At 68.2% G+C, this 112,418-nt stretch carries 98 protein-coding genes (1 of these 98 cut by a window edge); 45 read left to right on the top strand and 53 right to left on the bottom strand.

Annotated features, from left to right (window positions below; genetic code table 11):
- A protein-coding gene (locus AzCIB_RS01605; RefSeq protein WP_050414285.1) for a molybdopterin-dependent oxidoreductase crosses the window boundary here: on the bottom strand, window positions 1–1,974 show its 5' portion. Its footprint begins 687 nt before the window's first position; the window shows 1,974 of its 2,661 coding nt (coding positions 1–1,974); the start codon lies at window positions 1,972–1,974; its stop codon lies off the left edge, out of view.
- Window positions 1,975–2,314: 340 nt separating this feature from the next.
- On the opposite strand from AzCIB_RS01605, the gene AzCIB_RS01610 reads away from it, so the two are divergent.
- The 4 genes from AzCIB_RS01610 to AzCIB_RS01625 all read left to right on the top strand — a co-directional run bounded on the left by AzCIB_RS01610 (window position 2,315) and on the right by AzCIB_RS01625 (window position 7,914).
- Window positions 2,315–3,061, top strand: a complete 747-nt coding sequence (locus tag AzCIB_RS01610) for a TorF family putative porin (RefSeq protein ID WP_050414286.1) — start codon at window positions 2,315–2,317, stop codon at window positions 3,059–3,061.
- A 107-nt stretch (window positions 3,062–3,168) separates the two neighbouring features.
- Complete coding sequence (locus AzCIB_RS01615) at window positions 3,169–3,573, top strand: tellurite resistance TerB family protein (RefSeq protein WP_050414287.1); 405 nt, start codon at window positions 3,169–3,171, stop codon at window positions 3,571–3,573.
- Window positions 3,574–3,714: 141 nt separating this feature from the next.
- Window positions 3,715–6,141 carry a putative bifunctional diguanylate cyclase/phosphodiesterase gene (locus AzCIB_RS01620; protein WP_050414288.1) on the top strand — a complete coding sequence of 809 codons (2,427 nt, stop codon included), beginning with the start codon at window positions 3,715–3,717 and terminating at the stop codon, window positions 6,139–6,141.
- 123 nt (window positions 6,142–6,264) lie between these two features.
- Window positions 6,265–7,914, top strand: a complete 1,650-nt coding sequence (locus AzCIB_RS01625; protein WP_050414289.1) for a sulfatase-like hydrolase/transferase — start codon at window positions 6,265–6,267, stop codon at window positions 7,912–7,914.
- Window positions 7,915–7,927: 13 nt separating this feature from the next.
- On the opposite strand, the gene dmeF is transcribed toward AzCIB_RS01625, so the two are convergent.
- From dmeF to paaN, 3 genes are all read right to left on the bottom strand, one after another.
- Window positions 7,928–8,920, bottom strand: coding sequence for a CDF family Co(II)/Ni(II) efflux transporter DmeF (dmeF, locus tag AzCIB_RS01630; RefSeq protein ID WP_050414290.1), 993 nt, complete (start codon window positions 8,918–8,920; stop codon window positions 7,928–7,930).
- Between the two features lie 27 nt (window positions 8,921–8,947).
- Window positions 8,948–9,265, bottom strand: a complete 318-nt coding sequence (locus AzCIB_RS01635) for a cupin domain-containing protein (RefSeq protein WP_050414291.1) — start codon at window positions 9,263–9,265, stop codon at window positions 8,948–8,950.
- Between the two features lie 84 nt (window positions 9,266–9,349).
- Window positions 9,350–11,038 carry a phenylacetic acid degradation protein PaaN gene (gene paaN, locus AzCIB_RS01640; protein WP_050414292.1) on the bottom strand — a complete coding sequence of 563 codons (1,689 nt, stop codon included), beginning with the start codon at window positions 11,036–11,038 and terminating at the stop codon, window positions 9,350–9,352.
- Between the two features lie 328 nt (window positions 11,039–11,366).
- Here paaN and paaG point away from each other — a divergent pair, with 328 nt between their 5' ends.
- From paaG to AzCIB_RS01710, 14 genes are all read left to right on the top strand, one after another.
- Window positions 11,367–12,200, top strand: a complete 834-nt coding sequence (paaG, locus tag AzCIB_RS01645; RefSeq protein WP_083446845.1) for a 2-(1,2-epoxy-1,2-dihydrophenyl)acetyl-CoA isomerase PaaG — start codon at window positions 11,367–11,369, stop codon at window positions 12,198–12,200.
- The gene (gene paaH / locus AzCIB_RS01650; RefSeq protein ID WP_050414294.1) at window positions 12,201–13,733 is read left to right on the top strand and encodes a 3-hydroxyacyl-CoA dehydrogenase PaaH; all 1,533 of its coding nucleotides are present in this window, start codon (window positions 12,201–12,203) and stop codon (window positions 13,731–13,733) included. It begins immediately after the preceding gene.
- On the top strand, window positions 13,726–14,190 hold the full coding sequence (gene paaI / locus AzCIB_RS01655) for a hydroxyphenylacetyl-CoA thioesterase PaaI (protein WP_050414295.1): 465 nt from the start codon (window positions 13,726–13,728) through the stop codon (window positions 14,188–14,190). Before paaH ends, paaI begins: the two co-directional genes overlap by 8 nt.
- 100 nt (window positions 14,191–14,290) lie before the next feature.
- A complete protein-coding gene (gene paaK / locus AzCIB_RS01660; protein ID WP_050414296.1) occupies window positions 14,291–15,613 on the top strand; it encodes a phenylacetate--CoA ligase PaaK in 1,323 nt (440 codons plus the stop codon).
- Window positions 15,614–15,632: 19 nt separating this feature from the next.
- On the top strand, window positions 15,633–16,634 hold the full coding sequence (gene paaA, locus AzCIB_RS01665) for a 1,2-phenylacetyl-CoA epoxidase subunit PaaA (RefSeq protein WP_050414297.1): 1,002 nt from the start codon (window positions 15,633–15,635) through the stop codon (window positions 16,632–16,634).
- A gap of 67 nt (window positions 16,635–16,701) precedes the next feature.
- Window positions 16,702–16,989 (top strand): 1,2-phenylacetyl-CoA epoxidase subunit PaaB, encoded by a 288-nt coding sequence (paaB, locus tag AzCIB_RS01670; protein ID WP_018989543.1) that lies wholly within the window; start codon window positions 16,702–16,704, stop codon window positions 16,987–16,989.
- A 13-nt stretch (window positions 16,990–17,002) separates the two neighbouring features.
- Window positions 17,003–17,764 (top strand): 1,2-phenylacetyl-CoA epoxidase subunit PaaC, encoded by a 762-nt coding sequence (paaC, locus tag AzCIB_RS01675; RefSeq protein WP_050414298.1) that lies wholly within the window; start codon window positions 17,003–17,005, stop codon window positions 17,762–17,764.
- Window positions 17,765–17,934: 170 nt separating this feature from the next.
- The gene (gene paaD, locus AzCIB_RS01680) at window positions 17,935–18,423 is read left to right on the top strand and encodes a 1,2-phenylacetyl-CoA epoxidase subunit PaaD (RefSeq protein ID WP_050414299.1); all 489 of its coding nucleotides are present in this window, start codon (window positions 17,935–17,937) and stop codon (window positions 18,421–18,423) included.
- 38 nt (window positions 18,424–18,461) lie between these two features.
- Entirely contained in the window at window positions 18,462–19,544 is a 1,083-nt protein-coding gene (gene paaE, locus AzCIB_RS01685; RefSeq protein WP_050414300.1) for a 1,2-phenylacetyl-CoA epoxidase subunit PaaE, read from the top strand.
- Between the two features lie 38 nt (window positions 19,545–19,582).
- Window positions 19,583–20,224, top strand: a complete 642-nt coding sequence (locus tag AzCIB_RS01690) for a TetR/AcrR family transcriptional regulator (protein WP_050414301.1) — start codon at window positions 19,583–19,585, stop codon at window positions 20,222–20,224.
- Window positions 20,225–20,433: 209 nt separating this feature from the next.
- Entirely contained in the window at window positions 20,434–21,582 is a 1,149-nt protein-coding gene (locus AzCIB_RS01695) for an ABC transporter substrate-binding protein (RefSeq protein ID WP_050414302.1), read from the top strand.
- 114 nt (window positions 21,583–21,696) lie between these two features.
- The gene (locus AzCIB_RS01700; protein WP_050414303.1) at window positions 21,697–22,734 is read left to right on the top strand and encodes a branched-chain amino acid ABC transporter permease; all 1,038 of its coding nucleotides are present in this window, start codon (window positions 21,697–21,699) and stop codon (window positions 22,732–22,734) included.
- Window positions 22,731–24,533, top strand: coding sequence for a branched-chain amino acid ABC transporter ATP-binding protein/permease (locus tag AzCIB_RS01705; RefSeq protein WP_050414304.1), 1,803 nt, complete (start codon window positions 22,731–22,733; stop codon window positions 24,531–24,533). The genes AzCIB_RS01700 and AzCIB_RS01705 overlap by 4 nt, the downstream gene beginning before the upstream one ends.
- A complete protein-coding gene (locus AzCIB_RS01710; protein ID WP_232299333.1) occupies window positions 24,530–25,351 on the top strand; it encodes an ABC transporter ATP-binding protein in 822 nt (273 codons plus the stop codon). The genes AzCIB_RS01705 and AzCIB_RS01710 overlap by 4 nt, the downstream gene beginning before the upstream one ends.
- A gap of 186 nt (window positions 25,352–25,537) precedes the next feature.
- On the opposite strand, the gene AzCIB_RS01715 is transcribed toward AzCIB_RS01710, so the two are convergent.
- The gene (locus AzCIB_RS01715; RefSeq protein WP_050414305.1) at window positions 25,538–26,452 is read right to left on the bottom strand and encodes a DMT family transporter; all 915 of its coding nucleotides are present in this window, start codon (window positions 26,450–26,452) and stop codon (window positions 25,538–25,540) included.
- 101 nt (window positions 26,453–26,553) lie between these two features.
- Between AzCIB_RS01715 and AzCIB_RS01720 the strand changes: the two genes are divergently transcribed.
- The 5 genes from AzCIB_RS01720 to AzCIB_RS24025 all read left to right on the top strand — a co-directional run bounded on the left by AzCIB_RS01720 (window position 26,554) and on the right by AzCIB_RS24025 (window position 31,209).
- Window positions 26,554–27,411, top strand: a complete 858-nt coding sequence (locus AzCIB_RS01720) for a LysR family transcriptional regulator (RefSeq protein WP_050414306.1) — start codon at window positions 26,554–26,556, stop codon at window positions 27,409–27,411.
- Window position 27,412: 1 nt separating this feature from the next.
- Window positions 27,413–29,008, top strand: coding sequence for an ATP-binding protein (locus AzCIB_RS01725; protein ID WP_050414307.1), 1,596 nt, complete (start codon window positions 27,413–27,415; stop codon window positions 29,006–29,008).
- Window positions 29,009–29,010: 2 nt separating this feature from the next.
- Window positions 29,011–29,631 (top strand): response regulator transcription factor, encoded by a 621-nt coding sequence (locus AzCIB_RS01730; protein WP_050414308.1) that lies wholly within the window; start codon window positions 29,011–29,013, stop codon window positions 29,629–29,631.
- Window positions 29,632–29,764: 133 nt separating this feature from the next.
- Window positions 29,765–31,024: a putative Na+/H+ antiporter gene (locus tag AzCIB_RS01735; RefSeq protein WP_050414309.1), complete on the top strand. Its 1,260-nt coding sequence runs from the start codon at window positions 29,765–29,767 to the stop codon at window positions 31,022–31,024.
- A gap of 11 nt (window positions 31,025–31,035) precedes the next feature.
- The gene (locus tag AzCIB_RS24025) at window positions 31,036–31,209 is read left to right on the top strand and encodes a hypothetical protein (RefSeq protein ID WP_157058406.1); all 174 of its coding nucleotides are present in this window, start codon (window positions 31,036–31,038) and stop codon (window positions 31,207–31,209) included.
- 12 nt (window positions 31,210–31,221) lie between these two features.
- Here AzCIB_RS24025 and AzCIB_RS01740 read toward each other — a convergent pair whose 3' ends face one another.
- Window positions 31,222–31,740, bottom strand: a complete 519-nt coding sequence (locus tag AzCIB_RS01740) for an O-acetyl-ADP-ribose deacetylase (RefSeq protein WP_050414310.1) — start codon at window positions 31,738–31,740, stop codon at window positions 31,222–31,224.
- 232 nt (window positions 31,741–31,972) lie between these two features.
- Between AzCIB_RS01740 and AzCIB_RS01745 the strand changes: the two genes are divergently transcribed.
- Together AzCIB_RS01745 and AzCIB_RS01750 are read left to right on the top strand one after the other, a co-directional pair.
- Window positions 31,973–32,245 carry a PepSY domain-containing protein gene (locus tag AzCIB_RS01745; protein ID WP_198149598.1) on the top strand — a complete coding sequence of 91 codons (273 nt, stop codon included), beginning with the start codon at window positions 31,973–31,975 and terminating at the stop codon, window positions 32,243–32,245.
- A gap of 23 nt (window positions 32,246–32,268) precedes the next feature.
- Window positions 32,269–32,790, top strand: a complete 522-nt coding sequence (locus tag AzCIB_RS01750) for a cytochrome b/b6 domain-containing protein (RefSeq protein WP_050414311.1) — start codon at window positions 32,269–32,271, stop codon at window positions 32,788–32,790.
- Between the two features lie 74 nt (window positions 32,791–32,864).
- On the opposite strand, the gene AzCIB_RS01755 is transcribed toward AzCIB_RS01750, so the two are convergent.
- Entirely contained in the window at window positions 32,865–34,379 is a 1,515-nt protein-coding gene (locus AzCIB_RS01755; RefSeq protein WP_286130881.1) for a CoA-acylating methylmalonate-semialdehyde dehydrogenase, read from the bottom strand.
- 18 nt (window positions 34,380–34,397) lie between these two features.
- The gene (gene aptA, locus AzCIB_RS01760; RefSeq protein WP_050414313.1) at window positions 34,398–35,705 is read right to left on the bottom strand and encodes an omega-aminotransferase AptA; all 1,308 of its coding nucleotides are present in this window, start codon (window positions 35,703–35,705) and stop codon (window positions 34,398–34,400) included.
- Between the two features lie 102 nt (window positions 35,706–35,807).
- On the opposite strand from aptA, the gene AzCIB_RS01765 reads away from it, so the two are divergent.
- The 3 genes from AzCIB_RS01765 to AzCIB_RS01775 all read left to right on the top strand — a co-directional run bounded on the left by AzCIB_RS01765 (window position 35,808) and on the right by AzCIB_RS01775 (window position 39,059).
- Window positions 35,808–36,743, top strand: a complete 936-nt coding sequence (locus AzCIB_RS01765; protein ID WP_050414314.1) for a LysR family transcriptional regulator — start codon at window positions 35,808–35,810, stop codon at window positions 36,741–36,743.
- A 269-nt stretch (window positions 36,744–37,012) separates the two neighbouring features.
- Window positions 37,013–37,288: an HU family DNA-binding protein gene (locus AzCIB_RS01770; protein WP_050414315.1), complete on the top strand. Its 276-nt coding sequence runs from the start codon at window positions 37,013–37,015 to the stop codon at window positions 37,286–37,288.
- Window positions 37,289–37,742: 454 nt separating this feature from the next.
- A complete protein-coding gene (locus AzCIB_RS01775; RefSeq protein WP_050414316.1) occupies window positions 37,743–39,059 on the top strand; it encodes a DEAD/DEAH box helicase in 1,317 nt (438 codons plus the stop codon).
- Between the two features lie 443 nt (window positions 39,060–39,502).
- Here AzCIB_RS01775 and nusB read toward each other — a convergent pair whose 3' ends face one another.
- The 6 genes from nusB to cutA form a co-directional block, all read right to left on the bottom strand.
- Window positions 39,503–39,949 carry a transcription antitermination factor NusB gene (nusB, locus tag AzCIB_RS01785; RefSeq protein ID WP_050414318.1) on the bottom strand — a complete coding sequence of 149 codons (447 nt, stop codon included), beginning with the start codon at window positions 39,947–39,949 and terminating at the stop codon, window positions 39,503–39,505.
- A complete protein-coding gene (gene ribH / locus AzCIB_RS01790) occupies window positions 39,946–40,416 on the bottom strand; it encodes a 6,7-dimethyl-8-ribityllumazine synthase (protein WP_050414319.1) in 471 nt (156 codons plus the stop codon). The genes nusB and ribH overlap by 4 nt, the downstream gene beginning before the upstream one ends.
- Before the next feature lie 75 nt (window positions 40,417–40,491).
- On the bottom strand, window positions 40,492–41,580 hold the full coding sequence (gene ribBA, locus AzCIB_RS01795) for a bifunctional 3,4-dihydroxy-2-butanone-4-phosphate synthase/GTP cyclohydrolase II (RefSeq protein WP_050414320.1): 1,089 nt from the start codon (window positions 41,578–41,580) through the stop codon (window positions 40,492–40,494).
- A complete protein-coding gene (locus tag AzCIB_RS01800) occupies window positions 41,577–42,182 on the bottom strand; it encodes a riboflavin synthase (protein ID WP_050414321.1) in 606 nt (201 codons plus the stop codon). Before AzCIB_RS01800 ends, ribBA begins: the two co-directional genes overlap by 4 nt.
- A 113-nt stretch (window positions 42,183–42,295) precedes the next feature.
- A complete protein-coding gene (gene dsbD, locus AzCIB_RS01805; protein WP_157058407.1) occupies window positions 42,296–44,137 on the bottom strand; it encodes a protein-disulfide reductase DsbD in 1,842 nt (613 codons plus the stop codon).
- A gap of 94 nt (window positions 44,138–44,231) precedes the next feature.
- Window positions 44,232–44,588, bottom strand: coding sequence for a divalent-cation tolerance protein CutA (gene cutA, locus AzCIB_RS01810; RefSeq protein WP_050414323.1), 357 nt, complete (start codon window positions 44,586–44,588; stop codon window positions 44,232–44,234).
- Window positions 44,589–44,713: 125 nt separating this feature from the next.
- On the opposite strand from cutA, the gene AzCIB_RS01815 reads away from it, so the two are divergent.
- The 3 genes from AzCIB_RS01815 to AzCIB_RS01825 all read left to right on the top strand — a co-directional run bounded on the left by AzCIB_RS01815 (window position 44,714) and on the right by AzCIB_RS01825 (window position 46,685).
- Entirely contained in the window at window positions 44,714–45,286 is a 573-nt protein-coding gene (locus tag AzCIB_RS01815; RefSeq protein ID WP_050414324.1) for a DUF2946 family protein, read from the top strand.
- 14 nt (window positions 45,287–45,300) lie between these two features.
- Window positions 45,301–46,044, top strand: a complete 744-nt coding sequence (locus tag AzCIB_RS01820; RefSeq protein WP_050414325.1) for a Mut7-C RNAse domain-containing protein — start codon at window positions 45,301–45,303, stop codon at window positions 46,042–46,044.
- 191 nt (window positions 46,045–46,235) lie between these two features.
- Window positions 46,236–46,685 carry a PAS domain-containing protein gene (locus AzCIB_RS01825; protein WP_050414326.1) on the top strand — a complete coding sequence of 150 codons (450 nt, stop codon included), beginning with the start codon at window positions 46,236–46,238 and terminating at the stop codon, window positions 46,683–46,685.
- Window positions 46,686–46,711: 26 nt separating this feature from the next.
- Here AzCIB_RS01825 and AzCIB_RS01830 read toward each other — a convergent pair whose 3' ends face one another.
- The 4 genes from AzCIB_RS01830 to AzCIB_RS01845 form a co-directional block, all read right to left on the bottom strand.
- Window positions 46,712–47,911, bottom strand: a complete 1,200-nt coding sequence (locus tag AzCIB_RS01830; protein ID WP_050414327.1) for an ABC transporter substrate-binding protein — start codon at window positions 47,909–47,911, stop codon at window positions 46,712–46,714.
- A 100-nt stretch (window positions 47,912–48,011) separates the two neighbouring features.
- The gene (locus AzCIB_RS01835) at window positions 48,012–49,157 is read right to left on the bottom strand and encodes a DUF3108 domain-containing protein (RefSeq protein ID WP_050414328.1); all 1,146 of its coding nucleotides are present in this window, start codon (window positions 49,155–49,157) and stop codon (window positions 48,012–48,014) included.
- A 116-nt stretch (window positions 49,158–49,273) separates the two neighbouring features.
- Window positions 49,274–49,678 (bottom strand): VOC family protein, encoded by a 405-nt coding sequence (locus tag AzCIB_RS01840; RefSeq protein WP_050414329.1) that lies wholly within the window; start codon window positions 49,676–49,678, stop codon window positions 49,274–49,276.
- Window positions 49,679–49,756: 78 nt separating this feature from the next.
- On the bottom strand, window positions 49,757–50,728 hold the full coding sequence (locus AzCIB_RS01845) for a LysR family transcriptional regulator (RefSeq protein WP_050414330.1): 972 nt from the start codon (window positions 50,726–50,728) through the stop codon (window positions 49,757–49,759).
- 137 nt (window positions 50,729–50,865) lie between these two features.
- Here AzCIB_RS01845 and AzCIB_RS01850 point away from each other — a divergent pair, with 137 nt between their 5' ends.
- Entirely contained in the window at window positions 50,866–51,504 is a 639-nt protein-coding gene (locus tag AzCIB_RS01850) for an NAD(P)-dependent oxidoreductase (RefSeq protein ID WP_050414331.1), read from the top strand.
- Here the strand turns inward: AzCIB_RS01850 and AzCIB_RS01855 are convergent.
- The 5 genes from AzCIB_RS01855 to AzCIB_RS01875 all read right to left on the bottom strand — a co-directional run bounded on the left by AzCIB_RS01855 (window position 51,498) and on the right by AzCIB_RS01875 (window position 56,232).
- Window positions 51,498–53,321, bottom strand: coding sequence for an ankyrin repeat domain-containing protein (locus AzCIB_RS01855; protein WP_050414332.1), 1,824 nt, complete (start codon window positions 53,319–53,321; stop codon window positions 51,498–51,500). The genes AzCIB_RS01850 and AzCIB_RS01855 overlap by 7 nt on opposite strands.
- An 83-nt stretch (window positions 53,322–53,404) precedes the next feature.
- Window positions 53,405–53,671, bottom strand: a complete 267-nt coding sequence (locus AzCIB_RS01860; protein ID WP_083446846.1) for a MoaD/ThiS family protein — start codon at window positions 53,669–53,671, stop codon at window positions 53,405–53,407.
- A complete protein-coding gene (locus AzCIB_RS01865; RefSeq protein ID WP_050414333.1) occupies window positions 53,671–54,789 on the bottom strand; it encodes a beta propeller repeat protein in 1,119 nt (372 codons plus the stop codon). The genes AzCIB_RS01860 and AzCIB_RS01865 overlap by 1 nt, the downstream gene beginning before the upstream one ends.
- Window positions 54,790–54,935: 146 nt before the next feature.
- Complete coding sequence (locus AzCIB_RS01870; protein WP_050414334.1) at window positions 54,936–55,220, bottom strand: hypothetical protein; 285 nt, start codon at window positions 55,218–55,220, stop codon at window positions 54,936–54,938.
- Between the two features lie 235 nt (window positions 55,221–55,455).
- Window positions 55,456–56,232 carry a ferredoxin--NADP reductase gene (locus AzCIB_RS01875; RefSeq protein ID WP_050414335.1) on the bottom strand — a complete coding sequence of 259 codons (777 nt, stop codon included), beginning with the start codon at window positions 56,230–56,232 and terminating at the stop codon, window positions 55,456–55,458.
- 279 nt (window positions 56,233–56,511) lie between these two features.
- Between AzCIB_RS01875 and AzCIB_RS01880 the strand changes: the two genes are divergently transcribed.
- The gene (locus tag AzCIB_RS01880; protein WP_050414336.1) at window positions 56,512–58,146 is read left to right on the top strand and encodes a nitroreductase family protein; all 1,635 of its coding nucleotides are present in this window, start codon (window positions 56,512–56,514) and stop codon (window positions 58,144–58,146) included.
- On the opposite strand, the gene AzCIB_RS01885 is transcribed toward AzCIB_RS01880, so the two are convergent.
- From AzCIB_RS01885 to AzCIB_RS01895, 3 genes are all read right to left on the bottom strand, one after another.
- On the bottom strand, window positions 58,143–58,610 hold the full coding sequence (locus tag AzCIB_RS01885; RefSeq protein ID WP_050414337.1) for a ferritin-like domain-containing protein: 468 nt from the start codon (window positions 58,608–58,610) through the stop codon (window positions 58,143–58,145). The two genes, AzCIB_RS01880 and AzCIB_RS01885, sit on opposite strands and share 4 nt — an antisense overlap.
- A 102-nt stretch (window positions 58,611–58,712) precedes the next feature.
- Window positions 58,713–59,150 carry a universal stress protein gene (locus AzCIB_RS01890; protein WP_050414338.1) on the bottom strand — a complete coding sequence of 146 codons (438 nt, stop codon included), beginning with the start codon at window positions 59,148–59,150 and terminating at the stop codon, window positions 58,713–58,715.
- Between the two features lie 22 nt (window positions 59,151–59,172).
- Window positions 59,173–59,919, bottom strand: coding sequence for a TerC family protein (locus AzCIB_RS01895; protein ID WP_050414339.1), 747 nt, complete (start codon window positions 59,917–59,919; stop codon window positions 59,173–59,175).
- Window positions 59,920–60,100: 181 nt separating this feature from the next.
- On the opposite strand from AzCIB_RS01895, the gene AzCIB_RS01900 reads away from it, so the two are divergent.
- Window positions 60,101–61,513 carry an aminotransferase-like domain-containing protein gene (locus AzCIB_RS01900; protein ID WP_050414340.1) on the top strand — a complete coding sequence of 471 codons (1,413 nt, stop codon included), beginning with the start codon at window positions 60,101–60,103 and terminating at the stop codon, window positions 61,511–61,513.
- Here the strand turns inward: AzCIB_RS01900 and AzCIB_RS01905 are convergent.
- Both AzCIB_RS01905 and AzCIB_RS01910 read right to left on the bottom strand, forming a co-directional pair.
- Complete coding sequence (locus tag AzCIB_RS01905; protein ID WP_050414341.1) at window positions 61,508–61,816, bottom strand: hypothetical protein; 309 nt, start codon at window positions 61,814–61,816, stop codon at window positions 61,508–61,510. The genes AzCIB_RS01900 and AzCIB_RS01905 overlap by 6 nt on opposite strands.
- Before the next feature lie 3 nt (window positions 61,817–61,819).
- Window positions 61,820–62,425, bottom strand: a complete 606-nt coding sequence (locus AzCIB_RS01910; protein WP_050414342.1) for a cytochrome c oxidase subunit 3 family protein — start codon at window positions 62,423–62,425, stop codon at window positions 61,820–61,822.
- Window positions 62,426–62,665: 240 nt separating this feature from the next.
- Here AzCIB_RS01910 and ccoG point away from each other — a divergent pair, with 240 nt between their 5' ends.
- Window positions 62,666–64,045: a cytochrome c oxidase accessory protein CcoG gene (ccoG, locus tag AzCIB_RS01915; RefSeq protein WP_050414343.1), complete on the top strand. Its 1,380-nt coding sequence runs from the start codon at window positions 62,666–62,668 to the stop codon at window positions 64,043–64,045.
- Window positions 64,046–64,178: 133 nt separating this feature from the next.
- Here the strand turns inward: ccoG and AzCIB_RS01920 are convergent, their stop codons facing one another.
- The 10 genes from AzCIB_RS01920 to AzCIB_RS01965 form a co-directional block, all read right to left on the bottom strand.
- Complete coding sequence (locus AzCIB_RS01920) at window positions 64,179–64,976, bottom strand: ABC transporter permease (RefSeq protein WP_050414344.1); 798 nt, start codon at window positions 64,974–64,976, stop codon at window positions 64,179–64,181.
- 13 nt (window positions 64,977–64,989) lie between these two features.
- A complete protein-coding gene (locus AzCIB_RS01925; protein ID WP_050414345.1) occupies window positions 64,990–65,961 on the bottom strand; it encodes an ATP-binding cassette domain-containing protein in 972 nt (323 codons plus the stop codon).
- Between the two features lie 13 nt (window positions 65,962–65,974).
- A complete protein-coding gene (locus AzCIB_RS01930) occupies window positions 65,975–66,586 on the bottom strand; it encodes a glutathione S-transferase (protein WP_050414346.1) in 612 nt (203 codons plus the stop codon).
- Between the two features lie 28 nt (window positions 66,587–66,614).
- Window positions 66,615–67,262, bottom strand: a complete 648-nt coding sequence (locus AzCIB_RS01935) for an alpha/beta hydrolase (RefSeq protein ID WP_050414347.1) — start codon at window positions 67,260–67,262, stop codon at window positions 66,615–66,617.
- A 3-nt stretch (window positions 67,263–67,265) separates the two neighbouring features.
- Entirely contained in the window at window positions 67,266–67,580 is a 315-nt protein-coding gene (locus tag AzCIB_RS01940) for a (2Fe-2S) ferredoxin domain-containing protein (RefSeq protein WP_050414348.1), read from the bottom strand.
- 73 nt (window positions 67,581–67,653) lie between these two features.
- Window positions 67,654–68,733 (bottom strand): VanZ family protein, encoded by a 1,080-nt coding sequence (locus AzCIB_RS01945; protein ID WP_050414349.1) that lies wholly within the window; start codon window positions 68,731–68,733, stop codon window positions 67,654–67,656.
- A 93-nt stretch (window positions 68,734–68,826) separates the two neighbouring features.
- Window positions 68,827–69,330 (bottom strand): ubiquinone anaerobic biosynthesis accessory factor UbiT, encoded by a 504-nt coding sequence (gene ubiT, locus AzCIB_RS01950; RefSeq protein WP_050414350.1) that lies wholly within the window; start codon window positions 69,328–69,330, stop codon window positions 68,827–68,829.
- Between the two features lie 25 nt (window positions 69,331–69,355).
- Window positions 69,356–70,252 carry a U32 family peptidase gene (locus AzCIB_RS01955; RefSeq protein WP_050418158.1) on the bottom strand — a complete coding sequence of 299 codons (897 nt, stop codon included), beginning with the start codon at window positions 70,250–70,252 and terminating at the stop codon, window positions 69,356–69,358.
- Between the two features lie 8 nt (window positions 70,253–70,260).
- Window positions 70,261–71,274 carry a ubiquinone anaerobic biosynthesis protein UbiU gene (ubiU, locus tag AzCIB_RS01960; protein WP_170879141.1) on the bottom strand — a complete coding sequence of 338 codons (1,014 nt, stop codon included), beginning with the start codon at window positions 71,272–71,274 and terminating at the stop codon, window positions 70,261–70,263.
- 139 nt (window positions 71,275–71,413) lie between these two features.
- Window positions 71,414–72,235, bottom strand: a complete 822-nt coding sequence (locus tag AzCIB_RS01965; RefSeq protein ID WP_050414352.1) for an ABC transporter substrate-binding protein — start codon at window positions 72,233–72,235, stop codon at window positions 71,414–71,416.
- A 320-nt stretch (window positions 72,236–72,555) separates the two neighbouring features.
- Between AzCIB_RS01965 and AzCIB_RS24030 the strand changes: the two genes are divergently transcribed.
- Window positions 72,556–72,693, top strand: a complete 138-nt coding sequence (locus tag AzCIB_RS24030) for a hypothetical protein (RefSeq protein ID WP_198149599.1) — start codon at window positions 72,556–72,558, stop codon at window positions 72,691–72,693.
- Here AzCIB_RS24030 and AzCIB_RS24035 read toward each other — a convergent pair.
- On the bottom strand, window positions 72,685–72,864 hold the full coding sequence (locus AzCIB_RS24035) for an SIR2 family NAD-dependent protein deacylase (protein WP_157058408.1): 180 nt from the start codon (window positions 72,862–72,864) through the stop codon (window positions 72,685–72,687). The two genes, AzCIB_RS24030 and AzCIB_RS24035, sit on opposite strands and share 9 nt — an antisense overlap.
- 97 nt (window positions 72,865–72,961) lie before the next feature.
- Between AzCIB_RS24035 and AzCIB_RS23600 the strand changes: the two genes are divergently transcribed.
- Together AzCIB_RS23600 and AzCIB_RS01975 are read left to right on the top strand one after the other, a co-directional pair.
- The gene (locus tag AzCIB_RS23600) at window positions 72,962–73,795 is read left to right on the top strand and encodes a PDDEXK-like family protein (RefSeq protein ID WP_198149600.1); all 834 of its coding nucleotides are present in this window, start codon (window positions 72,962–72,964) and stop codon (window positions 73,793–73,795) included.
- 15 nt (window positions 73,796–73,810) lie between these two features.
- A complete protein-coding gene (locus tag AzCIB_RS01975) occupies window positions 73,811–74,452 on the top strand; it encodes a hypothetical protein (protein WP_050414354.1) in 642 nt (213 codons plus the stop codon).
- A 127-nt stretch (window positions 74,453–74,579) separates the two neighbouring features.
- On the opposite strand, the gene AzCIB_RS01980 is transcribed toward AzCIB_RS01975, so the two are convergent.
- Complete coding sequence (locus tag AzCIB_RS01980) at window positions 74,580–75,236, bottom strand: hypothetical protein (RefSeq protein ID WP_050414355.1); 657 nt, start codon at window positions 75,234–75,236, stop codon at window positions 74,580–74,582.
- 153 nt (window positions 75,237–75,389) lie between these two features.
- On the opposite strand from AzCIB_RS01980, the gene AzCIB_RS01985 reads away from it, so the two are divergent.
- The gene (locus AzCIB_RS01985; RefSeq protein WP_083446848.1) at window positions 75,390–76,493 is read left to right on the top strand and encodes a substrate-binding domain-containing protein; all 1,104 of its coding nucleotides are present in this window, start codon (window positions 75,390–75,392) and stop codon (window positions 76,491–76,493) included.
- Window positions 76,494–76,505: 12 nt separating this feature from the next.
- Here the strand turns inward: AzCIB_RS01985 and AzCIB_RS01990 are convergent, their stop codons facing one another.
- The 10 genes from AzCIB_RS01990 to AzCIB_RS02035 all read right to left on the bottom strand — a co-directional run bounded on the left by AzCIB_RS01990 (window position 76,506) and on the right by AzCIB_RS02035 (window position 90,389).
- On the bottom strand, window positions 76,506–76,850 hold the full coding sequence (locus tag AzCIB_RS01990) for a hypothetical protein (RefSeq protein ID WP_050414356.1): 345 nt from the start codon (window positions 76,848–76,850) through the stop codon (window positions 76,506–76,508).
- Between the two features lie 169 nt (window positions 76,851–77,019).
- A complete protein-coding gene (locus AzCIB_RS01995) occupies window positions 77,020–78,012 on the bottom strand; it encodes an XdhC family protein (RefSeq protein ID WP_050414357.1) in 993 nt (330 codons plus the stop codon).
- 1 nt (window position 78,013) lies between these two features.
- Window positions 78,014–79,015, bottom strand: coding sequence for a 4-hydroxybenzoyl-CoA reductase subunit beta (gene hcrB, locus AzCIB_RS02000; protein WP_050414358.1), 1,002 nt, complete (start codon window positions 79,013–79,015; stop codon window positions 78,014–78,016).
- Window positions 79,015–81,405: a 4-hydroxybenzoyl-CoA reductase subunit alpha gene (gene hcrA / locus AzCIB_RS02005; RefSeq protein WP_198149601.1), complete on the bottom strand. Its 2,391-nt coding sequence runs from the start codon at window positions 81,403–81,405 to the stop codon at window positions 79,015–79,017. Before hcrA ends, hcrB begins: the two co-directional genes overlap by 1 nt.
- Entirely contained in the window at window positions 81,402–81,887 is a 486-nt protein-coding gene (gene hcrC, locus AzCIB_RS02010) for a 4-hydroxybenzoyl-CoA reductase subunit gamma (protein WP_050414359.1), read from the bottom strand. The genes hcrA and hcrC overlap by 4 nt, the downstream gene beginning before the upstream one ends.
- A gap of 286 nt (window positions 81,888–82,173) precedes the next feature.
- Entirely contained in the window at window positions 82,174–83,643 is a 1,470-nt protein-coding gene (locus AzCIB_RS02015) for a high affinity choline transporter 1 (protein ID WP_050414360.1), read from the bottom strand.
- Window positions 83,644–83,789: 146 nt separating this feature from the next.
- The gene (gene rocD / locus AzCIB_RS24815) at window positions 83,790–85,946 is read right to left on the bottom strand and encodes an ornithine--oxo-acid transaminase (RefSeq protein ID WP_050414361.1); all 2,157 of its coding nucleotides are present in this window, start codon (window positions 85,944–85,946) and stop codon (window positions 83,790–83,792) included.
- Between the two features lie 139 nt (window positions 85,947–86,085).
- A complete protein-coding gene (ubiB, locus tag AzCIB_RS02025) occupies window positions 86,086–87,615 on the bottom strand; it encodes a ubiquinone biosynthesis regulatory protein kinase UbiB (RefSeq protein ID WP_050414362.1) in 1,530 nt (509 codons plus the stop codon).
- A 93-nt stretch (window positions 87,616–87,708) separates the two neighbouring features.
- Window positions 87,709–89,754, bottom strand: coding sequence for a TonB-dependent receptor (locus tag AzCIB_RS02030; RefSeq protein ID WP_050414363.1), 2,046 nt, complete (start codon window positions 89,752–89,754; stop codon window positions 87,709–87,711).
- Between the two features lie 173 nt (window positions 89,755–89,927).
- The gene (locus AzCIB_RS02035; RefSeq protein ID WP_050414364.1) at window positions 89,928–90,389 is read right to left on the bottom strand and encodes a hypothetical protein; all 462 of its coding nucleotides are present in this window, start codon (window positions 90,387–90,389) and stop codon (window positions 89,928–89,930) included.
- A gap of 151 nt (window positions 90,390–90,540) precedes the next feature.
- On the opposite strand from AzCIB_RS02035, the gene argS reads away from it, so the two are divergent.
- From argS to AzCIB_RS02060, 5 genes are all read left to right on the top strand, one after another.
- Complete coding sequence (gene argS, locus AzCIB_RS02040; RefSeq protein ID WP_050414365.1) at window positions 90,541–92,319, top strand: arginine--tRNA ligase; 1,779 nt, start codon at window positions 90,541–90,543, stop codon at window positions 92,317–92,319.
- Between the two features lie 15 nt (window positions 92,320–92,334).
- Entirely contained in the window at window positions 92,335–92,916 is a 582-nt protein-coding gene (locus AzCIB_RS02045) for an SPOR domain-containing protein (RefSeq protein ID WP_050414366.1), read from the top strand.
- Between the two features lie 99 nt (window positions 92,917–93,015).
- Window positions 93,016–93,657: a thiol:disulfide interchange protein DsbA/DsbL gene (locus AzCIB_RS02050; protein ID WP_050414367.1), complete on the top strand. Its 642-nt coding sequence runs from the start codon at window positions 93,016–93,018 to the stop codon at window positions 93,655–93,657.
- 44 nt (window positions 93,658–93,701) lie between these two features.
- Window positions 93,702–94,514 (top strand): SDR family oxidoreductase, encoded by an 813-nt coding sequence (locus tag AzCIB_RS02055; protein ID WP_198149602.1) that lies wholly within the window; start codon window positions 93,702–93,704, stop codon window positions 94,512–94,514.
- A 260-nt stretch (window positions 94,515–94,774) separates the two neighbouring features.
- The gene (locus tag AzCIB_RS02060; RefSeq protein WP_050414368.1) at window positions 94,775–99,592 is read left to right on the top strand and encodes an NAD-glutamate dehydrogenase; all 4,818 of its coding nucleotides are present in this window, start codon (window positions 94,775–94,777) and stop codon (window positions 99,590–99,592) included.
- Between the two features lie 60 nt (window positions 99,593–99,652).
- Here AzCIB_RS02060 and AzCIB_RS02065 read toward each other — a convergent pair whose 3' ends face one another.
- Window positions 99,653–106,975, bottom strand: coding sequence for a retention module-containing protein (locus tag AzCIB_RS02065; protein WP_050414369.1), 7,323 nt, complete (start codon window positions 106,973–106,975; stop codon window positions 99,653–99,655).
- Window positions 106,976–107,251: 276 nt separating this feature from the next.
- Between AzCIB_RS02065 and AzCIB_RS02070 the strand changes: the two genes are divergently transcribed.
- Window positions 107,252–109,159 (top strand): peptidase U32 family protein, encoded by a 1,908-nt coding sequence (locus tag AzCIB_RS02070; protein ID WP_050414370.1) that lies wholly within the window; start codon window positions 107,252–107,254, stop codon window positions 109,157–109,159.
- Window positions 109,160–109,168: 9 nt separating this feature from the next.
- Here AzCIB_RS02070 and AzCIB_RS02075 read toward each other — a convergent pair whose 3' ends face one another.
- Entirely contained in the window at window positions 109,169–110,404 is a 1,236-nt protein-coding gene (locus tag AzCIB_RS02075; RefSeq protein ID WP_083447120.1) for a glycoside hydrolase family 2 TIM barrel-domain containing protein, read from the bottom strand.
- A 24-nt stretch (window positions 110,405–110,428) separates the two neighbouring features.
- On the bottom strand, window positions 110,429–112,339 hold the full coding sequence (locus tag AzCIB_RS02080) for a potassium transporter Kup (RefSeq protein WP_050414371.1): 1,911 nt from the start codon (window positions 112,337–112,339) through the stop codon (window positions 110,429–110,431).
- Between the last annotated feature and the right edge of the window lie 79 nt (window positions 112,340–112,418).

The following is a 112,418-nucleotide window of genomic DNA, read 5'->3' on the forward strand; positions in this document are numbered from 1 at the left end:
GACGACGTGCACCTGGCCGGGCTTCGCGTTGCCGAGGTATTCGGCAGGCTCGAGGAATTTCGGGATCGGCGGGCAGTCAGGGATCTTGAAGCTGTCGATCTCGGAGCAATACACCTCGATCTTGCCGGACTTGGTGTGCAGCGGATTCTTCACCGGGTCGGTGTAGAAGTCGCCGTGACGCACCCACTGGCGCATCTTCTCGGGCACCTCGATGCGCACGATGCCTTTCTCCCAGAACTCGTCGAAGGGCACGGGCGGGTTCGTGCGGTCGTAGGACTCGCGCAGGATCTGGGGCACGGTCTTGCCTTCCGAGAACTGGAAGCCGACGCCCATCAGGTCGCCCAGGCGGCGGAAGATCTCGAAGTCGTCGAGGCTCTCGCCGTAGGGCTGGATCACCTGGCGCATGGCGTAGATCTTGTCGTTGCTGTAGGTGCCGCCGCTGCTCATGTCGTCACGCTCGAGCGCGGAGGTCGCCGGCAGCACGATGTCGGCGAAGCGTGACGACGCGCACCACCACGGATCCTGGCAGATCACCGTGCGCACCTTCTGGTTCATCGCGCGCAGCAACTCGTTGGTGTTCTGCTGGTGCGACATGAAGTTGTTGCCGGCGTTATAGATCAGGTGCACGTCGGGGTAGGTATGTGTCGCGCCGTCACGCGTGTATTGCTTGCCGGGGTTCATCAGCATCTCGCTGATGCGCGAAGCCGGACACCGCGCCTTCACCGGGTTGCGTCCCTGCGACAGGCCGACCGGCATCGGGTGGTTCGATTGCGGCATGCCCCCGCCGCCGTAGTGCCAGCTGAAGCCCACGCCCTGGCCGGGTTTGCCGATCTTGCCCAGCATCGCGGCGAAGTTGATGATCGCCCAGTGCGTCATCTCGCCATGGTGCGCGCGCTGCAGCGCCCATGCGCCGGCGAACTGGGTGCGCTTGGTGGCGAAAAGTTCGGCCAGCTCGACGATCTTCTGCGCCGGGATGCCGGTGATCTTTGCCGCCCATTCGGGGGTCTTCGGCGGAGTGCCGTCGGCGTCCTTGCCGAGCAGGTAGGGCAGGAACTTGTCGAAGCCGACCGTGTACTTGTCGAGGTAGGCCTTGTCGTACTTGCCCGTCGTATACACGTGGTAGGCCATCGCGAGGAACAGCGCGGTGTCGGTGTTGGGGACGATCTTCACCCATTCCGAGCCGAGCGCCTCGTCGGTGGTCGTGAATTGCGGGTTGATCGAGATGAACTTTACGCCGCGATCCTTGATGAGCTTCCAGCGCGGGTACATCTGGTGGTCGGCCACCGTGTATTCGATGCGGTTGTTCTTCCACGGGTCGCAGCCCACCCACACCATCACCTCGGTGTGCTCGGCCATCACCTCCCACGCGGTCTGCGGCGAATACACTTCCATGTCGCCGATGATGTGCGGCAGGCTGATCTGCGAGGCGCCGCCGGAATAGTCGCCGGTCGTCACCGAATGCCCGCCGATGAGGCCGAAGAGGCGACCCTGCAGCACCTGCGGGCGCAGCAGGCCGGCGTGCGACCAGCCGCCATAGGAGCTGCTGAACAGGCTCTCGTTGCCGTGCTGCTCGGCGGTCGTGACGATGGCGTTGGCGGTGATCGCGAGGATCTCGTCCCAGGTCACGCGCACGAACGGTTCCTTGCCGCGCAGATGCGGCTTGACGTCGCCCGTCGGGTTGGCGAGGTAGGACTTGCGCACCATCGGGTATTGCACGCGGGTCTTGTGATAGACGCGGCTGATCAGGCCTTCGGTGAGCATCTTCGTCGGCATCGCGTCGATGTCCGAAAGCGGCTGCACACCGACCAGCACGCCATTCTTCACCACCGCCTTGAACGGACCCCAGTGGCTCGCGCTCGGGATCACGACGGTGTCGGCGCCGAACACCTCGCTCGCGCCGAACCAGGCCAGCCCATTGGCAGCGACCGCCGAAGCGACGGAAGCCTTCAGAAATTCCCTTCTCGACATGCTCATGATTGCATCTCCTTCAGTGCCGGTTGCTCGATTGCCTTTTCCGACCCCAATGCTAGGGAGCGTGAATGAACAGCAGGCGCCGATTTGTCGGTTCTTCGTGAAGATGCGTTAACCACTGTTAACAGCGTGCCCGCGCATTAACCTGCGGACTGCTTCCGGTGCCGTGAAACCCTTGCTGCGCATGGGATGTGTGCTTCAGGGCGGTTTTACACAGTCGCAATCTGCATTCACCTTGTTCGGCGCCGCCGTTCATGTCGCTTCCCCATCATGCAATCCGAACGAGTGCGGAAGATCCGCTGCGACTCGCAAGACATTGCAACCACGATGAGGGAGTTCGATCATGAAAACGCGTTATTCGATGCTGCTGGCAGGCGCTGCGCTGGTGCTGTCCCAGACCGCGCTGGCGGAGGAAAAACCGGAAGTGCTCGGCGGCACGATCGGCGGCTCGGTGAAATTCGCCACCGACTATGTCTTCCGCGGCGAGTCGGAGACCGTCAGCGGCGAGATCCCGGCCGTGCAGGCCTCGCTGACCTGGACGCACTCGACCGGCGTCTATCTCGGCTATTTCGGCTCGACCAACAAGTTCGAGGGCTCGCCCGACATCTACGCGGTCGTCGGCCCCTATCTCGGCAAGTACGGCAGCATCGGCGACACCGGCTTCAACTACAACGTGATGGCCTTCTCGTACCAGTACCCGGGCGCCAACCGCTACAACTACAGCGAGCTGTACATGTACCTCGACCGCAACTTCGGGCCGGTCAACCTGAAACTGGAGGTCACTCCGACGCTAGACGACTGGTTCGGTGTCGACGGATGGAAGGGCGTGAACTACGCGATCCACCCGAAGGTCACGCTCGGCGACGGCTGGGGCATCGACGGCTCGATCGGCTACCAGGAGCTCACCGGGCATGGCGCCGAGGGCTGGACGCACTGGAACGTGGGCGTCACGAAGCAGATGTGGGGGCTCAACTTCGACCTGCGCTACCACGACACCGACATCGACCGCGGCCACAAGGTGTATGGCAGCCATGACGGTCGCAAGATCTTCAAGGAACGGGTCGTGTTCGCCGTGTCGAAGAGCTTCTGATCGGGCCGGCCGCGCACGATCGTCGTGCGCGGCCGAAACCATTCGTTGCAGCATGCGGTCATAGGCACGTTATCCTTCAACGTTTTTCGCGCCCCGCATCCCTGCCGATGACCGACCCGACTTACGAGGCGCAACGCGCCGTGGCCACCGAGCTGGTGGCCCTCACCCTGCTGGCGGACGGCGTGCTCGCCAGCCGCGAGCTCGAGGCGCTCGACCGCCTCGGCATTCCCCAACTGCTGGGCGTCGAGCGCGACGCCCTGATCCAGGCCATCATCGACCACTGCCGCCGCCTGCTGCAGCGGCCCGAACGCATCGACCCGGTGCGCCTGCTCGACATCGAGCGCTTCGAGTTGATGCTCGACCGCATCACCGATCCGGTCCTGCGCGAGATGGTGTGCCGCGCGATGCTGGTGCTGTCCAAGGCCGATGGCATCATCTGCCTGCCCGAGCAGACCCTGCTGCGCGACGCCCTGACGCGCTGGGGCATCCCGCTCGAGAACCTGCGTGACTGATTCCTCCGGGGCGATGCAGATCGCGTCCGGGCGGCGCTGACGGGCGCTGCCGACGCGGAAGAATGGTCGTATGATGGACTGCGGCGGCCGCGCGTTTGCGGGCCGTCCGGCGCGACAGGCCGGCAGGCGACCGGGGGATGCATGTTCAGACTGACCCGCTATTTTTCGATTGCGAGCGGAATCGCCGTGCTGGTGCTTTCGCTGGTGTTCCTGTGGGGATACCGCAGCAGCGAGATCGCCGAGCGCACGGATATCTCCGGTACGCGCAACGAACTGCTGGCGCGCACCATCGCGAACGCGATCTGGCCCGAGTTCGGCGCGGCGCTGATGGATTCCGGAGGCCGCGACGCGCTTGCGCTGCGCGACCGCGAACTGACGGCACGCCTGCGCGAACGCATCCGCGAGCTGTCGACGGGCGTGCCGGTGATCAAGATCAAGGTGTACGACCTGAAGGGCACGGCCGTGTTCTCGACCGTCGTGCGCGAGATCGGCGAGGACAAGAGCGGCAATCCCGGTTTCCTCGCGGCGCGCGGCGGCGTGACCATGAGCGACCTCGTCTATCGCGGCCGCATGAGCGCGACCGAGGGCGAGATCGAGAACGTGAACGTGGTGTCGAGCTACATCCCGATCCGCCCCGATGCGGACGGGCAGGTGAAGGCGGTGTTCGAGCTGTACACCGACGTCTCGGGCGACATCCGCGAGATCGACAGCGATTCGTGGCGGCTGTTGCTCGCGATCGTGCTGGGCTTCGGTGCGCTCTACGCGGTGCTGCTGCTGGTCGTTGGCCGCGCCGACCGCATCCTGCGCCGGCAGTACGGAGCGCTGCGCGAGCACGAGGCCAGCATGCGCGCGCAGAACGAGGCGCTGGAGGCCGCCAACCGGCGCCTGCACATGGCCGCGAGCGTGTTCGAACGCAGCATCGAGGGCATCGTCATCACCGACCCCGAGCAGCGCGTGATCGAGGTGAACCGCGCCTTCACCGAGATCACCGGCTATACGCCCGAGGAGGCGATCGGCGGCACCCCGCGCCTGCTGTCGTCGGGCTGGCACGACGACACCTTCTACCACGACATGTGGAAGACGGTTAACGAGCGCGGCTACTGGCAGGGCGAAGTCACCAACCGGCGCAAGAGCGGCGAGGTTTACCGTCAGTGGCTGACCCTGTGCGCGGACTACAACGACCGGCAGGAGCTCGTGTACTACATCGGGATGTTCTACGACATCACCGAGAAACGCCTCAGCGAGGAGCGCATCGCGCGCCTGGCCTATTACGACGCGCTGACCGGGCTGGCGAACCGGCGACTGTTCGAGGACCGGCTGGAAAACGCGGTGTTGCTCGCGCGGCGCCAGAACTCGAGCCTCGCGGTACTGTTCATCGACCTCGACCGCTTCAAGCCGGTGAACGACAGCCTCGGCCACAAGGCCGGCGACGCGCTGCTCAAGCAGGTGGCCGCGCGCCTGAGCGGCATCGTGCGCGACTGCGACACGACCGCGCGCCTGGGCGGCGACGAGTTCGGGGTGTTGCTCGCGGGCGAATCCTTCGACCGCCGACAGGTCACCGCCGCGGTCGCGCAACGCGTCCTCGATTCCCTGTCCACGCCCTTCCTCGTCGAAGGGCGGGAGATCGCGACGGGGGCCAGCATCGGCATCAGCTTCTACCCGGAGGACGGCAGCACGCCCGAGGTGCTCACCAAGCACGCCGACGTCGCGATGTACCAGTCCAAGCGCGCCGGGCGCAACCGTTACCGCTTCTTCCTGCCGTCGATGAACGAGGGCGCGCTGGAGCGCCTGGGGCTGGAGGAGAACCTGCGCCATGCGCTGGAGCGCAACGAGTTCGAGCTGCACTTCCAGCCCAAGGTGGATACCGTGAGCGGTGCGATGACCGGTGCCGAGGTGCTGTTGCGCTGGCGCCAGCCCGAGCGTGGTCTGGTGCCGCCCGCCGAGTTCATCCCGATCGCCGAGGACACCGGCCTGATCGTCGAGATCGGCGCCTGGGTGCTGGAGCAGGCCTGCCGCAAGGTGGTCGAATGGGGCGAACGCCTGCCGCCGGGGTTCCGACTGGCGGTGAACCTCTCGGTGCGGCAGCTGCAGGGCGACATCGACGAGACCGTGCGTGAGGCGCTCGCGGTGACCGGCGCGGATCCCGCGCGCATCGAGCTCGAGCTCACCGAGAGCATGCTGATGGAAGACACCGAACGCGCGATCGGGCTGATGGACAGGCTCTCCGCGCAGGGCGTGCAGCTCGCGCTGGACGACTTCGGCACCGGCTATTCGTCCCTGTACTACCTCAAGCGTTTTCCGATCCACCGCCTGAAGATCGACGGCTCCTTCGTCAGCGAGCTGCCGAACGACCGCAGCTGCGCCGCGATCGTGCAGGCGACGATCGCGCTCGCACGCAGCCTCGGGCTGGAAGTGATCGCGGAAGGGGTCGAGACGACCGACCAGCGCGATTTCCTGCGCGACGCGGGCTGTCCGGAATGCCAGGGCTACCTGTTCGGATCGCCAATGCCTGCGGACGCCTTCGCGGCCCTGCTCGACGCGTGTCGGCCGCAGGCCCGGGCGTCGTGAACCGCCGCGCAAACTTGCTGCCCCCGCGCCAGTCTACGCCTGAAGCGTTGCGGTAATATTGCGCACCTTCCGGTGCCTGCGGCGCCGCCGCACGGAAGTCCGCCCGCCGGAGTCGTCCTGTCAATGCGTGTCCGAAAGCTGCTCAAACCCCTGGCGATCCTCGTCGGCTGCCTGCTGTATGCGCTGCCCGACTGGCTCACCGACGAGTTCGGCTCGGTCACGATAGATCAGGTGCTCTACCACCTGCGCTTCGGTGCCGAAGGCCTGATGACCAGCGACCCCGAGCTGACCCGTCGCTTCCTGTGGCGCGCGCTGGCGTTGCCGGTCGCGCTGGCGATGGTGCTGTGGGGGCTGGACGAGTGGGTCAACCACCTGCGCGCGCATCCGGAGAAGTGGCCGGTGCCGTGGCTGCGCCGCGGTTGGTACTGGCTGCGTGTCGGCATGCGCCGCGTCGGCCGCGCGCTGGCGCGCTTCACGCGCCACGGCGTGTCGCGGGCGATCCCGCTGATCGTGCTCGGGGCGGGCGTCGCCTTCTTCATCGACAGCTTCTCGCTGGCGCGCTACGTGCGGGCCTACTTCGGCGAGGATTATTTCGCCGGCTCCTACGTCGACCCGAGCCGCGTGTCGGTCAAGCGCGGCAAGGAGCAGCCGAAGAACCTCGTGCTGATCTACGTCGAGAGCCTCGAGAGCACCTATTCCGATCCGGCGCTGTTCGGGCGCGACCTCCTGTACCGGCTCAACGCCTTCAAGGGCAAGCCGCGGGTGGTGTCCTTCGACAGCTACCGCGAGATGATGGGCGCGCACTTCACGATTGCCGGCATCGTCGCGACACAGTGCGGCCTGCCGCTGAAGTCGGTGGCGCTGTTCGGCGGCAATGCGCAGGGCGAGCAGGTCGAGAGCTTCCTGCCGCGCGCCCGCTGCCTCGGCGACATCCTCGCGAGCAACGGCTACACCAACATCTTCCTCAACGGTTCCAGCCTCGCCTTCGCCGGCGTCGGCAAGTTCTTCAAGGATCACCACTACAGCAAGGTGATGGGGCGCGAGGAGTGGGTGAACGCGGGCGAGCGGCCGGAGCTGATGAGCGGCTGGGGGCTGTACGACGACGATCTGTTCCGCCACGCCCGCAGCGAGCTCGATGCGCTGATGAAGTCGCGCAAGCCCTTCAACCTCACCGTCCTCACGATCGACATGCACCACCCCTACGGCCACCTCTCGTCGACCTGCGAGCGCCAGGGCTTCCAGGACTTCGAGGGCATCGTCGAATGCACGGCGGGGCAGGTCGCGGACTTCATCGAGTACATCAACAAGAAGGGCTGGTCGGACCGCATCGCGGTCGTCGTGCAGGGCGACCATCTCGCGATGGGCAACACCTCGTACGACAAGCTGGTGAAGAATCCGGAGCGGCGCGTGTACAACCTGCTGATCGGCGCCGACAAGAAGCTCGTGAAGAACACCGACGAGGTCACGCACTTCGACATGCTGCCGACCATGCTGAGGATGCTCGGCTTCGAGGTCGAGGGCGAGCGCGCCGGCCTCGGCTACGCGGCGATCGGTCCGGCCAACGTGCCGCGCCCGCCGGATCGCATCGCCAGGATGACCGAGCAGCTGATGAACTACAGCGCGACTTACCGCGCGCTGTGGGACATTCCGGTGATCGAGCCCGTGGCGACAGGCGCCGGCGGGCCTGCGGACGTGGTCGTGACGCCGGTGCCGGTGCCGCCGCGTCCGCCTGCGCGCACCACCGTGCAGCGCGACATCGCGCACGACCGCTGAGGCGCAGTCCGCTTCAGGCGGCGTCCTGCGGGCGGTTCACCTCCACCGAGATGTGGATCAGCTCCTCGTGCGGGGCGAGCGCGCGCTTGATCGCGGTGGGCGTGATCGTCGGGTCGCCGGTGAGCACGCTGACGATCGCGGCGAAGCGGTTGCGGCCGACGCGCCACACATGCAGGTCCACGATGCGCGGCGCCTCGGGCCAGTGCGGGTGGCTCGCGAGCGCCTCGCGGATCTCGCCGACAACCGGGTGATCCATCTCGCGGTCGAGCAGTACGCGGCCGGTGTCGCGCAGCAGTCCGCGCGACCAGCGTGCGACCAGTACCGCGCCGACGATGCCCATCGCCGGGTCCAGCCAGTTCCAGCCGTACAGCATGCCGCCCAGCAGCGCGACGATCGCCAGCACCGAGGTCGCCGCATCGACGACCACGTGCAGGTAGGCGGCGCGCAGGTTGAGGTCGTGATGATGGTGATCGTGGTGGTCGCTGTGATCGTGATCATGCGCGTGGGCAGGGTCGTGATGCGCATGCCCGTGTCCGCCGTGCGAATGCTCGCCCGCGTGGTTGAGGATCAGCGCGCACACCACGTTTACGACGAGGCCGAGCACCGCGACCGTGATCGCCTCGGGGAAGCGGATGTCCTGCGGCGCGAGCAGGCGCTCCACCGAGCCGATGACCATCGCGAGCGCGACGCCGATGAGGAAGATCGCGCTCGCGAAACCCGCGAGGATCTCGATCTTCCACGTGCCGAAGGCGAAGCGCGGATCGTCGGCGTAGCGCCGCGCGGCGGCGTAGGCGAGCGCCGAGAGGCCGATCGCGAGCGCGTGGGAGCTCATGTGCCAGCCGTCGGCGAGCAGCGCCATCGAGTTGAACCACCAGCCGGCGGCGATCTCGACCACCATCGTCACCGCGGTGATCAGCAGCACGAGGCGCGTGCCGCGCTCGCCGGCGGCATTGCCGTCGTCGAAGCTGTGGTTCGGGGTCCAGTATTGCGGGGATTCGGGGGACATGGCGTGACGTCGATGATCGCTATGTCATCAGTCTACATGCACGGCGAGCCAGACGGTCGCGGGGCCGGTCGATTCGACGCGGTGGCGGCGGTGCGGCGCGATCGCGACCCAGTCGCCCGCGCGCATCTCGCGCCGTTCGCCGTCCGCGAACGCGAGTACCGCCTCGCCCTGCACGACGATCACCCACTCGGCCTGCGCCTGGTCGTACCAGAAGCCGGGCGGGCTGGCGTGGCCGTGCGAGACGATGCGCTCGATGCGCGTGCTGGCGCGCTCGAACAGGGTGTCGAAGCTTTCGTCGCCGCCGGGCGGCGGCAGCGTGTCGAGGAGGTTGCCGCTGTCGGGCATCGCGCGGGGTCTCGTCCGGTCCGGGGAAGACGCAGTGTAGACGAGGCCCGCGCGTGCGGCGTTGCGCCTTGCGGCCGGGGCCGCTTACTCGACGTGGTAGCGGCGCTGCACGACGCGGAAGCGGTTGGCGACGAAGGCGCTGTCGGACAGGCTCGCGTTGGCGGCCGGGTTCATGCCCACGCCGTGGTAGTCGGAGAAGCCCGCCGACTGGTTCACGAACACGCCGCCGGTGAGGTTGATCGACAGCGCGACGCCGGCGTGCCAGCTCGCCTCGGTCATCGCGTCGACGACTTCCGGCTTCGTCGAGTAAATACCGACCGTGAGCGCGCCGTGCTCGCGCACGATGCGCTCGGACAGCGCAACCGCGGCGGCACCGTCGGCGACCTTCACGACGAAGGCGATCGGGCCGAAGCGCTCTTCCATGTAGCTCTTCTCGTCGGCAGCGTCGCACGCGAGCAGTACCGGCGAATGCACTTCGGCGCCGGGGAACTCGGCGTGGGCGATCTTCTTCGATGCGAGCACGACGCGGCCGTGCTCGGGCGCCTCGGCGATGCGGGCGAGGGTGTCGGGCGACTGGATCGCACCCAGCACGGCGGTCGCGACCGCCGGGTCGGCGAGGAACTTGTCGATCGATGCGGCGAGATCGGCGCACACCTCGTCGTAGGTCTTGTGCCCCTGGTCGGTGTCGATGCCGCCGCCCGGCACGAGGATCGCCTGTGTCGTCGTGCACATCTGGCCCGAGTACAGGCACAGCGTGAAGGCGAGGTTCCTCAGCATCGCCTTGTACTGGTCGGTGGATTCGATGACGACGTTGTTCACGCCGGCGAGTTCGGCGTATACCTGCGCCTGCTTCGCATTGCTGATCAGCCACTGGCCGAAGCTGTTGCCGCCGGTGAAGTCGATGGATTTCACCGCCGGGTGGGTCGCCAGCGCCTGCGTGGCCTCGCGCTTGTCGAAGGCGGCGAGCGTGACGAGGTTGGGGTCGAGGCCGGCCTCGGCGAGCACTTCGCGCGCGATGCGCACAGTGATCGCGGCTGGCAGGATCGCGTTCTGGTGCGGCTTGACAATGACCGGGTTGCCGGTCGCGAGCGCGGCGAAGAGGCCCGGGTAGGTGTTCCAGGTCGGGAAGGTGCCGCAGCCGATCACCAGCGCGACGCCGCGGCCGACGATCTCGAAGTGCTTCTTCATCTTGAGCGGCGGGTTCTTGCCCTGCGGCTTCTCCCACACCGTCTCGTGCGGCACGAACTTCATCTCGCGGTAGGCGTAGGCGACGGCTTCGAGGCCGCGGTCCTGCGCGTGCGGGCCGCCGGCCTGGAAGGCCATCATCCAGCCCTGGCCGGTGGTGAGCATCACCGCGTGAGCGATCTCGAAGCTCTTCTTGTTGATGCGATCGAGGATCTCCAGGCACACGCCGGCGCGGCCCTGCGCGCCGATGCGCTGCCAGCCCGGCATCGCGGCGTGCGCGGCGGCGATCAGCGCGTCGGCGTCGCACACCGGGTAGCGCACGCCCAACTCGACGCCGTAGGGCGAACGCTCGCTCGCCATCCAGCCGCTCCGGCCGGGCTGGCCGAGCTCGAACTCCTGGCCGAAGGTGGCCTCGACGGCGCGGCGTCCGTCATCCTGTGCCGTTTCTCCATACACCTTGGGGCTGGGCATCTCGGGGTAGGGCGTCCAGTAGCCGCGGGCGTGGATCGCCTGGACGGCGGCTTCGAGGGTCGCGTGGTGCTTGTCGAACAACTGGGCGGGCGTGGTGGTGGACGCGGCGTGGGACATCGAGGGTCTCCTCTGGTGATGGGGCGGGGCTTCTGCGGCCCCTGCGGATCGGTGCTGCTGACAGTGTTATAGCGGCTGGCGCATTGCTGCGCTGCGGTGAAACTTGTCAAGCAAAAAACTGTTGTCTTTTGATCTGGATCAAGCTTACTATTGATTGACCGGTCGGTCAAACAATGGCCGGACTAGAAAGAAAGCTCGGACTACCGGGCACCGACCCCGCCGACAGGAGGCCCCGAAGCCTTCCGGGCGATCCGAAAAAGGAGACTCTGCAGAAGCGCCGCCTGAGGGCATGGGTGGGCGTTTGTGCAGAGGGATGACAGGAGGAGACATGAGCAGCGCGTTGGGCAGAACGGATTGGAGCATGCAGGGCGAGACGATTCGCCTCGATGTGGTCGAAGGCGTCGCGACGCTGACGCTGAACCGGCCGGACCGGCTGAACTCGTTCACGGCCCGGATGCACGAGGAGGTGCGTGCGGCGCTGGCGAAGGTCAGGGAAGGCCGCGCGGCGGGCGTCGTGCGCGTGCTGGTGCTGACCGGCGCGGGGCGCGGCTTCTGTGCCGGGCAGGACCTGTCGGACCGCGCCGTGGCGCCGGGCGAGAAGCCGGTCGACCTGGGCGAATCGGTCGAGAAGAACTATAAGCCGCTGGTGCTCGCGCTGCGCAGCCTGGAGCTGCCGGTGATCGCCGCGGTGAACGGCGTCGCGGCCGGTGCCGGCGCGAGCATCGCACTGGCGTGCGACCTCGTGTTCGCGGCGCGCTCGGCGAGCTTCATCCAGTCCTTCAGCAAGCTCGGCGTCGTACCGGACACCGGCGGCAGCTGGATCCTGCCGCGCCTCGTCGGCCCGGCGCGTGCGATGGGCATGGCGCTGCTGGGCGAAAAGCTGTCGGCCGAGCAGGCCGAGGCCTGGGGCCTGATCTGGAAGTGCGTCGATGACGAAGCGCTGTTGCCGACCGTGCAGCAGGTCGCCGCCGGTCTCGCCAAAGGCCCGACCTTCGGCTACGCGAAGACCAAGCAGGCGATGTGGGCAAGCTCGACCAACGACTTCGAGACCCAGCTCAACCTCGAGCGCGACCTGATGACCGTGTGCGGCCAGTCGAACGACTACCGCGAAGGGGTCGCCGCGTTCATGGAAAAGCGCAGCCCGAATTTCAAGGGTGATTGAATGAGTTCCCTCGGCAAGGATGTAAAGATCGTCGTGATCGGCGCCGGCGCGATGGGCAGCGGCATCGCCCAGGTCGCCGCGCGCGCGGGCCACACCGTGTACCTGTTCGACGGCCGCGCCGAGGCGATCGTCGCCGGGCGCGCGGCGATCGACAAGGATCTGAAGTTCCTCGTGTCGAAGAACCGGCTCGACCCGGCCGAAGCCGCGGCGACGCTCGAGCGCGTCGTGCCGGTCGCGGCGCTGGCCGAGGTGGCGGATGCGGGCCTCGCGATCGAGGCGATCGTCGAGAACCTCGAGGTCAAGCGCAAGCTCTTCGCTGAGCTGGAAGCTACGCTCGGCGCGGACGCGATCATCGCGAGCAACACCTCGTCGCTGTCGATCAACGCGATGGCGGCGGGGCTCGCCCGTCCCGGTCGGCTCGCCGGCCTGCACTTCTTCAATCCCGCGCCGCGCATGGCGCTGGTCGAGGTGGTGTCGGGGCTCAACACCGAGCGCGACGTCGCCGAGTGCCTGCACGCGACCGCGCGCACCTGGGGCAAGATGCCCGTGCATGCGGCCTCGACGCCCGGCTTCATCGTGAACCGCGTCGCGCGTCCCTACTATGCGGAGGCGCTGCGCGTGCTGGCCGAGCACGAGGCGGAGCCGGCGACGCTGGACGCGATCCTGCGCGAGGGCTGCGGCTTCGCGATGGGGCCCTTCGAGGTGATGGACCTGATCGGCCACGACGTGAACTTCGCGGTGACCAAGTCGGTGTTCGAGGCCTACTTCTGCGACCGCCGCTTTGCGCCGAGCCCGTTCCAGCAGGAGCTCGTCGCCGCCGGGCGGCTGGGGCGCAAGACCGGGCGCGGCATCTACGAATACGGCGAACTCGCCGCGAAGGCCGTGCCGCAGGACGAGCCGGCACAGGACGGCGAGCCGCGCGTCACCGTGGTCGGCGACATCGGCGCGGCGGCGCCGCTGCTGGCGCGCCTTGAAGCGGCCGGTATCGAGGTGCGGCGCGAGGCGGGCATGCACGGCAGGCGCGGCTGGATGCAGATCGGCCCTGCGCGCGTCGCGCTCACCGACGGCCGCACCGCGACGCTGCGCGCGGCCGAGGAGCGCGTGCCGAACCTCGTGCTCTTCGACCTGTGCCTCGACTACGCGACCAGCACCCGCATCGCGCTCACGCGCGCCGACCAGTGCGGGCAGGGCGCCTTGCGCGTCGTCGCCGGCACCTTCCAGAAGGCCGGCTTCAAGGTCAGCGCGATCGACGACGTCGCCGGGCTGATCGCGCTGCGCACCGTCGCGATGCTCGCCAACGAGGCCGCCGACGCGGTGCTGCAGGGCGTGGCGAGCGCGCGCGACGTCGATACGGCGATGCGCTACGGCACCAACTATCCGAAGGGCGGCCCGCTCGCGTGGGCCGACCAGCTCGGGGCGGGTTTCGTCGTCGAGGTGCTCGCGAATCTCAAGGATCACTACGGCGAGGAGCGCTATCGCGTGTCGCCGCTGCTGCGCCGCAAGGCCTGCAACGGGGAGGCGATGTATGACTGAGGCGGGCTATCGCGATCTCACGAACGGGCTGGATCCGCAGCTCGTCGCCGAGCGCGTGCGCGACGGCATGGCGGAGAACGACCGCGTGCTGCGCGCCAACGGCATTCGCTTCGAGGCGGTCGGCCCGGGCTACGCGAAGGTGACGATGACGGTGCGCGAGGAGATGTTGAACGGCTTCGCGATCTGCCACGGCGGCTTCATCACGGTGCTCGCCGACACGGCCTTCGCCTACGCGTGCAACAGCTACAACGAGCAGACCGTGGCGTCCGGCATCAGCCTCGACTTCATGGCGCCGGGCCGTCCCGGTGAGGTTCTGTGCGCCGAGGCGAGGGAAGTGTTCGCCGCCGGGCGCACCGGTGTGTACGACATCAGCGTCACCAACCCCAAGGGCGAGCTGATCGCGGTGATGCGCGGCAGGTCCTACCGGCTGAAGGGCAGGGCCGTCGTCGAGTTGTGAGGATGGGTTGACGCGGGTCACCCGGGATTCCCCAGATGTGGGGAATAATTCCGTCATCATATGAAACCCGCGCGAACCGAAGAAACCAGGAGGAGAGAGAATGCCCGTAAAGACCCCGTCGCCCGGCGACCTGGAAGCGATCGAAACTGCCAGTCAGGATGAGCTGCGCGCGCTGCAGCTCGAACGCATGAAGTGGAGCGTGCGCCACGCCTACGAGAACGTGGCGCACTACCGCAAGGCTTTCGACGCCAAGGGCGTGCATCCGGACGACCTGAAGACGCTCGCCGATCTGGCGAAATTTCCCTTCACCGCGAAGAGCGACCTGCGCGACAACTACCCCTTCGGCATGTTCGCGGTGCCGCGCGAGAAGGTCGCGCGCGTGCATGCGTCGTCCGGCACGACCGGCAAGCCGACAGTGGTCGGCTACACGCTGAAGGACATCGACACCTGGGCCTCCGTCGTCGCGCGCTCGATCCGTGCCGCGGGCGGCCGCGCCGGCGACATGGTGCATGTGTCCTACGGCTACGGCCTCTTTACCGGCGGGCTGGGCGCGCATTATGGCGCCGAGCGGCTCGGCTGCACCGTCGTGCCGATGTCCGGCGGGCAGACCGAGAAGCAGATCCAGGTGATCCAGGACTTCAGGCCCGACATCATCATGGTGACGCCGTCCTACATGCTGACCATCCTCGACGAGATGGAGCGCATGGGCATCGACCCGAAATCGACCTCGCTGAAGGTCGGCATCTTCGGCGCCGAGCCCTGGACGCAGGGCATGCGCGAGGCGATGGAAGCGCGGTCGGGACTCGACGCCGTCGACATCTATGGCCTGTCGGAAGTGATGGGCCCGGGTGTGGCCAGCGAGTGCGTCGAGAGCAAGGACGGCCCGGTGGTGTGGGAAGACCATTTCTACCCCGAGATCATCGACCCGAAGACCGGCGAAGTGCTGCCGGACGGCGAGGAAGGCGAGCTGGTGTTCACGACGCTGACCAAGGAAGCGATGCCGGTGATCCGCTACCGCACGCGCGACCTCACGCGCCTGCTGCCGCCGACCTCGCGCGCCATGCGGCGCATGGCCAAGATCACCGGCCGTTCCGACGACATGCTGATCATCCGCGGGGTGAACCTCTTCCCGACGCAGATCGAGGAGCTGATCTGCCACATGCCCCAGCTCGCCGCGCAATACGTGCTGGAAGTCGACAAGAAGGGCCACATGGACACGCTGACGGTGAAGGTCGAGCTGGACCCGGATGCGGTCGTCGGCCGGCATCCCGAGCAGAAGGAAGCGATCGGCGAGGAGCTCGCGCATCGCATCAAGACCTTCATCGGCGTCTCGGCGAAGGTCATCGTCGGCGAGCCGTTCTCGATCGAGCGCGTGACGATCGGCAAGGCGAAACGGGTCATCGACCACCGCCCCAAAGAGTGAGAGAGGAGGAGACAACACAATGTATACCCAAGCACTGGACATCCCGCAGCAGGGTGCCGACAAGGGGCCCAAGGCCATCGAGAACCCGGCTTACCAGGTCGAGTTCGACGCGAAGATCGACGCCGGCGGCTACATCGAGGCCAAGGATTGGATGCCCGAGGCCTACCGCAAGACCCTGGTGCGCCAGATCAGCCAGCACGCGCATTCCGAGATCGTCGGCATGCTGCCCGAAGGCAACTGGATCACGCGCGCGCCGACGCTGAAGCGCAAGGCGATCCTGATCGCCAAGGTGCAGGACGAGGGCGGCCACGGCCTGTACCTCTACGCTGCGGCCGAGACGCTGGGCGTGTCGCGCGACGAGCTGCTCGACGCGCTGCACACCGGCCGCGCCAAGTACAGCTCGATCTTCAACTACCCGACGCTGACCTGGGCGGACATCGGCGTGATCGGCTGGCTGGTCGACGGCGCCGCGATCATGAACCAGATCCCGCTGTGCAAGTGCAGCTACGGCCCCTATGCGCGCGCGATGGTGCGCATCTGCAAGGAGGAATCCTTCCACCAGCGCCAGGGCTACGACCTGCTGCTGGCGATGATGAAGGGCACCCAGGAGCAGCGCGAGATGGTGCAGGACGCGGTCAATCGCTGGTGGTGGCCGTCGATCATGATGTTCGGCCCGCACGACAAGGATTCCCCCAACTCGGCGCAAAGTTCGCGCTGGGGCATCAAGCGCATCTCCAACGACGACCTGCGCCAGAAGTTCGTCGATGCGACCGTCGAACAGGCGAAGGTGCTGGGCGTGACGATGCCCGACCCGGAACTCAAGTGGAACGCCGAGCGCGGCCACCACGATTTCGGCGCGATCGACTGGGACGAGTTCTGGAACGTCGTCAATGGCCACGGCCAGGGCAACGTCGACCGCCTTTCAGCGCGCGTGAAGGCGTGGGAAGACGGCGCCTGGGTGCGCGAGGCCGCGCTCGAGCACGAGCGCAAGCGGGCCGTGCGCGAACACCAGGCCGCCTGACAGGACTATCCGCAACACACCAACAGAAGGGGCGGCCCCGGCCAGCCCTCACGAGAGGAGAAGAGACATGGAACGCAAGGAATGGCCGCTGTGGGAAGTCTTCGTGCGCAGCCGCAACGGACTCGATCACAAGCACTGCGGCAGCGTGCACGCGCCCGACGCCAAGCTCGCGCTGCAGGTCGCGCGCGACGTGTATACCCGTCGCCAGGAAGGCGTGAGCATCTGGGTGGTGCAGGCCGACCACATCGTCGCCTCCGACCCGGACGCCAAGCCCGAGCTGTTCGACCCGGCCGAGGACAAGATCTACCGGCATCCGACCTTCTACCAGCTGCCCGACGAAGTTAACCACATGTGAGAGGGCTGCAAAGATGACCACCCCCAACCCCGCTCATACCGAATACGTCACCCGCATCGGCGACAACGCGCTGATCCTCGGCCAGCGCATGTCCGAATGGTGCGGCCACGCGCCGGTGCTCGAAGAGGACATGGCGCTCGCGAACATGTCGCTCGACCTGATCGGCCAGGCGCGCATGCTGCTGACCCGCGCCGGACAGGTCGAAGGCAAGGGCCGCGACGAAGACCAGCTCGCCTTCCTGCGCACCGAGATGCACTACCGCAACCTGACCCTGTGCGAACTGCCGAACGCGGATTTCGGCCGCACGATGGTGCGCAACTTCCTCTTCGCGAGCTTCCAGGTGTTGCTGTGGGAACGCCTGCTTGCCTCCAGTGACACCGAGCTCGCCGCGATCGCCGCGAAGAGCCTCAAGGAGGCGCGCTACCACGCGCAGCACGCCGGCGACTGGGTCGTGCGCCTGGGCGACGGCACGGCCGAATCGCACGAGCGCACGCAGGCCGCGCTCGACTACCTGTGGCCCTACACCGCCGAGTTCTTCGCCGCGAATCCGACCGACGAGGCGATTGCCGCCGCCGGCATCGGCCCGGCGTGGGGCGAGCTCGAAGCGGCGTGGGAAGCGGCGGTCGTGCCGGTGCTTGTCGAGGCGACCTTGACCGTGCCGGCGCGCACGCCGTTCAAGTCCTACGGCAAGTTCGGCCGCCACAGCGAGCATCTGGGGCACCTGCTGTCCGAGATGCAGTACCTGCAGCGCACCTATCCTGGAGCGCAGTGGTGAAGAAGAGTCGGGCGGGCGGCGCCTTGCTCCCTCCCCTTCAAGGGGAGGGTTGGGGTGGGGATGGGTTCAGCGAACGCCGGAAACCCATCCCCCTCCTGACCTCCCCCTTGAAGGGGGAGGAACGCACGCTCATCCCGCTCGGCGAAAACTGTTGTGACAGGTAGACAACGATGATCACCGAAACCCAAGCCTGGGACGTCCTCCACGCCGTGCCCGATCCCGAGATCCCGGTGATCTCGGTGACCGAGCTCGGCATCGTGCGCGAAGTCCTCGTGCGCGAGGGCGGCCTGCACGTCGTCGTCACGCCGACCTATTCCGGCTGCCCCGCGACCGAGGTCATCTCGCAGAGCATCCACGACGCGCTGGTCGCCGCCGGTGCCGGCAACGTGACGGTCGAGACGCGCCTCGCGCCCGCCTGGACCACCGACTGGATCACCGAGCCGGCGAAGGAAAAGCTCCGCGCCTATGGCATCGCGCCCCCGGGCGGCGACGCCCCAGTCGGCCCGCAGCCGCTCCGCTTCGTCCCGCGCAAGCTCGCCTGCCCGCGCTGCGGCTCGACCGACACGACTCGGCTGTCGCAGTTCGGCTCGACCGCATGCAAGGCGCTGTACCGCTGCCAGAGCTGTCTCGAACCATTCGAGTACTTCAAGCCAATCTGATTCGAATCGCCACGAGAAGCGATCGAGGAGACCACGACATGACGACGCACAGAACGCCGAAATTCCATCCACTCACAATCGTCGAGGTACGGCGCGAAACGCCCGAGGCGGTGAGCCTGCGCTTCGAGATTCCGGCCGAGCTCGCCGAGGATTACCGCTTCGAACAGGGCCAGCACCTCAACCTGAAGGTCCAGGTCAATGGCGAAGAACTGCGCCGCTCCTACTCGATCTGCTCCGGTGTCGACGACGGCGAACTGCGCGTCGCGATCAAGAAGATCAACGGCGGCGCGTTCTCGACCTGGGCCAACGACGGCGGCATCAAGGCCGGCGACGTGCTGGAGATCATGACGCCCGAAGGGCGCTTCCACACCCCGCTCGACCCGGCCCACGCCAAGCACTACGTCGCCTTCGCCGCGGGCAGCGGCATCACGCCGATCCTGTCGCTGGTGAAGACCACGCTGCGCGCCGAGCCGAACAGCCGCTTCACGCTGGTCTACAGCAACCGCCGCCAGGCGAGCGTGATGTTCGCCGAGACGCTCGAGGACCTGAAGAACCGCTACATGTCGCGCTTCACGCTGTACAACCTGTTCTCGCGCGAGGAGCAGGAGGTGCCGCTGTTCAACGGCCGGCTCGACGGCGAGCGCGTGCGCATGTTCCTCGACACGCTGATCCCCGTCGACACCATCGACGAGGCCTTCATCTGCGGCCCCGGCGGCATGATCGACGAGGTCGAGGCAGCGCTGCAGGCGGGCGGCGTCGCGCACGAACACATCCATCTGGAACGCTTCGGCGTGCCGGCGACGGCGCCCGAGCATCATGTCGAACCGGGCGACGCGACGCAGGCCAGGGTCACGGTCATCGCCGACGGCCTCAGGCGCGAGATGGAGTTCCGCGCCGAGGATCCGTCCATCCTCGATGTCGCGCTGCGCGCCGGCATGGACCTGCCGTACTCGTGCAAGGGCGGCGTGTGCTGCACCTGCCGCGCGAAACTGCTTGAGGGCAAGGTGCGCATGGACAAGAATTTCACCCTCGAACAGCCGGACGTCGATGCCGGCTACATTCTCACCTGCCAGGCGCACCCCCTCACCGATCGCGTCGTCATCAGTTTCGACGAGCGCTGAGGGGCGCGGCTGGCCCTGCAACAGGCACGACATCCGGCATGGCACGAGGCAAGGCACCCACTTTCGAGCTGCAGCGCGCGGCGATGCTGCGCGCGGCGGCGGGGCTGTTCGCGGAAAAGGGCTTCCACAACGCCTCGATGTCGGCGATCGCGCAGGCCTGCGGCGTGTCCAAGCCGCTGCTGTACCACTACTACCGCGACAAGGAACACCTGCTGTTCGACATCGCCGACAGCTACATCGACGAGCTGCTGGCGATCGTCGCCTCCGTGGAGGCGCGCAAGCTCGGCCCGGAGGCCCATTTCACCGAGCTCGTGACGCGCTTCATGGAGGAATACGAGCACGCGCAGGACCATCACATGGTTCTGGTGCAGGACGTGAAATTCCTCAAGGAGGAGCAGGCGGAGAGCGTCGCCGGCAAGCAGCGGCGCGTCGTCGCGGCCTTTGCCGACGCGCTCGCGCGGGTCGAGCCGGGCCTCCACGGGCGCAAGCTGGACAAGGCGGTCACGATGATCCTGTTCGGGATGATCAACTGGACCTTCACCTGGCTGCGTGCCGACGGCCCGCTCACCTTCCACGACATGGCGCCCATCGTCACCGGGATCTTCCTCAACGGCGTGCGCGGCCTGATGCGTAACGAGGGCGGCAGTGTGGCAGCGTCGCGGGCGGAGGCCGGTGCGTAGCGCGTCAGGCGAATGCAAGCGATGGGGGCTATGGTCGTTACGCCACAGGTGCGGAAAACATCGCGCAACAGGGCGGCGGTGTGGCGAAAACGTGATTCAGATCAATAGTTGGACTAGCAATAGTTTGTATCGTAAGCAATAATCGCCGGACGCGACCGCGACTTCCCTCAGGTTCGGTCGCCAAATAATCCAAGAGGAGGAGACACACCATGAAACTGCGCACTTCCATGATGGCCGCCATCGGTCTGGCCTTCGCCGCAACCGCCGCGCACGCCGAGATCAATGTCGGCGTGACCGTGTCGGCGACCGGCCCGGCTGCTTCGCTCGGTATTCCGGAGAAGAACACGATCGCGCTGCTGCCGACGACGATCGCCGGCGAGAAGATCAACTACATCGTCCTCGACGACGCCTCCGATACGACCTCGGCGGTGAAGAACGTCCGCAAGCTGATCTCCGAGGACAAGGTCGATATCGTGCTGGGCTCCACGATCACGCCGAACTCGCTGGCGATGATCGACGTGGTCGCCGAGGCCGCGACGCCGATGATCTCGATGGCCGCCTCCGCGCGCATCGTCGAGCCGATGGACGACAAGAAGCGCTGGGTGTTCAAGACGCCGCAGAATGACGCGCAGATGTCGACCGCGATCATCGAGCACATGACCAACAGCGGCGTGAAGACGGTCGCCTTCATCGGCTTCTCCGACGCCTACGGCGAAGGCTGGTACGAGCAGTTCGCCGCCGTGGCCGATGCGCGCAAGCTCAAGATGGTTGCCAACGAGCGCTTCACCCGCACCGACACCTCGGTGACCGGCCAGGTGCTCAAGATCATGGCGGCGAAGCCGGATGCGGTGCTGATCGCCGGTTCCGGCACCCCGGCCGCCCTGCCGCAGAAGGCGTTCAAGGAGCGCGGCTTCACCGGCAAGATCTACCAGACCCACGGCGTCGCCAACAACGACTTCCTGCGGGTGTGCGGCAAGGACTGTGAGGGCACCTTCCTGCCGGCCGGTCCGGTGCTGGTCGCCGATCAGCTGCCCGACTCCAATCCGGTGAAGAAGAGCGCGGTCGAGTACATCAACAAGTACGAAGCCGCCCACGGCAAGGGCAGCGTGTCGACCTTCGGCGCGCACGGCTGGGACAGCGGCGTGCTGCTCGCCGCCGCGGTGCCGACGGCGCTGAAGAAGGCCAAGCCCGGCACCAAGGAGTTCCGTGCCGCGCTGCGCGACGCGCTCGAAGGCCTGAAGGAAGTGCCCGCCGCGCACGGCATCTTCACCATGAGCCCCAATGACCACCTCGGCCTGGACCAGCGCGCGCGCGTGATGGTGCAGATCCAGGGCGGCGCATGGAAACTCGTCAAGTAAGTTTCTGAGCTGAAACCGTGACGGCCGGGCTTCGCCCCGCGCCGCGCGGGGCATTCATTCGTTGCTGAAAGAGTCGGGAGCGGCCTGCGCCGCTCCCGATAGCGGGGTTCGTCCATGGATTTCCAGATAGCGCTGTTGCTCGCACAGGACGGCATCACCAACGGTGCGATCTACGCGCTGCTCGCGCTCGCGCTGGTGTTGGTGTTTGCCGTGACGCGGGTGATCTTCATTCCGCAGGGGGAGTTCGTCGCCTATGGCGCGCTGACTCTCGTCATGATCCAGGCCGGCACGGTACCGGCGACGCTGTGGCTCTTGCTCGGCGCGGGCGTGCTCGCCGCGGCGGTCGATGCGCGCGGCGCGCTGCATAGCGGCCAGAAGGGGCGCCTCGCGGGCGTGCTGGCGTGGAACGTCGGCTACCCCGCGCTGCTCGCGGCGCTGCTGTACGGGCTGCCGCTCACGACCCTCGCGCTGCCGCTGCAGGTGCTGCTGGCGCTCCTCGTGGTGGTGCCGATGGGCCCGCTGATGTACCGCCTGATCTACCAGCCGATCGCCGCCGCCCCGGTCCTGATCCTCTTGATCGTCTCGGTCGCGGTGCATGTGGGCATGGTCGGCCTCGGGCTGCTGTTCTTCGGCGCCGAGGGTTCCCGCACCCCGGCCTTCTCGGAGGCGCGCTTCGAGCTTGGGCCGATGCTGGTGAACGGCCAGACGATCTGGGTCATCGCCGCCTCGGTCGTGCTCATCGTCGCGCTCTACCTGTTCTTCGGCCGCACGATCTACGGCAAGGCGCTGCGCGCGACCGCGATGAACCGCAACGGCGCGCGCCTGATGGGCATCTCGCCCGCGCTCGCCGGGCGCCTCACCTTCCTGCTCGCGGCGCTCATCGGGGCGCTCTCGGGCGTGCTGATCGCCCCGATCACCACCATCTACTACGACACCGGCTTCCTCATCGGCTTGAAGGGCTTCGTGGCCGCCATCGTCGGCGGACTCGCCAGCTACCCGATCGCCGCCGCCGGCGCCGTGCTCGTCGGCCTGCTCGAAGCCTTCAGCTCCTTCTGGGCCAGCGCCTACAAGGAAGTCATCGTGTTCACGCTCATCATCCCGGTGCTCTTGTGGCGTTCGTTCACCAGCCACCACGTGGAGGAAGAGGAATGAAGCCCGCACTGTCCGCCCGGTCCGTCCTGGGCAGCTTCCTCGCGCTGCTGCTGGTGGCGCCGCTCGTGATGCCGCCCTTCTACGTCACGTTGCTCAACTACATCGGCCTGTATGCGCTGGTCGCCCTCGGCCTCGTGCTGCTCACCGGCGTCGGCGGCCTCACGAGCTTCGGCCAGGCCGCCTTCGTGGGCCTCGGCGCCTACACCACCGCGGTGCTCACCACCGCCACGGAACTGCCCGCGTGGCTCGCGTGGGCGGGCGGCTCGCCGTGGCTGGCCCTATTCGTCGGCCTGGCGTTCACCGCCACCGTCGCGTTCGTCCTCGGCTCGCTCACGCTGCGCCTGTCGGGCCACTACCTGCCGCTGGGCACCATCGCGTGGGGCATCAGCCTGTACTTCCTCTTCGGCACCCTCGAAACGCTGGGCGGCCATACGGGCCTTACCGGCATCCCGCCGATCGCGATCTTCGGGTTCGAGCTCACCGACGGCAGCCAGATCTTCTACCTCATCTGGGCCTTCCTGCTCTTGGCGGTGTTCACCACCCAGAACCTGCTCGACTCGCGCGAAGGCCGCGCGATCCGCGCCTTGAAGGGCGGCATGGTGATGGCCGAGGCGATGGGGGTGGATACCGCGCGCGCGCGCATGGTGATCTTCGTCATCGCCGCACTCCACGCCTGCGCCTCGGGCTGGCTCTACGCGCACATGCAGCGCTTCGTGAACCCCACCCCCTTTGGACTCCACATCGGCATCGAGTACCTGTTCATGGCGGTGGTCGGCGGCGCCGGCCAGGTGTGGGGCGCGCTCCTCGGCGCGGGCGTCATCACCATCGCCAAGCAGTGGCTGCAGGACATCCTGCCCCGCATCTTCGGCCAGAGCGGCAACTTCGAGGTGATCTTCTTCGGCCTGATGATGATCATCATCCTGCAGCGCGCGCGCGAAGGCCTGTGGCCCTTGTTCGCCCGCTTCGTGCCGGTGAAGGCGACCCAACGCACGCTCGATGCCGCGGCCGAGCCGCTGCCGAGAAAGCCGCTGCCCGCGCGCGGGGACGTGATCCTCGAAGCGAAGGAGGTCACGCGCAAGTTCGGTGGTCTCGTCGCCAACAACGCCATGAGCCTCACCGTCAAGGCGGGCGAGATCCTCGCGCTGATCGGCCCCAACGGCGCGGGCAAAAGCACCATGTTCAACCAGATCTCGGGCGTCGACACCCCGACCTCGGGCGACGTGCTGTTCCTCGGCAAACCGGTCGCCGGGCGCGGCTCGCGCGCGATCGCCCGCATGGGCATGAGCCGCACCTTCCAGCACGTGAAGCTGCTGCCCACCATGAGCGTGCTCGAGAACGTCGCCATCGGCGCGCACATGCGCGGCGACAAGGGCGTGTTCCCCGCCGCATGGCGCCTCGACCGCGCCGAGGAAGCGCGGCTCTTGAACGAAGCCGCGCGCCAGATCGAGCGCGTGGGCCTCGCCGAGCACATGTTCGACGCCGCCGGCAGCCTCGCGCTGGGCCAGCAGCGCATCCTCGAGATCGCCCGCGCACTGGCCGCCGACCCCTGCCTGCTGCTCCTGGACGAGCCGGCCGCGGGCCTGCGCTTCAAGGAGAAGCAGGCGCTCGCCGAGCTCCTCAGGAAGCTCCGGGGCGAAGGCATGGGCATCCTGCTGGTCGAACACGACATGGACTTCGTCATGGGCCTCGTCGATCGCGTCGTCGTGATGGAGTTCGGCCAGAAGATCGCCGAGGGCCTGCCCGAGGAAGTGCAGCAGAACCCCGCGGTGCTCGAAGCCTATCTCGGAGGTGTGGAATGAACGGCATGAGCGTGGAGATCAACGTGATCGGGCAGACGGTCGACGAGGCTGGCAAAAGCGCGCCCGGCACCCCGCGCACGGTGCTCGAGGTGCGCGACCTGTGTGTCGCCTACGGCAAGGTGGAGGCCTTGTCGAACGCCAACCTGCGCGTCGGCGAAGGGCAGATCGTCACCGTGATCGGCCCCAACGGCGCGGGCAAGACGACCATGCTGTCGGCGATCATGGGCCTGTTGGAGTCGCGCGGGCAGGTCACCTTCGACGGCGAGGCCGAGTACGTGCCGCGGGTGGAGCGCATGGTCGCGCGCGGCATGAACCTCGTCCCGGAAAAACGCGAGCTCTTCGCCGAGATGAGCGTCGAGGACAACCTGCTGCTGGGCGCCTTCCAGCGCTACCGCATGGGCAAGCGCGATCACGCCGAGACGATGGAAGAGGTGTATCACCTCTTCCCGCGCCTCAAGGAGCGCAAGGCGCAGCTCGCCGGCACGCTCTCCGGTGGCGAGCGCCAGATGCTCGCGGTGGGCCGCGCGCTGATGGCCAAGCCGAAGCTGCTGATGCTCGATGAACCGAGCCTGGGCCTCGCCCCGCTGATCGTGCGCGAGATATTCCGCATCATCGGCGAGCTGCGCCGGCGCGGGGTGTCGATCCTGCTGGTGGAGCAGAACGCGCGCGCGGCGCTGCAGGTCGCGGACTACGCGTATGTGCTGGAGACCGGCGAGATCTCGATGGAAGGCCCGGCCAAGCAGCTCGCCGATGATCCGCGGGTGATCGAGGCGTATCTGGGGCTGGGTGGGAAGCACCAGGCCATGTTGTCGACCTGAGATTAGGGCGCGCGTCGGCGCGCGCGTTCGTCGCGGGTGCCAATTAGTAGGTTCCTTCCCCTTCAAGGGGAAGGACAGGATGGGGATGGGTTTCTTTCAGGCGCTTCGGAGTCCACCCATCCCCACCCCAGCCCTCCCCTTGAAGGGGAGGGAGCTTTGCCGTGTCAATTCAGGTGCAACACGACGCTAATGCGTTGCCGGGCAGGCGCCCGGAACCAGGCGCGCAATGGGCCGCGCCGCGACGAAGGCTCCGAACGACACGCACACCAGCCCCGCCAGCAACCAGCCGGTCAGCTCCTCGCCGAGCAGCGGTGCCGCGGCGACACCGGCGAGCACCGGCACCAGCGCGATCAGCGCGCCGACGCGTTCGGCGCCGAGCTTCTCGACCGCCTTCAGGAACAGCAGCATCGCGACGATGGTCGCCCCGACGCCCTGGTACAGGCCCTGCAGCACGAGCGTGGACATCGGCACCGCGTCGAGCTGCTTGGGCAGCCACAGCAGGTACACCGGCAGGTAGATCAGCGCCGAGCTGAAGGCCACGAACCGCGTCAGCAACCACGGATGGAAGCCCCAGCGCTTCGCGAGCACGCTGTAGAAGGCCCATGCGAGCGCGGACGACAGAATCAGCGCGTCGCCCACCAGCATCGCCGTCGACCAGGCGCTGCCGGCCAGGTAGGACTGGGCGGCGAAACCCACCCCCAGCGCGATGAAGGCGAGCCCGAAGGCGCGTTCGCGCGGCATGCGCTGGCGCGTCAGCAGCCACGCGACGGCGGCGACGAGGAAGGGCTGCATCCCCGGCAGCAGGATGCCGCCGTGCGCGGCCGGCACCAGCTTGAAGCCCGCATACACGAGCACGCCGTACAGCAGGCCGCCGATCATGCCCAGCGTCCACAGGCGCGCATCGCGCCACGACCCGCGCGGCAGGCTGCCCGCGAAAGGCAGCAGCAGCAGGGCGGCGACGCCCAGGCGCAGCGCGAGGATGTCGTGGCCGGTCAGCGCGCTCTTGCCGCCGAGGCGCGAGACGAGGATGAAGCCCGTCCAGATCGCTACGGTGCCGGCGGCGGCGAGGTAGCCGATGGTCTGGTCCCGTCCGGTACTCATGGGTTGCTCCCGAATGCTGTTGGTACGGCTGCCACGATAAGGCTGGACAATGTTCGCGTAAAATGAATAATTCTGATTCGAAGCATTCCTGAGAGAGAATCATGGACCTCGACGACCTGACCATCTTCCGCGCCGTGGTGCGCGAGGGCGGCATCACGCGCGCGGCCGAGAAGCTGCATCGCGTGCAGTCCAACGTCACCACGCGCATTCGTCAGCTCGAGGGCAAGCTGGGCGTCGAGCTCTTCATCCGCGAGGGGCGGCGCCTGATCGTGTCGCCCTCCGGGCGCGTGCTGCTCGACTACGCCGACCGCCTGCTCGCGCTCGCCGACGAGGCGCGCGCCGCGGTCAGTGACGGCACGCCGCGCGGCCGGCTGCGCTTCGGCTCGATGGAGAGCACCGCGGCGGCACGCCTGCCGGCGCTGCTCGCGCGCTTCCACGCGCAGTACCCGGAGGTGCAGCTGGAGCTGCGCACCGGCCCGACCGGTCCGCTGATCGCCGAGGTCATCGACGGCCAACTCGAATGCGCGCTCGTCAGCGGGCCGGTCGAGGACGTGCGCGTCGCCAGCGTGCCGGCCTTTGACGAGGAGCTCGTGCTCGTCGCGCCCGCGGGCCACCCGGCGATCGCCTCGCCGCGCGACCTGCGCGCACGCACGCTGCTCACGTTCGAGCCCGGCTGCGCCTATCGCCAGCGCCTGCAGGCCTGGCTCGCGTCGGGCGAGGTCGTGCCCGAACGCGTCGTCGAGCTCGCGTCCTATCACGCGATGATCGGCTGCGTCGCGTCCGGCATGGGCGTTGCGCTGGTGCCGCGCAGCCTGCTCGCGATGCTGCCGGTCGAGGACAGCGTGTCGATCCATGTGTTGCCGCCCGAGTTCGCACTCGCGCGCACCGTGCTGATCCACCGCCGCGGCGCGCCTGGCCCGACGGTGCGGGCGCTGGCCGAACTGATCGGGCGCGGCTGAGATGCTCCCTTCCCTTTTCGGCCGGGCTTCCGTGCCCGCGCCGTCCGTCGGCGCGTTGCGGCATCCGTGGCTGCTGGCGCTGGCTTTCGGCATCGCCTACCTGCTGCTCGACCGCGCGAGCTACCTGTACCCGATGGCGGACTTCAAGGTCACGCCGTGGAACCCGCAGCCCAGCCTCGCGATCGCCTTCCTGATGGTGCTCGGGTGGCGCTGGCTGTGGGCCGTGCTCGTGTCGGTCGTGGTCGCGGAGATGACGATCCGCGATGTCGCCTCGCCCGTCGCGGCCTTCCTGATCGCGCTGGTGCTCTCGCTCGGCTACGCGGCGATCGCGGCGACGCTTCAGGGGCGGTTCCACGTCGCGGTGGCGCTGCGCCAGCGCAGCGACGTGTTGCGCCTGTTTGCCGTCGTCGCCGGTGGCAGCCTGCTGATCGGCGCGGCCTACGTCGCCGCGGTCGCGCTGCTGGGCGGCACTTCCCGTGGCATGGCCGAGGCGTGGCTGCGCTTCTGGATCGGCGACACGGTGGGCATCGTCGTGTCCCTGCCGCTGATCCTGATGATGCTCGACGCGTCGCGCCGCGCGCAGGTCGCGCTGCTGCTGCGCAACCGCGAGGTGGTGCTGCAACTGGGCGCGATTCTCGCGAGCCTGTGGATCGTGTTCGCGTTGCCGGACGCCCAGCGCTTCAATTATTTCTACGTCCTCTTCCTGCCGCTGGTGTGGATCGCCGCGCGCCACGGCATGGCCGGCACGGCTCCGGCGATGATCCTGCTGCAGGTCGGCGTGATCATCGTCATGGAGGCGTCGGGCATCAGCTCGCTGGGCGTGTTCGAACTGCAGGCGCTGCTGCTTGCGCTCGCGATGACGGGTTACTTCGTGGCCGTCACGGTCGACGAGCGCCAGCGTATCTCCGACGACCTGCGCCGCACCCTCAAGCTCGCCGCCGCCGGCGAGATGGCCGCGGCGATCACGCACGAGCTCAACCAGCCGCTGACGGCGCTGAACAACTATGCGCGCGCCTGCCGGCTGATCCTGGAGTCCGACTCGCCGGCCGCGCACGCGAACCTGCCCGACACCCTCGATCGCATCTCCGCCGAGGCGCGCCGTGCGGGCGACGTGATCCGCCGCCTGCGCGACCTCTTCAAGGGCGGCGTCGAAGGGCGCGAGCCGGTCGATGTCGGCGCCGTCGCCGTCGCGATGGTCGATGCCTTCCGCGGCCATGCGGGCCGCATCCACTTCCGCCTCGATCGGCCCGCGCTGCCCGCAGTGGTGCTGGCCGATCGCGTGCAGATCGAACTCGTGCTGCGCAACCTGCTGCAGAATGCCGTCGACGCGCTGGCGGGCCTGCCGGACGGCACGATCAGCCTGCGGCTGCGTGCGGACGACGATGAACTGCGCGTGGACGTCGAGGATACCGGGCCCGGCGTTCCGGCAGACCGGGTACTGAGCGTGTTCGAGCCCTTCGCGTCCGATAAGATCAATGGCATGGGCGTGGGCCTGCCGATGAGCCGCGCGATCGTCGAGTCGCACGGCGGACGACTGGTCGCGGAGCCGGGGCCGGGCGGCCGCGTCCATTTCACGCTGCCACGACTGAAGGGCTGAGCATGGACAACGACCAACGCCTGTGCGTGTTTCTGATCGACGATGACGCCTCGGTGCGCGATTCCTTGTCGCTGCTGCTGGGCATCCGCGGCTACGCGACGCGCGTGTTCGACAGCGCCGACGCCTTCCTGCACGCCGCGGGCGAGGGCGGCGACGCGTGGGCCGGCTGCGTGCTCACCGACATCCGCATGCCCGGCCTGTCCGGCCTCGACCTGCAGCGCGTCGCCGCCGAGCGCTGCATGCCGCTGCCCTTCGTCGTGATGAGCGCGCACGGTGACGCGGCCGTCGCGCGCCAGGCCTTCCGCCAGGCCGCGATCGACTTCCTCGAAAAGCCCTTCGACGATGCCGACCTCTTCGCCGCGATCGAGCAGGCCTTCGCGCGCGAACGCGAACGCCTCGCCGCCGTGCGGCGCGAACACACGGTCAGCGGGCGTCTCGCCGCGCTCACCGAGCGCGAGCGCGAAGTGTGCGACCTGATGGTGCAGGGCCTGTCGAACCACGAGATCGCTGCGCGCCTGGGCATCAGCCATCGCACTGCGCAGGTGCATCGCGGCCGCGTGATGCAGAAGATGGAAGCCGAGTCGCTCGCCGCCCTGATCGCCGCCTGCCGCGAGGCCTCCTGACGCACGCCGCAGGCGCACGGATACGCCGATCCGCGTACGCGCGCTGTCCAATTTTCCGCTGCGCGCCCTGTCGGTAAGCTCCCGTTGTGCAGGGCTTTTCCTGCGCGACCTTCCTCCAGGGAGCGCACGACCCATGAGCGAGGCGACACCCGTACAGCTGCTGGCAGCTGGCCTGTTCGCAGTGGCCATCATCCATACCTTCTCGACCAAATTCTTCGAGCAGCTGGCGCACCGCCACCCGGCGCATGCGGGCGTATTCCACCTGCTCGGCGAAGTCGAAGTCGTGTTCGGCTTCTGGGCGATGGTGCTGATCGTCGCGATGGGCGTGCTCGCCGGGCGGACCGACGCGATCGCCTACCTCGACAGCCGCAACTTCACCGAGCCGATGTTCGTGTTCGCGATCATGGTGATCGCCGGCAGCCGTCCGATCCTGCGCTTCTCACTCGCGCTCGTGCGCACGGCGGCGAACTTCCTGCCGCTGCACCCGAACGTCGCGTTCTACTTCATCACGATGGCGATGGTGCCGCTGCTCGGCTCCTTCATCACCGAGCCGGCGGCGATGACGCTCGCGGCGCTGATCCTGCGCGACAAGTTCTTCGCCCACGGCATCTCCAACCGCCTCAAGTACGCGACGATCGGCACGCTCTTCGTCAACATCTCGATCGGTGGAACCCTCACGCCCTTCGCCGCGCCGCCGGTGCTAATGGTCGCCGGCACCTGGGGCTGGGACATCTGGTTCATGATCGCGACCTTCGGCTGGAAGGCGCTGATCGCGGTCTTGTTCAACGCCCTCGTGATTACGGCGGTGTTCCGTCAGGAGATCGCCGCGCTCGACACCGGCGCCGCGAAGAGCGGCGAGCGCATGCCGGTGCTCATGGTCGTGATCCACCTGCTGTTCCTCGCCGGCGTCGTCGCCTTCGCCCACCACCCAGCAGTGTTCATGGGCCTGCTGCTGTTCTTCCTCGGCTTCGCGACCGCCTACAAGCGCCACCAGGACCGCCTGATCCTGCGCGAAGGTCTGCTCGTCGCCTTCTTCCTCGCCGGGCTGGTCGTGCTTGGCGGGCAGCAGCAGTGGTGGCTGCAGCCCGTGCTCACGGGCATGGACGCGACGACCGTGTATTTCGGTGCGACCGCACTGACGGCATTCACCGACAACGCCGCGCTCACCTACCTCGGCTCGCTGGTGGAGGGCCTGTCGCCGGAATTCAAGTACGCGCTGGTGGCCGGCGCGGTGACCGGCGGCGGCCTCACCATCATCGCCAACGCGCCCAACCCGGCGGGCTTCGCGATCCTGCGCGGGCATTTCCCCGACGAAGCGATCCACCCGATCGGCCTGCTGCTGTCCGCGCTGCCGCCGACCCTGGTCGCGATCGTCGCCTTCCAGGTCCTGTAAGGAAGACCGCCATGAGCACGTTCGACGAAATCCTGCAGTGGTTCGAGACCCTGCCCGCGAGCTTCGCCTTCCTGCTCGCGCTGCCCTTCGTGATCGCCTTCGTCAGCCTGCTCAAGGACGCGGTAGAGCGACGCAGCAGCAAGGCAGGGCGCCGCGGCCGCCACGCCGAGCCGAAGATCCTGTAGGCGGGTCGCCCCTCAGGCGGGCGCTGCGCCGAGCAGCGCCTCGTACTGCGCGAGGTCGCCCGCCGAGAAGCAACAGAAGATCACCTCGGCGATCGTCGGCAAGGCTGCGACGCCCTCGCGCACGGTCGCCACCGCGATGCGCGCCGCCTCGTCCTTCGGGTAGCCATAGACGCCGGTGCTGATTCCCGGAAACGCCACCGTCGCCGCGCCGTTTTCTGCCGCCACTTCGAGCGCGCGCAGGTAGCACGACGCCAGCAGCGCCGGCTCGCCGCGCGTGCCGCCGTGCCACACCGGGCCCACGGTGTGGATCACGAAGCGCGCCGGCAAGCGGTAGCCCTGCGTCAGCTTCGCCTCGCCGGTCGGGCAGCCGCCCAGCGCGCGGCATTCGTTGAGCAGTTCCGGCCCCGCCGCGCGGTGGATCGCCCCGTCCACGCCGCCTCCACCCAGTAGCGAGGAATTCGCGGCGTTGACGATGGCATCGACGGGCAAGGTCGTGATGTCGGCCTGCAGCGCACGGAGGGTGGCGGTCATGGTCGGTCTCCTGTCATTCCGGCGGGGCGGTGATGAGCCAAGCCTAGCTTCCTCCCGGCATTGACTGCAATACGGAACCGTCTCCCTGCGCGCAACATCGCACTGTGAAGCGAGCTGTAACACTTGCCGTACGGAATCTTGAACCCGTGTTCACGGAACGTTCACATGCCGACCCCGAAAATGGCTGCCGTGTCATATCGACATGCCGTTCAAATTTTTCAGGAGTTCAAGCATGAAAATTCGTCACCTCGTCACCGCTGCCATGACCCTCAGCATCGGGACCGCCGCGTTCGCCGGCCCGCAATGCACCGAGGCGCCGAAGTCGTCCTGGCTCACCGAAGACGCGATGAAGCAGAAGATCGCCACCGACGGCTATACGATCGACAAGTTCAAGGTCACGTCCGGCAATTGCTACGAGATCTACGGCAAGGACAAGGAAGGGAAGAAGGCCGAGGTGTACTTCAATCCGGTCGACGGCAACGTCGTGAAGGCCAAGCAGGGCTGACGCGCGCAGCGCGGGAGTCGGCCATGAGCAGCGAACGTATCCGCGTCTGGGACCTTCCCGTGCGCGTGTTCCACTGGGGACTGGTGGCGATGTTCGCCACCGCCTGGTTCACGTCGGAGGATGCCGAGGCGCCACACCACTGGGCCGGCTACGTCGCCCTCGGCCTGCTCGCCTTCCGCATCGCGTGGGGCTTCGTCGGCAGCCCGCACGCGCGCTTCGCGGACTTCGTGCCGCGCGCCGCGGTGCTGCGCGACTATGTCGGCAAGCTGCTGCGCGGCCGCGAGCCGCGCCACCTCGGCCACAACCCGGCCGCGGCGGTGATGATCCTGTTGCTGATGGCGATGGTCGCCCTGATCGGCGCCACCGGCTGGCTCATGACCACCGACTGGGGCTGGGGCAGCGAGGTCCTCGAGGAACTTCACGAGGGCGCCGTCAATATCACCCTGCTGGCGGTCGCCGTGCACGTCGCGGCGGCGATCTTCGAAAGCGTGCGCCACCGCGAGAACCTCGTGCGCGCGATGGTCACCGGCTACAAGCGCCGCTGACGCGCAACACGGCCTCAAGGAATACGGGCGGTGCCGGAAAGGATTCCGGCGCCGCCCGTATTTTTTGCGGCGCGTCAGCCGTTGCTCGGGAACGCGAACTGCGCCTTCTCGATGCCGGCCACCGCCCAGCGCTGCGTCATCGTCTTGCGCCGCGTGTAGAAGCGCACCGCGTCCGGCCCGTAGGCGTACAGGTCGCCGAACAGCGAGCGCTTCCAGCCGCCGAAGCTCTGGCACGCCACCGGTACCGGCAGCGGCACGTTCACGCCCACCATGCCGACCTGCACGGTGTCGGTAAAATGCCGCGCGACCGCGCCGTCGCGCGTGAACACGCAGGTGCCGTTGCCGAACTCGTGCGCGTCGATGAGGCGGATCGCCTCGTCGAGGCTGCGCACGCGCACGACTGCGAGCACGGGGCCGAAGATCTCCTCGCGATACACGCGCATCGACGGCTGCACGTGGTCGAACAGCGTGCCGCCGAGGAAGAAGCCCTTCTCGTGACCGGGCACCTTCAGCGTGCGTCCATCGACGACGAGCTGCGCCCCTTCCTCGGCGCCGAGGTCGATGTAGCTCCTCACCTTGTCACGGTGCGGCCCGGTCACCAGCGGACCCATGTCCAGCCCGCGTTCCTTGCCGTTGCCGATCCTGAGCTCCTCGACCTTGGGCTTGAGGCGCGTGACCAGTTCGTCGCCCACCGCGTCGCCGACCGCGACGATCACCGAGATCGCCATGCAGCGCTCGCCGCAGGAGCCGTAGGCCGCGCCCATGATCGCGTTGACCGCGTTGTCGAGGTCCGCGTCGGGCATCACCACCGCGTGGTTCTTCGCCCCACCCAACGCCTGCACGCGCTTGCCGTGCGCGGTGCCGGTCGAGTAGATGTATTCGGCGATGGGCGTCGAGCCGACGAAGCTCACCGCCTGCACGCGCGGGTCGGTCAGGAGCGTGTCGACCGCCTCCTTGTCGCCATTGACCACGTTGAACACGCCCGCCGGCAGGCCCGCCTCGGTCAGCAGTTCCGCGAGGATCAGCGACGTCGCCGGATCCTTCTCCGAGGGTTTCAGCACGAAGGTGTTGCCGCAGGCGATCGCCATCGGGAACATCCACATCGGCACCATCGCCGGGAAGTTGAACGGCGTGATGCCCGCGACGACGCCCAGCGGCGGGAATTCCGACCACGAATCGATGTCCGGCCCGACGTCGCGGCTGTGCTCGCCCTTCAGGAACTCGGGCGCCCCGCACGCGTATTCGACGACCTCGATGCCGCGCGCGAGCTCACCGTGCGCGTCCTCCCATACCTTGCCGTGCTCCTCGACGATCGCCGCGACGACGCGGTCGGCATTGCGCTCGAGCAGCTCCTTGAACTTGAACAGCACGCGCGCGCGCTTGAGCGGCGGCGTCTTGCGCCACGCCGGGAAGGCCGCGGCCGCGGCGGCGATCGCCTGCTCGACGGTCGCCTTGGAGGCCATCGCCACCTGCCGCACGGCGTGGCCGAGGGCCGGGTTGAAGACGGGCTGAGTGCGATTGTCGTCAGTGACGCGCGCGCCGGCGATGTAGTGTCCCAAGGTTTCCATTTTGCGGGCTGTCTCTCTCATTGATGTCTTGTCAGGGTGTCAGGCGATGTTGCGCAGCGCCTGCCGCACGGTGTCGAAAATACGGCCCAGCTCGTCGGGCGTCGAATCGAGGAAGGGCGAGAACTGCAGCACGTCGCCGCCGTTGCGGATCACCACGCCGGCCTCGAAGCACTTCAGGAACACCTCGAAGCCGCGCGCACCGACCGCTCCCGGGCGCGGCGCGAGTTCGATGCCGCCCATCAGGCCGACGTTGCGGATGTCGACGACCTTCGCCTCGTCACGCAGCGAATGGATCATTTCCTCGAAGATCGGTTCCACGGTGCGGGCGCGCGCGAAACTGTCCTCCTCGCGGTAGGCGGCGAGCGTCGCTAGTCCCGCGGCCGCCGCGAGCGGGTGGCCGGAGTAGGTGTAGCCGTGGAAGAGCTCGACGACGTGCTCGGGCCCCTGCATCAACGCGTCATAGACGCCGTCGCGCACGATCACCGCGCCCATCGGCACGACGCCGTTGGTGAGCCCCTTCGCGGTCGTGATGATGTCCGGCGTGACGCCGAAGCGCGCCGCGGCGAAGGGCGCGCCGACACGCCCGAAGGCGGTGATTACCTCGTCGAAGATCAGCAGGATGCCGTACTTGTCGCAGATCTCGCGCAGGCGCTGCAGGTAGCCGATCGGCGGCACGAGGATGCCGGTCGAGCCCGCGACCGGCTCGACGATCACCGCGGCGATGTTGGAGGCGTCGTGCAGCGCGCACAGGCGCTCGAGGTCGTCCGCGAGCTGCGCGCCCCAAGCGGGCTGGCCTTTCGAGAACGCCATGTCGGCGGCGCTATATGTATGGCGGATGTGATCGACGCCCGGCAGCAGCGCCGCGCTGAACACCTTGCGGTTGCCGGGAATGCCGCCCACCGACAGACCGCCGAAGTTCACGCCGTGGTAGCCGCGCTCGCGCCCGATCAGCCGCGTGCGCTGGCCTTCGCCGCGGGCGCGGTGATAGGCGAGCGCGATTTTCAACGCCGTGTCAGCCGATTCCGAACCGGAGTTCGTGAAGAACACCTTGCCCATGCCTTCGGGCGCCAGCGCGGCGACCTCGCGCGCGAGCGCGATCGCCTTGTCGTTGGTGACCTGGAAACCCATCGCGTAATCGAGGGTGGCGACCTGCTCCTGCACCGCCGCGACGATCTTCGGATGGCAGTGGCCGAGGCCGGAGGTCCACAACCCCGAGAAGCCGTCGAGCAATTGCCGCCCGTCGTCCGTCGTGTAGTAGTGGCCGCGCGCGCCGGTAATCACGCGGGGCGAATTCCAGAACGCGCGGTTCGCGGTGAAGGGCAGCCAGAAGGCCTGATCGTGGGACATGCGGAGCTCCTTGTGGGGTCGCGACCATCCTACGGAGACTCTTGCGTGCATGAAACGACAAGATTCGTACGCAAGGTTTCGGATCAGTGAAACAATGTCTGCATGAAAGCCCGTGCCCTCCTTGCCAGCCTCGCCGAAGCCGACCTGCGCCTGCTGCGCGTGTTCATCGCCATCGCCGAATCCGGCGGCCTCGCGGCGGCCGAGCTGCGCCTCAACATCAGCCGCTCGGTGATCAGCCGCCACCTCAAGGATCTCGAAGTGCGCCTCGGCGTGCGCCTGTGCGAGCGCGGTCGTGCCGGTTTCGCGCTGACCGAGGAAGGCCAGGTCGTGCTCGACGCGGCACGACGCCTGCTCGCGCAGATCGAGCAGTTCCGTGGCGAAGTGGCCGAGCTGCACGCAGGCATGCGCGGCGAACTCAAGCTCGTGATGTTCGACAAGATCGTATCCAACCCCGGCTGCCGCCTCGCCGACGCGATCGCGGCCTTCGGCGCCGAGGCCCCCGCGGTGACGCTCGACGTGTTCGTCGCCGGCAGTAGCGAGATCGAGAAGGGCCTCCTCGAAGGGCGCTTCCACGTCGCCGTCCATCCCTTCCACCGCGCGAGCGACAGCTTCACCTCGGTGCATCTGTTCGACGAATTCCTGCCGCTCTACGCCTCGCCGCGCCATCCGCTGCTCGCCGGAGGGCGCATGCCGTCGGACGACGAACTGCGCCGCGCGGCCTTCGTCGGCCTCGGCTATCACTCGCCGAACATGGAAAGCTTCTGGCGCCTGGGCCTGCAGCCGGCCGCGCGCGCCTTCGAGCAGGAGGCGAGCGTGCTGCTGATCCGCTCGGGGCGCTACGTCGGCTTCCTGCCGGACCACTATGCGCAGGCCTTCGAGGCGCGTGGCGAAATCGTGCGCATTCCGTCGGAAACCCTGCGCTACTCGTGCGAATGGCAGGTCTCGATCGCGCGCACGCCCCGTCCCGGACGCGTCGCGCGGCGCTTCATGGAGATTCTCGTCGCGCTGCATGGCCCTGAAACGGCCGATAGCGCCTGAATTCGACGGGGCAGCGTGGAATTTTTGCGGGTTTTGCGCCGAAAACGTCGCTCGCGCGGAAACGCCCACCGGACGGCTTGTGCCGCGTTCGGTGTTTGCCCTGATTTCCAATTCGCCACAAGGCAGCCGAAAATGTGTCCATGGCATCGAAACATGCTTTGGAATTTGTATCGTTGACGCCGATGAATGCCCCGCAAGCCGCGACAATGCTAGAATCCGGCCGTTAGATGTGCAGCACCGAACAACTCACACACCAATCGAGGTAAAGCATGAACAAAGGTGAATTCGTCGAAGCCCTGGCTGACCGTCTGGATGTTTCGCGCGCTCAGGCCGACCGTGCCCTGTCCGCCGTGCTGGACATCATCGCCGAGCGCATGGCCGCGGGCGAGAAAGTGTCGTTCACGGGCTTCGGCTCCTTTGAGGTGTCCGAGCGCGCCGAGCGTACCGGCCGCAACCCGCAGACCGGCGCGTCGATCAAGATCGCCGCTTCGCGCGTGCCGAAGTTCTCGGCCGGCGCGACGCTGAAGGGCGCCGTGAACGGCTGATCCAGCCGTCTCGCACCGAAGTGAAGAGGGCCCGACGCCGGCAGGCGTCGGGCCTTTTGATTTTCTGCTATCCCGGAACTGCAAAATCGGCTACCATTGCGCTCGTTGTGCAATGCAGCAGTCGGTTTATCTTCAGGTCTTAACTCGCGGAACAGGATTCCGCGGACCCAGCCGAGGGACTGTATCCACAGCCCCATCGCCCCCGACCCTCCCGTCGAACTCCTCTCGTTCTCCTGATCGATAGGCATCGCGAATGCCGGTTGGTGCCGATGCGCGGTCGCATCCGTCGTCCAAGTTTTTGCCCTTGTGCGACGGTATCCGACCGGCCCAAGCCCATCGCGCGCTTGCCGCCACCGCGTCCCCCGTGGACGGTGCGATGCCTTTTCATTGGCCCGGTAAACCGGGCCGGATCCCGTTGCGACCACCCGTCGCCGCGGAAATACAGGAAGAACCCATGACGTTCAACGAACTCGGCCTCAACGAACTGCTGCTGAAGGCCATCGAAACCACCGGCTACACCGTTCCGTCCGACGTACAGATGCAGGCGATCCCCGCCGCGCTGTCCGGCGCCGACCTGATGGTGTCGTCGCATACCGGCAGCGGCAAGACCGCCGCCTTCACGCTGCCCACCCTCAGCCGCCTCGTCGATCGCAAGCCCGCACCCGGTGCCGGCCCGCGCGTGCTGGTGCTGACCCCGACGCGTGAACTGGCGCAGCAGGTGGAGAAGGCCGTCAAGACCTACGGTCGCAACCTGCGCTGGCTCAACACTGCCTGCCTCGTCGGCGGTGCGCCCTTCTTCGCCCAGGTGAAGCAGCTGTCGCGTCCGGTCGACGTCGTCGTCGCCACGCCGGGCCGCCTGATCGACCACCTGACCCGCCGCAAGATCAAGCTGTCGGACGTCGAAGTCCTGATTCTCGATGAAGCCGACCGCATGCTCGACATGGGCTTCGTCGAAGACATCGAAACCATCGTCGCCGCGACCCCCGCGAGCCGCCAGACCCTGCTGTTCTCGGCGACGCTCGACGGCGTGGTCGGCAATCTCGCGAGCAAGCTGCAGCGCAACCCGCAGCGCATCGAGATCGCCGCGACGGTCGAAAACCGCGGCAACATCGAGCAGCGCCTGATGATGGCCGACAACCTCGTGCACAAGACCCGTCTGCTCGAGTCGCTGCTCGGCGGCGAGGGGCGTCAGCAGGCCGTCGTGTTCACCGCGACCAAGCGCAGCGCCGAAGAAGTGTCGCTGTCGCTGCAGGAAAAGGGCTTCTCGGCGGCCGCGCTGCACGGTGACATGCACCAGACCGCGCGTAACCGCACGCTCGACAAGCTGCGCCAGGGCCGTATCGACGTGCTCGTCGCGACCGACGTCGCCGCGCGCGGCATCGACGTCGCCGGCATCAGCCACGTCATCAACTTCGACCCGCCGCGTCAGGTCGAGGACTACGTGCACCGTATCGGCCGCACCGGCCGTGCCGGCCGCGACGGCATCGCGATCACGATGTCGGGCCCCCGCGAGATGGGCATCATCCGCGCGATCGAACGCTTCACCGGCACGCGCCTCGACGTGCACACCATCGCCGGTCTCGAACCGACGCTGCGTCCGACTTCGCCGCGTCGCCCGGCGGGCGGTGGCGGTGGCAAGCCGGGCTTCGGCAGCGGTCGTCCGTCCAGCGGTTCGTCGTGGAGCCGCGATTCGCGCGACGCGCGTCCGAGCGCCGGCAAGGGCTGGTCGGCAGAAGGTCCGGGCAGCAACCGTGGCGGCGAGCGCAGCTAGCGCCCCGCGCGAAGAGCGTCCCGGCTTTGGCCGCAGCGAACCGCGCAGCTTCGGCGATCGCGCTGCCTTTCCGCGCGACGACCGCGCTCCCCGCCGCGAGGGCTCGCGCGACGGTGCCCGTTTCGGCGGTGACCGTCCGGAGGGCGCCCGCCGTCCGCGTCCGGCTTTTCGTGACTGAGTGATGCCAGCCCCCGCGCGAGCGGGGGCGCAATCACCGGGAAGGCCCGGGTCGTGCAGCGATGCACGCCTGGGCCTTTTTCATTGGTGCGCGTTCGGGGCCAAAATTGCACAACTTGACGCACACGACTGAAGGCGCGATTAGCAGGTTCCTTCCCCTTCAAGGGGAAGGACAGGATGGGGATGGGTTTCTTGCAGGCGCTGCGGAATCCACCCATCCCCACCCCAGCCCTCCCCTTGAAGGGGAGGGAGCTACTGCTACTAGCTCAGGACTTCGCGTCCTTCGCGGCGTTCACCTCGACCGCGCGCAGCTTGGCCGCGAGCTTGTCGAGCACGCCGTTCACGAAGCGGTGGCCTTCGGTGCCGCCGTAGCTCTTCGCGAGCTCGATCGCCTCGTTGATGATCACGCGGTAAGGCGTGTCGAGGCCGATCTTCAGCTCGTGCGTCGCGAGCAGCAGGATCGCGCGCTCGACCGGCGAGAGCTCCTCGACGGAACGGTGGATGAAGGGGACGAACTCCTCCTGCAGCGACTCGACGTTCGCGAGCGTGCCGCGCAAGAGGCTCACGAAGAGTTCGCGGTCGGCCTTGTCGAAGCCGGTGACCTGGGCGATGTGCTCCTCGATCAACGGGACCGAGTTGCCCGACAGCAGCCACTGGTAGATGCCCTGGAGGGCGAATTCGCGTGCGCGGCGACGTGCCGCTTTGCCGCTCATTTGAGCATCCGCAGCAGGCGCGCCATCTCGATCGCGGTGCGGGCGCAGTCGCTGCCCTTTTCCTGCATCCGCGCGAGGGCCTGGTCGTCGTCCTCGGTCGTGAGCACGCCGTTGGCGATCGGCATGCCGGAGTCGAGGCCGATGCGGTTGATGCCTGCGCCCATCTCGTTCGACACCAGCTCGAAGTGGTAGGTCTCGCCGCGGATCACCGCGCCGAGCGCGATCAGCGCGTCGTAGCGGCCGCTGCGTGCCATGGCCTGCAGCGTGAGCGGAATTTCCAGCGCGCCGGGGACGGTCGCGATGCGGATCAGGTCGGGTGCGACGCCGAGGCGCTGCAGCTCGGCGGTGCAGGCCGACAGCAGGCCTTCGCACACGTCCTGGTTGAAGCGGCTCATGACGATGCCGATGCGCAGGCCGTGGCCGCTCAGATCGGGCTCGAATTCGGGAATGTTGTCGTAACGGGCCATGTTCGGTTCTTTCGAAAGCGGAAAAGCCGGAAATCCGCAGGACTTCCGGCGCGGTAAAGCGTCGAGGGTACCACCTCAGGCCGGATCGACGAAGCCCGTGATCTCGAGGCCGAAGCCGGCCATGCTCGGAATTTTGCGCGGGCTGGAGAGCAGCCGCATCTTGCCGACCTTGAGATCGCGCAGGATCTGGGCGCCGACGCCGAACAGGCGCGCGTCCCATTTCGGCGGCTGGTAGCCGTTGCCGGTCAGGCTCGCGAGCAGTTCGCTGCCCGATTGCGGGCGGTACAGCAGCACGATCACGCCTTGCTCGGCCTGCGCGAGGCGGGCGAGCGACTGGTTGACCGGGAAGGTGTGGCGGGCGCTTTCGGCGTCGAGGAAATCGACGACCGAGATCGGCTCATGCACGCGCACGAGGGTCTCGTGCTCTGGGCGGATGTCGCCCTTGGACATCGCGAAATGCACCTCGCCGGTGGTCTTGTCCTCGAACGCGTAGAGGCGGAAGCGGCCGTGCGGGGTGTCGACGTCCTTTTCGGCGACGCGCTCGATCAGGTGCTCGTTCGACGAACGGTACTGGATCAGGTCGCGGATCGCGCCGATCTTGAGGCCGTGCTCCTTGGCGAACTCGACGAGATCGGGCAGGCGCGCCATCGTGCCGTCGTCCTTGAGGATCTCGCAGATCACCGCGGCCGGTTCGAGCCCGGCGAGGGCGGCGAGGTCGCAGCCGGCTTCGGTGTGGCCGGCGCGGATCAGCACGCCGCCGTTCTGCGCCATCAGCGGGAAGATGTGGCCGGGCTGGACGATGTCGGTCGCCTTGGCGTTGCGCGCGACGGCGGCTTCCACGGTGCGCGAGCGGTCGTGCGCCGAGATGCCGGTGGTGACGCCCTCGGCGGCCTCGATCGAGGTCGTGAAGGCGGTGCCGTGCGGCGAGCGGTTGTCGCGCACCATCAGCTGCAGGCCCAGCTGTTTGCAGCGCGCTTCGGTGAGCGTCAGGCAGATCAGGCCGCGGCCGTACTTGGCCATGAAGTTGATCGCCTCGGGCGTGACGTGTTCGCCGGCGAGCACGAGGTCGCCCTCGTTTTCGCGGTCTTCCTCGTCGACCAGCACGACCATGCGGCCGGCGCGGATTTCCTCGACGATTTCGGTGATGGGGGACAGTGCGGTCATTGTGCGGATTCCTCGCGCCATGCGAGCAGGCGTTCGCAGTAGCGGGCGATCAGGTCGATCTCGAGGTTCACGCGGCTGCCCGCCTCGAGGCGCTTGAGATTGGTCACCGCCACGGTGTGCGGGATCAGGTTGATGGAGAACTCGGTGCCTTCGACGCGATTCACGGTGAGGCTCACGCCGTTCACGGTGATCGAGCCCTTGCGCGCGATGTAGCCGGCGAGTGCGGCCGGGGCGCGGATCACGAGATCGTGGCTTTCGCCTACGGGGACGAAGCGCACGACTTCGCCGACGCCGTCGACGTGGCCGGTGACGAGGTGGCCGCCGAGGCGGTCCGCGAGGCGCAGCGCCTTCTCGAGATTGACCTCGTTGCCCGTCTCGTCGAGGCCGGCCGTGCAGTTGAGGGTCTCGCGCGACACGTCGAACTGCACGCGCGGCGCGTCCAGTGCGATGACGGTGAGGCAGACGCCGCTGTTGGCGATGCTGTCACCGAGCTGCACGTCGGAGAGGTCGAGGTCGGCCACGTTGACCGTCAGGCGGACGCCGTCCTGCAGGGGGTCGATGCGTTCGATTCGGCCGCAGGCGGCCACGATTCCGGAGAACATTTCTTGTGGGCGGGCGAGTGGTGGAGCGCCAATTGTAGGCGAATTGCAACCAAAAGCGATCGGCAAGCAAAAGCGATCGGTTCGCCGCTCTTCTCTTTCTTGGGCTCGCGCCCTCAGCGCAGCGCGCGGTCGAGCACTTCGCCGAAGGGCTCCGCCTGCATGAAGCCGACGACGCGCAGGCCGTCGCGTTCCTTGCCGGCAGGGTCGAAGAAGATCGTGCCCGGCGGCCCGAACAGGTTGAAGCGCTTGAGCAGCGCCTTGTCGTCGTCGTTGTTGGCGGTTACGTCGGCCTTCAGCAGCAGCATGCGGCCCATGCGTGCGGCGACGTTCGGGTCGGTGAAGGTGAAGCGCTCCATCTCCTTGCACGAGACGCACCAGTCGGCGTAGAAGTCGAGCATCACCGGACGGTCGGCCGAGGCAAGGCGGGCGTCGAGCTCGGCGATCGAGGCGACCTTCTCGAAGCGCGGCAGCTCGGCCGCGTTCGCAGTCGAGGCCTGTGCGCGCAGCACCGCGAGCGGCTGCAGCGGGTCGCGCGAGCCGGCGAGGGCGCCGATGAGCATCGCCGAGCCGCCGATCAGCAGCACGACGCCGACGCCCTTCCAGAAGCGCTGCCAGCCTTTGGCGTGCGGCGGCAGCGGGTCGAGCGCGTGCAGGAAGATGCCGGAGAACACCAGCAGCGCGGCCCACGCGAGCATGGGCAGCAGCGGCGGCACGACCGGGGTGAGCAGCCACACGGCGACGGCCAGCAGCATCACGCCGAAGGCCTTCTTGACGCCTTCCATCCACGCGCCGGCCCTGGGCAGCACCGAACGGGCGGCGATGCCGATGATGAGCAGCGGGGCGCCCATGCCGAGCGCCATCGCGAACAGTGCCGCGCCGCCGAGCACGGCGTTGCCGGTCTGGGCGATGTAGAGCAGCGCGCCGGCGAGCGGGGCGGCGACGCAGGGGCCGACGATCAGCGCCGACAGCACGCCCATCACCGCGACCCCGCCGAGGTTGCCGCCCTGCTGGTGGCTGGCGGTGGAGGACAGGCGGCTCTGCAGCGCCGACGGCAGCTGCAGCTCGTAGAAGCCGAACATCGACAGCGACAGCAGTACGAACACCAGCGCGAAGGTGCCGAGCACCCAGGCGTTCTGCAGTGCGGCGGCCAGCATCGTGCCGGAGAGGCCCGCGGCGACGCCGGCCGCGGCGTAGGTGACGGCCATGCCCAGCACGTACACCAGCGACAGCACGAAGGCGCGTCCGCGCGAGATCTGATGGCCGTGGCCGACGATGATGCCCGACAGGATGGGGATCATCGGGAACATGCAGGGGGTGAAGGCGAGCAGCAGGCCGAAGCCGAAGAAGCTCAGCAGCACCAGCGGGCCGCTGGCGTCGCGCAGCAGGCCGGCGATGCGTCCGCTCTCGTCGTCGGATACGCCGCTGCCGGCGGTCGCCGCGGCCGTCTGCACGGGTTTGTCGTCGCGCCCGAGCAGGCCGTCGAGGAAGCTGCCACCGGTCTTGACCGGCTTGGCGAGCAGGTCGATGTCGGCGGTCTGTTCGTTGGGCGGATAGCAGATGCCGCCGTCCCAGCAGCCCTGCACGCTGCCGAGCAGGCGGAATTTCGTCGTGCCCTCCGGTGCAGTGACGGGCAGCAGGATCTTCACTTCCTTGCGGTAGGTTTCGACCTGGCCGAAGAAGTCGTCCTTCGTGACCTTGCCCGGCGGGCGCTGCGGTGCGCCGAAGGTGACGGTGTCGGGATCGGCGCGGAAGCGGAACTTGTCGGCGTAGAGGTAATAGTCCCCCGCGATCTTCACGGTGACCTCGACCGTCTGCGGATCGAGCGCCTGCGCGGAGAGCACGAAGGCCTCTTCGGGGCGCATCGGCGTGCCGGTGACAGTAGTGGCGGCATTGGCGGGAACGGACAGCGCGAGCAGGCTGGCGAGGAGGGCGATCAGGGACAGGAGGCGGTGCATGGGGTCGGTCGGCATTGCGCGGTGGCGCGATTGTAGGACGGCTGGGGCGGCTGGCCTTCGATATGGATCAAGACATGCGTCGGGGCACGCCGCTTCAGGAAGCGTCCGGGGCTGCGTCTGCGTTGTCGGGTTGCGGGGCGGTTTCCGCGGCGACCCAGTCGAGGTAGCCGGGCAGGCCGCGCATGACAGGGACCGCGATGATTTCGGGAAGTTCGTAGGGATGGTTCTCGCGGATCGCTGCCTCGAGTTCCGCGTAGCGCACGGGCGTGGTCTTGATCAGCAGCGGGACTTCGGTCGCGCTCTCGATCCTGTCCTGCCAGCGGTACACCGAGCGGCAGGGGGCCAGGACGTTCACACAGGCCGCCAGGCGGCGTTCGACCAGCAGCGCGGCGAGCGCGTCGGCGCAGGCGGCGTCGGGACAGTTCGTGAGGACGACAAGCGCTTCGGTCATCGCAGGGCACTCCGCATGGGCAATCGCGGGATTGTCCCAGACTCCGGCGCTTCGCGCATGCGCGGCCGGGTTCTGCCCGCGGCCGCGGCGCGCTATCCTGAGATTTTCGCCGGAGTTCCGCCGTAATGACCAACAGCCCCGATCCCGCCGCGCTCGCCCGCTGGCCCGACGTCCCCGCCTGCTACGATTGGCTGTCGCTCGACCGTCGCGGCACGTGGCGCCTGCAGGGCGAGGCGGTCGCGCACGCGGGGCTGGCGGGCTTCCTGAACGCCGCCTACGGCCGCGACGAAGCGGGCAACTGGCTCGTGCATAACGGGCCGCAGCGGGTGTATGTGGCGCTCGACTACGCCCCCTGGGTGTTGCGCCTGCATCCGGACGGCAGCCTGACGACGCACACCGGGGCCGGGGTCGCGGCCGTTGCGGCGGCGTACCTCGACGAGGAGGGCAATGTGCTGCTGGACACGGATCTCGGCGCCGGCCTGCTCGACGACCGCGACCTCGCGGCTTTCCTCGCCCAGTGCCGTCGCGCCGATGGCAGCGTGGCCGACGACGAGGCGCTGCTCGGCGTGATGGCGGGCGGCTCGGGGGGGGCGTGCCAGGTGAGGTGCCAAGTGAGGTGGCGGGATCTGCCGCTGCAGGCGGTCGCGCGCGCGGCGGTGCCGGCGCGCTTCGGCTTCCGGGCGCGGCCGGCGCCCTGATCCGGAGTGCGGCGATGGTGTCGGCGCGTTTCCGCTTCTACGAGGAACTCAACGATTTCCTCGCGCCGGAGCGCCGCTATCGCGACATCACGGTGCCGTGCGCGCGCGCCGCGACGGTCAAGCACATGATCGAGGCGCTCGGGGTGCCGCACACCGAGGTCGAGCTGGTGCTGGTGAATGGCGAGTCGGTGGGCTTCGACCGACTCATGCAGGACGGCGACCGCGTGTCGGTGTATCCGCGCTTCGAGGCCTTCGACATCACGCCGCTGCTGCGCGTGCGCGAACATCCGCTGCGTACGACGCGCTTCGTCGCCGACGCCCACCTCGGCGGCCTCGCGCGCCTGCTGCGCATGACCGGTTTCGACACGCTCTACGACAACAACTTCGCCGACGAGGATATCGAGGCTATCGCCGCCCACGACGGGCGAATTGTGCTCACGCGCGACCGCGCGCTGCTCAAGCGCCGCACGATCACGCACGGCTGCTACGTGCACGCGCTGAAGCCGGAGCTGCAGTTCGCGGAGATCCTCGCGCGCCTGGATCTCGCCCGCAGCGCGCGCCCCTTCACGCTGTGCCTCGCGTGCAACGCGCCGCTGCATGCGATCGACAAGGCCAGCATCGAACACCTGCTGCCGGAGGGCGTGCGCGCGCGCCACGCGCGCTTCAGCACCTGCGACGTGTGCCGGCGGGTGTTCTGGGAGGGGACGCACTGGGTCAAGATGCGGGCGCTGATCGGGCGACTCCTTCCAGGCGCTTGAGCGCGATCACGGTCGGGCATGCCAGTGGGGAAAGGGTGTTGCCGGTGTGAAATATCCGTGTTTCGGGGATGGCATACTCCGATGTAAAGTTTTGTTGCCTACGGCATACGGGCCCGCGACGGTGCGACACTAAGGCACGCAACGGGCGACTCTTGCGTTCGGCCGCAGCGAAGCAAAGGAATACACACCATATGCTCCCGTCCGACCTCCCTTCCGGTATCGATACGCTGGTGCGCTACGGAGAGCTTCTCTCCGGGCTCGACATCGGGATCCTGTCGCATTCGTCGGACGGTATCGCGGAGTACGCGAACGACGCTGCGCGCACCTGGCTCGGCTTCGGGGGCTTGTCCGGACTGGGGCTCGACAACACGTGGTCCCTGCTGGGCACCGATGGTAGCCACCTGGCGTTGTCGGAGCTCCCCGCGGTGCAGGTCTTGTGCGCCGGCAGCCCCGTGACGGGGCGCGTCGTCGCGCGCCTGGTCGGTGGCGAAGTGCACCTGCTGCGCATGGATGCGATCCCCATTCCGGGCTCCGACGGCCGCCTCGAGCGCGTCGTGACCGCGTTCCGCGACGTCAGTGCCGGTCGGCTGGCTCCGGGGGCGGACGAGTGCGGGAGCACCGGAGACTCATCGGCCGCGTAGCCCCCGTCCCTGCCCTGTGGCAAGGCTCAGCGCCTTGCCGGCCTCGCGAGCGGAACAAGCACGTCCTGCGCCGTGTAGCGCGCCATGAACACCTGCTCGGGACCGAGCGCGTCATGGCGATCGGGTGTGAACGGGCGCTCGTAGTGGCGTACCAGACCCGGATAGGGGGGCAGTTTTTCCATCGCATCGCGCACTTTTGCGCGGTCGGCCGAGCCGGCGCGCGCGATCGCCTGCGCCAGCAGGTGTGTCAGGTCGTAGGCATGGGCGACACCGGCCGGCGCACGGACCTGTTCCGCGCCGCCAATTCCGTAGCGGGTCTTCAGCGCCGCGAGCACGCGCTTCGCGGCGGGCGTGTCCAGGCCGATGAAGCTGAAGGTCTGGATCACCGCGAAATCGACCTGGTCGAGTGCCGGGCCGGTCAATTCGGCGAATGCTCCGCCGGTGACCCCCCAGTGGCTGACGATCGGCAGCCGTTCGGACGGCGGCAGTGCGGCCACCTCGCGCACGAGCAACGCGCCTTCGGCTTCGTTGGCGACGAAGATGATCGCCTGGGCGCCGGCTGCGCGCAGGCTGCGATATTGTTCCATCAGCGACGGGTCGCCCCAGTTGTACCAGTGTTCGCCGACGATGCTGACGCCGGCCGCCGTGGCCGCGGTGACGAGCGCGTTGCGGTTGCTGCGCCCCCAGCCGGTGTTGGGCAGGAGGATGCCGACGCGGCTTGCCCCGCGCTCCTTGCGTGCGAACTTGAGCATCGCGGGCGCGGCCCACGCATCCTTCAGTGATAGACGGAAGCTGTAACTGGGGCGATAGGCGTTTTCGGTGATCGGATCGGCGGAGCCCCACGGGTCGAGCATCAATACGCCGAGCTGGTGAGCGACGGGCAGCCATTCGAGGAACACGGGACTGAACTTGCCGCCGAACACGCCCACGAGATCGGGCATGGCGGCGAGTTCGCGCAGGTTGTCGACGGCGACGGCCGGTAGCGCGCGGTTGTCGCGCGTCACCAGCGCGAGCTTGCGACCGCCCAGCACGCCGCCCGCAGCGTTGATTTCATCGATCGCGATCTCGATGCCCTGCTGGATGGCCTGTGCCGACGTGCTGGTCTTGTGGCCGAACTCGGCGTCGAGGCCGATCAGGACCGGGGGTTGTCCGGCGGCGGGGGCGGAAACGAGGCTCGCGAGCAGCGTGAGCGCGGCGAGTAGCGCGCCCATGGTCTTGGAAAACATCGGGACGGGAGCCGGTTCGCAGTGCCGGTGGTGTCGGAAGAGCGGCTATTGTGTCCGTCCGGCAAGCGTTCTGGCAACCCGGATGCCATGTGCTCCGGGATCAGCGTGCTGCTGAGGGCATCGATTCGCGACTGACCATCACCTCGGTGGCGACGAGGTAGTAGACGACGCCTTTGGCGTCGATCGTGCGGATCAGCACGGGCAGGCCGAAGTGGTCGGTGGCGAGCCAGACGTCGGTCATCTCGCGCGCGCTACCGTAGCGGGCGCGGATGTGGCGGGCACGCCAGGCCTGGCCGAAGGGCAGGTGCACGGTCTCTTCGCCGATCGTTTCGAGCTGGAAGCTGCGCAGCGCGCCGCCCGCGGTGACGGGCAGCGTGCCGCTGGCCGTGGCGCCGGGGTAGCCGAGCTGGTAGAGCAGCGACAGCATGTCCTGCGCATTGTCGGGCAGGGAGTCCGTGGTGCCGGCGCTGCGGAATTCGCCTGCAGTGCGGTCGAGCTCGGCGAGGACTTCGCCGGGGCGTCCGTCCTCGCGTTCGGTGAAACGCTCGGGGCGCAGGCCGGTCTCGGTGATCCGGCCGGTGCTTTCGCGCAGCTTGCGCCCCGGACGGAACCACGGGATCGCCGCCACGGCGGTCGGCTCCACGAGCTCGGAGATGCGGTAGTTGCCGTCGTCGGCGACTTCCCACTGGTGCGTCGCCTTGCCCATGGGGAGCTGCTTCTCGCCCATCAGCGCCATGTACGCGATGCGGCCGGCGCGCGGCCAGGCTTGGCCTCCGCTGCCGGCGACCGGTGTGGCTTCGGCGGCTTGCGCGGCTTCCGCGGTGGTGGGCGATTCGGTTGCCGGCTCTGCGGCGTCCGTCGCGGTTTCGGGGGCGGCTTCGGCAACCGGTTCGGGTGCCGGCTCAGGCTCGGGGGCGGGCGGCGGCTCGGCTGCGACGGGTTCCGGCGCGGTCTCGGGCTGCTCGACCGGCTTGTCCGAAATGTTCGCCTGCGCCGTCTTCGGCTCCGCGGGCGGACGCGGCGGCTTCTTCTTCGCGGGCGGCGGTGCGGGCGGGGGCGACTCGCTCACTGCGATCTGCGGCGCCGTGCGCACGAGCGTCACGTCGAGCCGTTGCAGGTCGGGCAGGGGGCGCAGATCGACCTGCGGGCCGATCAGCACCGCGAGATGCAGCGCGAGCGACAGCGCGATCCCCAGCAGCAGGGGGCGCGACAGCACGGGAGAGGGGGCAGGCGTCGGTTGGGTCATTGATTGCTGCCCGCCACGGCCGCGAGCCGGATGACGACCGCATTGATTGGGCGGGCGGCCGCAATTCTAGCGCGACTTCGCCGTCCGTGCCGCGGGGGCGCAAAAAAGCGCCCGCTTCAAGCGGGAACAGCGTCCGGTTCCATGTAGACGAGCTCCCAGGTGTGGCCGTCGAGGTCCTCGAAGGCGTGTTCGTACATGAAGCCGTGGTCCTTTTCCTCGCGCGCGATCGTGCCGCCCGCGGCAACCGCCTTCGCGACCAGATCCTTGACGTGCTTGCGGCTGTCGCAGGACAGGCAGATCAGCACCTCGGTGCTCTGCTTGGTGTCGCAGATGGTTTTCCGTGTGAAGCCGCGGAAGAAGGGCTCAACGAGCAGCATCGCGAAGATGTTTTCCGCGATAACCATGCACGCCCCATTGTCGTTGCTGAACTTTGGTTCGAAGGTGAAGCCGAGTGCGGAAAAGAACTCACGCGTCCGCGGCAGGTCGCGCACCGGGAGATTCACGTAGATCTGTCTGGCCATGTCGGCATCCTTGGGACGAACATGGTTCAACATAGTCAAGGCGAAGTGATTTGCAATTGCAGTTACGCGTCGTGATGGTCACGTTTCGGGCCTGTCTGCGCCGTTCGCGAGCGCCGTTGCAGGGGGCGTGCCGAAGCATTGTTCGAGCCGTTGCTGCAAGCGGCGGCGGTAGAAGTCGACGAACTGCCGCGCGTGCGCGGGCTGGTGCCGGCCCGGCGCATACACCGCGTACAGACCGCCGCCGGGCGGCGTCCATTCGGGCAGCAGGCGCACCAGCCGGCCGCTCTCGATGGCCGGCCGGGCGCTGAACTGGTCGAGCGCGGAAATGCCGGCGCCGCCTTCGAGCAGCGCACGCAGCGCCGCGGCAGAATCGGCGCGCAGGTGCCCGCGCGTGCGCACGCTGCAGCTTTCCCCGTCGGCATGGGTGAAGGTCCAGGTCAGCGGCGTCGGCAGCAGCGTCAGGGCGACCCATTCGTGGCGCGCGAGCTCTTCGGGGTGCTGCGGCTGTCCGGCGCGTGCAAGATAGTCCGGGGCGGCGACGATGTACTGCGCGAAATCCGCGAGCTTGAGCGCGCGCATCGACGAGTCGCGCAGCCAGCCCATGCGGAAGCTCACGTCCAGGCCTTCCTCGACGAGATCGACGACCTGGTCGCTGGTGCGCAGGTCGATATGCAGCTGCGGGTGCCGTGCCGCGAACTCGGCGACGACCCGGCCGAGGGATTGCTCCGCGTGATCGACGGTGCAGCCGATGCGCAGGGTGCCGGTCAGCTCCGCGGACGGGCTGCCGAGCTGCACGAGGGCTTCCTCGATGCCACGCAGCCGCGGCACGCATTCGGCGTAGAGCGTGTGGCCGGCCTCGGTGAGGGCGACGCGGCGCGTGGTGCGGCTGACGAGGCTGATCCCGAGCTGCGTCTCGAGGCGGCCGATCTCGATGCTGACCTTGGCTTTGGCGATGCCGAGCCGGTCGGCCGCAGCGGTGAAGCCGCCGGCTTCGGCGACGGCGGCGAAGATCAGCAGTCCGTTGAGGTCGATGCGGTCCGCGACAGCCATGTGATGCCTTCTTTGTCTGTTAATTGAAAACAGTGAATTCTGAACTGGATTGTTTTTGAAAACAATCCGCAGTGTGATGATGGCGCCGTTGCAGCAATCGACCTCCACTTGCATCGCTCTCTACCAAGGTGACATCCATGAACATCGTTCTCATCGGCGCATCCGGTTATGTCGGCTCGGCCCTGCTGAAGGAGGCCCTCGCGCGCGGCCATCGCGTGACCGCCGTCGTCTCCAATCCCGCAAGGCTCGTGGGCCAGCCCGGCCTCGAAATCGTCCAGGCCGACGTGCTCGACGGCGCGGCGCTCGCGCCGCAGCTGCAGGGTCACGACGCGGTCGTGAGCGCCTTCAGCGGCCACGCGCAGGCGGACGTGTATGGCTACTACGTGCAGGGCATGCGCGCGATCATCGCCGCGGCGAAGCAGGCGCGCGTGCCGCGGCTGCTGGTCGTCGGCGGGGCGGGGAGCCTCGAGGTGGCGCCGGGCGTGCAGCTCGTCGACACGCCCGAATTCCCGGCGCAGTGGAAGGGCACGGCCGAAGGGGCGCGCGAGGCGCTGACGCTGCTGCGCGCCGAGCCGGAACTCGACTGGACGATGCTGAGTCCCTCGGCCCACCTGGAGCCGGGCGAGCGCACCGGCCGTTTCCGCCTCGGTACCGACCAGCTGCTCGTAGATGCGCAGGGCGAGAGCCGCATCTCGGTCGAGGACTACGCGGTCGCGATGATCGACGAGCTGGAGCGCCCGGCGCACTCGCGGCGGCGCTTCACGGCCGGCTACTGATCGCGGGCGGGCCGCGCCGGCGGAGCGCCCAGGGTGCGCAATACGCCGTTGTGCCCGCCCTTCGCGGCGAGGCTGGCGGCGCTCGCGCCGTCCTCATTGAGGGCGCGCGGATTGGTGCCGCGGGCGAGCAGTGCGCGTACGTAATCGTCGTTGCCGACCTGTGCGGCAACCATGAGTGCGGTCCAGCCGTTCTTCGTCGTGGCCTTGGCGTCGGCGCCGCGCTCCAGCAGCAGGGGCAGCACCTCGTTCCTGCTGCCGGCGGCGCGGATCAGCGGTGTCGCGCCGGAGTCGCTGCGCGCATCAAGCTCAGCGCCGGCGTCGAGCAGGCGGCGTGCAATCGTCGCCTGCGCGCTGCCGTAGCCGCCCGCGGCGGCCATCAGCGCGGTCTCGCCGCGGCCGTTGCGCGCGCCGATCGCAGCGCCTTTCGCCAGCAGGGCGTCGACGACCGCCGCATGGCCCCCCGCGGCGGCGGCCATCAGGGCCGTGTGCTCGCGGATGCCGCTCGGATCGGCGGTCGCGGCATTCACGTCGGCCCCCTTCTCGATCAGGAACAGCGCAACTTCGGGTGCGGGTTTGTGGAGCGCGAGCAGCAGCGGCGTCGGTTGCCAGTCCGCCATCGAGCGCGTGCGTGCTTCGACTTGCGCGCCCTTGTCGAGCAGGAGCTGCACGAGTTCGAGCTGCCGCTTGAGGTCTTCGCCCTCCTGACGGCTCGCGTCGACCGCGCGGTGCAGCGGCAGCCAGCCGTCAGGCTTGTCGGGGTTGGGGTTCGCGCCGCGCGCGAGCAGTTCGCGCACGGCGTCGAGCTTCAGCGCGCCGGCGGCAAGACCCAGTGCCGTATCGCGGTTTTCCTCGCGGTAGTCGACCTCCGCGCCGAGCTCGAGCAGGCGTTTCATGACCGCGAGATCGGTGTCGGCGGCGGCGACCATCGCGCGGTTGACGGCTTCGTGCGAGGGCTTTTGCGCGAGCAGCATCTCCAGCACCTCGGCCCGGCCGGCGCCGGCGGCCCACGGCAGGGCGCGATCCACGCCCGCACCGGCCTTCACGAGTTGCTGCGCGAGGGCGAGGTGGCCCGCGCCCGCTGCGCGCATCAGCGCCGTGACGTCGCCCGCATCCACGCTGTCGACCGGCATGCCGGCGCGCAGATACAGCGCGACCGCGTCGGCGTCGTTCTTCTCGGCGAGCTCGACGAAGGTCGCGGGATCCCACGCGAGGCCCATCTGGTTGATGCGCACGCGCACCTTGTCGGGCGTGTCGACGACCAGCGGGTAGGCCCACAGGCCGACGAGGAGTGCCGCCACGAGCGCGACCGCCGCCTGCAGCGGGCCCTGGCGCAGCAGGCGGAAGAGGGTGTGGCGCCAGCCCGGCGCGAGGATGCGGATGAGCTCGGTGAGGTCGCGGTCGAAGCTCGTGTTGCGGATCTCGAAGGCGTTGCGCTGGGCGAGCGGCGCGAGTCCGCCGGGCAGGTCCTGCGCGCGCGGCATTGCGGCGTCCTGCAGCAGCACCGGGATCACGCGCATGCCGCGCTTGAGCGCGCCGAGGATTTCGATGCGCACGAAGTCGCCGTCGTCGGCCAGGCGCCAGCGTCCCTCGTCGTCGGTCGCGGTGAGCCAGCGCGGGCCGATCAGCACCAGCAACACGTCGGCCTGGCGGATCCTGTGCCGGATCGCCTCGACGAAGTCCTCGCCGGCGGGAATCGCGTCGACGTCGCGGAACACGCGCTCCCGGCCGAACTGCCCGACGAGGCGGTCGAAGATGCGGCCCGCGTCGCCGCTGGCGTCGTCCCGCCGGTAGCTGATGAAGATCGCCGGATTCGCCATCGCTTCGCCCCCGTCTGTGCGTGCGCCTGCACCGGTCGTGGCGGCGGCCCGATGCGACCGGAATGTGCCCGACAGTATGCAGCCTAGCCGCCGCTCAGCGCGCCGACAACGAGGAGTTCGTCGCCGTCGGCGAGCGCGTGCGACAGCGCGAGGGCGGGCTGGCGGTTGATGAAGAAGCGCACGTGCGGACGGATCGCGCCGTGTTCGTCGACCACGCGGAAGCGCAGGCCGGGATGGCGGCGGTCGAGGTCGTCGAGGACTTCGCCCAGCGTCGTGCCCTCGGCGACGAGTTGCGACTGGCCGCCGGTGTAGCTGTAGAGCTGGCCGGGGACGACGACGCGGATGCTCATCACGCGGGCGCGGCGAACTCGACGGAGAAGATTTCCGGCAGGTGCTCGGCGAGGCACAGCCAGGTGTCGCCCTCGTCGTGGCTGCCCCACAGCTCGCCACAGGTGGTGCCGAAATACAGCCCGAGCGGCTTGCCGGCGTCGGCGCAGAAGGCCTGGCGCTTCACCGTCCACCAGGCGTGGCCGCGCGGCAGGCCGTTGTCCTGGCGCTCCCAGCTTTCGCCGCCGTCGCGGCTGCGATACACGGCAGGCTTGCCGCCGGGCGAGGTGCGCGGCCAGTTCTCGTTGCCGTCCATCGGGAACACCCACAGCGTGTCGGGGTCGCGCGGATGGAGCACGATCGGGAAGCCGATGTCGCCGATCTCGGCGGGCATCGCGCGGCCGATGCGTTGCCAGCGGTCGCCGGGGCGGTCGAGGCGGTAGATGCCGCAGTGGTTTTGCTGGTACAGGCGGTCCGGGGCGAGCGGATGCAGCGCGACGCGGTGCGGATCGTGGCCGACGTCGGCATCGGGGTCGGGGAGGAAGTCGGCGGCGATGCCGCGGTTGAGTGCGCGCCAGTTCGCGCCGGCGTCGGTGCTCTCGAAGGTGCCGCCGGAGGACACTGACACGTACAGGTGGCGTGCGTCGCGCGGGTCGATGCAGATCGAGTGGAGCGGCGGGCCGCCCGGAATCGGGCCGATGACCTCGCGCAGGTTGGGCAGCAGTTCGTGGTTGAAGCCCGGTACTTCCTGCCAGGTGTCGCCGCCATCCTCCGAGCGGAAGAGCCCCGGCGGCACGGTGCCGGCATACCATACGCCCGGCTCCGAGGCGTGGCCCGGGGCGAGCCAGAAGACGATGTCCACGCTCGCCGCCTTGGGGTCGGCCGACGGCGCGAAGGCGGGCGGTCTGGTCGCCTCCTGCCAGCGCTCACCGAGGTCGGTCGAGCGGAACACCGTGGGGCCCAGGTGCCCCGGACGCGTGCCCAGCAGCAGCGTCTTGCGGTCGCGCGGGTCGAGCACCATGTGGTGTACCGCGGAGCCGAGGAAATGCGGCCCGGTGAGGCGCCACTCGCGCCGCCCGGCGTCGCTGTGCAGGAGGAACGCACCCTTGCGCGTTCCGATCAGCAATACGATCTGGTCCATGCGCTCGCCCTCCTAAGACTCTCAGGATAGTCGCTGAGGATGACGAAACAAGCACGACGGCGTTAGGGGTTTTGCGCTCGCTGCCGTTGTTCCTCCCCCTTGAAGGGGAGGAAGCAACCGTGCCGGGGTCGGGAGCGCGTGTCTTCTTACTTGGCTGCCTTCATGTCGGCCTGGCACTTCTTCATGAAGGAGTTCTTCGCTGCGCCGGCGAGCGCCTTGCCGTTCTTGTCGAGGGCCTTCGCCGAGCATTCGGTGTTCACGGCCTCGGTGTGGCACTTCTTCATGAAGGACGACTTGGCGGCGCCGACGAGCGCCTTGCCGTTCTTGTCGATGGCCTTGGATTCGCACATCGAATCGCCGGCGGGGGCCTGCGCGAAGGCCGAACCGGCGACGAACAGGCTGGCGAGAACGGCGGTGATCAAGCGGGACATGCGGGTATCTCCTTGTTGTACGGGGTACGTCGCACGGAGCATATGCGTCCTGCCGCCAGCGGCGTTCCGTAGTGGTTGTGTCGAGAGCTGCGGTCATGCACCTGCGTGCATCAATATAACGCGCGATTACCCGATGCGGGTGACAACGATTGCCGACGAGCGATGCGCGCCGCGCCGCTGAAAAAGCGAAAGGGCGCCGGAGCGCCCTTTTGGTCCTGCCGCCGGTTGGGCAGGATTACTTTTCGACGAAGGCGTGTTCGATGACGTAGTCGCCCGGCTCGCCGATGCGCTTCGACATCTTGAAGCCGCGGCGGTCGAGCAGCTCGCGCGAGCTCTTGAGCATCGCGGCGCTGCCGCAGATCATCACGCGGTCGACGGCGGGGTCGAGCGGGGGCAGGCCGATGTCCTCGAACAGCTTGCCGCTTTCGATCAGGTCAGTGAAGCGGCCCTGGTTGCGGAAGGGTTCGCGCGTCACGGTGGGGTAGTAGATCAGCTTCTCGCGCACCGCTTCGCCGAGGAATTCATGCTGCGGCAGTTCGTGCGTGATGTAGTGCTCGTAGGCAACTTCGCTGACGTGGCGCACACCGTGGATCAGGACGACCTTTTCGAAGCGGTCATACACGTCGAGGTCGCGGATCACGCTCATGAAGGGGGCGAGGCCGGTGCCGGTCGAGAACAGGTACAGATGCTTGCCGGGTAGCAGGTCGTGCAGCACCAGTGTGCCGGTCGGCTTGCGCGAGACCAGGATGTCGTCGCCGGGCTGCACCTTTTGCAGGCGCGAGGTGAGCGGGCCGTCGGCCACCTTGATGCTGAAGAACTCGAGGTTCTCCTCGTAGTTCGCGCTGGCGATCGAATAGGCGCGCATCAGCGGTCGTCCCTCGACTTCGAGGCCGATCATCACGAACTGGCCGTTCTCGTAGCGCAGCGCGCGGTCGCGCGTCGTGGTGAAGGAGAACAGCGTGTCGTTCCAGTGATGCACGCTGACGATCTTTTCGGTGATGAAGGCGGCCATGTCCGGTCTTTCGATTCAGGGATGTGAGGTGCGAATTTTACTGTTGCACTGCAGCGTGCGGGGCTATATGGACTAGCGAATAAGTTATATGGACGGGGTTAGTCGCCAAAGATTAAGAAGATTTAATTCCTTGGCCCCGTCACCGCGCCGGCCGGAAGCGGGTAGTTCTGGCTGCCCTTGAACGCCTTGAGCCGGCCGAGGTCGATGAACATGCTGCGCGACGCCGCTGTCGGACTCCTGTGCCGAGGCGGTGGCGCGATGAATTGCTAGGGAGACGGGATGGCGCACGAGCCTGCAGCATCGTCGACGGACAGCGGGAAGGTCGCCGCCGTGCTCGCCTACCATGAGCATAGCAAGCATCGGCCGGAGCGCTACGCGCCGGGGCCGGGACGGCTTGATTGGGCGAACCAGCCGGATCCGTGGCGCCATTGGGACGGTGCCGCGCGCACGATCCTGCCGCTCGCGGCGGACGGCCTCGCGATGCGCTACGCCGCCTTGCGCCGCGGCGAGCCGCCGCCACCCGCGCCCTTCGATCTCGAGCATCTGGGCATCCTGTTCGAGCTCTCGCTCGCGTTGTCGGCATGGAAGGAGTTCGGCGGCGCGCGCTGGGCGCTGCGCTGCAACCCGTCGAGCGGCAACCTGCATCCGACCGAGGGCTACCTGATCGCACCGGCGCTGCCCGGCATCCCGGCCGGCGTGCACCATTACCTGAGCCGCGAGCACGTGCTGGAGCAGCGTGCGGCGCCGCCCGAGGGATGGGATGCAGCCTTCGGCGGGGAGGGGGTGCTGGTCGCGCTGAGCTCGATCCACTGGCGCGAGGCATGGAAGTACGGCATGCGCGCGTGGCGCTACTGCCAGCACGACTGCGGCCATGCGGTGGCCGCGCTGACGCTTGCAGCCGCGGCGCTCGGCTGGCCGGCGCGGGTGCTCGACCGCGTCGGCGACGCCGATATCGCTCAGCTGCTGGGGCTGGATCGTGCGGCGGACTTCGGCGGCGCCGAGCGCGAGGCGCCCGAGGTGCTACTGCAGCTCGGCGCGGCGGGGGGCGGAATCGACGTCGCTGCGCTGCTCGCGTTCGCGGCGCAGGCCGGTTGGCACGGACGCGCCAACCGCCTGAGTTCGGCGCATGTCGACTGGCCGGACATCGCCGTCGTCGATGCCGCCGCGCGCAAGCCGCGCACGGCCGCGGCGGATGCTCCGGTACCTGCGGCGTTGCCTCCGCCCGCCGCGCCGGTGCTGGACCTGTTGGTTGCGACGCTCGCGCGCCAGCGCCGCAGCGCGGTCGCCTTCGACGGTGTGACGACGATGGCTGCCGAAGCCTTCTTCGCCGCGCTCGATGCGTTGCTGCCGCGTGCGGGCGTGCCGCCGTGGTCGGCCTGGCCGTGGCCGCCGCAGGTGCATCCGGCGCTCTTCGTGCATCGCGTCGACGGGCTGGAGCCGGGGCTCTACGTGCTGGTGCGCGATCCGGCGGCACTCGCCGGGCTGCGCGGGGCGATGCGTGCGGACTGGCTGTGGCACAAGGTGGGTCCGGCGCACCTGCCGCTCTACCTGCTGATCCCCTACGACCTGCGTGAAACGGCGCAGCTCGTCAGCTGCCATCAGGAGATCGCGGCTGAGGGGTGCTTCGCGCTCGGCATGCTGGCGCGCACGGGGCTGGTCGCGCGCGAGCCGTGGCGCTATGCGCAGCTCTTCCGCGAATGCGGCATGCTCGGCCACGTGCTGTACCTGGAGGCCGAGGCGGCGGGGCTGCGCGGCACCGGCATCGGCTGCTTCTTCGACGACACGATGCACGAGCTGCTGGGCCTCGCCGGCGGCGAATGGCAGAGCCTCTACCACTTCACCGTCGGCGGGCCGGTCGAGGATGGGCGCCTTAGTTCCTTGCCGCCGTATGCTGGGCGCGGCTCCGGAGCCTAGGTCGGCCGCGCCGGCGCAAAGGTCGACAGGTCGCCCGGCTTGCGCAGCATCTTGTCGACTTCCGCGAGATGCAATTCCTCGGTTTGGACCATCTGGCGCGCATATTCCTCGAGCGCGACCGAGCGGTCCGCGACCAGGGCGAGCAGTTCGTCGTAGAGCTTCAGCGCGCCGCGTTCCGCTTCGAGCGATTCGCGCAGCATCGCGCCGATGTCGTGCTGGTGCGAGTCGAGCAGCGGTCCGATCGCGAGCGAGGGGTGCGCGCCCAGCGTGGTGACCCATTCGCCGGCCATGCGCGCGTGTTGCAGCGATTCTTCCGCCTGCGCGTTCAGCCACGACACGATCGGAATGCGCCCGAAGCCGAATACGAGGAAGGAGTAATGCGTGTAGCGCACGACTCCGGCCAGTTCCGCCTCGAGGATATGGTTCAGCGCTGCAACGACCGCTTCCTTGTCGAGTTCCGCCATGATGTCCGCTCCTGTGCTTGTCGCCGTGCGATGCGGCACGGCGTTGCTACCCCACTCTAGACCACTGCGACCGCGGCTGCAGAGAGGGGCGGGGTCGGCGGATCAGGCGGGCGGGAGGGGCTTCACGAGGGTCACGGGGACCGGCGACCGCTCCAGCACCGCGTGAGCGACGGAGCCGAGCAGCGCCTGCAGCAGCGCGCCGCGGCCATGCGTGCCCATGACGATCTTGTCGAAGCGGTGCTCGGTTGCGTAGCGGACGATGGTGTCGGCGACGTGGCCGATCGCGATGTGTTGCGTGTAGGGCATGCCGGCCGCGTCGAGCGCCGCCCTGGCGGTGGCCAATGCGGCGAGGCCTTCCTCGCGGTGCCAGGTTTCGAGTTCGTCGTGGCTGACGAAGCTGCGGGCGTGGCCGTCCACGGGGATCTGCACGTTGAGCAGGTGGATGTCGAGCTCGCCGCTGAGCGCGGGTAGCTTCATGAGGTGGTCGAGCACGCGGTTGGCGTTCTCCGAGCCGTCGAGGGGTACGAGTACCTTGAGCATCACGATCTCCTTGTCAGCACGGTCAGTTGCGGCGGGCGCCGCCGTCGCCGGTGTCTTCGACCGCGAGTTCGACCAGCGGCGCCGCTTCGTCGCCCTGGCGCCGCGCGAGCCACGCGCCCAGGCCGACGACGAACGCCGCGCCCGCGACCGAGGTCACGTAGTGCAGCCAGCCGGGCAGCCCTTCCACGTAGGGCTTCACGACCACGTCGCCGATCAGCATGCCACCGGCGATCCAGCCGAGCAACGCGGCGCCCAGCGTGATCACGACCGGGAAGCGGTCCATCAGCTTGAGCACGAACTTGCTGCCCCACACGATGATCGGAATGCTGACGACAATGCCGAAGACCACGAGGCCCAGGTCGCCCTTCGCGGCGCCCGCGACCGCGATCACGTTGTCGAGGCTCATCACCGCGTCGGCGACGACGATGGTCTTGATCGCGCCGAGCAGATGCGTCGAGCCCTCGACGTTGCCGTGGCCGTCGTCGTCCTCGGGTTGCATCAGCTTCACGCCGATCCACAACAGCAGCAGCGCGCCGACGACCTTCAGGAAGGGCAGCGCCAGGAGCTGCAGCGCGAAGAAGATCAGCACGATGCGCAGCGCGATCGCGCCGACGACGCCCCACGCGATGCCCTTGTTGCGCTGGTGCTCGGGCAGCTTGCGACACGCGAGCGCGATCACGACGGCGTTGTCGCCGCCCAGCAGGATGTCGATCGCGATGATCTGCAATACCGACACCCAGAAGGCGGCGTTCGACATGGTTTCGAGCACTGCTCGTTCTCCTTTTCAAGCACGGATGATGGGGCCGAAGGCGGCCATTGTCGCCAAGAACGGCATTGTGCGACAGTGGCAGTCGCCGACAACCGCTGGTGCGAACGATACGGTGGCGCCCTTTCGGTCCGCTTTCAGCCTCTGCCCCGCGGCGATGCGCCCCCCTGCTAACATCGCCCGCATGAGCCGCTACCAGGACCTTGCCGAGCAGACGGAAAAGCTCATCGCCGACGGCGTGCTGCGCGCCGGCGACCGGCTGCCGTCGGTGCGCCAGGCCTGCCGCACGCACAAGGTCAGCCCGATCACCGTGACGCAGGCCTATTACCTGCTGGAAGGGCGCGGCCTGATCGAGGCGCGGCCAAAGTCGGGCTACTTCGTGCGCGCGCGCCTCGGCCGCAATCTGCCCGAGCCGGACATGACGCGCCCGCTCGGCGGCTCGACGCAGCTCGAGGTCAGCGACTTCATCTTCCAGATCCTCGACAGCGTGCGCGACCCCGCGATCGTGCCGCTGGGGTCGAGCTTCCCCAGTCCCTACCTGTATCCGCTCGACAGGCTCGGGCGCTTCCTCGCGAATGCCGCACGCCGGCTCGATCCGCTCGCGACGGTGACCGACCTGCCGCCGGGCAACGAGGAGCTGCGCCGGCAGCTCGCGCTGCGCTACCTCGCGCACGGTGCGCCGGTGTCGCCGCAGGAGATCGTCATCACCTCGGGCGCGATGGAGGGGCTCAACCTGTGCCTGCAGGCGGTCACGCGCCCCGGCGACCTGATCGCGATCGAGTCGCCGACCTTCTATGCCGGACTGCAGGCGAGCGAGCGGCTGGGGCTCAAGGTCATCGAGATCCCGACCCATCCGCGCGAAGGCGTGAGCCTGCCGGCGCTGGAGGACGCGCTGCGCCACCATCCGGTGAAAGCCTGTCTCCTGATGCTGAACTTCGCCAACCCGACCGGCAGCCTCGTGCCGGACGAGCGCAGGAAGGCGCTGGTCGAGCTATTGCGCCGCTTCGAGGTGCCGCTGATCGAGGACGACGTCTATGCCGAGCTGTACTTCGGCCGGCAGGCGCCGCTATGCACGAAGGCGGTGGATGCGGACGGCCTGGTGATGCACGTGTCCTCATTCTCGAAGTGCCTCGCGCCCGGCTACCGCGTCGGCTGGGTCGCGGCGGGGCGCTACGCCGGGCGCATCCAGCGCCTGAAGCTCGCGACCAGCCTCGCGACCACGGTGCCGGTGCAGATCGCGCTGGCGGACTACCTGAAGCACGGCGGCTACGAGAACCACCTGCGCCAGCTGCGGCGCAAGCTAGCCGAACAGGAGGTCGCGCTGATCGCCGCGATCGAGCAGCATTTCCCGCCCGGCACGCGGCTCGCGCGGCCGCAGGGCGGCTATTTCCTGTGGCTGGAGCTGCCGCGCCAGGTCGACACGCTGCTGCTGCACCAGCAGGCGCTCGCGCACGGCATCAGCATCGCGCCGGGGCCTATTTTTTCCGCGAAGCGCGAATTCGGCCACTGGCTGCGGCTCAACTTCGGCCATCCCGACTCGGAGCGCCAGCAGGCGGCGATGGCGACGCTGGGGCGGCTCATCGCGCAGCAGCTATAGCGTCGCCCAGCGCGCGAACTCGCGGCCGAAGAAGGCGATCAGCACCAGCGCGAGCGGCGCGAAGGCGACGAAGCCCTTCAGCACGCGGCGGATGAAGGGATGGGCGAGCTCCGCCTCGATGAAGCGCTCGGCGATCAGCATGCCCTTCGCCCACACGATCGCCGCGACCACCACCGGCAGCCACGCCGCGCCGTGGAACCACTGCCCCAACAACAGGCTCAGCAGGGTCAGCGCGACGAGGATCAGCCAGGCCGCGGTCAGCGGGGCCAGTGTGGTGGCGGGTTTCCGTTCGGTCGGGCTCATGGGTCAGGCCAGCACGTAGAAGAAGGGGAAGAGGACCAGCCAGATGATGTCGGTGGCGTGCCAGTAGCTCGCCAGCGCCTCCAGCCCGCTGTGCTCGTCGGCCGAGTAGGCGCCGGCGACGTGGCGTGCGAGCACCCACAGCATGCCGAGGATGCCCCAGGTCGCATGCACCAGGTGGTTGATCGTCAGGTAGTAGTAGACGGTGAAGAAGATGCCCGCTTCGCCGTCGATGCCGTGCGCGAGGTTCCAGCGGATCTCGAGGAACTTTGCCACCGGATAGCCGAGCGCCACGACCAGCCCGGCGACGAGCCACCACAGCGAGCGCCGGCGCTGGCCGGCGCGCATCGTCACGACCGACGCGGCAATGAAGAAGCTGCTCGTCACCATCAGCAGCGTGATGACGGTGCCGGAAATCCGCGACAGGCGCTCCGAACCATGCTCGAAGGCCTCGGGGAAATGCGCGCGGGCGACGAAATAGACGATGAAGAGCACGGCGAACTCGACGAATTCGCAGCTGATGCCCACCCAGATGCCGCTGTTGCCGGGGACCCGCCCGGCCTGCCCGGCGTCCTGCCGCGGCAGGGGAGCGGGAATCGCGATCGTCGTCATGGCTGTGCGCCTATTGTGCAATCTGCTCATTGTCGTCCGATCCGGCCGGTGATCACAGACACAGCCGATCGCGTTTCGGATCGGCACAGATCCGCTCCGCTTTCCGCCGCAGGATGAAATCTGTTCCTGTCGGAAATGTGCTTTTCTGGAGCTGTTCCTGTCGGTCGCCCGGTGATGTACTCGCCTCCGGCGTCGACCGGGGAATTGTCTCCCCCGGCCCGCATCCGGAGGAAGGCAGGAATGGGCAAGTCCGTCAGCAAGGTGCGCGAGGCGAAGCTGGAGCTGTACCGCAAGCAGGGAAAGATCCACGCGCGGGCCGTCGCGGGCCGCTTCAACACGCTGCGCTGGGCAGTTGTGTGGCTCACGCAGATCGTCTTCTATGGCGGCTGCTGGCTCACGTGGGAGGGCAACGGCGCGCTGCGGCAGGCCGTCCTCTTCGACATCGCGGACGAGAAGTTCTACCTCTTCGGCCTCGTGCTGTGGCCGCAGGACGCGCTGCTGCTCGCGCTGGCGCTGATCCTCGCGGCGACCGCGCTGTTCCTCGTCACCGCGCTCGCGGGGCGCCTGTTCTGCGGCTTCGCCTGTCCGCAGACGGTGTACACCACGATTTTCACGTGGGTCGAGGCGAAGGTCGAGGGCGACCACCTCGATCGCCTGAAGCTCGACCGCAGCCCGATGAGCGCACGCAAGCTCCTGCTCAAGGGCGCCAAGCACGGCCTGTGGCTGCTGATCGCGGCATGGACGGCGATCACCTTCGTCGGCTACTTCACGCCGATCCGCGCGCTGCTGCCGGCGCTCGCCGTCGGCGCCACCGGCCCGTGGGAGAGCTTCTGGCTGATCTTCTACGGCCTCTTCCTGCACGTGCAGGCCGGCTTCGCACGCGAGGCCGTGTGCCAGCACATGTGCCCGTACTCGCGCTTCCAGGGCGTGATGTTCGACCGCAACACCGCGACCGTCAGCTACGACCTCCGCCGCGGCGAGCCGCGGCAGGCACGCGGCCGGGCCGAGGGCGGCGGCGACTGCATCGACTGCGGCATCTGCGTGGAAGTGTGTCCCACCGGCGTCGACATCCGCGAGGGCCTGCAACTCGGCTGCATCAACTGCGGCCTGTGCATCGATGCCTGCGACACGGTGATGACGCGCGTCGGCACGCCCAGCGGCCTGATCCGCTTCGCCTCGGAGCGCGAGCTCGCCGGGGCGGCGGCGGGCGGGAGGGCTCGCCTCGCCGTGTATGGCGGGCTGTCGCTGGCGGTCGTCGCGCTCGGGGCGTGGTCGTTGGGCCAGCGTTCGCTGCTGCAGGTCGACGTGCTGCGTGACCGCGGCGCCCTGCTGCGCGAGACCGCCGCCGGGCGGATCGAGAACGCCTACACGCTGAAGCTGAAGAACCTCGACGACGCCCCGCGCGAGTTCGTCGTCGATGTCAGCGGCGTGCCGGGCATCGAGGTCGTCGGCGAACGCGCGTTCGCGGTCGCGGCGGGCAGCGTGCGCCCGGTGTCGCTGACCCTGTCCGCGCCCGCCGGCACGCCGCTGTCGGGCGTGCGTCCGATCACCTTCCGCATCGCGGCAGGGCACGACGCGGCGCGCAGCGTGCAGGAGCCGAGCAGCTTCATCCTGCCCTGAGCCGCGGCGTAAGCTCAGGGGGTGTAAGGGGAAGGCCGAGTTTGCCAGCTGTGCCGTCGCATGATCGGCTGCGCCAGCGCAACCGCTGTGTGGCGGAAGGCGCGGCGCTTTTCCGCCCTACGATCCGGCGTTGTCAGCCCAGCAGGCGCCGGCGCGTGAGGCCCAGCGCGACCCAGAAGCCGCCCGCGCCGTAGGCCCCGAGCACGCCCACATGCAGCGCGATCGCATCGGGCACGCGGCCGAGCAGCAGTGGCCGCGCGAGCTCCACCGCGTGCGACAGCGGCAGCAGCGACGCGGCCACCTGAACCGCCGCGGGCAGCTGTTCGGCGGGGAAGAATACGCCCGAAATCAGCGTCATCGGCGTGATGAAGAGGGTGAAGTAGTACATGAAGAAGTCGTAGCTCGGTGCGACCGACGTCATCACCAGCCCGAGCGCGCCGAAGCTCAGCCCGACGAGGAAGATCAGCGGCAGCAGCCAAAGCACGTAGCGGCTGTCGACGAGGCCGAACACGGCGATCACGATGAGGATCGCGACGCCCGACAACAGCGCCTTCGACGCCGCCCACACCAGCTCCGCGAACACGATGTCGTCGAGATCCACGGGCGCGTTCATGATCGCGTCCCAGGTCTTCTGCACGTGCATGCGCGAGAAGGACGAGTACAGCACCTCGAAGGAGGCGCTGTTCATCGTCGACGAGCACACCATGCCGGCGGCGAGGAAGCTGATGTAGGACACCCCTCCGATCTCGGGCACCAGCATGCCGATGCCGAAACCCAGGCCGAAGAGGTAGATCATCGGGTCGGCGAGGTTGCCCAGCACCGAGGGCAGCGCGAGCTTGCGCCACACGAGAAAATTGCGCTGCCAAACCGGCACGAAGCGGTGCGACAGGCGCGGGGCGCGGAAGGTCGAGCGGAGGGTGGTGGTCGTCATCGGAGCGGTCTTCTCAGTCGCGCAGGTCGCGCCCGGTGAGCTTGAGGAACACGTCCTCGAGGTTCGCCGGCCGGCGCAGGTAGCGCAAGCCGGACTGTTCTGCGAGGTGGGCCATCAGCGGCGCCGCATCGTCGAGGTAACAGAAGGCGGTCTCGCCGCTCACCTCGTAACGGCGTGCGAACGCGCCGGCGTGCGCCTCGGCCCAGGCCTGCGCGCCACTGATGCCGTTGCGGGCGGTGCCGTTCCAGTCGCCATACACCTCGACGACCTGGGTCTCGATCTGTGCCGCGATGACGTCGCGCGGGCTGCCTTCGGTGAGGATGCGGCCGGCGTCGAGGATCGCGAGGCGGTCGGCGAGGCGCTCGGCCTCGTCCATGAAGTGCGTCGTCAGCAGCACCGTGGTGCCGTTGCGGATCAGCTGCTTGAGGCGCTCCCAGATCAGGTGGCGCGCCTGCGGGTCGAGGCCGGTCGTCGGTTCGTCGAGGATCAGCAGGTCGGGGCGGTTCACGAGCGCGCGCGCGAGCGTCAGGCGCCGCTTCATGCCGCCCGACAGCGACTGGATGCGTGCGTCGCGCTTGCTTTCGAGGCCGGCGAAGGCCAGCAGCTCCGGGATGCGCGCGGTGATGGTCGCGTCGTCGAGGCCGAAGTAGCGGCCATAGACGAGCAGGTTCTCGGCGCAGGTGAAGTCCGGGTCGAGGTTGTCCTGCTGCGGCACAACGCCCACATGCATGCGCGCCTCGCGCGCGCGCTCGGGCACCGGCAGGCCGGCGAGGAATATCTCGCCCGCCGACGGGCGCGTCAGGCCCAACGCACAGCGCAGCGTCGTGGTCTTGCCCGCGCCGTTGGGGCCCAGCAGCGTGAAGCATTCGCCCGCGTTCAGGCGGAGGTCGACGCCGGCGACGACCTCGTTGTCGCCATAGCGCTTGCGCAGCCCGCGGATCTCCAGCGGGCTCGCGAGGGCGAGGCCGCGCGGCGTGGCGTCCATGCCGGTCACAACATCAGCCGACCGGCGGCTTCGTCGTGGTGAAGCTCGGGCGCGCGAACATGCGCCGCGCGAGCGCCGCCAGCGAGGGGTGCTCGCGGCGCCATTCGTGTTGCGGGAAGCGCAGATCGAGGTAGCCGAGGGCGACGGCGACGGCGATGTCGCCCAGGCTCAGTGCGTTGCCGTACATCCAGTCGCGCCCGCTCGCGCGCGCTTCCAGCGCGTCGAGCGCACGGTCGATCTTGTCCATCTGGCGGTCGATCTCGGGTTCGCTGCGCAGGCCTTCGGGGCGGCGCGATTCGAGCAGCGCCGTGACGGCAGCGTCGGTCACGCCGTCGGCGAGGGCTTCGATCTGGCGCACGCGCACGCGCTCGAGCGGGTCGGCCGGCAGCAGCTTCGGCCCGCCTTCGATGATCTCGAGGTAGCCCGCGATCACCGGCGAATCGAAGAAGATCTCGCCCGCGTCGGTCTCCAGCGCCGGGACCTTGCCGAGCGGGTTCACGCTCGGGACGCGCGTGTTCGCCTCCCACGGCGAATCGACGATGAGCTCGCAGGGCAGGGACTTTTCCGCGAGGATGATGCGGATCTTGCGTGCGTAGGGGCTGGTCAACGAGGCGAAGAGCTTCATGGCATTCTCCGGTGAAGTGGCGCGCCGTTCACAGCGGCGCCCAGTTGCGCAGGATGATGTCGCGGATGATGGTGAGGCGGGCGTGGAAGAAGTGGTCCGCGCCGGGCACGACGACGACCGGCAGGTTTTGCGGCCGCGCCCACTCGAGCACGTTCGCGAGCGACACCGTGTCGTCTTCCTCGCCGTGGATCAGCAGCGTGTCTTTCGGCACCGGGCCGGTCGCGTAGCTGCGCGCGCCGCTGACTTCGCCGGTCGCGGTGCCGACCAGCACGATGCGGTGCGCCGGCGTCATGCCGTCGGCGAGCCGCGCAGCGACGCGCGTCTGCACGTGGGCACCGAAGGAGAAGCCGCCCAGCGCGAGCGGCAGCGTGCCCCAGCGCGACTGCATCCACGCGATCACCGAGAGCATGTCCTCGGTCTCGGCGTTGCCATGGTCGTGCTCGCCGTCGCTCTTGCCGACGCCGCGGAAGTTCGGGCGCACGACCGCGTAGCCCAGCTCGCGCAGCGTGCGCGCCAGCGTGTGCACGATCTTGTTGGTGTTGGTGCCGCCGAACAGCGGGTGCGGATGGCACACCAGCGCGATGCCGCGCACCGTGTCGGGGGTGTCGATCAGCGCCTCGATCGCGCCGTCGCGTCCGCGCAGCAGGACGCTCTCGGGAGCCTGCGGCCGGGTCATGGCTTAATCCGGCAGGCGCAGGCGCTCGACGATGCGGCCGTGCACGAGATGCTCGTTGATGATCTCGTCGACGTCTTCCTTGTCGATGTAGGTGTACCAGACGTTGTCCGGATACACGACCAGCACCGGGCCGTCGTCGCAGCGGTCGAGGCAGCCGGCCTTGTTGATGCGGATCTTGCCGCGGCCCTTGAGCCCCAGCGCGGCGATGCGGTCCTTGGCGTAGGTCTGCATCACCGTCGCCTTGTGGTCGTTGCAGCAGGTGTTGCCGGGTTCGCGCTGGTTGCAGCAGAAGAACACGTGGTGCTTGAAATAGCTCATCAGGGACTCCGGGAGGGGGCGGGGGCGGCGCCGGGCCGCTCCGCAATGCGACCGATTATAGCCGCGGGGTCGTTCAATGCCGCGTGAGATGCTCCCCGCGCCACAGGCCCACCGCCGACAGGTAGGCGAGCGCGAGGAAGGGCCACAGGTTGGCGCTGAGTTCGGTGAGGCCGTGGAAGTTGAGGAAGTTGCCCTGGCCGAGCATGCGCTGGCCGACCTCGAAATAGGGGTTCTCGGGCAGCAGGTTGGTGAGGCTGGTCGCGGCGAGCAGCGCGACGCCCGCCAGCGCATGCTGCAACACGCTCGCCAGCAGCAGCGCGGCTGCGAGCACCAGCAGGCCCAGCAGCAGCCCCTGGCGTGTGCCGGGCGTGAGCCATAGCAGCGCTTCGCCGGGGATATAGAAGGACGCGGTCGCGATCGACTTAGCGCCGATGCCCAGCAGCAGGAGCAGCGCGACTGGCCACGGCGAGGCGCTGCGCATCATGCAGCGCGCGAACAGGCCCACGCCGACGATCGTGATCGCGACCTGCACGGTCTCGAGCAGGATGTAGCGTTCCGGTTCGAAGTGCAGCGGCGTCGGCAGGCCCAGCAGCTGGCGCAGGTCGCCGCTGCCGAACAGCACGCGGTCGGGCGTGAATTGCGCGAGCAGCCACAGCCCCAGCAGGATCAGTCCGAGGTCGCCCATGTGCCCGGGGATGACGCGCGCCGAGCGCCAGCGGTGCAGCCAGCCGCTCTGGTCGAACAGCGGGTGGCCCCAGCGGGCGCCGGCGAGCGCGCCGAGCAGGGCGCCGGCGGTGTTGCAGGCGAGATCGACGTTCGACGGGACGCGCGTCGGCAGGAAGTTCTGCGTCACTTCCATGCCGAAGGACAACAGCGCCGCGACCAGCGTCGCGACCGCGACGCCCGTGCCGCGCCCGATGCGCAGCGGCAGGGACGGCGCGAGGACGAAGCCGAAGGGCAGGAAGCCGAGCACGTTGAGCACGATGTCGGCGCCACGGTAGTACTTGGGCCAGGGCGCGGCGAGGAAGTCCAGCAGCGGCAGCCCCGTTGGCCGCCAGCCGGTCAGCGGGTGCAGGCAGGCATAGACGACCAGCAGTCCGTAGGCGACGGCGAGATGGCGCGGCAGGGATGAAACGGCACGCGCGTGGGGCATCGGCGGGTCCGGGGTGCTAGAGTCGGGATCCCCGATTCTAGCCCGGATGCGGCGTGCGGGGCCCGGCGGTGTCGCCGGCGCTCCGTGCGTGCGTCAGTGCGCGCCGAGCGACTGCTGCGGACGGCTGCGCGTGAGCGGGTTCAAGCGGCGCAGCACGCTGGCGGGTGCATATTCGGCGTGCAGGGCGTCCCAGTCGACCGCATCCAGCGTGTTCTTGACCAGCAGGCCGAGGTCGGTCGCGCCTTCCATCAGCAGGCGGCGGCCGAAGAACAGCGTGTCGGGGTCTTCCTCGCGCAGCGCCAGTGCGATGTAGTCGCGCACGTTGGCGGTCAGCGTGAGGTCGGGCTCGCCGCCGCTCGACAGCGGCACGAAGCCGCGCGGGCCGAGCGTGAAGTCGAGCGTCAGGCCGGCGTCGCGCACGCGCATGCGCAGGTGGCGGCCGGTCAGCGGTTCGAGGTCCTCGCGCGACAGCACGCGGCCGAGCGCGAGGTTCAGCGCCGTGGTCAGCGCAAGGGTCGGCGGACGCTGCGGCAGGTGCGACGCGATGCGCGCGAGCGGCGCGGGGAGCGTGAAGGCCGGGATGCGGAAGCTGCTCATCGGTGTGTACTCCAGGAAGACGGATTCAGGCGGAGACGTACTGTTCGACGCCGGGGCGGCCGTGCCAGAAGCCGTTGCACGGTGCTTCGACCATCAGCGCCTTGCTCTGGCCGAAGGCGTCCTGCGGCGACAGCGTGCCGGCGATCGCGTCGCGGAAGAGTTCGAGCACGGGCACGGTGTCGTCGCCCTGCGGGCTGACGCGCAGCACCTGCGCCGTGTCGCGCAGCTGCGGCAGGTCGCCGAGCAGGTTGTGCACGCGGGCGGATTGCGTCTGCACGCCGTTGAGCGTCAGGAAGGGCTCGCCCTCGCGGGTGCGCAGCACCAGGCCGTCCTTCATGCCCAGGCAGCGGAACTCGCAGGTGTCCTTCTGCAGGTTGAAGTGGCGCGCGGTGAAGCAGCGCGCCGAGTGCGCGAGCGGCAGGCGGCCCCAGGCGAGCACTTCGGTCTCGATCGCGGGGGCGCCGGAGGCGAGGAGTTCGGCGAGCACCGCGCCCGACATCTCGGGCGGCACCATCCAGCGCGTCGCCCCCGCTTCGGCCAGCATCGACAGCGTCTGCGGGTTGAAGATGTTGAGCGTCGGCCCGGCGATCCAGTCGCGGCGTCCGGCTTTCGACAGCAATTGCACCGCGGACATGTCGTTGGCTTCGACGCGGAATTCGTCCTGCGCGACGATGCGGCGCAGGGCCTTGAGGTCGGATTCGGACTCGATCAGCGACTGCGAGGACAGCACAGCTTCCTTGCCGGCAGCCTTGAGCATCGCGGCGACTTCGAGCCAGTCGTCGGCGCGCAGTTCGTGGCGGCGCGAGCACACCGTTTCGCCGAGATATACGATATCGGCGGGGCTTTGCGCGATCTGCGCGTAGAAGTCGAGCGTTTCCTGGCGCGACCAGTAGTAGAGCAGGGGACCCAGTGCGATTTTCATGGTGGTGTTCACTTCCACGGCCGGTAGTACGCGCCGAGCGTATGGCTGCGGCCTTCGGAGACCTTGTCGAGTTCGGCGATCCACGCCGGCTGCACGGCGAAGCTGTCGGCGTCGCGCATCACGCGATCGATCGCCTCGCGCCACACGCGCGTGACCTGCGCGACGTAGGCGGGGCTGCGCTGGCGGCCTTCGATCTTGATCGCGCGCACGCCGGCACGGGCGAGGTCGGGCAGCAGTTCCAGCGTGTTGAGGCTGGTCGGCTCCTCGATCGCGTAGTAGGTCTCGCCGTTCACGTCGAAGCGGCCCTTGCACAGCGTCGGGTAGCCGGCGCGCTCGCCGTCGTCGAAGCGGTCGATGAGGATGCCGTTGAGGCGGGTTTCCATGCCCTTCGGCGTCTGTTCCCAGCGCACGTGCTTGCCCGGCGAGCAGGCGCCGTTGCAGTTGGGCGATTCGCCGGTCGCGTAGGCGGACAGCGCGCAGCGGCCTTCGACCATCACGCACAGGCCGCCGAAACCGAACACTTCGATCTCGACCTGGGTGTTGGCGATGACGTGCTGCACCTGCGGCAGCGACAGTACGCGCGGCAGCACGGCGCGCTGGATGCCGAAGCGCTCGGCGTAGAAGTTGATCGCCTCGTAGGTGGTCGCCGAGCCCTGCACGGACAGATGCAGGCGCAGCTGCGGATGCTTCTTCTGCGCGTAGGCCATCAGGCCGGGGTCGGCGACGATGATCGCGTCGATGCCGAGATCGGCGGCGCGGTCTACCGCGGCGGTCCAGCCGGACCAGTTGCCGGCCTGCGGGTAGGTGTTGAGGGCAACCAGCACCTTGCGCTTGCGGTCGTGGGCGTAGCGCACGCCTTCGGTCATCGCCTTGGCGTCGAAGTTCAGGCCGGTGAAGTTGCGGGCGTTGGTCGCGTCCTTGAAGCCGAGGTAGACGCAGTCGGCTCCATGGTCGACGGCCGTCTTTAGCGCCGGCAGGCTACCTGCCGGGCAGACGAGTTCGATTTTCGTATTGGAGGTCATGGCGGGGGTTGGGGAAAAAAGCTCCGCAACCATAGTGCCGCGGCGTCCGGCCCGCGTTGACGCGAATCAAGGGGCGTGCCCGTCGGCGGCACAAATCGCCGCGGGCACGGCCGGTGCGCGTGCCCGCGGCGTGTCGCCGTCACTGCGCGGCGTTGGGGAAGAAGAGCTGCTCGCCGCCGATCGTGTACTCGGCAATGGCCTTCTGTCCGGTGGGCGAGACGATCCAGTCGATGAACTGCTGACCGAGCTCGCGCTTCACGTGCGTGTGCTTCGCGGGATTCACGAGGATCACGCCGTACTGGTTGAACAGGCGCTTGTCGCCTTCGACGGCGATCACGAGGTCCTGGCGGTTCTTGAACGACAGCCAGGTGCCGCGGTCGGCGAGGATGTAGGCGCCGAGCGAGGCGGCCATGTTGAGCGCGGGGCCCATGCCGGAACCGGAGTCGCGGTACCACGGGCCCTTCGCCTGTTCGAGGTCGATGGCGGCGAGCTTCCACAGCCGCAGCTCGGCCGCGTGGGTGCCGCTCTTGTCGCCGCGCGACACGAAGGGCGCCTTCGCGGCCGCGACCTTCTTCAGCGCCTCGACGATGTCGCGCCCGCCGGTGACCGTGGCCGGATCCGCCTTCGCGCCGACGAGGATGAAGTCGTTGTACATCACGTCCTTGCGCTCGACGCCGAAGCCGTCGGCGACGAATTTCTCCTCGGCGGCGCGGTCGTGCACGAACACCACGTCGGCGTCGCCGCGGCGCGCCGTGTCCAGCGCCTGCCCGGTGCCGAGCGCGACGACGCGCACCTTGACGCCGGATTGCTGCTCGAAGCGCGGCAGGATGTGGCCGAAGAGGCCGGACTGTTCGGTCGAGGTCGTCGAGGCGACGGTGATGAACTTGTCTTCGGCATGGGCGCCGGCGATGCCGAGCAGGCAGGCGCAGGCGAGCAGCAGGGGGCGGAACAGACTTGCCATGAAGGGTCTCCGTGGTTCTTTATCGATCGCGCCTCGCGCGCGGGTGCAGGAATCCTTGTATCAAAACGTGCGCGGGCGGGTGCGGATGGCGTGGTGTGTGATTCGGCGACTTATGCATGGTCGTGCATAGGTGGGTTCGTCGCCACGTCGGGTGCGGCAGCGGTCGCGGATCGGGGAATCGTGTGATCCGTCTGGCGCGGCATAGGCCGGTCCGGCAGAAATGCATGTTGCTTTTTGTGCAGGCGCTGTCGGCGCGCACGGGCACGCGCAGCGCCGCAGCCAGGGGGGCGGGGATTTTCGGTTAAGCTCGATGCATGGGCGTGACACTTGATTACCGTTTCGTCGCCGGCTGCGAGGATGCGCAGCCGGGCGGCCCCCTGCAGCTGAGCAATCCGCTGACGGCGATGCTCGACGCGATCCGTGTGCAGGGCTCGATCGCCCGGCATGCGTCACCGTAATCGATCCGCCAACAGTCGAATCCCTTCCAATGCGCCGAGCCGTAAACTGATGGCGCTTGGCTTTCCAATCTGAGGTTCGGTGGGGTTGATGCGAATCAGCGTGCCATTGGCGCGTTCGCCAAAGCCGCGTACCGTCGGAATCGCTGTGCCCGCGCCGAGTTCGATGATCACCGAACTTTCAACCGGACCCAGCCATTGCTCCAGTGATTCATGAGTTTGAGATATGCTCTTGGAGCAAAATTTGTTCACGCATATAGACAATTCGAGGATGGCTGCAAATATGCAATATGCAAATACGGCGGCTCTGGGCGGATTCTTTAGACGCTGGCGAAGTTGCTATCCACATCCTCTGCCTGTTGTGGAAGGCTCGACCTTTTTCAACGAACGAATCTCGTGCTTTCTCGCCGCGTTGCGTGGCCATTTGGGTGTGAGCGTAGGTGGCAGGACAGCGGCTGAGATCACGTCTGGTCCCGATTCGAACAGACTGAGTGCATGGTTCGATTCGTTGCGCGAACCCATGTCACGGGTCCGGGCCAGTGGGGTCTTCTGCAATCCGTGGAAACAAGCGAGACTCGGGCGCGATGAGGTGCGCAATGCCGCTGTCCTCGCCTGGCTTCTCGATCCGGTTGGCGATCACGGGTTGGGTGCGGTGTTTCTTCGCGGGCTTCTTGACGAGGTACACCGTTGCCAGTCGGACCTGCGACCATCTTTTGCCGCCGATCGCGTAGTCGTCCAACGCGAAAGCTATCCGGAGAACGATCAAAGTAATCGCGTCGACATCGAGATCGATTCCTCGCAGTTCTACCTTCTGATTGAAGTGAAGATTGATGCTCCAGAGGGGGCCGGGCAGTTGGAGAGCTATGGTGAAATCGCCGAAAGGCAGGCCGGAAAGCGGCCATGGGCGATTGTGTTCCTGACCAGGAACGGGGGGAAGTCGGTTACCGCCGCCAAGTATGAATCACGAATTGTGTCATTGTCATGGCGAAAACTTGCTGCGAAGCTCCGGCGCGCACTGAATCGAGGCATGGAACATAGCGGTGCTGATGACGGTTTTGCCAGGCGGCTAGCGGAAATGTACGTGCGCCATGTATGTGACTTATAAACAAGGAGTCAATGAATGAGCAAGAACAGGGATGCAGGGCGGTTGATTCTGGAAGAACTCCCGATGTTCAACGAAGCTGCGCGCCTCTTCGAGAACGAGATTCAGCCTGATATACAGGACGCTTTCAACGACACCGTGAAGGAATGGGCGATACAGCACAATTGGTCTTCAAATGTTGAGTGGGACTGGACTCCTGACAGCAAGACGTCGCTGTGGCTCGCTCCGCCGGGGTGGAGTTTCAAGGATCAAGACGGAGATGACGACGCGAACCCGTGCTTTTGGTTCGGGTGGTCCAATAGGATTGGATCCGAGAATTATCACCTTGTTGACCTTTGCGGCTTGAGCACGGATGGCATGGCCTTCTGGTTCTGGCTGGATCCAAAGGCCTTCAGCGGTGTACGTGCACTGAAGTCAGCAGTGAAGCCCCTCGTTGCCGAATATGAGAAGCGGCTTGCGCAGCTCGGATTTGTTGTCGACGATGTAAATTTCTATCTCCCCGTCCGTCTGGACCCTGCAAAGTTAGCCGATGCGTGGGGCGACGACGCATACGATGAGCTCTTTGCACCGCTGAAAGACGCTCTCGACAAGTTGAAAGAGGCGCAGCCGATGTTCAATGAGCTTGTCGCTAAGATTCCGGGTAGAAAAACCATGGCCTGACGAATGCGCTACATCCAATAGCACCCGCGGGGCGTCGGAGATTGTCGATTCTCCGGCGCCCTCAGCTCCGAGTCGTCTCGTCCATGATCGAGTGCATTGTCTCGTATTCCGTAGTGCTCCTCGCCCGTTACACCCGAATCGAATAGGCTTCGACCAGCCGAAAAAAGGCCTTTGCGTGCCCCTTGTCATCGCCTCCGTGCCAGCGGAAGGAAAGCGACTCGGTTTCGATTGCTTCATCGATGAGAATCATCGGCATGCAGCTGTATCGTATTGCTTGAGAGAGAGTTTTTTCGAGCGCCAGCGCAATGTGCTGCCAGCGTTCGGTACGAATTGGCGGCAATCGAAGCAGCCGTGAAAAATCGGCGTCGCCACCGAACCGGGGCGGAGCTTCAGTGGGTTCCTGATCCGGTGCGGTCTCCGCGTGCAGGGAGCAGAGCGCCTTCATCCGTTCTTTACTTGGCGTAACTCCCGGTAGGCCGCATTCTTCGCAGACGGATTGAGACAGTGAACCAGCCATCCCGATCAGGCCACGAATGTAGTCGTCGCCGCCGTGGATGTGGACGCGTAGGCTGCCGAATTTCTCTTTGACCTGAACAGCTACGGCATCGAGACCGGTTTCGCGAGCGTGCCGCTCGATCTCCGCACACAACACGTCGAGCAGATCAAACCAGCCGTCGCCGCAGGTGAAGCCCCAGCACATCGCGGTCGTCTGCGCGGTTCCGTGACGGTCGCGGAAAATGCCGGGGTAACGGCTGCACAGTAGGTCATCGAGTTCCTGCCTCATTGCCCTCGTCTCCACATAAGGCATTGCCGGAAACCGGGACGCCTGACTGCAATGATCGCTCAAGGAGCCGTTGACCGGCAAAGCTACAGGAGGCAACGTCCTAAGTTAGAACCGCATGGAAAGGGTGGCATTTTTTTCGGGTAAGCTGTCCCGATGGGCGTGACACTCGATTACCGTTTCGTCGCCGGCTGCGAGGATGCGCAGCCGGGCGGCCCCCTGCAGCTGAGCAATCCGCTGACGGCGATGCTCGACGCGATCCGTGTGCAGGGCTCGATCGCGAAGGCGGCGGAGCAACTCGGGGTGTCCTATCGCCATCTGTGGGGCGTGCTGCGGCGGCACGAGGCGGCGTTCGGCCAGGCGCTGATCGCCGGCGGGCAGGGGCGCGCGGCGCGGCTGTCGGCCTTCGGCGAGCGCCTGTTGTGGGCCGAGAAGCGGGCGCTGGCGCGGCTGCTGCCGCAGGCGGAAACCCTCGCGGGTCTGCTCGACCGCGAGCTGCTGCTGGCGGTGGATCCCGGACTCGACGTGCTGCCGACCGCCGCGAGCCACGATCTGCTGTTCGGCGGGCTGCGCGACGCGATGTTGCGCGATGCGCGGGTGCTGCTGGACGTGGAGTACGTCGGCAGCACGCAGGCGCTGCAGCGGCTCAACGCGGGCGGATGCACGCTCGCCGGCATCCACCTGCCGCTCGACGACGACAAGCTGTGCCGGCGCGGATCGCTGATCCACGCTGCGATCGGACGCGAGCTGCGCCTGGGCGTGCACAAGCTGATCCGCTTCGCGCGGCGCGAGCAGGGCCTGATCGTCGCGCCCGGCAACCCGCATGGGCTGGCGGCGCTGGCGGATCTGGCGCGGACGGACATCGTGTTCGTGAATCGGCTGAAGGGTTCCGGCACGCGCCTCGTGTTCGACGAGCTGCTGGCGCGGGCGCGCATGGCGCCGGGCGCGATCGCGGTGTATGCGACCGAGGAGCACACGCACCTGTCGGTCGCGGCGCACGTCGCGGCGGGGAGTGCCGACTGCGGCTTCGGGCTGCGCGCGGCGGCGCAGCGTTTCGGCCTCGACTTCGTGCCGCTGGTGCACGAACAGTATTTCCTCGTGTGCCTCAAGGATGGGTTGGAACTGCCGGGTATGCGCGCGGTGCTTGCGGCCCTGCGCGGCGAGGGGTTTCGTCGCCTCGCGGAGGCGCAGCCAGGCTATGACGCGAGCGGCGCGGGCGAGATCGTGTCGTTGCGGCGCACGCTGCCCTGGTACAAGTAGGGGCCGGAGCGGCTAGTACAGTTCGGGGAAGCGTTCCAGCCACAGCCAGTCGACGGCGAGCACGAGGGCGACGAGGAGCGTCCAGGTGGCGAAGATGAAACAGCCGGCAGCGGGGATGGCCAGGCCGACCTGCTCCAGTGCGCTGCCGGCGGCCATCGCGAACACCGTCAGGAAGGTCCATTTGGCGATGAAGCCGGGAAGGTAGCGGCGCATCGCGCGGTTGTGGCGGTAGGCCTGCTGGCGTTCCATGCGGCCCCCGCGGGTGACGTCGCGGAAGTACTGGAAGGGCCAGAGGTAGCGGTAAAGCAGGTATGGGAAGGATGGCGCCGCGTCGTGCCCGTCGATCTCCGTGCCCATGTTCCCCTCCCCCGGTCGCGCTGCCGTCGGCGAATGCCTACTTTGATCCCATCTGCGGCAAACGTCACCGTCCTGCGGAGGAAATTTACGCTTTTTGGGCAATGCCGCACGTCGGGCGCAAGGTGGAACCCGCAACGCATGGCGCGTCACGGGGGCTGCGAACGCCCGTTCAGAGCGTCGGGCAGGCGTCGCCGACCGTTGCGGGGCGCGTTTCGGCAGCGATCAGCGTGACGCCGTTGCGGCGTGCGGTGACGTCGGCGAGGATCGCGAGCGCGATTTCGGGCGGGGTGCGGCTCCCCAGCGGCAAACCGACGGGGCCGTGCAGGCGGTCGACGTCGGCGTCGCTGAGGTCGAAGAGCTTGAGGCGTCCGCGCCGCCGCTCGCTGTTCGCGCGCGAGCCGATCGCGCCGACGTAGAAGGCGTTGGTCCTGAGCGCGTCGATCAGCGCGAGGTCGTCGAGCTTGGGGTCGTGGGTGCCGCCGATGATCACGGTGCGGCGGTCGGGGCGCAGCGCCGTCACGGCGTCATCGGGCATCTCGGTCGTCAGCGCCGCGCCGGGCACGGACCAGCTGTCCCGATACTCCTCGCGCGGTTCGCAGATCGTGACCTGGTAATCGAGCGCCAGCGCGAATTCGGCGAGGTAGCGCGAGAGCTGGCCGGCGCCGATGATCAGCATGCGCCAGCGCGGGCCGAAGGCGGACACCAGCGTGCGGCCGTCGAACACGACAGCGCTGTCGGGGACGTCGCCGAGGAGATCGACCGCGCCGCTCGCCAGATCCAGCCGGCGCGCGACCATCTCGCCGCGCTCGATCGCGGCGAGCGTGTCGGCGAGGCGATTGCCGCGGGCGACCGGTTCCAGCACCAGTTCCAGTTTGCCGCCGCAGGGCAGGCCGAAGCGGCGCGTCTGGTCGGCGGTGATGCCGTAGGTGACGTGCTCGGGTTGCGTCGGGCGCTCGCTGCGCAGGCGGTCGAGGAGGTCGTCCTCGATGCAGCCGCCGGACACCGAGCCGACGAGCCGCCCGTCGCCGGCGATCGCGAGCAGCGCGCCTTCGGGCCGCGGCGACGAGCCCCAGGTGCGCACGACGGTTGCGAGCGTGACCGGCACGCCAGCAGCGTTCCACGCGACCGCCTGGCGCAGCACTTCGAGATTGACGCTGTCCATGTCAGGCTCCTTGCCGGGCTTCGTTCCACAGGCGGCGCACGAGCCGCTTCGCCAGTGCCGGTGTTGCGCGGCGGCGGTAGGGCACGCTCACCAGCGTCGTCTCCATCGGCTGGATGCCGCGCTTGAGGTGACGTTCCAGCGTAGCCAGCGCCGCGTCGTCGAGCGGCTTGCCGACCAGCTCGTCGAGTCCGGCGATGAACTCGGGGCGCGAGGACACGCCGGTGCAGGCGACGCGCAACTCGCCGATCAGCTCGCCGTCGCGGCGCAGCGCCACGGCGACACCGGCGAGCGGGAAGTCGATCGCGCCGCGCACGCGGATCTTTTCGTAGGCGCTCGCGCGCGCCGGGACAAGCGGCACGGTGACGGCGACGAGCAGCTCGTCGGGGCCCAGCGCGAGCCAGCGCATGCCGTCATCGACGTAGAAGTCCGCGAGCGGCAGGCGGCGCAGCCCCTGCGGGCCGAGGAGCTCGACTTCGGCGCCGAGCGCGAGCAGCGCGGGTGCGACGTCGCCGCTGAAGGCCGCGTAGCAGCGGCTCGACTTCGGCGCGACGCGGCAGACGTCGCCGGAACGCTTCATGCAAAAGTCGTTGCCGCGACGCCAGTCCTCGCTCTGGTTGTAGTACTGGCAGCGGGTGTCGAGACACAGGTTGCCGCCCAGCGTCGCCGCCCGGCGGTGGGTCGGCCCGGCGACGGCGAGGGCGGCCTGGGCGAGTGCGGGCAGGCGGGCAACGACGGTCGGGTCGGCGGCGAGCGTCGCGAGCGTCACCCCGGCGCCGATGCGCAGGGTGTCGCTGTCATGGCGCAACTCGCGGCGCATTTCTGCAAGTTCGCCGACGCTGCCGAGGTCGATCAGGACCTCGGCGCCGACCAGCCCGCGGCGCATGTTCGGCAGCAGGTCGGTGCCGCCGGCGATGAAGCGGCTCGCCGGGAATTCGCCGCGCAGGCGCACCGCGTCGGCGGCGCTCGCCGGACGCATCAGACGGAATTCGGACAGTGCGCCCATCATGCCTCTCCTTTGACGGTCGCCGGCGTGGCGGCGCCGGGACGGGGTTTGCGGTTGAGCGCGTCGAAGACGCGATCCGGGGTGAAGGGGAGCTGGCGGATGCGGGTGCCGGTCGCGTCCTCGATCGCGGCGGCGATCGCGGGCATGACCCCGGCGAGCGGGCCTTCGCTCGCTTCCTTGGCGCCGAAGGGGCCGTTGGGGTCCATGCTCTCGACGATATGCACGTCGATGTCGGGCGACTCGGCCATCGTCGGCACGCGGTAGTCGAGCAGGCTGACCGCCTTGTGGCGGCCGTTCTCGTACACCGTCTCCTCGGACAGCGCCTGGCCCATGCCCATCCACACCGCACCCTGCACCTGGCCTTCGACCGACATCGGGTTGATGGCGAAGCCGCAGTCGATGGCTGCCCACACTTTCTCGACGGTGACGGTGCCGAGCTCGGTATCGACCGCGACCTGGACCGCCTGCGCGGCGTAGGAGAAGCCCATCGTCGAGCCGACCGCACCGCCGCGCTGCTTGCCACCCTGGAACTCGATCGGGCAGGTGAAGGTGCCCTTGACGGTGAGCATGCCGGTGTCGACCAGCGCTTCCTCGACGATCTCGTGGAAGCCGATCTGCCGTGCCGGATCGCCGACGACCGCAGCCGCCTCGCCGAGCCAGTCGACCTCGTCCTCGGTGACTTGCAGGCGCTTCGCCGCCGCGGTGACGAGAACGCACCTAAGATTGCGCGCGGCGTCGGCCGCGGCGTTGCCGACCATGAAGGTCACGCGCGAGGAATACGAGCCGTTGTCCTTGGGCGTGAGCGCCGAGTCGGTGGCGATGAGGCGCAGGCGGCGCTGATCGACGCCCAGCACTTCGGCGACGACCTGGCTGATGATCGTCGACGAGCCCTGGCCGATGTCGGAGGCGCCGGTCAGGATCGTGATCGCGGCGTCGAAATCGACGCGCAGCGCGATCGTCGCGTGCGGCTGACCGGTGAAATGCACGGGCTTGGCGGAGCCGCTGACGAAGTGCGAGCAGGCGATGCCGATGCCGCGGCGGATCGGGCCGTCGTCGCGGGGGCGCGCGTTGCGCTCGTGCCAGCCCGACGCCTGCTCGACCCAGTCGAGGCATTCGGGCAGGCCGTAGCTCATCACCTTCAGGCCGTTGATGGTCTCGGTCGGCGCGACGAGCAGGTTCTTGCGGCGCACCGCGAAGGCGTCGAGGCCCAGCTCCGCGGCCATCGTGTCGAGCAGCGATTCGAAGGCGAAACGCACGTTGACCGTGCCGTGGCCGCGCATCGCGCCGCAGGGCGGGGTGTTCGTATACACGCGGTAGCCGTCGTACTTCACCGCGGGCAGGTCGTACAGGCCGTTGAGCAGCGCGCCCGAATACAGGATCGTCACGAGGCCGTAGCCGCCGTAGGCGCCGCCGCGCTGCATGACTTCGGCCGCGCAGGCGGTCATGCGGCCGTCGCGGGTGAGGCCGAGTTTCATGCGGATGTGGGTCTGCGGCCGGCCGCGGTGGGTCAGGAAGGCCTCCTCGCGGCTCTGCAGCAGGCGCACGGTGCCGCGTGCGGCGCGGGCGAGCAGCGCACAGATGATCTCGAAATTGAGCGTCTCGACGCGGTGGCCGAAGCCGCCGCCGACGAAGGGCTTGATCACGCGGATGTAGGCCGCGTCGAGGTTCATGCAGCGGGACAGCGATTCATGCACGTAGTAGGGCACCTGGGTCACCGACCACAGGGTCAGGTGGCCGCGTTCGGTGTCCCACGCGGCAAGCGAGGCGTTGGGCTCCATCATCGCGTGATGGACCTCGGCGCACTCGAAGACCTCCTCGCGGATCAGGTCGGCGGCGGCGAAGCCGGCGGCGGTGTCGCCGAACTCGTTATGCACCTCGCGTTCGATGTTGCCCTTCTTGTTGTCGTGCAACAGCACCGCATCGGGCTTGCGCGCGTTGGCGGCTTCGAAATACGCCGGCAATTCGCGCACGTCGAAACGGATCAGCGCGAGCGCCGCGTCGGCGGTCGCCTCGTCGACCGCGGCGACGGCGGCAATGGGCTCGCCGATGTAGCGGATGCGGCCGCGTGCGAGGGGAAATTCGTTCTGCGCGATGGGGATCACGCCGTAGGGCGTGTCGCATTCCTCGCCGGTGATCACCGCGCGCACGCCGGGCAGTTTGAGCGCCGCGGCGATATCGACGGCGAGGATCTCGGCATGCGCCCAGGGGCTGCGCAGGATGCGGCCGACGAGCGCCCCCTGGGCGGGCAGGTCGGCGGTGTAGCGGGCGCTGCCGGTGACCTTGTCGACGCCGTCGATCAGCGGCATGCGGGCGCCGACGCCTTGCGCCCTGTCGGGGGCCTGCCCGGTGTGCGGCAGGGCGCGCGGCAGGGTACGTTCGGGCGCGTTCATGCCGCCACCCCCGCGGCATCTTCGCAGCGCGCAGCGGCTTCGACGGAATCGAGGATCTTCACGTAGCCGGTGCAGCGGCACAGGTTGCCGGCGAGCGCCGCGCGGATCTCGTCGCGCGAAGGCTGCGGATTGCGCCGCAGCAGCGCCTCGGCCGCCATGATCATGCCCGGCGTGCAGAAACCGCACTGGGCGCCGAGGTGTTCGTGGAAGGCGCGCTGCAGCCGCGACAGGTTGCCCTCGGTGCTCAGCCCCTCGATCGTCTCGATGTGGTGCCCGGCGACGCTGTGCGCCAGCGTGCTGCACGCGAGCCGCGGCTCGCCGTCGACCAGCACCGTGCACGCGCCGCATTCGCCGCCGTCGCATCCCTGCTTGGTGCCGGTCAGGCCCAGGGCGTCGCGCAGGTAGTCGATCAGCAGCGCATTCTCGGCGACCGCGTCCTCGCGCAGCCGGCCATTCACCGTCAGTGTCAGCAGTTTCTTCATGTCGCCTCCTTCGCCTCAGCCGACCTTTACCGGCCGGCATGCATTGTTTGACGTAAAACAATTTAACGTGAAGCGATGCTAGCACCGCCCGGCGCGGAGGGAAATATGAATGCAACTGCATACGCCGCGCGCTTGGTGCGCGGTGCAAGGCATTGAAACAATTGTGTTTCGATGGGAGAAAGGCGGCCGCTGCGAGGCGTGCCGAGCACGTTGGCGCGCGAATTTGTGCACGGCCCGCGTGCCGTGCGTGTCGCCGGGGGCTGACGCCCCCGGCGATACAGGATTTTCAGCGTCCGGAGTGAGGGTGCTGGTGCGCGATGTGCAGGTGTTCGGCGACGTGGCCGTGGGTCGGCTTCACCAGGGTCTGCGGCAGCAGCGAGCCGGCGAGCATCGCGACGATGCCGGCCAGCATGCCGGCAAAGTGCGGCGGCACGTCGGCTTCCGGCGCGACGATCTCGAGCAGCACCCAGGTGACGAGGCCGATGAAGATCGACGCCAGCGCGCCCTGCGTGGTCGCGCGTTTCCAGTACAGGCCGAAGGCGAGCGGCACGAAGGCCGTCGCCAGCGTGACCTTGTAGGCGTTCTCGACCATGCCGTGGATGCTCTCGCTAGTATGCGTCGCGTACCAGGTGATCAGCAGCGCGAACACGACGACGACACCGCGGGTGAGCCACAGGAACTTGTGGTCGCTCATCCTCGGGAAGGTGCCGCGCAGGATGTTTTCGGAGAAGGTCACCGACGGGGCGAGCAAAGTGCCCGAGGCCGTACTCATGATCGCGGACAGCAGCGCACCGAAGAACATCACCTGCGCGAAGATCGGCGTGTGCTGCAGGATCAGCTGCGGCAGGACCTGCTGGCTGTCGCTCTCCTGGTACTGCGCGACCAGTGCGGGGTCGATCAGCGTGGCCGAGTAGGCGATGAAGAGCGGCACGAAGGCGAACACGAAGTAGCCCGAGCCGCCGAGCAGCGTGCCGCGCACGGCGGTCTTTTCGTCGCGCGCCGAGTTCAGGCGCTGGAACACGTCCTGCTGCGGGATCGAGCCGAAACCCATGGTCAGGATGCCGGCGAGGAAGGCGATCATGTCCTTCGCGTCGAAGGCCGGCAGGAAGTTGAGCTTGCCCGCCTCGTTCGCATGGGCGACGACGGTGCCGACGCCGCCCGCCATGTCGCCGACCAGCCACGCGATGTAGAACAGGCCGACGATGATGATGGTCATCTGCATGAAGTCGGTCAGCGCCACCGACCACATGCCGCCGAACAGCGTATACACCAGCACGATGCCGGCACCGATCAGCATTCCCGCCTCATTGGGGATCGAACCGTCGGACAGGATGTTGAACACCAGGCCCAGCGCGGTGATCTGCGCGGCGACCCAGCCGAGGTAGGAGATCACGATCGCGCTCGAGCACAGCACTTCGACCGTGCGGCCGTAGCGCAAGCGGTAGTAGTCGCCCAGCGTGAGCAGGTTCAGGCGGTAGAGCGGGCGCGCGAAGAACAGACCGACGAGGATCAGGCACAGCGATGCGCCGAAGGGGTCGGACCACAGGCCGCGCAGGCCTTCGTCGAGGAAGGTCGCCGAGATGCCGAGCACGGTCTCGGAGCCGAACCAGGTCGCGAACACCGTCGCGGTGACGATGTACAGCGGCAGGTGGCGGCCGGCCGCGACGTAGTCCGAGGTGTTCTTGACGCGGGTGGCGGCGTACAGGCCGACGCCGATCGAGAGCAGGAGATAAGCGATGACGAAGCCGACCAGCATGCTTGGGCCTTTGCGCGGAGATGGGTGGAGGTTGAACAAAAACGGCGGGCGCAAAGTTTAGCAACGAATGCGGCCGCGCGGGAACCGGAATCCCTTGCGCGGCGTGGCATTGGCGCACCTTTCTGGTGCGGCGGACGGCGCCCGCTTCAGCGCTGCAGCGGCTCCTGCCCGCGATGCGCGCAGGCGGCGGCGAGCGTGTCGATCACGACGTCCGCGGCCGCGTCGAGCTCGGCCTCGGTGATCACCAGCGGCGGCGCGAAGCGCAGCACCGTGTTGTGCGTGTCCTTGGTCGCGATGCCGCGCGCGAGCAGCAGTTCGGCCGCAGTCGGCGCGCGCAGCTGGGCCGGGTCGAGCTCGATGCCCACCAGCAGGCCGCGCCCGCGCACCTCGCGCACGCACGGCAGCCTCGCGTCGCGGAATCGGGCCATCAGGCGTTCGCCCAGGTGTGCGGCATGTTCCCACGGGCGCGTCTCTTCGAGGATGGCGAGCACTTCCAGCGCGACGGCCGCGCCCAGCGGGTTGCCGCCGAAGGTCGAGCCGTGGTCGCCCGGCCGCAGCACGTCCATCACCGCGGCGTCGGCGAGGAAGGCCGACACCGGCAGCAGGCCGCCGCCCAGCGCCTTGCCGAGGATCAGCCCGTCCGGATGCACGCCCTCGTGGTCGCAGCCGAGCAGGCGCCCGGTGCGGCCCAGTCCGGTCTGGACTTCGTCGGCGATCAGCAGCACGTTGTGGCGCCGGCAGATCTCCGCGCAGCGCGCGAGGTAGCCCGCCTGCGGCACGAGGATGCCGCCCTCGCCCTGCACCGGTTCGACGAGGAAGGCCGCGGTGTCCGGCGTGATCGCCGCTTCGAGCGCGTCCGCGTCGCCGTAAGGAATGCGTCGGAGTCCGGCGGGGAAGGGGCCGAAGCCGTCGCGGTACTGCGCTTCCGACGACATGCCGACGATGGTGATCGAGCGGCCGTGGAAGTTGCCTTCGCAGGCGATGATCTCCGCCTTGTCGGTGGCGATGCCCTTGACCTTGTAGCCCCACTTGCGCGCTGTCTTGAGCGCGGTTTCGACCGCCTCGAGGCCGGTGTTCACTGGCAGCATGCGGTCGTAGCCGAGCAGGCCGCACAGGCGCTCCATCAGCAGCGGCAGGCGGTCGTTGGAATACGCGCGCGAGGTCAGTGCGAGGCGCTGCGCCTGGTCGTTGAGCGCGTGCAGCAGGCGCGGGTTGGCGTGCCCGAAGCTCACCGCCGAGTAGGCGCTCATCATGTCGAGATAGCGCCGCCCCTCGACGTCCCACAGCCAGATGCCCTTGCCGTGATGGAACACGACGGGTAGCGGCGCATAGTTGTGCGCGCCGAACTCGCGCTCCTTCGCGCGCAGCAGATAGGTCGACGGCCCCAGCGCCGCACCGGCGAAGTTCGCGACCCAGTCCGCGCACATCCCGCCGGGGTCGCGATCGGGCAGGTATTCGACGATCTCCATCGCGACGAAATCGCCGCAGCCGCGCAGTGCGAGCAGCGCCGCGCACAGCTCGTCGGGCGCGATGCCCTCGGGTTCCGGGCAGGTCACGGCGGGGAAGGCAGCGGCGTCGAGCGCGTCGAGGTCGATGCTGACGCCGAAGCCCGCGGTGCGCTCGCGCACGACGCTGAGCGCGTCGCAGAACACGGCGGCCATGCCGCGTTCGCGCACTTCCGCCATGTCGAAGACCTGCACCCCGAGGCGCGTCAGGCGGTCGTGTTCCTCGTGCTCCCACGCGCGCGCGCCGATGATCACGACGTTCGCCGGGTCGAGCTTCGGTCCGCCGACACCCGTCAGCGCCGCGTCGCCTTCGCCGAGCAGCGCGGCGAGCGGCATGCCGTGGATGTTGCCCGAGTGCGTGCTGCGCTCGGTGTGGCTGTCGAGGTGGGCGTCGATCCAGATCAGGCCCAGCGCGCCGCGCGACGCGAGGCGGCTGGCCATCCCGCGCCACGTGCCGATGCCCACCGCATGGTCGCCGCCGATCACGAGCGGAAATACGTCGGGCGCGAGGGCGGTCAGGCGGTCAGCGACGCGTTGCGCGAGTCCGCCGACCGCATCCAGGCGCTCGCGCATCAGCGCGCCGGGCGCAGGTGTCGTGACGGGCTGGAGCGTTTCGTGCCAACTCGCCGCGATGCCGGTTCCCTTCAGCCGCTGCAGCAGGCCGTGGCGCTCGAGCGCGGCCGGGCCGCGGGCCGGACCGTCGCCGGGAGCCCCCAGCGCGGACGCGACGCCGATGACGTGCACGACGGCGCGCATGTCGGCATGCGGCGGGACGTGAAGCGGCGCGGAGTGAGTCATGGCCATCCTCCCTGCCCGCAGTGGGTGCGGACGAATAGTCGATGCGCTTATGCGTTCGACGCAGGCGGCAGGGATTCGTTCGGGCGCAGTCGGTGCGCGTGCACGGACGCGTGACGGATTTCGCGCCCGCGGGCGGCGGTCAGCCGAAGATGCGGTACAGCTCCAGCCCGACCAGCGCCGCGAGCAGCGCGCCGACGAGCCACAGCGCCCGCCCTTGCGTGCGCTGCGCGCTGGCGAGGCGTTCCAGCTCGCCGCTCTGCACCTCGTGGCGGTGCGCGGTCGCGTCGAGCACGCGATGCACCAGGCGGGGGATCTGCGGCAGCGTGCCGGCCCAGGACGGGGCCTCGTCCTTGAGGTTGCGCAGCAGGCCGCGCCAGCCCATCTGCTCGTCCATCCACCGCTCGAGGAAAGGCTTGGCGGTCTTCCACAGGTCGAGGTCGGGGTCGAGCTGGCGGCCGAGCCCCTCGATGTTGAGCAGCGTCTTCTGCAGCAGCACGAGCTGCGGCTGCACTTCCATCTCGAAGCGGCGCGCGGTCTGGAACAGGCGCAGCAGCGTCTTGCCGAAGGAGATGTCCTTCAGCGGGCGGTCGAAGATCGGCTCGCACACCGCGCGGATCGCGCTCTCGAACTCGTCCACGCGGGTGTGCGCCGGCACCCAGCCGGCCTCGATGTGGGCGCGCGCGACGCGGTTGTAGTCGCGCTTGAAGAAGCCGAGGAAGTTCTGCGCGAGGTAGCTCTTGTCCACCTCGGTGAGCGTGCCGACGATGCCGAAGTCGAGCGCGATGTAGCGTCCGTCGGCATGCACGAAGATGTTGCCGGGGTGCATGTCGGCATGGAAGAAACCGTCGCGGAACACCTGCGTGAAGAAGATCTCGACGCCCGCGCGCGACAGCGCCTTCAGGTCCGTGCCCTGCGCGCGCAGCGCATCGAGCTGCGAGATCGGCACGCCGCGCATGCGCTCCATCACCATCACCGACTTGCCGCACCAGTCCCAATACACCTCGGGCACCTGCAGCAGCTTCGAGTTCGTGAAGTTGCGCCGCAGCTGCGAGCAGTTCGACGCCTCGCGCATCAGGTCGAGCTCGTCGTGCAGGTACTTGCTGAATTCGGCGACGACTTCGCGCGGCTTCAGGCGCCGCGCCTCGGGCCACAGCTTCTCGAGCAGCGTCGCCGCGGTGTCGAGCAGCGCGAGGTCGTGCGCGATCACCGGTTCGATGCCGGGGCGCAGGATCTTCACCGCGACTTCGGTGCCGTCGGGCAAGCGCGCGAAATGCACCTGCGCGACCGACGCCGAGGCAACCGGCGTGCGCTCGAAGTCGACGAAGACCTTGTCGACCGGCTTGCCGTAGAAGTCCTCCAGCACCTTCAGCGCCTGGTCGGAGGGGAAGGGCGGGACGCGGTCCTGCAGCATCGCGAGCTCGTCGGCGAGGTCGGGCGGCAGCAGGTCGCGGCGCGTCGACAGCATCTGGCCGAACTTGACGAAGATCGGGCCCAGCGATTCGAGCGCCCGGCGCAGGCGTTCGCCGCGCGGCGCCTTGGGGTGGCGCCAGAAGAACACCACGTGCCACAGCTTCGTCAGGCGTCCGCTCGAGTCGGCTTCGAGCACCATCTGGTCGAGGCCGAAGCGCAGGCCGACGGTGATGATCTTGGCAAGACGAAAAAGACGCACTTTGGATTGCCGGGCGGGGGAAAGGGCGGACTTTAGCCGGAAGGCGCGCGCGAGGAAAGTGCAGCAGGGCGCTTTCCTCGCGCGCGCCTGCGCTCAGAACGGCACGCGCACGCCCAGCGTCAGGTTGCGCCCCATCAGCGGCGCTGCGTTCTTGATGAAGGACGTGTGGCTGAACGCGAGTTCGTCGCCGAGGTTCGTCGCCTTCACGTAGACCTGGAAGGGTTGCGCGCCGAAGCGCCCGCTGTAGCTCGCGGCGAGGTTCACCATGGTGTAGCCGGGCGTGCTGCTTTCGAATGCGGCGACCTGGTCCTGACGGCCGACGCGGTACCACTCCAGCTCCCCGTCCCAGCCCTGCCAGCGGGCGTCGAGGCGCATGCCGACGCGATGCGCGGGGATGCGCGGCAGGTCGCGATCGCCGGCGCCGCCGTCGAAGCGCGCGCGCACGTAATCGCCGAACAGCGTCACGCCGAAGATCGCATCGAGGCGCTGGCGGATCTGCCCTTCGACGCCGGTGAACACCGCGTCGCGCTGTGCGTACTCGACCAGCTGCAGGCCTTCGAGCGCATCCAGCGTGCGCGCGAAGATGAAGTCCGACACGCGATTGCGGTAGACGGCGGCGCTGAAGGTCGTATCGCCGGCCGTCTTGCGCAGGCTGAGGTCGATGTTGTGCGAGGTCTCGGCCTTCAGGTCGGCGTTGCCGCGCTCGAAGGTCGCGGTGGCCAGGTGCAGGCCGTCGGCGTACAGCTCCTCGGCGGTCGGCAGGCGCTGCGCACGCGACAGCGACAGGCCCAGCGCGTAGCCCGGCACGACGTTCCACACCGTGCCGAGCGAGAGCGAGCTGCCGTCGTGGCTGCGGTCGCGCGCGGCGGCATCGACGTCGATATCCTGCCATTCGCGCCGCAGGCCGGCCTCGAAGCGCCAGTCGCCAGCCGTGTACTCCTCGACCAGGAAGGCGCCGTCCTTGCGCGTGAGCGTAGGCGGCACGTAGGCCTCTTCGCCCAGCGCGCGGAAGTCGCGCCGCGAGGTCTGCAGGCCGAGCACTCCGCGCCATCCCGCGAGGGGAGCGTGCTCGAGCTCGATGCGGCCGTCGTGGGCGCGGTTGCGGAAGGTCGTCGCGATGGTGTCTTCCTCGACTTCGTGATGGCGGTAGTCGGTGTGGCTCGCACGCAGGCGCAGGCGCGTGAAGCCGGCGAAGGGCTCCAGATATTCGCCGCGCAGGTCCCAGCGCTCGCTGTCGAGCTTCACGACCGGCACGCCGCCTTCTTCCTCCTCTTCTTCCTCGTGTTCGGGGCACACGAGTGCATTGCCGTCCGTCGCGCATTCCTCGATGCCGTGGGCGTGGCCGGGCAGGCCGTAATCGTTGCGCTGGTGCGTGTACGCGAGTCCGAGATAGCCGCGCGCGCCGACCCACGACAGGCCCAGGCTGCCGGTTTCCGTCTCGTTGAAGCTGCCGTCGACGCGGCGTCCGCCGACCCAGCCGTCGCCGACGCGGTAGTCGCGCGCGTCGCGCTTCAAGCCTTCGGCATGGACGGCGAAATTGCCGCTACCGGCGGTCAGTTCGAACGCGCCCGCGGCTTCCCGCGCCGCGCTGTTGCCGCGCAGCTCCACGCTGCCCTCGACGCCGCGGGCGGGGATCGCCATCGGGATCTTGCGGTCGAGCACGTTCACGACGCCGCCGATCGCGCCGCCGCCATAGGCGAGCGCCGACGGGCCGCGCAGCACCTCGATCTGTTCGGCGAGCATCGGCTCGGATGCGATCGCGTGGTCCGGGCTCACCGTCGAGGCGTCGATAATCTCGGCGCCGTCGGACAGCACCTTCACGCGCGCCGCGTCCATGCCGCGGATCACCGGCCGACTCGCGCCGGCGCCGAAGGGGCTGGCACTGATGCCGGGCTCGCGCGCGAGCGTCTCGCCCAGCGTGGCGTCGCGCCGCAGCACGAGTTCCTTGCCTGCGAGCACGGAGACGGGCGTGCTCATCGCATCGCTGCCGAGAGAGAGGGCGCTCGCCGAGACCGTCACGGTCGGCAGTTCGGTCGTTTCCGCGGCAGCCGCGGCGAACGGCAGCCCGCCGAAGGCGAGCAGCAGCGACAGCGCGACTGGGCGGCGCAGGGGGAGTGCAGGATTCTGTCTGGTGTTCATCGTTCTTTCCAAAAAATGGGCGTTCGCCGTGCGCAGGCGAACGCGGCCGACGCGCGCCGCATGCGGTCGCGTGCCGGGGACTGCTGTTCAGGCGGCAGGCCGTATCCGGTCGTGCCGAACCCCCTGGCTGCGCGCAGGGCGGGCTCGGTCCGGGCGGCTACGGGGCGGCCGGGCTACGAAAGGTGAAAGGGGGATGGGGCCCAGGCCCGAGGGATGGCTGCGGGCGGGGCGCGGCAGCGCGGCGCAAGGTCGTCGCAGGCGGGGCTGTCGACCGAACGGAACGCGGCCGGGGCAAGGGCTGCGCCGGACGCGACGGGTGGCTTGTCGCGGTCGGCGAGCGGAAGGTCGATGCCGCCGAAGGACAGGCAGTCGACGCAGTAGGCGAGGTGGCGCGCGCCGTCGTCGGTGTCGAAGCGGGCGCGCTCCCCGCTGCGGGCCGCGGAGACTTCCGCGGTGTGGCTGATGACGTGCGTGAGGGCCGCGCCCTGCACGAGCACCAGCGCCAGCGCGAGGCACAGCCGGAGCGCGAACGCCAGCGGCGCGCGCGCGAAGCTTCGGCGAGCGGCGGACGGGCGCGACAGGAGGCCGGCAGGCGTCCTGCCCGTCGAGGCGGACGGCGCGGGGCGGACGGGCATGGGCCGGCGATTCTAGGGGGTGCCGTCGATCGCTGCAACTATGTTGCGTTTGTGAGTATCGTGCGGCGCAAATCCGTGCCGCGGTGCATGCGCGTCGGGTGTCGTCGGGTGATCCGCTATAATCGCGCGTTTAGTTTCTTCTCCGAGTGCCATGAGCGCCGATCCGAAAGTCTCCGATCCCAAAGTCCTGCTCGCCGACCTGCTGCGTGCCGCGCTGAAAAGCGTCGCCCCCGATCTGACCGAAACCCCGATCCAGCTCGAACGCCCCAAGCAGGCCGGTCACGGCGACTTCGCCACCAACCTCGCGCTGCAGCTCGCCAAGCCGCTGCGCCGCAGTCCGCGCGACCTCGCGAACATGCTGCTCGCCGAGTTGCCGGCCTCGCCGCTGGTCGCGAAGACCGAGGTGGCCGGCGCCGGCTTCATCAATTTCACCCTCGCCTCGGGCGCGAAGACCGCCGTCGTCGCCGACGTGCTCGCGCGCGGCGCGGAATTCGGCCGCGGCGCGCGACTCGGCTCCAAGGTGCAGGTCGAGTTCGTGTCGGCCAACCCGACCGGGCCGCTGCACGTCGGCCACGGCCGCGGTGCGGCCTACGGCGCCTCGCTGTCCGCGGTGCTCGACTTCGCCGGTTTTGATGTCACGCGCGAGTACTACATCAACGACGCCGGCCGGCAGATGGACATCCTTGCGCTGTCGACCTGGCTGCGCTACCTCGCCTTCCACGGCATCGAGATCGACTTCCCGCCGAACGCCTACCAGGGCGACTACGTCATCGACATGGCGCGCGAGATGCACGAAGGGCACAAGGACCGCTTCGCCAAGGTCACGATTGCCCAGATCCTCGACGGCGCGCCGGGCCTGCCCGCGCCCGAGCGCAAGGACGACGAGGCCAAGGAGCAGCGCGAGACGCACCTCGATGCGCTGATCGCCAACGCCAAGCGGCTGCTCGGCGAGGACTACCCCTTCGTGCATGGCTTCGCGCTCAACGAGCAGCTCGGCGACGGCCGCGAGGACCTGCACGAGTTCGGCGTGCATTTCGACAAGTGGTTCTCCGAGCAGAGCCTGTTCGACACCGGCCTGGTCGAACGCGTGGTGACCGAGCTCGAGAAGCGCGGCCACATCTACGCGCAGGACGGCGCCAAGTGGTTCCGCTCCACCGCCTTCGGCGACGAGAAGGACCGCGTCGTGCAGCGCGACAACGGCCTGTATACATACTTCGCGTCCGACATCGCCTACCACCTGAACAAGTACGAGCGCGGTTTCGATCGCGTCATCGACATCTGGGGCGCCGACCACCACGGCTACATCCCGCGCGTGAAGGGTGCGATCGCCGCGCTGGGCCTGCCACCGGAGAAGCTCGACGTGTCGCTGGTGCAGTTCGCGGTGCTGTACCGCAACGGCCAGAAGGCCGCGATGTCGACCCGCTCGGGCGAATTCGTGACGCTGCGCGAGCTGCGCCGCGAAGTCGGCAACGACGCGTGCCGCTTCTTCTACGTGCTGAGGAAGAGCGACCAGCACCTCGACTTCGACCTCGACCTCGCCAAGAGCCAGAGCAACGAGAACCCGGTGTACTACGTGCAGTATGCGCACGCGCGCGTCTGTTCGGTGCTGCAGCAGTGGGGCGGCGAAGTCGGCGAGCTGGCCGCGGCCGACCTCGCGCGTCTGGAGAATGAGCGCGAACTGGCCCTGTGCGCGCGCCTGGGCACCTTCGCCGAGCTGATCCAGAGCGCCGCTGCCGACTACGCGCCGCACCAGATCGCGTTCTACCTCAAGGACCTCGCCGGTGAGTTCCACAGCTGGTACAACGCCGAGCGCATGCTGGTCGACGACGAGGCCGTGAAGCTCGCGCGCCTGGCGCTCGCCGCCGCCGTGCGTCAGGTGCTCGCCAACGGCCTCGCGCTGCTGGGCGTGTCGGCGCCGCAGTCGATGTGATCGCCGGAGAGCTCCGTGAGTCGTGACCGCAAGCCCAGCAGGAAATCGAACCGGCCGGCGAAGAGCCGTGGCGGCGTAGTCGTCGGCATCTTCATCGGACTGGTGCTCGGCGCATTGTTCGCAGCCGGCGCGGCGTGGTATTTCACGCGCAATTCGCCCTTCCAGACGCCCGCTGCGCCGGCGCCCGCTGCGGCACGTCCGCCTGCGGCCGATCAGTCGCCGGCCTCGTTGCCGGGCAAGCCGGGTGACCGTCCGGTCGTGAAGCCGGACTTCGAGTTCTACAAGATCCTGCCGCAGGGCGAAGGCGCGCCGACCGAGAGCAAGCCCGCGACGCCCGCCGCCGCAACACCGGCCGCGCCCGAGAAGCTCTACCTGCAGATCGGGGCATTCGAAAATCCGGCCGAGGCTGACAACCTGAAGGCCAAGCTCGCGCTGAGCGGCATCGAGGCGAGTGCCCAGCGCGCGCAGCTGGCCGACGGCCGCACGATGCACCGCGTACGCATCGGCCCCTTCGCCAAGCCCGAAGACATGAACCCGGTGCGCGCGCGCCTGTCCGAAGCCGGCTTCACCGCGACGGTCGTGAAGGCCAACCCGTGAGGGTTCGCCGGTGCGTAACGTCGGATATGCTGAAAAGATTTCGGGAACAACTTGCAGGGTCTGCCGTCTGAGACCCTGTCATCCACTCGGGAGTATTGAATGAATCGTCGTGCCGCACTCAAGCAACTGTCCGCCCTGTCCGCCCTCTCCGTTCTTGGCGGCGCTGCCTGGGCCCAGAAGTCCGGCCAGCCGTTCCAGACCCTGGCGACCAAGGTGGCGACCGAAGTCCCGGGCAAGATCGAGGTGATCGAGTTCTTCTCGTACGGCTGCCCGCACTGCCACGACTTCGAGCCGCTGCTCAACACCTGGACGAAGTCGCTGCCGGCCGACGTCAATTTCATCAAGGTGCCGATCACCTTCAACCGCGCCGAATGGACCAACCTCGCGCGCATCTACTACACGCTCGACGCGATGGGCGAGGCGGGCAAACATGGCGCGGCCGTGTTCGCCGCGATCCATGAACAGAAGCGCCAGCTGCAGAAGGAAGACGTGCTGCTCGAATGGATCGGCAGCGTCACCGACTCGAAGCGTTTCAGCGACACCTGGAAGTCCTTCGGCGTGCAGTCGCGCCTGCAGCGCGCGAACCAGATCGCCGCCGCCTACCGCGTCAGCGGCGTGCCGATGATGGCCGTCGACGGCCGCTTCATGGTCTCGGCCTCGACCGCCGGCAGCCACGAGGGCATGCTCAAGACCGTCAGCGAGCTGGTTGCGCGCGCGCGCTCGGAGAAGGGCAAGGGCTGATCGGCCCGTCGCGGGACGCTTTCGCGCCCGCGCTGCCCATATTCGTGAAGCACGCTACCCGACCTGCTTCCTGCGCAAGTCCGGCTCCGGCCGGACTTCGCGTTTTTCTGACCGGCGCGTCCAGCGGCCTCGGCCAGGCCTTCGCGCGCCATTACGCCGCGCGCGGAGCACAACTGGGTCTCGTCGCACGGCGCGCGGATGCGCTGGCGCAACTGGCCGCCGAGCTGCCCGGCGAGCATCTCGCGCTGCCGGCCGACGTCGGCGATGGCGATGCCTTGGCACGGGCGGCGGAAACCTATCTCGCGCAGGTCGGCGTGCCCGACATCGTCATCGCCAATGCGGGCGTGTCGGTCGGCACGCTCACCGAATGCCCCGAAGACCTGCAGGCCTTCGAGCGCGTCATGCGCACCAATGTGAACGGCATGGTCGCGAGCTTCCAGCCCTTCGTCGAGGCGATGCGCCGGCGCGGCTCGGGGCGGCTCGTCGGCATCGCCTCGGTCGCCGGCATCCGCGGCCTGCCCGGGGCGGGTGCGTACAGCGCGTCCAAGGCCGCCGCGATCGCCTACCTCGAAAGCCTGCGCGTCGAACTGCGCGGCAGCGGCGTGCGCGTGGTGACGCTCGCGCCCGGCTACATCGCGACGCCGATGACCGCCGTGAACCAGTATCCGATGCCCTTCATGCTGCACGCCGACGAGGCCGCGCGGCGCATGGCGAAGGTCATCGATGCGGGCCGCGGCTATGCCGTCGTGCCGTGGCAGATGGGCGTCGTCGCGCGCGTGCTGCGTGCGCTGCCGAACCCGGTGTTCGACGCCCTGTTCGCCCGCGCCGGACGCAAGCCGCGCGGGCTGCCGCTGTAGCGGCCCTACAGGCACTTCCGCCAAGGCAACCGCACGCGCTTCCGTAGGGCGGGAGGAGCGCAGCGCATCCCGCCAAAACTGCGCGTGGTCACGCCCGACGTTCGCGTGGCGGCTCAGTTGACACATTCGGCCTTCGGCTCCTCCCGCCCTACGGGCCTTCCCCGCGGCACGCGATGCGGGTATGGTTGCCCGGATAAGGTGGGCGGTTGCCCGACTGGTCGGCCTGTCGCGGCGCAGCCCCCGTCACGCGGGAGACAGCGATGCAGACACGCCACATAGAAAGCGGTGCCGCAAGTTTCGAAGCGATCCTGGAGCAGATCGAACTCAAGCTGCCCGCCGACCAGGCAGCGTCCGTAGGCGCCTTCGCCCGGCGCTGGTTCGGTCAGGTCGCGCCCGAGGATATCGCCGATTACACGCTCGACGACCTGTACGGCGCGGTGCTCAGCCACTGGCACTTCGCGCGCAAGCACCGCGGCGGCACGCGCCTGAAGGTCTACAACCCCAAGCTCGAGGAACACGGCTGGGAATCGACCCACACCGTGATCGAGATCGTCAATGACGACATGCCTTTCCTCGTCGACTCGATCGCGATGGAGGTCAATCGCCAGGGGCTCACGCTGCACCTGATCATCCACCCGGTGATGCGCGTCGTGCGCGACGCCGAGGGCATTTACCAGGGCATCGCCGACGACGCGGACGCGGGGCGCTACGAATCCATCATCCACGTCGAAGTGGACAGGCGCACCGATGCGGCCGACCTTGATGCGCTGCGGGCCGGTCTGGAACGCGTGCTCGCCGACGTGCGCGTGGCGGTGGCCGACTGGCCGGCGATGCAGCAGCGCGTGGCCGATGTCATCGCCGAGATCGAGCACAGTCCGCCGCCGGTTCCCGCAGAGGAAATCGACGAGAGCGTCGCCTTCCTGAAGTGGCTGATGGACGACAATCTCGTCCTGCTCGGCTGCCGCGACTACGCGCTGGCCGCAGCCGACGGTGGTACCCCCGAATTGTCGATCGTCGCGGGCTCGGGCCTCGGGCTGCTGCGCGAGAAGGAGGGCGAAAAGCAGTCGCGCTCGTTCGGCGCCCTGCCGGCGGAACTGAAATCGACCCTGCCCAATCTGCCGGTCCTGCTCACCGTCACCAAGTCCAACACGCGCTCGACCGTGCATCGCGTCGGCTACATCGACCGCTTCAGCATCAAGCGCTTCGACGCAGACGGCCACGTGTGCGGCGAACACCGCGTCATCGGCCTGCTCGCATCCACCGCCTACAGCGCCAGCCCCAAGCTGATTCCCTTCCTGCGGCGCAAGGTCGACGCGGTGATCGCGCGCGCCGGCCTGATGCCGAAGAGCCACGCGGCGAAGGCGTTGCTGACCATCCTCGAACGCTATCCGCGCGACGAGCTGTTCCAGATCGACACCGAAGAGCTCTTCCATCAGGCGATGGGCATCCTGCACCTGGGCGAACGCCAGCGTACGCGGCTGTTCGTGCGCAGCGACCCCTTCGCGCGCTTCGTCTCGTGCCTGATCTACGTGCCGCGCGAGCACTACAACACCGACCAGCGCCTGCGCATGCAGGCCGTGCTGATGGAGGCCTTCAACGGCGCGAGTTCGGACTTCGACGTGCAGTTCTTCGAGTCGGCGCTCGCGCGCGTCTTGATCATCGTGCGTACTCGCGACTCGGTGATCCCGCCCTTCGAGGTGCATGAGCTCGAACAGCGCATCGTGCGCGCGACGCGGCGCTGGGAGGACGAGCTGCAGCGTGTGCTGCTCGAACACTGCGGCGAGGAGCGCGGCATGGCCCTGCTGCGCCGCTACGGCGGCGCCTTCCCGGCGGGCTACCGCGAGGAGTATTCGCCGCGGGTGGCGGTGTTCGACGTCGAGCAGATGGAGTCGGTCGCCGGCGACGGGCTGGCGATGAGCCTCTACATTCCGCTCGAGGCGCCCGCCGGCCGGCTCAACTTCAAGATCTACCGCGTCGGCGCGCCGGTGCCGCTGTCGCAGAGCCTGCCGATGCTCGAACGCATGGGCGTGAAGGTCATCGACGAGCGTCCGTCCGAGATCGCGCGTCAGGACGGCGAATGCGTGTGGATCCACGACTTCGGGCTGGCCTACGCGGGGGCGGAGGAGCTCGACGTCGATACCCTGCGCCCGCTCTTCCACGACGCCTTCCTGCGCGCGTGGCGCGGCGAGATCGAGAGCGACGACTTCAACCGCCTGACCCTGCTCGCCGGCCTCACCTGGCGCGAGATCACGGTGCTGCGCGCCTACGCGAAGCACATGCGGCAGGCGGCGTTCACGTTCAGCCAGGCCTACATGGAGCAGACCCTCGCGGCCTGGCCGCGGCTCGCACGCCAGCTCATCGAACTTTTCTCGTTGCGCATGGATCCTGCCCGCGCCGGCGAGCGTGCCCGCCACGAGGCGAAGGTGCTCGCGGGGATCGACGACGCGCTCAACGGCGTCGCGAACCTCGACGAGGACCGCATCCTGCGCCAGTTCCTCGCGATGGTGAAGGCGACGCTGCGCACGAACTACTATCAGCGCGGTCCGCACGGCGGGGTCAAATCCTACCTGTCCTTGAAGTTCGACCCGAAACGCATCCCGAATCTGCCGCAGCCGATGCCGATGTACGAGATCTTCGTCTATGCGCCGCGCTTCGAGGGCGTGCACCTGCGCGGCGGCAAGGTCGCGCGCGGCGGACTGCGCTGGTCGGACCGCATGGAGGATTACCGCACCGAGGTGCTGGGCCTGGTGAAGGCGCAGATCGTCAAGAACGCGGTGATCGTCCCGGTCGGCTCCAAGGGCGGCTTCGTCGTCAAGAACCCGCCACCGCCAACCGACCGCGAAGCCGTGCTCGCTGAAGGCATCGCGTGCTACCGCCTGTACCTGCACGGCCTGCTCGATCTCACCGACAACCTCGTGCAGGGCCGCGTCGTGCCACCGCCGGACGTGGTACGTCACGACGGCGACGATCCGTATCTGGTCGTCGCCGCCGACAAGGGCACGGCGAGCTTCTCCGACTACGCGAATGCCGTTGCGGCCGAATACGGCTTCTGGCTCGGCGACGCCTTCGCCTCGGGCGGCTCGGCCGGCTACGACCATAAGAAGATGGCGATCACCGCGCGCGGGGCGTGGGAGTCGGTCAAGCGCCACTTCCGCGAGCTCGGCATCGACACGCAGGAGCAGCCCTTCACCGCCGTCGGCGTCGGCGACATGTCGGGCGACGTGTTCGGCAACGGCATGCTGCGTTCGCGCAAGACCCGCCTCATTGCGGCCTTCGACCATCGCCATATCTTCATCGACCCGGATCCCGATGCGGAGTCGTCCTTCGTCGAGCGCGAACGGCTCTTCGCGCTGCCGCGCTCGTCGTGGAACGACTATGACCTCACGAAGATCTCCGCGGGCGGCGGGGTGTGGCCGCGCAGCGCCAAGTCGATCGCGTTGTCGCCGCAGATGCAGGCCGTGCTCGGCGTTGAGGTCGAGGCGCTGCCGCCGTCCGACCTGATCCGCGCGATCCTGCGCGCGCCGGTCGATCTGCTCTACAACGGCGGCATCGGCACCTACGTGAAGGCGACGAGCGAGACCGACGCCTCGGTGGGCGACCGCGCCAACGACGCGGTGCGCGTGAACGGTGCCGAACTGCGCTGCCGCGTCATCGGCGAGGGCGGCAACCTCGGCATGACCCAGCTCGGACGCATCGAGTACGCGCTCAAGGGCGGCAAGCTGTACACCGACGCGATCGACAACTCGGGCGGCGTGGACTGCTCGGACCACGAGGTGAACATCAAGATCCTGCTCAACAGCGTGATCGCCGAAGGCGAACTCACCGGCAAGCAGCGCGACGCCCTGCTCGTCGAGATGACCGACGAGGTCGCCGCGCTCGTGCTGCGCGACAACTACGCGCAGACGCAGGTGCTGTCGGTGACGCGCGCGCGCGGCGTGGCGTTGCTCGACGAGCAGGCCGAGTTCATCCGCCGCCTGAGCTTTGCCGGGCGCCTCAACCGCAAGCTCGAGTTCCTGCCGCTCGACGACGAGATCGCCGAACGCGCCGCCGCGCGCACCGGCCTCGTCTCACCCGAACTCGCGGTGCTGCTCGCCTACAGCAAGATCGAGCTCTACGACGAGGTGCTCGCGTCCGACGTGCCGGAGGACCCCTACATCGGCAGCGCGCTGTCGCGCTACTTCCCGGCGCCGCTGCGCGAACGCTTCGCCGCGCACATCGCGAAGCACGCGCTGCGCCGCGAGATCATCTCGACGCACGTCATCAACAGCATGATCAACCGCGTCGGTCCCACCTTCGTCAGCCGGCTGCAGGGCGAACTCGGTGCGACGCCGGCCGAGATCGTGCGCGCCTACATGGTCACGCGCGAGATCTTCGGCCTGGTGCCGATCTGGCGCGCCATCGAGGAACTCGACAACCGCGTCGACGACGCCGTCCAGACCGCCATGATCATCGACTGCGCCCGCCTCGTGCAGCGCAGCACGACCTGGTTCCTGCGCCACCGCGAATCGCTCGCCGACCTGCAGGCCACGCTCGCCCGCTTCCGTCCCGGCGTCGAAGCCCTGTCCGAGCACCTGTACCGCCTGGTGTCGGACGACTACCGCGCACAGCTCGACGCCGTGACCGCGCACTACGTCGAGCGCGGCGCGCCCGGCGCGCTTGCGCTGCGCATCGCCTTGCTCGACGAACTGTATTCGGCGCTCGACCTCGTCGAGATCGTCGCCGACACCGGCCGCCCGGAGGGGACGGTGGCCGCGGTGTATTTCACCCTCGGCGGCCACCTCGACCTGTACTGGCTGGGCGCCCAGATCGCCGCCCTGCCGGCCGACACGCGCTGGCAGAACCTCGCTCGCGGCGCGTTGCGCGTCGACCTGTCGAACCTCGCCCGCAGCCTCGCGGCGGACATCCTCAAGACCTCGCCCGACCTTGGCCAACCTGACGACCTCATCGCCGCCTGGGAAGCCCGCCGCATGCCGCAGATCGAGCGCTACCGCCACCTGCTCGCCGACGTGAAGATGGCGCAGGCGATCGAGATGCCGATGCTGTCGGTGTTGTTGCGGGAGCTGCGCGGGATGGTGTGAGCGGAGTACGGACGAAAAAAAGCCCGGCGGCCATGAGCCGCCGGGCGAACCGTCAGGGCGTCAGTCGGTGATGAGTTTGCCCTTGGTCATGAGGTCGGTGATGATCGCCGCGTCGTCTGCGAAACCCGTGACCAGATCGACGTTTTCAAGCACGATGACCTGATCGATCGGCGTTCCGGTGCCGCCAGAGTGCACCGAGATCGTCGTCGCCTTGGTGGTGCTGTTGTAGGCGAAGTCGAGGTAGTTCCCCAGGCTTTCATTGGTCGCGGACGAACCTTCCAGCAGGTCCTTCAGATCGAGGCGATCGCCACCGGAGCCGTAGGCCGCCGCGTTGAAGTCCTTGATCGTGTCGATGGGCACCGGGGAGGTACCGGCGTCGGCGAGGGACCACTTGAAGGTGTCGGCACCGAGGCCGCCCGTCAGGGTGTCGCTGCCGGCTCCGCCCGAAAGCGTGTCGTTGCCTGCGTCGCCCCATAGCTTGTCGTTTCCGTCGCCGCCCGTGAGCGTGTCATTGCCGTATCCGCCGAGGAGGTTGTCGTCACCCGTGCCGCCGTCGATGACGTCGTGGCCCGCACGACCATCGATCAGGTCGTTGCCGGCGCCGCCCGAGAGCGTGTCGTTGGTCGGCCCGGCGGTGTTCGTGCCGGGGTTGCCATAGATGATGTCGTCACCGCCACTGGCCGCGACCGTCTGACCGCCTTCGCCGGTGGAAATCGGGCTCTTTACGAACTCCTGACCGGTCTTGCTGCTCGACAGCCAGATAAAGTCCTGGCCTTCGCTGACGGTGGTGCTGTCAGCGAACGAGGTCGTGGCGACCTTGATCGACGAGCCGTCGTTGTTGAGGAGCACGTACTCGTCGGAGTTGATCAACGAGACGTCGTTGGCGACATTGGTGACGTTGCTCCAAACGAGGCCCAGTTGCTCGCTGTTGCCGATCGAGAGCTGCGCGGCGGTCGTGTTCGTCAGCGTGATGCGGAACACTGTTTCGTTCGTATCGTTGAAGATCTTGTCGATAGTCGCCGTCATACCGGTCTTCAGATAGAACTTGCTCGCGGCGTCGAATGCGAGTGCTGCATCGCCATCCTTGACGTGGAAGTCAAAGTGGATCGAGGCTCCGGCCGTGAAGGTGATGCTGCCGTTGCCCTTCGGCTGGATGTTGTTGTTCTGCACCTGCCAGTCAGAGCCGTCATAGATGATCGGCGGGAGGGTGACCGGTACCGTATCGCTGCCGCCGCTGCCGAGATTGCCTGCGGTGTCGGTGTAGAGGTTGTTGGCGACGCTCACGCTCGCGGTGCCGGTAAATCCCGCATCTGCAGTGAAGGTGGCGGTGTAGACCAGCGGATTCGCAGTGGCGGTGAGGCCGGTTACGGTGCCGCCGACGGCAACGATGTCGGTAGCCGCGAATCCGACCGGCGCCTCGCTGAAGGTGAAGGTGACGAGCGAGTCGGTGTCGATATCGTTGAGCCCCGCATCGACGATATCGACGGCGAGGGTCGGGTTGGAGCGATCGACCGGGACGGTGTCGCTGCCGCCGGTGCCCTGGTTGCCGGCCGCGTCGGTGTAGAGGTTGTCGGCGACGCTGACGCTGGCGGTACCGGAGAAGCCGTCGGTCGCGGTGAAGGTGGCGGTGAACACCTTCGGGTCGGCGGTGGCGGTGAGCCCCGTCACGGCACCGCCGACGGCGACGATGTCCGTTTCGGCGAAGCCGACCGGCGCTTCGCTGAAGGTGAAGGTCACCACCGAGCTGGTGTCGGCGTCGTTGAGCGACGCGTCGACGATATCGACGGCGAGGGTCGGGTTGGAGCGATCGACCGGCACGGTGTCGCTGCCGCCGGTGCCCTGGTTGCCGGCCGCGTCGGTGTAGAGGTTGTCGGCGACGCTGACGCTGGCGGTACCGGAGAAGCCGTCGGTTGCGGTGAAGGTGGCGGTGAAGACCTTCGGGTCGGCGGTGGCGGTGAGCCCCGTCACGGTGCCGCCAACGGCGACGATGTCGGCCGCGGTAAATCCGACCGGCGCCTCGCTGAAGGTGAAGGTCACCACCGAGCTGCTGTCGCCGTCATTGAGCGCGGCGTCGACGATGTCGACGGCGAGGGTCGGATTGGAGCGATCGACCGGGACGGTGTCGCTGCCGCCGGTGCCCTGGTTGCCGGCCGCGTCGGTGTAGAGGTTGTCGGCGACGCTGACGCTGGCGGTGCCGGCGAAGCCGTCGGTCGCGGTGAAGGTGGCGGTGAAGACCTTCGGATCGGCGGTGGCGGTGAGCCCCGTCACGGTGCCGCCAACGGCGACGATGTCCGTCTCGGCGAAGCCGACCGGCGCTTCGCTGAAGGTGAAGGTCACCACCGAGCTGGTGTCGGCGTCGTTGAGCGACGCGTCGACGATATCGACGGCGAGGGTCGGGTTGGAGCGATCGACCGGGACCGTGTCGCTGCCGCCGGAGCCCTGGTTGCCGGCCGCATCGGTGTAGAGGTTGTCGGCGACGCTGACGCTGGCGGTACCGGCGAAGCCGTCGGTCGCGGTGAAGGTGGCGGTGAACACCTTCGGGTCGGCGGTGGCGGTGAGGCCCGTCACGGTGCCGCCGACGGCGACGATGTCCGTCTCGGCGAAGCCGACCGGCGCTTCGCTGAAGGTGAAGGTCACCACCGAGCTGGTGTCGCTGTCGTTGAGCGACGCGTCGACGATATTGACGGCGAGGGTCGGGTTGGAGCGATCGACCGGGACGGTGTCGCTGCCGCCGGAGCCCTGGTTGCCGGCCGCGTCGGTGTAGAGGTTGTCGGCGACGCTGACGCTGGCGGTACCGGAGAAGCCGTCGGTTGCGGTGAAGGTGGCGGTGAAGACCTTCGGGTCGGCGGTGGCGGTGAGCCCCGTCACCGTGCCGCCGACGGCAACGATGTCGGTAGCCGCGAATCCGACCGGCGCTTCGCTGAAGGTGAAGGTCACCACCGAGCTGGCGTCGGCGTCATTGAGCGACGCGTCGACGATATCGACGGCGAGGGTCGGGTTGGAGCGATCGACCGGGACGGTGTCGCTGCCGCCGGCGCCTTGGTTGCCGGCCGCATCGGTGTAGAGGTTGTCGGCGACGCTGACGCTGGCGGTGCCGGAGAAGCCGTCGGTCGCGGTGAAGGTGGCAGTGAACACCTTCGGATCGGCGGTGGCGGTGAGGCCGGTCACGGTTCCGCCGACGGCGACGATGTCCGTCTCGGAGAAGCCGACCGGCGCTTCGCTGAAGGTGAAGGTCACCACCGAGCTGGTGTCGGCGTCATTGAGCGACGCGTCGACGATATCGACGGCGAGGGTCGGGTTGGAGCGATCGACCGGGACGGTGTCGCTGCCGCCGGCGCCTTGGTTGCCGGCCGCATCGGTGTAGAGGTTGTCGGCGACGCTGACGCTGGCGGTGCCGGCGAAGCCGTCGGTCGCGGTGAAGGTGGCGGTGAAGACCTTCGGATCGGCGGTGGCGGTGAGCCCCGTCACGGTGCCGCCAACGGCGACGATGTCCGTCTCGGCGAAGCCGACCGGCGCCTCGCTGAAGGTGAAGGTCACCACCGAGCTGGTGTCGCTGTCGTTGAGCGACGCGTCGACGATATCGACGGCGAGGGTCGGGTTGAGCGTGTCGACCGGCACGGTGTCGCTGCCGCCGGAGCCGACGTTGCCCTGAGCGTCCGTGTAGGCGCCATCCGCGACGCTGACGCTGGCGGTGCCGGCGAAACCGTCGGTTGCCGTAAAGGTCGCGGTGAAGACCTTCGGATCGGCAGTGGCGGTGAGCCCCGTCACGGCGCCACCGACGGCGACGATATCGCCGTCTTCAAAGCCGACAGGGGCGGTGCTGAAGGTGAAGGTCACCTCAGAAGTATTGTCGGCGTCGTTAAGAGCGGGGTCGACGATGTCGACGATGAGGCTCGGATTAAGCGTGTCGACCGGAACGGTGTCACTGCCGCCGGTGCCTTGGTTGCCAGCCGCATCGGTGTAGAGATTGTCGGCGACGCTGACGCTGGCGGAGCCGGAGAAACCGTCGGTTGCGGTGAAGAGCGCAGTGAACACCAGCGGATCGGCTGTGGGCTGCAGGTCGGTGACGGTACCGCCGACGGCGACGATGTCGGTCTCGGAGAAGCCGACCGGCGCCTCGCTGAAGGTGAAGGTCACGAGCGAGCTGGTGTCGCTGTCGTTGAGCGACGCGTCGACGATATCGACGGCGAGGGTCGGGTTGGAGCGATCGACCGGGACGGTGTCGCTGCCGCCAGTGCCCTGGTTGCCGGCCGCATCCGTGTACAGGTTGTCGGCGACGCTGACGCTGGCGGTGCCGGCGAAGCCGTCGGTCGCGGTGAAGGTGGCGGTGAACACCTTCGGATCGGCGGTGGCGGTGAGCCCCGTTACGGTGCCGCCGACGGCGACGATGTCGGTCGCGGAGAAGCCGACCGGCGCCTCGCTGAAGGTGAAGGTCACGAGCGAGCTGCTGTCGCCGTCATTGAGCGCAGCATCGACGATATCGACCGCGAGGGTCGGGTTGGAGCGATCGACCGGGACGGTGTCGTTGCCGCCGGTGCCGAGGTTGCCGGCCGCATCGGCGTAGAGGTTGTCGGCGACGCTGACGCTGGCGGTGCCGGAGAAGCCGTCGGTTGCGGTGAAGGTGGCGGTGAACACCAGCGGATCGGCCGTGGGCTGCAGGTCGGTGACGGCACCGCCGATGGCGACGATGTCGTCGGCGGTGAAGCCGACCGGTGCCTCGCTGAACGTGAAGGTCACGAGCGAGCTGGCGTCGCTGTCGTTGAGCGCGGCATCGACGATATCGACGGCGAGGGTCGGGTTGGAGCGATCGACTGGGACGGTGTCGCTGCCGCCGGCGCCGACGTTGCCTTGGGCGTCGGTATAGGCGCCATCCGCGACGCTCACCCCGGCGGTGCCGGAGAAGCCGTCGGTCGCGGTGAATGTGGCGGTGAAGACCTTCGGATCGGCGGTGGCGGTGAGTCCGGTCACGGTGCCGCCAACGGCGACGATATCCGTCTCGGAGAAGCCGACCGGCGCTTCGCTGAAGGTGAAGGTCACCACCGAGCTGGCGTCGCTGTCATTGAGCGCGGCATCGACAATATCGACGGCGAGGGTCGGGTTGGAGCGATCGACCGGGACAGCGTCGCTGCCGCCGGTACCCTGGTTGCCGGCCGCATCGGTGTAGAGGTTGTCGGCGACGCTGACGCTGGCGGTGCCGGAGAAGCCGTCGGTCGCCGTGAAGGTCGCAGTGAACACGAGCGGATCGGCGGTGGGCTGCAGGTCGGTGACGGCGCCGCCAATGGCGATGATGTCGCCGGCGGTGAATCCGACCGGCGCTTCGCTGAAGGTGAAGGTCACGAGCGAGCTGCTGTCGCCGTCATTGAGCGCAGCATCGACGATATCGACCGCGAGGGTCGGGTTGGAGCGATCGACCGGGACGGTGTCGCTGCCGCCGGCGCCGACGTTGCCTTGGGCGTCGGTATAGGCGCCATCCGTGACGCTCACTCCGGCGGTGCCGGAGAAGCCGTCGGTCGCGGTGAAGGTGGCAGTGAACACCAGCGGATCGCTCGTAGGCTGCAGGTCGGTGACGGTGCCGCCGACGGTGACGATGTCGTCGATCGAGAAGCCGGTCGGTGCCGCGCTGAAAGTGAAGGTTACGAGCGAGCTCGAGTCGCTGTCGTTGAGCGCAGCATCGACGATGTCGACAGCGAGAGTAGGATTGAGCGTGTCGACCGGCACGGTGTCGGTGCCACCCGTGCCAATATTTCCGTGAATGTCCGTATACGTGCCGTCGGCGACGCTGACGCTGGCAGTGCCGGTGAAGCCGTCGGTCGCGGTGAAGGTCGCAGTGAACACCAGCGGGTTGTCAGTGGGCTGCAGGTTGGTGACGGCGCCGCCAACGGCGACGATGTCGTCGATCGAGAAGCCGACCGGTACCTCGCTGAAGGTGAACGTCACCACCGAGCTGCTGTCCGCGTCGTTGAGCTGGGTGTCGACGATGTTGACGGGAAGCGTGGGGTTCGTCCTGTCGATCGGCACCGTGTCGACGTCGCCCGTGCCAAGGTTCCCCTGGTCGTCAGTGTAAGCGCCGTCGGCCACGCTGACCGTTCCAGTGCCCGTATAGCCGTCAGTCGCCGTAAAGGTGCCGGTGTAGACGCGCGGGTCGTCAGTGGGCTGCAGGTTGGTGACCGTGCCGCCATCGACGATGACGTCCTCGATGGTGAATCCGACCGGGGCTTCGCTGAAGGTGAAGGTGACGGGCGAGCTGATCTCGCCATCGTTGAGTTCGGCGATCTCGATGTCGAGCGTGAGGTTGGGGTTCGCGGTATCGACGGGAACGGTATCGATGTCGCCCGTGCCAGGATTGCCAGCCTCGTCCGTATAGGTCCCGTCGGCGACGCTCACGGTGCCTGTGCCGGTGAAGCCGTCATTCGCGGTGAAGGTGGCGGTGTAGACCAGCGGGTCGTTCGTCGGCTGGAGGTTCGTTACCACGCCGCCGCCGACGATCACGTCATCGATCGTGAAGCCTACTGGAGGTTCGCTGAATGTGAAGGTAACCGGGGACGTGTTGGTCGTGTCGTTGAGCTGGCCGATCACGATGTCGAGCGACACCTCGGGGTTGCTGCGATCGACAGGCACGCTGTCGCTACCCCCGGTGCCGGAAGTGCCCGCTGCGTCCGTATATGCGCCGTTCGACACGCTCACGCTGGCTGTGCCCGCAAAGCCGTCGGTCGCGGTGAAGGTGGCCGTGTAGACGCGCGGATCGTCGGTCGGTTGCAGGTTGCTGACCGTGCCGCCGACGGCGACGACATCCTCGATCGCAAAGCCCACGGGGGCAGTCGTGAACGTGAAGGTCACGAGCGAACTCGCATCGGCGTCGGTCAGCTGGCTGTCGACGATGTCGATTGCCACGCGCGGGATCGCGGGATCTTCTGCAGGCAGGGTCGCTTCCTCCGCCAGCACGCGGTTCGTCGTTTCCTGTCCGTACTCGAACTCGAGCGGATTCACCCCCTCCGAGATCCGCAGCAGGCGCACGAAGCTGCTGCCTTCGCCACCACCGCCGCCGGCCAGGCCGGCCGCAGGGGCTTCGAGGTCGTCGAGGTTGCCGCCCTGTTCAAGGGCCTGGATCACCTGGTCGACGGTATCCTGAGAGACTTGGGCGTCCTCGCGGCCGGGACGGGTCGTCGCGGACACATCCGCGGTCAGCGTCACGGTCTGGTCCGACGCGATCTCCATCGGCGCACCGTCCGCCATCGCCAATTCGACGTGGCCACCAGACATCGTGATGACGACTTCGCCTTCCTGCAGCGTGTCACCCGCCTTGAGCGGACGCAGGTTGCCTTTCACATCGCGCGCAAATGCCCTGCCCGTGACCGCCACGACTACCGCAATCGCTTGTGCCATTTTCCCTGCTCCTCTGATCGTCTGGCGAAGCCGCCGGGGCGGCTGCGCGGGAATCCTTTTACACTCGGTAACAGAATAGGGCTGGGGACGTCCGGACGGTATTGGCCGGAGGTACAGGCGGGCGGCCGTTCATGTGAAGGATTTCACGGGCTGTGACGATTTGTTACAGCGGCCCGTCGGGGGCGCGTGATCCGCGACGGCGCGGCGGGAAAAGGCCTATCATTCGAGGCCGTCCGCGATACGTCGGGCGCCCCTCCGATTCGCCCGCTTTCTCCGATGTCGCACGCCTTCGCCCTCGAACTTCTCGCTCCCGCCCGCAACCTCGAATCCGGCATTGCCGCGATCGAGCACGGCGCCGACGCCGTGTATATAGGCGGGCCGTCGTTCGGCGCGCGCGCGTCGGCCGGCAACAGCATGGCGGACATCGCGGCGCTCGCCGCGCACGCGCATCGTTATTCCGCGCGCGTGCTGCTCGCCCTCAACACCATCCTGCGCGACGACGAACTGGAAGACGCGCGTAAGGTGATCGTCCAGGCGTACGAGGCCGGCGTCGATGCGCTGATCGTGCAGGACATGGGCCTGCTGGAGCTGGACCTGCCGCCGATCCAGCTGCACGCGAGCACGCAGTGCGACATCCGCACGCCGGCGAAGGCGCGCTTCCTGCAGGATGTGGGCTTCTCTCAGATCGTGCTGGCACGAGAGCTCGACCTGGGGCAGATCCGCGCGATCGCCGAGGCGACCGACCGCGAGCGCTGCGCGCTGGAGTTCTTCATCCACGGCGCGCTGTGCGTCAGCTACTCGGGCCAATGCACGATCAGCCACGCCTTTACCGGGCGCAGCGCGAACCGCGGCGAATGCGCGCAGATGTGCCGCCTGCCGTGGTCGCTGAAGGACGCCGACGGCACGCCGGTCGCCGATCGCCGGCACCTGCTGTCGCTGAAGGACAACGACCAGACGGCGAACCTCGAGGCGCTGATCGACGCCGGTATCCGCTCGTTCAAGATCGAGGGCCGGCTGAAGGATCTGGCCTACGTGAAGAACGTGACGGCGCATTACCGCCAGGCGCTCGACCGTATCCGCGAGGCGCGGCCGGAGCTCGCACGCAGTTCGGCGGGCCGCTCGACCTTCTCCTTCACGCCTCGTCCGGACAAGACCTTCAACCGCGGCAGCACCGACTACTTCGTGAATGGCCGCCACGGCGACATCGAATCGTTCGAGTCGCCCAAGTTCGTCGGTGCGCCGGTCGGCCGCGTGCTGGGCGTGAGCGGGCGCTTCGTTACCGTCGAGGCGGCCGAGCCGCTCGCCAACGGCGACGGCCTGGCGTGGTTCAACGCCGCGGGCGAGTTGCTGGGCGCGCGCGTCAATCGCGTCGACGGCGACCGGCTCCAGCTCGTCGACCTGCCGCAGGGGCTCGTGAGCGGCGCGACCTTGTACCGCAACGTCGATCATGTGTTCGAGAAGCAGCTCGCCGGCAAGTCGGCCGAGCGTCGCGTACCGGTGCACCTGCGCCTTGGCGATGTGGCGGACGGGCTGGCGCTCACGATGACCGACGAAACCGGCATCTCCGCGATGGCCACGCTCGCCTGCGACAAGGCCGAGGCGCGCGATCCGCTGCGCGCACAGACGACGCTGCGCGACAACCTCGCGAAACTCGGCGGCACGATGTTCGTCGCGGCGCCGGACGATGTGGCGATCGACACGGCGCAGTCCTGGTTCGTGCCGGTCGGGCAGCTTAACGCGCTGCGCCGTGCCGCGGTCGAGGCGCTCACGGCCACGCGAGCAGCGGCCTGGCAGCGCCCGTCGCGTGCGCTCCCGGTCGATCCGCCCGCGCGCTACCCGGACACCTCGCTGAACTACCTCGGCAACGTCTTCAACGCCCGCGCGCGCGAGTTCTACCGCAAGCACGGCGTCGAGCTGATCGCCGACGCCTTCGAGGCGAACCACGAGGACGGGCTCGTGTCGCTGATGATCACCAAGCACTGCCTGCGCTATAGCTTCAATTTGTGCCCGAAGCAGGTGAAGGGCATCCGCCCCGACCCGATGACGCTGTGGCAGGAGCGCGGCGAGGACGGGCGCGTCGTGCGCGAGCCGCTGACGCTGCGCTTCGACTGCAAGAAGTGCGAAATGCACGTGGTCGGCCGGCGCGTCGGCGGCAAGGGCGCTCGGCCGCAGCTTGCGGACTGAAGGCGCGCGTCAGCGCACGAGGAAGGGCAGGTTCGCGGTCGCCGCCTTGCCCTTGTGGTCGCGAATCGTGATGAAGAGGCGATAGGCGCCCGGCTGCTGCGGGGCGAGGAAGCGCACGCTGGCCGCGTCGGCGTGCAGCACGGATACCGCAATGCGAGCCGGGGGCGTTTCGATACCGCTGCCCCCGCGCAGGTCGGTCGCTTCGGCCAGCACTTTCCACTCGGTGCGCAGCGGCGATCCATCGAAAGACGCCGCATCCACGCCGGCCGAAACTTCCTGACCCGGCGCGAACGCGTCCGCCGCGATGCCGATGCCGCGGATTGCCGGCGCAGGCTCCGCGACCGGCTTGCCCCACGCCAGCGTCAGCGCGTCGCTCATCGCGGTGAGGCTGCCGTCCGCGAGCAGCAGGCCGTGCCAGGTCTCCGTCTGCTCCTGCTTGGCCCCCCACAGGAAGGGAAACGTGCCGGCGATCTGCGGCTGCGTGCGCAGGAAGGCGAGCACGTCGCGAAAGAAGACGGCCTTCTCGCTGCTGGTCGGCTCGACCGGCGCGCCCCACGGCTTCGTCCCGGCCTGCCACTGGCCCAGCGGCCCGAGTTCGCCGATAACGACCGGTTTCGTGATGCCGGCGTCGCGCACGCGCTGCGGCAGGGTATAAGCCGCCCCCGCATAGGCGTTGATGCCCAGCAGGTCGATGTGGGCGCAGCAGGCGGCGAGCAGCTTCAGGCGTTCGATGCCGCCATCGACGACGACCATCAGGGTCGGGTGCGCAGGGTCGATGGTCTTGATGATGCCCGCGAGGCGGTTGATCTCGCGCCACGCCGGCAAGGGGTCGGCTGTGCCGGTTTCGACCTCGTTGCCGACGCCCCACGCAAGCAGCGCCGGGTGCTTGCGGTGACGTTCGACGAAGCGGCGGATCTGCTGCTCCTGGGCGCGCAGCGCGTCGGCATCGCGCGGATAGGCGACCGACAGGCCCATCACCACCCGCAGGCCGAGGCGTTGCGCCGCGTCGAGCACCCACGCGTCGGATTCGCCATAGACACGGACGACCTTGGCGCCGGCCGTGGCGAGCTTCTCCAAGGCCGCCGGGTCGCCGGCGAACGCCGCGCCCTGCCATTGCTCCGGCGCCGCTCCTGCGCGGACCGGCAGTGCGGCGAAACACGACAGCGCGAGCGCGCAGGCGACCAGGCGGTAAAGCATCAAAAGGGGCGGCGAGGGCCGGCGGTAGTTGTTGCGGAGGCGTGTCATCGTCGCCGACAAAGGCGATTCAGATCAGAGCTCGACTTGGGTGCCCAGTTCCACCACCCGGTTCGGCGGCAGGTGGAAGTAGTCGGCCGCGCTGCCGGCGTTGCGGAACATGACGATGAAGAGGCGCTCGCGCCAGCGTGCCATGCCCGAGCCCATGCGCCGGACGATGGTTTCGCGGCCGAGGAAGAACGAGGTCTCCATGGTCTCGAAGGCGAGTCCGTGCTCGGCGCAGCGCGCCAGCTCGGCCGGGATGTCCGGATCGTCCATGAAGCCGAAGGTCAGGCGCAGGCGGTAGAAGCCGTAGTCGACCTCCTCGAGCTCGATGCGGTCCTTCTCCTCGACGTGGGAGACGTCCGCGGTATGCACCAGCAGCACCACCACGCGCTCGTGCAGCACCTTGTTGTGCAGGATGTTGTGCAGCAGCGCGCGCGGCACGCCGTCGAGCCAGGTCGTCAGGAACACCGCCGTACCGGCGACGCGCGGCGGGGGGCTCGTGAACATCGACTGGATGAACAGGTCGAGCGGGATGGTGTCGGTGCGGATGCGGTTGTTGAGCATCGTGCGGCCGCGCTTCCAGGTCGTCAGGAAGGTGAAGATCACGGCCCCGATCAGCAGCGGGAACCAGCCGCCGGCGAGGATCTTCACCGTGGTTGCGGAGAAGAAAGCGATATCGACGGTGAGGAACACCGCGAGGAAGAGGCCCGCCTGCACCTTTCCCCAGCCCCACAGCGCGCGCACGACGACGAAGGCGAGCACCGTGTCGATCATCATCGTCATTGTCACCGCGATGCCGTAGGCCGAAGCCAGCGCGCTCGACGAGCGGAAGCCGACGACCAGCGCGATCACCGCGCCGAGCAGCATCCAGTTGATGCTCGGCACGTAGATCTGGCCCATCTCGCGCGCCGACGTAAAGATCGTGCGCATCCGCGGCGCGTAGCCGAGCTGCATCGCCTGGCGCGTCAGCGAGTAGGCGCCCGAGATCACGGCCTGGCTGGCGATGATGGTCGCCAGCGTCGCCATGCCGACCATCGGATACACGAACTCGTCGGGCACCAGCAGGTAGAACGGGTTGCGGACGTTATCCGGGTGGTCGAGGATCAGCGCACCCTGGCCGAGGTAGTTCAGGTACAGCGACGGGAACACGACCGTGAACCAGGCGAGCTTGATCGGCTTGCGGCCGAAGTGGCCCATGTCGGCGTATAGCGCTTCGCCGCCGGTGATTGCGAGCACCACGGCGCCCAGCCCGAGCCAGCCCAGCAGCGGGTTGTCGGCGAGGAATCCCAAGGCCCACATGGGGTTCAGTGCGCCGAGGATTTCCGGGTGCAGGCGGATGCCGGAGATACCCAGGCCCGCCAGCAGGAGGAACCAGCACACCATCACCGGTCCGAACACCGCCCCGACTTTTTGAGTGCCGTGGCGCTGCATCATGAAGAGGCCCACCAGGACCACGAGCGCGATCGGTAGCACATAGGGCGCGAAGGCCGGCGTCGCGACTTCGAGGCCTTCGACCGCCGACAGCACCGAGATTGCCGGCGTGATCATGCCGTCGCCGTAGAACAGCGCCGCGCCGAACACCCCCAGCGACGACAGCACCCAAGCCTTGCGGCCGTCGGGGACGACGCGCAGCGCGAGCGAGGTCAGCGCCATGATCCCGCCTTCGCCGCGGTTGTCGGCGCGGGTGATGAAGACCACGTACTTGGCCGACACCACCAGCATCAGCGCCCAGAACACCAGCGACAGGATTCCGTATACGTTCGCCTCGGTCACCGGTACGGCGTGCGGGCCGTTGAATACTTCCTTCAGCGTGTAGAGCGGGCTGGTGCCGATGTCGCCATAGACGACACCGATCGCCGAAACAGCGAGTCCGGTCAGTCCGGCACGCTGGTGGGCGTCAGGCGCATCGGTCGGGTGTTCCACACGGTCGGCAGTGCGCACGACAACCCCTGGATGTTCTGTTTGGGGGGCTAGCATACTGCAACGCAATATCTCGAAACAGGGAAAATTGGCGTCTCCC

Source organism: Azoarcus sp. CIB (assembly GCF_001190925.1).
Lineage (GTDB): Bacteria > Pseudomonadota > Gammaproteobacteria > Burkholderiales > Rhodocyclaceae > Aromatoleum.

Bases quoted from the DNA above. Each gene is read 5' to 3' on its own strand.
- paaA (WP_050414297.1), top strand. From the start codon at position 15,633: ATGTATACCCAAGCACTGGACATCCCGCAGCAGGGTGCCGACAAGGGG.
- AzCIB_RS01900 (WP_050414340.1), top strand. From the start codon at position 60,101: ATGAGCCGCTACCAGGACCTTGCCGAGCAGACGGAAAAGCTCATCGCC.
- AzCIB_RS01880 (WP_050414336.1), top strand. From the start codon at position 56,512: ATGGCGCACGAGCCTGCAGCATCGTCGACGGACAGCGGGAAGGTCGCC.
- AzCIB_RS01945 (WP_050414349.1), bottom strand. From the start codon at position 68,733: ATGCCCCACGCGCGTGCCGTTTCATCCCTGCCGCGCCATCTCGCCGTC.
- aptA (WP_050414313.1), bottom strand. From the start codon at position 35,705: ATGTCCCACGATCAGGCCTTCTGGCTGCCCTTCACCGCGAACCGCGCG.
- hcrA (WP_198149601.1), bottom strand. From the start codon at position 81,405: ATGAACGCGCCCGAACGTACCCTGCCGCGCGCCCTGCCGCACACCGGG.
- paaN (WP_050414292.1), bottom strand. From the start codon at position 11,038: ATGTCCCACGCCGCGTCCACCACCACGCCCGCCCAGTTGTTCGACAAG.
- AzCIB_RS01610 (WP_050414286.1), top strand. From the start codon at position 2,315: ATGAAAACGCGTTATTCGATGCTGCTGGCAGGCGCTGCGCTGGTGCTG.
- paaB (WP_018989543.1), top strand. From the start codon at position 16,702: ATGGAACGCAAGGAATGGCCGCTGTGGGAAGTCTTCGTGCGCAGCCGC.
- AzCIB_RS01835 (WP_050414328.1), bottom strand. From the start codon at position 49,157: ATGACCCAACCGACGCCTGCCCCCTCTCCCGTGCTGTCGCGCCCCCTG.
- AzCIB_RS01830 (WP_050414327.1), bottom strand. From the start codon at position 47,911: ATGTTTTCCAAGACCATGGGCGCGCTACTCGCCGCGCTCACGCTGCTC.
- AzCIB_RS01990 (WP_050414356.1), bottom strand. From the start codon at position 76,850: ATGGGCACGGAGATCGACGGGCACGACGCGGCGCCATCCTTCCCATAC.
- AzCIB_RS02035 (WP_050414364.1), bottom strand. From the start codon at position 90,389: ATGCCCGTCCGCCCCGCGCCGTCCGCCTCGACGGGCAGGACGCCTGCC.
- AzCIB_RS01885 (WP_050414337.1), bottom strand. From the start codon at position 58,610: ATGGCGGAACTCGACAAGGAAGCGGTCGTTGCAGCGCTGAACCATATC.
- paaD (WP_050414299.1), top strand. From the start codon at position 17,935: ATGATCACCGAAACCCAAGCCTGGGACGTCCTCCACGCCGTGCCCGAT.
- AzCIB_RS01730 (WP_050414308.1), top strand. From the start codon at position 29,011: ATGGACAACGACCAACGCCTGTGCGTGTTTCTGATCGACGATGACGCC.
- AzCIB_RS01930 (WP_050414346.1), bottom strand. From the start codon at position 66,586: ATGAAGCTCTTCGCCTCGTTGACCAGCCCCTACGCACGCAAGATCCGC.
- AzCIB_RS01620 (WP_050414288.1), top strand. From the start codon at position 3,715: ATGTTCAGACTGACCCGCTATTTTTCGATTGCGAGCGGAATCGCCGTG.
- AzCIB_RS01905 (WP_050414341.1), bottom strand. From the start codon at position 61,816: ATGAGCCCGACCGAACGGAAACCCGCCACCACACTGGCCCCGCTGACC.
- AzCIB_RS01925 (WP_050414345.1), bottom strand. From the start codon at position 65,961: ATGGACGCCACGCCGCGCGGCCTCGCCCTCGCGAGCCCGCTGGAGATC.
- AzCIB_RS01700 (WP_050414303.1), top strand. From the start codon at position 21,697: ATGGATTTCCAGATAGCGCTGTTGCTCGCACAGGACGGCATCACCAAC.
- AzCIB_RS01850 (WP_050414331.1), top strand. From the start codon at position 50,866: ATGAACATCGTTCTCATCGGCGCATCCGGTTATGTCGGCTCGGCCCTG.
- AzCIB_RS01635 (WP_050414291.1), bottom strand. From the start codon at position 9,265: ATGCCCGACAGCGGCAACCTCCTCGACACGCTGCCGCCGCCCGGCGGC.
- AzCIB_RS01890 (WP_050414338.1), bottom strand. From the start codon at position 59,150: ATGCTCAAGGTACTCGTACCCCTCGACGGCTCGGAGAACGCCAACCGC.
- AzCIB_RS24025 (WP_157058406.1), top strand. From the start codon at position 31,036: ATGAGCACGTTCGACGAAATCCTGCAGTGGTTCGAGACCCTGCCCGCG.
- AzCIB_RS01735 (WP_050414309.1), top strand. From the start codon at position 29,765: ATGAGCGAGGCGACACCCGTACAGCTGCTGGCAGCTGGCCTGTTCGCA.
- AzCIB_RS01870 (WP_050414334.1), bottom strand. From the start codon at position 55,220: ATGTCCCGCTTGATCACCGCCGTTCTCGCCAGCCTGTTCGTCGCCGGT.
- AzCIB_RS01695 (WP_050414302.1), top strand. From the start codon at position 20,434: ATGAAACTGCGCACTTCCATGATGGCCGCCATCGGTCTGGCCTTCGCC.
- AzCIB_RS01755 (WP_286130881.1), bottom strand. From the start codon at position 34,379: ATGAGAGAGACAGCCCGCAAAATGGAAACCTTGGGACACTACATCGCC.
- AzCIB_RS01725 (WP_050414307.1), top strand. From the start codon at position 27,413: ATGCTCCCTTCCCTTTTCGGCCGGGCTTCCGTGCCCGCGCCGTCCGTC.
- AzCIB_RS01800 (WP_050414321.1), bottom strand. From the start codon at position 42,182: ATGTTCTCCGGAATCGTGGCCGCCTGCGGCCGAATCGAACGCATCGAC.
- AzCIB_RS01750 (WP_050414311.1), top strand. From the start codon at position 32,269: ATGAGCAGCGAACGTATCCGCGTCTGGGACCTTCCCGTGCGCGTGTTC.
- AzCIB_RS02070 (WP_050414370.1), top strand. From the start codon at position 107,252: ATGTCGCACGCCTTCGCCCTCGAACTTCTCGCTCCCGCCCGCAACCTC.
- AzCIB_RS01815 (WP_050414324.1), top strand. From the start codon at position 44,714: ATGACCAACAGCCCCGATCCCGCCGCGCTCGCCCGCTGGCCCGACGTC.
- nusB (WP_050414318.1), bottom strand. From the start codon at position 39,949: ATGAGCGGCAAAGCGGCACGTCGCCGCGCACGCGAATTCGCCCTCCAG.
- ribH (WP_050414319.1), bottom strand. From the start codon at position 40,416: ATGGCCCGTTACGACAACATTCCCGAATTCGAGCCCGATCTGAGCGGC.
- AzCIB_RS01910 (WP_050414342.1), bottom strand. From the start codon at position 62,425: ATGACGACGATCGCGATTCCCGCTCCCCTGCCGCGGCAGGACGCCGGG.
- argS (WP_050414365.1), top strand. From the start codon at position 90,541: ATGAGCGCCGATCCGAAAGTCTCCGATCCCAAAGTCCTGCTCGCCGAC.
- ubiT (WP_050414350.1), bottom strand. From the start codon at position 69,330: ATGAGCAGCTTCCGCATCCCGGCCTTCACGCTCCCCGCGCCGCTCGCG.
- dmeF (WP_050414290.1), bottom strand. From the start codon at position 8,920: ATGTCCCCCGAATCCCCGCAATACTGGACCCCGAACCACAGCTTCGAC.
- ribBA (WP_050414320.1), bottom strand. From the start codon at position 41,580: ATGACCGCACTGTCCCCCATCACCGAAATCGTCGAGGAAATCCGCGCC.
- AzCIB_RS01820 (WP_050414325.1), top strand. From the start codon at position 45,301: ATGGTGTCGGCGCGTTTCCGCTTCTACGAGGAACTCAACGATTTCCTC.
- AzCIB_RS01935 (WP_050414347.1), bottom strand. From the start codon at position 67,262: ATGACCCGGCCGCAGGCTCCCGAGAGCGTCCTGCTGCGCGGACGCGAC.
- AzCIB_RS01995 (WP_050414357.1), bottom strand. From the start codon at position 78,012: ATGGACAGCGTCAATCTCGAAGTGCTGCGCCAGGCGGTCGCGTGGAAC.
- AzCIB_RS01975 (WP_050414354.1), top strand. From the start codon at position 73,811: ATGAGCAAGAACAGGGATGCAGGGCGGTTGATTCTGGAAGAACTCCCG.
- paaH (WP_050414294.1), top strand. From the start codon at position 12,201: ATGAGTTCCCTCGGCAAGGATGTAAAGATCGTCGTGATCGGCGCCGGC.
- AzCIB_RS01615 (WP_050414287.1), top strand. From the start codon at position 3,169: ATGACCGACCCGACTTACGAGGCGCAACGCGCCGTGGCCACCGAGCTG.
- AzCIB_RS01845 (WP_050414330.1), bottom strand. From the start codon at position 50,728: ATGGCTGTCGCGGACCGCATCGACCTCAACGGACTGCTGATCTTCGCC.
- AzCIB_RS01770 (WP_050414315.1), top strand. From the start codon at position 37,013: ATGAACAAAGGTGAATTCGTCGAAGCCCTGGCTGACCGTCTGGATGTT.
- AzCIB_RS01740 (WP_050414310.1), bottom strand. From the start codon at position 31,740: ATGACCGCCACCCTCCGTGCGCTGCAGGCCGACATCACGACCTTGCCC.
- AzCIB_RS01710 (WP_232299333.1), top strand. From the start codon at position 24,530: ATGAACGGCATGAGCGTGGAGATCAACGTGATCGGGCAGACGGTCGAC.
- paaI (WP_050414295.1), top strand. From the start codon at position 13,726: ATGACTGAGGCGGGCTATCGCGATCTCACGAACGGGCTGGATCCGCAG.
- AzCIB_RS01860 (WP_083446846.1), bottom strand. From the start codon at position 53,671: ATGAGCATCCGCGTCGTCGTCCCCGGCCAGCTCTACAGCTACACCGGC.
- paaK (WP_050414296.1), top strand. From the start codon at position 14,291: ATGCCCGTAAAGACCCCGTCGCCCGGCGACCTGGAAGCGATCGAAACT.
- AzCIB_RS02015 (WP_050414360.1), bottom strand. From the start codon at position 83,643: ATGCTGGTCGGCTTCGTCATCGCTTATCTCCTGCTCTCGATCGGCGTC.
- AzCIB_RS01855 (WP_050414332.1), bottom strand. From the start codon at position 53,321: ATGGCGAATCCGGCGATCTTCATCAGCTACCGGCGGGACGACGCCAGC.
- AzCIB_RS01920 (WP_050414344.1), bottom strand. From the start codon at position 64,976: ATGACGACCACCACCCTCCGCTCGACCTTCCGCGCCCCGCGCCTGTCG.
- AzCIB_RS01775 (WP_050414316.1), top strand. From the start codon at position 37,743: ATGACGTTCAACGAACTCGGCCTCAACGAACTGCTGCTGAAGGCCATC.
- AzCIB_RS01940 (WP_050414348.1), bottom strand. From the start codon at position 67,580: ATGAGCTATTTCAAGCACCACGTGTTCTTCTGCTGCAACCAGCGCGAA.
- hcrC (WP_050414359.1), bottom strand. From the start codon at position 81,887: ATGAAGAAACTGCTGACACTGACGGTGAATGGCCGGCTGCGCGAGGAC.
- dsbD (WP_157058407.1), bottom strand. From the start codon at position 44,137: ATGCACCGCCTCCTGTCCCTGATCGCCCTCCTCGCCAGCCTGCTCGCG.
- ubiU (WP_170879141.1), bottom strand. From the start codon at position 71,274: ATGACCTCCAATACGAAAATCGAACTCGTCTGCCCGGCAGGTAGCCTG.
- AzCIB_RS01625 (WP_050414289.1), top strand. From the start codon at position 6,265: ATGCGTGTCCGAAAGCTGCTCAAACCCCTGGCGATCCTCGTCGGCTGC.
- hcrB (WP_050414358.1), bottom strand. From the start codon at position 79,015: ATGGGCGCACTGTCCGAATTCCGTCTGATGCGTCCGGCGAGCGCCGCC.
- AzCIB_RS01720 (WP_050414306.1), top strand. From the start codon at position 26,554: ATGGACCTCGACGACCTGACCATCTTCCGCGCCGTGGTGCGCGAGGGC.
- AzCIB_RS02065 (WP_050414369.1), bottom strand. From the start codon at position 106,975: ATGGCACAAGCGATTGCGGTAGTCGTGGCGGTCACGGGCAGGGCATTT.
- AzCIB_RS01985 (WP_083446848.1), top strand. From the start codon at position 75,390: ATGGGCGTGACACTCGATTACCGTTTCGTCGCCGGCTGCGAGGATGCG.
- cutA (WP_050414323.1), bottom strand. From the start codon at position 44,588: ATGACCGAAGCGCTTGTCGTCCTCACGAACTGTCCCGACGCCGCCTGC.
- AzCIB_RS02060 (WP_050414368.1), top strand. From the start codon at position 94,775: ATGCAGACACGCCACATAGAAAGCGGTGCCGCAAGTTTCGAAGCGATC.
- paaC (WP_050414298.1), top strand. From the start codon at position 17,003: ATGACCACCCCCAACCCCGCTCATACCGAATACGTCACCCGCATCGGC.
- paaE (WP_050414300.1), top strand. From the start codon at position 18,462: ATGACGACGCACAGAACGCCGAAATTCCATCCACTCACAATCGTCGAG.
- AzCIB_RS01825 (WP_050414326.1), top strand. From the start codon at position 46,236: ATGCTCCCGTCCGACCTCCCTTCCGGTATCGATACGCTGGTGCGCTAC.
- AzCIB_RS01865 (WP_050414333.1), bottom strand. From the start codon at position 54,789: ATGGACCAGATCGTATTGCTGATCGGAACGCGCAAGGGTGCGTTCCTC.
- AzCIB_RS02030 (WP_050414363.1), bottom strand. From the start codon at position 89,754: ATGAACACCAGACAGAATCCTGCACTCCCCCTGCGCCGCCCAGTCGCG.
- paaG (WP_083446845.1), top strand. From the start codon at position 11,367: ATGAGCAGCGCGTTGGGCAGAACGGATTGGAGCATGCAGGGCGAGACG.
- AzCIB_RS01690 (WP_050414301.1), top strand. From the start codon at position 19,583: ATGGCACGAGGCAAGGCACCCACTTTCGAGCTGCAGCGCGCGGCGATG.
- AzCIB_RS01765 (WP_050414314.1), top strand. From the start codon at position 35,808: ATGAAAGCCCGTGCCCTCCTTGCCAGCCTCGCCGAAGCCGACCTGCGC.
- AzCIB_RS01875 (WP_050414335.1), bottom strand. From the start codon at position 56,232: ATGGCCGCCTTCATCACCGAAAAGATCGTCAGCGTGCATCACTGGAAC.
- AzCIB_RS01955 (WP_050418158.1), bottom strand. From the start codon at position 70,252: ATGAAAATCGCACTGGGTCCCCTGCTCTACTACTGGTCGCGCCAGGAA.
- AzCIB_RS01715 (WP_050414305.1), bottom strand. From the start codon at position 26,452: ATGAGTACCGGACGGGACCAGACCATCGGCTACCTCGCCGCCGCCGGC.
- ccoG (WP_050414343.1), top strand. From the start codon at position 62,666: ATGGGCAAGTCCGTCAGCAAGGTGCGCGAGGCGAAGCTGGAGCTGTAC.
- AzCIB_RS01840 (WP_050414329.1), bottom strand. From the start codon at position 49,678: ATGGCCAGACAGATCTACGTGAATCTCCCGGTGCGCGACCTGCCGCGG.
- AzCIB_RS01745 (WP_198149598.1), top strand. From the start codon at position 31,973: ATGAAAATTCGTCACCTCGTCACCGCTGCCATGACCCTCAGCATCGGG.
- AzCIB_RS01965 (WP_050414352.1), bottom strand. From the start codon at position 72,235: ATGGCAAGTCTGTTCCGCCCCCTGCTGCTCGCCTGCGCCTGCCTGCTC.
- AzCIB_RS01705 (WP_050414304.1), top strand. From the start codon at position 22,731: ATGAAGCCCGCACTGTCCGCCCGGTCCGTCCTGGGCAGCTTCCTCGCG.
- AzCIB_RS23600 (WP_198149600.1), top strand. From the start codon at position 72,962: ATGGCTGCAAATATGCAATATGCAAATACGGCGGCTCTGGGCGGATTC.
- rocD (WP_050414361.1), bottom strand. From the start codon at position 85,946: ATGACTCACTCCGCGCCGCTTCACGTCCCGCCGCATGCCGACATGCGC.
- AzCIB_RS02050 (WP_050414367.1), top strand. From the start codon at position 93,016: ATGAATCGTCGTGCCGCACTCAAGCAACTGTCCGCCCTGTCCGCCCTC.
- AzCIB_RS01980 (WP_050414355.1), bottom strand. From the start codon at position 75,236: ATGAGGCAGGAACTCGATGACCTACTGTGCAGCCGTTACCCCGGCATT.
- AzCIB_RS02075 (WP_083447120.1), bottom strand. From the start codon at position 110,404: ATGACACGCCTCCGCAACAACTACCGCCGGCCCTCGCCGCCCCTTTTG.